The 82,098-nt window shown below is 64.8% G+C and carries 80 protein-coding genes (1 of these 80 only partly in view); 42 read left to right on the top strand and 38 right to left on the bottom strand.

All coding sequences use genetic code 11. The features are described 5' to 3' along the window. The first annotated feature begins 116 nt into the window (after window positions 1–116). From AB5K84_RS39990 to AB5K84_RS39975, 4 genes are all read left to right on the top strand, one after another. Complete coding sequence (locus tag AB5K84_RS39990) at window positions 117–707, top strand: hypothetical protein (RefSeq protein ID WP_011084225.1); 591 nt, start codon at window positions 117–119, stop codon at window positions 705–707. 126 nt (window positions 708–833) lie between these two features. Beyond that, the gene (locus AB5K84_RS39985; RefSeq protein ID WP_063921388.1) at window positions 834–1,607 is read left to right on the top strand and encodes an SDR family NAD(P)-dependent oxidoreductase; all 774 of its coding nucleotides are present in this window, start codon (window positions 834–836) and stop codon (window positions 1,605–1,607) included. Between the two features lie 251 nt (window positions 1,608–1,858). Beyond that, window positions 1,859–3,361, top strand: coding sequence for a glycerol kinase GlpK (gene glpK, locus AB5K84_RS39980; protein WP_011084227.1), 1,503 nt, complete (start codon window positions 1,859–1,861; stop codon window positions 3,359–3,361). 242 nt (window positions 3,362–3,603) lie between these two features. Further along, window positions 3,604–4,197 carry a GNAT family N-acetyltransferase gene (locus AB5K84_RS39975; protein WP_011084228.1) on the top strand — a complete coding sequence of 198 codons (594 nt, stop codon included), beginning with the start codon at window positions 3,604–3,606 and terminating at the stop codon, window positions 4,195–4,197. 437 nt (window positions 4,198–4,634) lie between these two features. Here the strand turns inward: AB5K84_RS39975 and AB5K84_RS39970 are convergent, their stop codons facing one another. Both AB5K84_RS39970 and AB5K84_RS39965 read right to left on the bottom strand, forming a co-directional pair. Beyond that, a complete protein-coding gene (locus AB5K84_RS39970) occupies window positions 4,635–5,060 on the bottom strand; it encodes a DUF6636 domain-containing protein (protein WP_011084229.1) in 426 nt (141 codons plus the stop codon). A gap of 16 nt (window positions 5,061–5,076) precedes the next feature. Continuing rightward, window positions 5,077–6,060, bottom strand: a complete 984-nt coding sequence (locus AB5K84_RS39965; RefSeq protein WP_011084230.1) for a threonine/serine dehydratase — start codon at window positions 6,058–6,060, stop codon at window positions 5,077–5,079. 27 nt (window positions 6,061–6,087) lie between these two features. On the opposite strand from AB5K84_RS39965, the gene AB5K84_RS39960 reads away from it, so the two are divergent. Both AB5K84_RS39960 and AB5K84_RS39955 read left to right on the top strand, forming a co-directional pair. Beyond that, a complete protein-coding gene (locus AB5K84_RS39960) occupies window positions 6,088–6,390 on the top strand; it encodes an ArsR/SmtB family transcription factor (protein WP_011084231.1) in 303 nt (100 codons plus the stop codon). Between the two features lie 131 nt (window positions 6,391–6,521). After that, window positions 6,522–7,151 carry a glutathione S-transferase family protein gene (locus tag AB5K84_RS39955; protein WP_011084232.1) on the top strand — a complete coding sequence of 210 codons (630 nt, stop codon included), beginning with the start codon at window positions 6,522–6,524 and terminating at the stop codon, window positions 7,149–7,151. A gap of 16 nt (window positions 7,152–7,167) precedes the next feature. On the opposite strand, the gene AB5K84_RS39950 is transcribed toward AB5K84_RS39955, so the two are convergent. The 5 genes from AB5K84_RS39950 to metF all read right to left on the bottom strand — a co-directional run bounded on the left by AB5K84_RS39950 (window position 7,168) and on the right by metF (window position 14,694). Next, window positions 7,168–8,175 (bottom strand): DUF3592 domain-containing protein, encoded by a 1,008-nt coding sequence (locus AB5K84_RS39950; protein WP_011084233.1) that lies wholly within the window; start codon window positions 8,173–8,175, stop codon window positions 7,168–7,170. A 358-nt stretch (window positions 8,176–8,533) separates the two neighbouring features. Beyond that, window positions 8,534–9,226 carry a hypothetical protein gene (locus AB5K84_RS39945; protein ID WP_244423869.1) on the bottom strand — a complete coding sequence of 231 codons (693 nt, stop codon included), beginning with the start codon at window positions 9,224–9,226 and terminating at the stop codon, window positions 8,534–8,536. Between the two features lie 56 nt (window positions 9,227–9,282). Then, window positions 9,283–9,414, bottom strand: a complete 132-nt coding sequence (locus tag AB5K84_RS39940; protein WP_277996652.1) for a hypothetical protein — start codon at window positions 9,412–9,414, stop codon at window positions 9,283–9,285. Window positions 9,415–9,918: 504 nt separating this feature from the next. Continuing rightward, window positions 9,919–13,776, bottom strand: coding sequence for a methionine synthase (gene metH, locus AB5K84_RS39935; protein WP_011084235.1), 3,858 nt, complete (start codon window positions 13,774–13,776; stop codon window positions 9,919–9,921). Between the two features lie 6 nt (window positions 13,777–13,782). Next, window positions 13,783–14,694, bottom strand: coding sequence for a methylenetetrahydrofolate reductase [NAD(P)H] (metF, locus tag AB5K84_RS39930; protein ID WP_028173518.1), 912 nt, complete (start codon window positions 14,692–14,694; stop codon window positions 13,783–13,785). A gap of 384 nt (window positions 14,695–15,078) precedes the next feature. Between metF and AB5K84_RS39925 the strand changes: the two genes are divergently transcribed. Continuing rightward, complete coding sequence (locus AB5K84_RS39925; protein WP_011084237.1) at window positions 15,079–16,092, top strand: LLM class flavin-dependent oxidoreductase; 1,014 nt, start codon at window positions 15,079–15,081, stop codon at window positions 16,090–16,092. 91 nt (window positions 16,093–16,183) lie between these two features. On the opposite strand, the gene AB5K84_RS39920 is transcribed toward AB5K84_RS39925, so the two are convergent. Then, a complete protein-coding gene (locus AB5K84_RS39920; protein WP_011084238.1) occupies window positions 16,184–17,044 on the bottom strand; it encodes a prephenate dehydratase in 861 nt (286 codons plus the stop codon). A gap of 21 nt (window positions 17,045–17,065) precedes the next feature. Further along, entirely contained in the window at window positions 17,066–17,806 is a 741-nt protein-coding gene (locus tag AB5K84_RS39915; RefSeq protein WP_011084239.1) for a 3-deoxy-manno-octulosonate cytidylyltransferase, read from the bottom strand. Window positions 17,807–18,026: 220 nt separating this feature from the next. On the opposite strand from AB5K84_RS39915, the gene AB5K84_RS39910 reads away from it, so the two are divergent. The 6 genes from AB5K84_RS39910 to AB5K84_RS39885 all read left to right on the top strand — a co-directional run bounded on the left by AB5K84_RS39910 (window position 18,027) and on the right by AB5K84_RS39885 (window position 26,541). Further along, on the top strand, window positions 18,027–18,581 hold the full coding sequence (locus AB5K84_RS39910) for a c-type cytochrome (RefSeq protein WP_011084240.1): 555 nt from the start codon (window positions 18,027–18,029) through the stop codon (window positions 18,579–18,581). Between the two features lie 210 nt (window positions 18,582–18,791). Further along, window positions 18,792–20,708 (top strand): extracellular solute-binding protein, encoded by a 1,917-nt coding sequence (locus AB5K84_RS39905; RefSeq protein WP_011084241.1) that lies wholly within the window; start codon window positions 18,792–18,794, stop codon window positions 20,706–20,708. A gap of 14 nt (window positions 20,709–20,722) precedes the next feature. Further along, window positions 20,723–22,609, top strand: a complete 1,887-nt coding sequence (locus tag AB5K84_RS39900) for an extracellular solute-binding protein (protein ID WP_028173514.1) — start codon at window positions 20,723–20,725, stop codon at window positions 22,607–22,609. 2 nt (window positions 22,610–22,611) lie between these two features. Further along, window positions 22,612–23,721 carry a microcin C ABC transporter permease YejB gene (locus AB5K84_RS39895; RefSeq protein ID WP_011084243.1) on the top strand — a complete coding sequence of 370 codons (1,110 nt, stop codon included), beginning with the start codon at window positions 22,612–22,614 and terminating at the stop codon, window positions 23,719–23,721. Then, the gene (locus AB5K84_RS39890) at window positions 23,721–24,899 is read left to right on the top strand and encodes an ABC transporter permease (RefSeq protein WP_028173513.1); all 1,179 of its coding nucleotides are present in this window, start codon (window positions 23,721–23,723) and stop codon (window positions 24,897–24,899) included. The genes AB5K84_RS39895 and AB5K84_RS39890 overlap by 1 nt, the downstream gene beginning before the upstream one ends. 4 nt (window positions 24,900–24,903) lie before the next feature. Then, window positions 24,904–26,541 (top strand): ABC transporter ATP-binding protein, encoded by a 1,638-nt coding sequence (locus AB5K84_RS39885; protein ID WP_038965361.1) that lies wholly within the window; start codon window positions 24,904–24,906, stop codon window positions 26,539–26,541. 87 nt (window positions 26,542–26,628) lie between these two features. Here AB5K84_RS39885 and AB5K84_RS39880 read toward each other — a convergent pair whose 3' ends face one another. Together AB5K84_RS39880 and AB5K84_RS39875 are read right to left on the bottom strand one after the other, a co-directional pair. Further along, complete coding sequence (locus AB5K84_RS39880; RefSeq protein WP_028173511.1) at window positions 26,629–26,859, bottom strand: hypothetical protein; 231 nt, start codon at window positions 26,857–26,859, stop codon at window positions 26,629–26,631. 37 nt (window positions 26,860–26,896) lie between these two features. Next, on the bottom strand, window positions 26,897–27,178 hold the full coding sequence (locus tag AB5K84_RS39875; protein ID WP_038965362.1) for a hypothetical protein: 282 nt from the start codon (window positions 27,176–27,178) through the stop codon (window positions 26,897–26,899). A gap of 281 nt (window positions 27,179–27,459) precedes the next feature. Here AB5K84_RS39875 and AB5K84_RS39870 point away from each other — a divergent pair, with 281 nt between their 5' ends. Next, window positions 27,460–27,711, top strand: coding sequence for a hypothetical protein (locus AB5K84_RS39870; protein WP_162494041.1), 252 nt, complete (start codon window positions 27,460–27,462; stop codon window positions 27,709–27,711). Window positions 27,712–27,827: 116 nt separating this feature from the next. Here the strand turns inward: AB5K84_RS39870 and AB5K84_RS39865 are convergent, their stop codons facing one another. Next, window positions 27,828–28,682, bottom strand: coding sequence for a C40 family peptidase (locus AB5K84_RS39865; RefSeq protein WP_011084247.1), 855 nt, complete (start codon window positions 28,680–28,682; stop codon window positions 27,828–27,830). Continuing rightward, window positions 28,675–30,048: a leucyl aminopeptidase family protein gene (locus AB5K84_RS39860; protein WP_011084248.1), complete on the bottom strand. Its 1,374-nt coding sequence runs from the start codon at window positions 30,046–30,048 to the stop codon at window positions 28,675–28,677. The genes AB5K84_RS39865 and AB5K84_RS39860 overlap by 8 nt, the downstream gene beginning before the upstream one ends. Before the next feature lie 204 nt (window positions 30,049–30,252). Here AB5K84_RS39860 and AB5K84_RS39855 point away from each other — a divergent pair, with 204 nt between their 5' ends. Then, window positions 30,253–30,456: a hypothetical protein gene (locus tag AB5K84_RS39855; RefSeq protein ID WP_011084249.1), complete on the top strand. Its 204-nt coding sequence runs from the start codon at window positions 30,253–30,255 to the stop codon at window positions 30,454–30,456. A gap of 203 nt (window positions 30,457–30,659) precedes the next feature. Continuing rightward, window positions 30,660–31,475 carry a tetratricopeptide repeat protein gene (locus tag AB5K84_RS39850; protein WP_011084250.1) on the top strand — a complete coding sequence of 272 codons (816 nt, stop codon included), beginning with the start codon at window positions 30,660–30,662 and terminating at the stop codon, window positions 31,473–31,475. A 62-nt stretch (window positions 31,476–31,537) separates the two neighbouring features. Here the strand turns inward: AB5K84_RS39850 and AB5K84_RS39845 are convergent, their stop codons facing one another. The 10 genes from AB5K84_RS39845 to AB5K84_RS39800 all read right to left on the bottom strand — a co-directional run bounded on the left by AB5K84_RS39845 (window position 31,538) and on the right by AB5K84_RS39800 (window position 40,464). Continuing rightward, the gene (locus AB5K84_RS39845) at window positions 31,538–32,512 is read right to left on the bottom strand and encodes a type II secretion system F family protein (RefSeq protein WP_011084251.1); all 975 of its coding nucleotides are present in this window, start codon (window positions 32,510–32,512) and stop codon (window positions 31,538–31,540) included. 9 nt (window positions 32,513–32,521) lie between these two features. After that, window positions 32,522–33,499, bottom strand: coding sequence for a type II secretion system F family protein (locus tag AB5K84_RS39840; protein ID WP_028173506.1), 978 nt, complete (start codon window positions 33,497–33,499; stop codon window positions 32,522–32,524). Between the two features lie 16 nt (window positions 33,500–33,515). Beyond that, window positions 33,516–34,979: a CpaF family protein gene (locus tag AB5K84_RS39835; RefSeq protein ID WP_011084253.1), complete on the bottom strand. Its 1,464-nt coding sequence runs from the start codon at window positions 34,977–34,979 to the stop codon at window positions 33,516–33,518. A 21-nt stretch (window positions 34,980–35,000) separates the two neighbouring features. Continuing rightward, a complete protein-coding gene (locus tag AB5K84_RS39830) occupies window positions 35,001–36,269 on the bottom strand; it encodes an AAA family ATPase (protein WP_011084254.1) in 1,269 nt (422 codons plus the stop codon). Then, window positions 36,266–37,000 (bottom strand): CpaD family pilus assembly protein, encoded by a 735-nt coding sequence (locus AB5K84_RS39825; protein ID WP_011084255.1) that lies wholly within the window; start codon window positions 36,998–37,000, stop codon window positions 36,266–36,268. Before AB5K84_RS39825 ends, AB5K84_RS39830 begins: the two co-directional genes overlap by 4 nt. A 20-nt stretch (window positions 37,001–37,020) precedes the next feature. After that, entirely contained in the window at window positions 37,021–38,496 is a 1,476-nt protein-coding gene (locus AB5K84_RS39820; protein ID WP_028173504.1) for a type II and III secretion system protein family protein, read from the bottom strand. Window positions 38,497–38,507: 11 nt separating this feature from the next. Beyond that, window positions 38,508–39,308: a Flp pilus assembly protein CpaB gene (cpaB, locus tag AB5K84_RS39815; protein WP_038965364.1), complete on the bottom strand. Its 801-nt coding sequence runs from the start codon at window positions 39,306–39,308 to the stop codon at window positions 38,508–38,510. A 127-nt stretch (window positions 39,309–39,435) separates the two neighbouring features. Beyond that, entirely contained in the window at window positions 39,436–39,960 is a 525-nt protein-coding gene (locus AB5K84_RS39810; protein ID WP_011084258.1) for an A24 family peptidase, read from the bottom strand. A 122-nt stretch (window positions 39,961–40,082) separates the two neighbouring features. Next, entirely contained in the window at window positions 40,083–40,229 is a 147-nt protein-coding gene (locus AB5K84_RS39805) for a hypothetical protein (RefSeq protein WP_165448137.1), read from the bottom strand. A 70-nt stretch (window positions 40,230–40,299) separates the two neighbouring features. Next, window positions 40,300–40,464, bottom strand: coding sequence for a Flp family type IVb pilin (locus tag AB5K84_RS39800; protein WP_011084259.1), 165 nt, complete (start codon window positions 40,462–40,464; stop codon window positions 40,300–40,302). A 265-nt stretch (window positions 40,465–40,729) separates the two neighbouring features. Between AB5K84_RS39800 and AB5K84_RS39795 the strand changes: the two genes are divergently transcribed. Together AB5K84_RS39795 and AB5K84_RS39790 are read left to right on the top strand one after the other, a co-directional pair. Continuing rightward, entirely contained in the window at window positions 40,730–41,557 is an 828-nt protein-coding gene (locus AB5K84_RS39795; RefSeq protein ID WP_011084260.1) for a sterol desaturase family protein, read from the top strand. A 154-nt stretch (window positions 41,558–41,711) separates the two neighbouring features. Then, complete coding sequence (locus tag AB5K84_RS39790) at window positions 41,712–42,209, top strand: pilus assembly protein N-terminal domain-containing protein (protein ID WP_011084261.1); 498 nt, start codon at window positions 41,712–41,714, stop codon at window positions 42,207–42,209. A 127-nt stretch (window positions 42,210–42,336) separates the two neighbouring features. Here AB5K84_RS39790 and AB5K84_RS39785 read toward each other — a convergent pair whose 3' ends face one another. From AB5K84_RS39785 to AB5K84_RS39775, 3 genes are all read right to left on the bottom strand, one after another. Next, window positions 42,337–42,549 carry a cold-shock protein gene (locus AB5K84_RS39785; protein ID WP_011084262.1) on the bottom strand — a complete coding sequence of 71 codons (213 nt, stop codon included), beginning with the start codon at window positions 42,547–42,549 and terminating at the stop codon, window positions 42,337–42,339. A gap of 276 nt (window positions 42,550–42,825) precedes the next feature. Continuing rightward, the gene (gene infA, locus AB5K84_RS39780) at window positions 42,826–43,116 is read right to left on the bottom strand and encodes a translation initiation factor IF-1 (protein WP_011084263.1); all 291 of its coding nucleotides are present in this window, start codon (window positions 43,114–43,116) and stop codon (window positions 42,826–42,828) included. Between the two features lie 23 nt (window positions 43,117–43,139). Further along, window positions 43,140–44,732 carry a DEAD/DEAH box helicase gene (locus tag AB5K84_RS39775; RefSeq protein WP_011084264.1) on the bottom strand — a complete coding sequence of 531 codons (1,593 nt, stop codon included), beginning with the start codon at window positions 44,730–44,732 and terminating at the stop codon, window positions 43,140–43,142. A gap of 479 nt (window positions 44,733–45,211) precedes the next feature. Here AB5K84_RS39775 and urtA point away from each other — a divergent pair, with 479 nt between their 5' ends. The 15 genes from urtA to AB5K84_RS39700 all read left to right on the top strand — a co-directional run bounded on the left by urtA (window position 45,212) and on the right by AB5K84_RS39700 (window position 59,324). After that, window positions 45,212–46,540 carry an urea ABC transporter substrate-binding protein gene (gene urtA, locus AB5K84_RS39770; protein ID WP_028173500.1) on the top strand — a complete coding sequence of 443 codons (1,329 nt, stop codon included), beginning with the start codon at window positions 45,212–45,214 and terminating at the stop codon, window positions 46,538–46,540. A gap of 87 nt (window positions 46,541–46,627) precedes the next feature. Beyond that, a complete protein-coding gene (gene urtB, locus AB5K84_RS39765; RefSeq protein ID WP_038965365.1) occupies window positions 46,628–48,235 on the top strand; it encodes an urea ABC transporter permease subunit UrtB in 1,608 nt (535 codons plus the stop codon). Next, entirely contained in the window at window positions 48,232–49,401 is a 1,170-nt protein-coding gene (gene urtC / locus AB5K84_RS39760; RefSeq protein WP_011084267.1) for an urea ABC transporter permease subunit UrtC, read from the top strand. Before urtB ends, urtC begins: the two co-directional genes overlap by 4 nt. 5 nt (window positions 49,402–49,406) lie before the next feature. Further along, on the top strand, window positions 49,407–50,168 hold the full coding sequence (gene urtD / locus AB5K84_RS39755; RefSeq protein WP_011084268.1) for an urea ABC transporter ATP-binding protein UrtD: 762 nt from the start codon (window positions 49,407–49,409) through the stop codon (window positions 50,166–50,168). 3 nt (window positions 50,169–50,171) lie between these two features. Further along, window positions 50,172–50,867, top strand: coding sequence for an urea ABC transporter ATP-binding subunit UrtE (urtE, locus tag AB5K84_RS39750; protein ID WP_011084269.1), 696 nt, complete (start codon window positions 50,172–50,174; stop codon window positions 50,865–50,867). Window positions 50,868–50,899: 32 nt separating this feature from the next. Then, entirely contained in the window at window positions 50,900–51,730 is an 831-nt protein-coding gene (locus AB5K84_RS39745; protein ID WP_011084270.1) for an urease accessory protein UreD, read from the top strand. 24 nt (window positions 51,731–51,754) lie between these two features. Beyond that, the gene (locus AB5K84_RS39740; RefSeq protein WP_007605424.1) at window positions 51,755–52,057 is read left to right on the top strand and encodes an urease subunit gamma; all 303 of its coding nucleotides are present in this window, start codon (window positions 51,755–51,757) and stop codon (window positions 52,055–52,057) included. A gap of 112 nt (window positions 52,058–52,169) precedes the next feature. Then, window positions 52,170–52,475, top strand: coding sequence for an urease subunit beta (locus tag AB5K84_RS39735; protein WP_011084271.1), 306 nt, complete (start codon window positions 52,170–52,172; stop codon window positions 52,473–52,475). A 3-nt stretch (window positions 52,476–52,478) separates the two neighbouring features. After that, on the top strand, window positions 52,479–53,018 hold the full coding sequence (locus AB5K84_RS39730; protein WP_011084272.1) for an HD domain-containing protein: 540 nt from the start codon (window positions 52,479–52,481) through the stop codon (window positions 53,016–53,018). Between the two features lie 37 nt (window positions 53,019–53,055). Further along, window positions 53,056–54,771, top strand: coding sequence for an urease subunit alpha (ureC, locus tag AB5K84_RS39725; protein ID WP_038965370.1), 1,716 nt, complete (start codon window positions 53,056–53,058; stop codon window positions 54,769–54,771). Window positions 54,772–54,892: 121 nt separating this feature from the next. Beyond that, the gene (locus tag AB5K84_RS39720; RefSeq protein ID WP_011084274.1) at window positions 54,893–55,192 is read left to right on the top strand and encodes a putative quinol monooxygenase; all 300 of its coding nucleotides are present in this window, start codon (window positions 54,893–54,895) and stop codon (window positions 55,190–55,192) included. A 14-nt stretch (window positions 55,193–55,206) separates the two neighbouring features. After that, window positions 55,207–55,875 (top strand): urease accessory protein UreE, encoded by a 669-nt coding sequence (locus tag AB5K84_RS39715; protein ID WP_038965371.1) that lies wholly within the window; start codon window positions 55,207–55,209, stop codon window positions 55,873–55,875. Beyond that, window positions 55,856–56,584, top strand: a complete 729-nt coding sequence (locus tag AB5K84_RS39710) for an urease accessory protein UreF (RefSeq protein ID WP_011084275.1) — start codon at window positions 55,856–55,858, stop codon at window positions 56,582–56,584. The genes AB5K84_RS39715 and AB5K84_RS39710 overlap by 20 nt, the downstream gene beginning before the upstream one ends. 159 nt (window positions 56,585–56,743) lie before the next feature. Continuing rightward, on the top strand, window positions 56,744–57,367 hold the full coding sequence (ureG, locus tag AB5K84_RS39705) for an urease accessory protein UreG (RefSeq protein ID WP_011084276.1): 624 nt from the start codon (window positions 56,744–56,746) through the stop codon (window positions 57,365–57,367). A gap of 298 nt (window positions 57,368–57,665) precedes the next feature. Continuing rightward, window positions 57,666–59,324, top strand: a complete 1,659-nt coding sequence (locus tag AB5K84_RS39700) for a CHASE domain-containing protein (protein ID WP_011084277.1) — start codon at window positions 57,666–57,668, stop codon at window positions 59,322–59,324. Window positions 59,325–59,336: 12 nt separating this feature from the next. Here AB5K84_RS39700 and AB5K84_RS39695 read toward each other — a convergent pair whose 3' ends face one another. The 6 genes from AB5K84_RS39695 to AB5K84_RS39670 all read right to left on the bottom strand — a co-directional run bounded on the left by AB5K84_RS39695 (window position 59,337) and on the right by AB5K84_RS39670 (window position 63,990). Continuing rightward, window positions 59,337–59,696, bottom strand: coding sequence for a RidA family protein (locus AB5K84_RS39695; protein ID WP_011084278.1), 360 nt, complete (start codon window positions 59,694–59,696; stop codon window positions 59,337–59,339). A 109-nt stretch (window positions 59,697–59,805) separates the two neighbouring features. Beyond that, complete coding sequence (locus AB5K84_RS39690; protein ID WP_038965372.1) at window positions 59,806–60,414, bottom strand: TetR/AcrR family transcriptional regulator; 609 nt, start codon at window positions 60,412–60,414, stop codon at window positions 59,806–59,808. A gap of 84 nt (window positions 60,415–60,498) precedes the next feature. Then, window positions 60,499–61,641: an OpgC domain-containing protein gene (locus tag AB5K84_RS39685; protein WP_038965373.1), complete on the bottom strand. Its 1,143-nt coding sequence runs from the start codon at window positions 61,639–61,641 to the stop codon at window positions 60,499–60,501. A gap of 256 nt (window positions 61,642–61,897) precedes the next feature. Continuing rightward, complete coding sequence (locus tag AB5K84_RS39680; RefSeq protein ID WP_028173486.1) at window positions 61,898–62,353, bottom strand: hypothetical protein; 456 nt, start codon at window positions 62,351–62,353, stop codon at window positions 61,898–61,900. 75 nt (window positions 62,354–62,428) lie between these two features. Then, window positions 62,429–62,800 (bottom strand): DUF883 family protein, encoded by a 372-nt coding sequence (locus AB5K84_RS39675; protein WP_028173485.1) that lies wholly within the window; start codon window positions 62,798–62,800, stop codon window positions 62,429–62,431. Between the two features lie 77 nt (window positions 62,801–62,877). Continuing rightward, the gene (locus AB5K84_RS39670; protein WP_028173484.1) at window positions 62,878–63,990 is read right to left on the bottom strand and encodes an AI-2E family transporter; all 1,113 of its coding nucleotides are present in this window, start codon (window positions 63,988–63,990) and stop codon (window positions 62,878–62,880) included. A gap of 207 nt (window positions 63,991–64,197) precedes the next feature. Here AB5K84_RS39670 and AB5K84_RS39665 point away from each other — a divergent pair, with 207 nt between their 5' ends. Both AB5K84_RS39665 and AB5K84_RS39660 read left to right on the top strand, forming a co-directional pair. Next, entirely contained in the window at window positions 64,198–65,004 is an 807-nt protein-coding gene (locus AB5K84_RS39665; protein WP_038965377.1) for a L,D-transpeptidase, read from the top strand. A 17-nt stretch (window positions 65,005–65,021) separates the two neighbouring features. Continuing rightward, complete coding sequence (locus tag AB5K84_RS39660; RefSeq protein ID WP_011084285.1) at window positions 65,022–65,672, top strand: DUF2865 domain-containing protein; 651 nt, start codon at window positions 65,022–65,024, stop codon at window positions 65,670–65,672. Between the two features lie 363 nt (window positions 65,673–66,035). Here the strand turns inward: AB5K84_RS39660 and AB5K84_RS39655 are convergent, their stop codons facing one another. Both AB5K84_RS39655 and AB5K84_RS39650 read right to left on the bottom strand, forming a co-directional pair. After that, entirely contained in the window at window positions 66,036–68,129 is a 2,094-nt protein-coding gene (locus tag AB5K84_RS39655; RefSeq protein ID WP_011084286.1) for a methyl-accepting chemotaxis protein, read from the bottom strand. A gap of 262 nt (window positions 68,130–68,391) precedes the next feature. Beyond that, window positions 68,392–70,485 (bottom strand): methyl-accepting chemotaxis protein, encoded by a 2,094-nt coding sequence (locus AB5K84_RS39650; RefSeq protein WP_038965374.1) that lies wholly within the window; start codon window positions 70,483–70,485, stop codon window positions 68,392–68,394. Window positions 70,486–70,757: 272 nt separating this feature from the next. On the opposite strand from AB5K84_RS39650, the gene AB5K84_RS39645 reads away from it, so the two are divergent. Next, the gene (locus AB5K84_RS39645) at window positions 70,758–70,913 is read left to right on the top strand and encodes a Thivi_2564 family membrane protein (RefSeq protein WP_011084288.1); all 156 of its coding nucleotides are present in this window, start codon (window positions 70,758–70,760) and stop codon (window positions 70,911–70,913) included. Between the two features lie 75 nt (window positions 70,914–70,988). On the opposite strand, the gene AB5K84_RS39640 is transcribed toward AB5K84_RS39645, so the two are convergent. From AB5K84_RS39640 to cysD, 4 genes are all read right to left on the bottom strand, one after another. Then, window positions 70,989–71,189 carry a CsbD family protein gene (locus AB5K84_RS39640; RefSeq protein WP_027544225.1) on the bottom strand — a complete coding sequence of 67 codons (201 nt, stop codon included), beginning with the start codon at window positions 71,187–71,189 and terminating at the stop codon, window positions 70,989–70,991. A 130-nt stretch (window positions 71,190–71,319) separates the two neighbouring features. Then, window positions 71,320–73,485, bottom strand: coding sequence for a malate synthase G (locus AB5K84_RS39635; RefSeq protein WP_011084290.1), 2,166 nt, complete (start codon window positions 73,483–73,485; stop codon window positions 71,320–71,322). A gap of 397 nt (window positions 73,486–73,882) precedes the next feature. Beyond that, the gene (gene cysC, locus AB5K84_RS39630) at window positions 73,883–75,799 is read right to left on the bottom strand and encodes an adenylyl-sulfate kinase (RefSeq protein ID WP_011084291.1); all 1,917 of its coding nucleotides are present in this window, start codon (window positions 75,797–75,799) and stop codon (window positions 73,883–73,885) included. A gap of 20 nt (window positions 75,800–75,819) precedes the next feature. After that, window positions 75,820–76,614, bottom strand: coding sequence for a sulfate adenylyltransferase subunit CysD (gene cysD / locus AB5K84_RS39625; RefSeq protein ID WP_011084292.1), 795 nt, complete (start codon window positions 76,612–76,614; stop codon window positions 75,820–75,822). A 245-nt stretch (window positions 76,615–76,859) separates the two neighbouring features. On the opposite strand from cysD, the gene cysG reads away from it, so the two are divergent. From cysG to AB5K84_RS39595, 6 genes are all read left to right on the top strand, one after another. Further along, window positions 76,860–78,284 carry a siroheme synthase CysG gene (gene cysG, locus AB5K84_RS39620; protein WP_011084293.1) on the top strand — a complete coding sequence of 475 codons (1,425 nt, stop codon included), beginning with the start codon at window positions 76,860–76,862 and terminating at the stop codon, window positions 78,282–78,284. Further along, window positions 78,281–78,589: a DUF2849 domain-containing protein gene (locus tag AB5K84_RS39615; RefSeq protein WP_011084294.1), complete on the top strand. Its 309-nt coding sequence runs from the start codon at window positions 78,281–78,283 to the stop codon at window positions 78,587–78,589. Before cysG ends, AB5K84_RS39615 begins: the two co-directional genes overlap by 4 nt. A gap of 28 nt (window positions 78,590–78,617) precedes the next feature. Continuing rightward, entirely contained in the window at window positions 78,618–80,273 is a 1,656-nt protein-coding gene (locus AB5K84_RS39610; protein ID WP_011084295.1) for a nitrite/sulfite reductase, read from the top strand. After that, window positions 80,260–80,775 (top strand): DUF934 domain-containing protein, encoded by a 516-nt coding sequence (locus AB5K84_RS39605; protein WP_011084296.1) that lies wholly within the window; start codon window positions 80,260–80,262, stop codon window positions 80,773–80,775. The genes AB5K84_RS39610 and AB5K84_RS39605 overlap by 14 nt, the downstream gene beginning before the upstream one ends. Further along, window positions 80,772–81,503, top strand: coding sequence for a phosphoadenylyl-sulfate reductase (locus tag AB5K84_RS39600; protein ID WP_011084297.1), 732 nt, complete (start codon window positions 80,772–80,774; stop codon window positions 81,501–81,503). The genes AB5K84_RS39605 and AB5K84_RS39600 overlap by 4 nt, the downstream gene beginning before the upstream one ends. 124 nt (window positions 81,504–81,627) lie before the next feature. Continuing rightward, a protein-coding gene (locus AB5K84_RS39595; protein ID WP_038965384.1) for a sulfate ABC transporter substrate-binding protein crosses the window boundary here: on the top strand, window positions 81,628–82,098 show its 5' end (the start). Its footprint extends 531 nt past the window's final position; the window shows 471 of its 1,002 coding nt (coding positions 1–471); the start codon lies at window positions 81,628–81,630; its stop codon lies beyond the right edge, outside the window.

Here is an 82,098-nt window from a genome sequence, read left to right as displayed (position 1 = left end):
TCATTCAGCCATGATCTCCCGCTAGCAGAACCACGCAAAGTTCATGCGTAGTTCATTTCAGGTTCCCTAGCTTTCCAGCGCCAAAACCAGCCAGCCCCCTTCAGGAGGAGACTCTTATGCCAGCATTGCTTCGTCCCGCCCTCACCGCGCTCGGCGTCGCGTGCCTTCTGTCCGCAGCATCGCTTGCCTCCTCCGGCACCGCGTTCGCGCAAGCCAAGCAGCAGACCGCGCCGGCCCCGCAGGCCGCGCCCGCGCAGGCACCGAGCCTCAAGCAGGTCGCGCTGACCGACAAGCAACTCGACGGCGTGCTCGCCGCGCAGAAGGACATGGATGCGATCACGGAAAAGCTTCCCGAAAACACCGCGCCCGATCAGAAGGTGATCGCGCAGCTCGACGGCGTCGCCAAGAAGAACGGCTTCGCCGGCTATGACGATTACAACAACGTCGTCGACAATATCAGCCTGGTGCTCGGAGGCTTCGATCCCGCGACCAAGAAATATGTCGGCACCGAAGCCGTGATCAAGGCGCAGATCGCGCAGATCCAGGCCGACAAGAAGATGCCGGCCAAGGACAAGAAGGAAGCCCTCGACGAGCTCAACGAGGCGCTGAAGACGCCGGCGCCGGCGATCGAGAACAAGGGCAACATCGATCTGGTCGGCAAATATTACGACAAGCTGGTCGCAGCGCTCGGCGACGACCAGAACTGAGTCGCCAGACGTCAGCGGCACATCCGCCCCTCGACGGATCGCGCGAGGCCGGCCACACTCACCGCTGTCACATCGCCCGGCCCCGGCCGGGCGATGTGAATGAACAGGCGGAGGCTGGGAGGCACAATGAAAAACACCCCGTTCGATCTCACCGGAAAGGTCGCAATCGTCACCGGCTCGAGCCGCGGCATCGGCCGTTCCTCGGCAGAGCTGCTGGCCAGGTTAGGGGCCAAGGTCGTGGTCTCCTCGCGCAAGGCTGATGCCTGCAAGGAGGTCGCCGACGGCATCAACGCGGCCGGCGGTGACGCCATCGTCATCCCCTGCAACATCGCGCGCAAGGCCGAGGTCGAGGCGCTGATCGCGGGCGCAACCACGCATTACGGCAAGATCGACATCCTCGTCTGCAACGCCGCGGTGAACCCGTATTACGGCCCGTTGCTCGACATCACCGACGAGGCCTTCGACAAGATCATGGGCTCGAACGTGAAGAGCAACATCTGGCTCTCCGCGCTTGCGATCCCGCAGATGGCCGAGCGGGGCAACGGCTCGGTGATCATCATCTCCTCGATCGGCGGCCTGCGCGGCTCCACCGTGATCGGTGCCTACGGCATCTCGAAAGCCGCCGACTTTGCGCTGTGCCGCTCGCTCGCCGGCGAATGGGGCCCGAAAGGCGTCCGCGTCAACTGCATCGCGCCCGGCCTCGTCAAGACCGACTTCGCCCGCGCGCTGTGGGAAGACGAAGCCCTGCTGAAGCGCCGCACCGCCACCACGCCGCTGCGCCGCATCGGCGAGCCCGACGAGATCGCAGGTGCCGTGGCCTACCTCGCCTCCGACGCGTCGAGCTTCATGACCGGCCAGACCATCGTCATCGACGGCGGCGTCACCACCGCGGCGGTGTAGGAATTTTCGCGACGTATCTCCCCGAGTCGTCCCGGCGCAGGCCGGGTCCGATAACCACGGGGAGGCGCTTGGTGAAGACTCGTGGTTACCGGCTAGCTCCGCAACTTCTCCCTGGGGGTATGGGTCCCGGCCTGCGCCGGGACGACGAAGGAGTTTGTCGGCGCGCTCATCCAATCTTGACCTTCCGCCTCCAATCCGCTCCCTTTGGCGCGACACAACGACCCCTCAGGGAAAACGCCAAGGTAGCTACCATGTCTTTCGTCCTCGCCATCGACCAGGGCACCACCTCCTCGCGCGCGATCGTGTTCCGCAGCGACATCTCGATTGCTGCGCGTGCGCAAGCCGAGTTTCCGCAGCATTTTCCGGCCTCGGGCTGGGTCGAGCACGAGCCGGAGGACATCTGGACCTCGACCGTGATGGTCTGCCGCGATGCGATCGCGCAGGCCGGCATCAGCGCGAAGGATATCGCCGCGATCGGCATCACCAACCAGCGCGAGACCACCGTGGTGTGGGACCGCGCCACTGGGCAGGCCGTGCACCGCGCCATCGTCTGGCAGGACCGCCGCACCGCCGACATCTGCGCGAAACTCAAGGCCGACGGCCGCGAGCCTGTGATCTCCGAGAAGACCGGCCTGATCATCGATCCCTATTTCTCCGGCACCAAGGTCGCCTGGATCCTCGACCACGTGCCCGGCGCGCGTGCCCGCGCCGCGCGCGGCGAGCTGATGTTCGGCACCGTCGACTGCTATTTGCTCTGGCGCCTCACCGGCGGCAAGGTCCACGCCACCGACGCCACCAACGCCTCGCGCACGCTGCTGTTCAACATCCACACCGGCCAGTGGGACGACGAACTGCTCGAGATCATCGGCGTGCCGCGCTCGATGCTGCCCGAGGTGAAGGATTCGTCCGCCCGTTTCGGTGAGAGCGTGCCCGACCTGTTCGGCGGCGCGATCGCGATCTCCGGCATCGCCGGCGACCAGCAGGCCGCGACCATCGGCCAGGCTTGCTTCCGCCCGGGCATGATGAAGTCCACCTACGGCACCGGCTGCTTCGCGCTGCTCAACACCGGCACCACGCCCGTGGTGTCGAAGAACAAGCTGCTCACCACCGTCGCCTACCAGCTCGACGGCAAACGTACCTATGCGCTCGAAGGCTCGATCTTCGTCGCCGGCAGCGCGGTGCAGTGGCTGCGCGACGGCCTCGGCATCATCAAGCACGCCGCCGAGACCGGACCTCTTGCTGATCAGTCCGACTCCATGCAGAGCGTCTATCTGGTCCCCGCCTTCGTCGGCATGGGCGCGCCCTACTGGAATCCGCGCGTGCGCGGCGCGCTGTTCGGCCTCACCCGCAACACGGGACCTGCCGAGCTCGCCCATGCCGCGCTGGAAAGCGTCTGCTACCAGACCTTCGACCTCTGGGCCGCGATGCGCGCCGACTGGCCGAGCTCGGAAACCGCCAGCGTCGTGCTGCGCGTTGACGGCGGCATGACCGCGTCGGACTGGACCATGCAGCGCCTCGCCGATCTCCTCGACGCGCCGGTCGATCGCCCTGTGATTCAGGAAACGACTGCGCTCGGCGCCGCCTATCTCGCCGGCCTCAATGCGGGCGTCTATCCCGAGCCGACCAAATTCGCCGACAACTGGCGCCTCGAGCACCGCTTCAAGCCGAACATGAGCGAGGCAACGCGCGAGCGGAAGCTCGCGGGCTGGGCGCGAGCGGTGAAGGGCGTGCTGGCGAGCGACGAGGGGGCGTGAGCGCGCCTAAAGCCGCGATGAAAGTGCGGAGAAGGAACGCGGCCCCAACACTATGGTCGTCCCGGCGAAGGCCGGGACCCATACCCGCAGGGAGAAGTTTTGCGAAAGCTCGGAGTGGGCGTCTTCGCGCCACGAACAGTCGTGGTTATGGGGCCCGGATCTGCGCTTACGCTTGTCCGGGACGACAATGGAGTGTGTAGCGCCGCTCTGGAGCCTCTCGCGATGAATCGGAACAAGCACGAATGATCCTCCCCGACGGCTATTCCGACATCCCCGCCGGCAAGATCGCCGCCGTCGTCACGCATCTTGAGATGACCGCACCTCCTGCGCGCCGTGACGATCCGCCCGGCGCCTGGACCCTGCGCAAGGCCGACGCGCCCGCGCTTCATTGGTATCGCGACCTCTTCCGCCGCGTCGGTGAGGATTGGCTGTGGTTCTCGCGGCCGCGCATGAATGATGCCGAGCTCGCCGCAATCATCCACGCGCCGGGCGTCGAGGTCTACGCCCTGGTCGCGGACGGCCGCGACGAGGGCCTGCTGGAGCTGGATTTCCGCGAGGCCGGCCAGTGCGAGCTGGTCTATTTCGGCGTCACCGCCGGCCTGATCGGGACGGGCGCCGCCCGCTTCCTGATGAACCGCGCACTGGAGCTGGCCTGGTCGCGCGAGCTGCACCGCGTCTGGGTGCACACCTGCACCTTCGACCATCCCTCCGCCGTCGAATTCTATCAGCGCTCCGGCTTCCGTCCCTTCCGCCGCCAGATCCAGATCGCCGATGATCCACGTCTCGATGGCACGGCGCCGCGGATGGCGGCGAAGCACGTGCCGATTATCGAATAGTGCGAGGCTGCCGCCCCACCGTCATTGCGAGGAGCCCTTGCGACGAAGCAATCCAGGCTGTTTCCGCGGAAAGATCCTGGATTGCTTCGCTGCGCTCGCAATGACGGAGTGTGGGCGCCGCCCTCGCTCTTCGAATCGGCACATCAACGCGTGATGGCGCCGTAGCCCCGACGGAGCCAAGCGTAATCCCAGACGATGTCCCCGCATTCCGCTCCATGCGCGCTACGCCTCGCTCCTCGCCGTCATTCCGGGGCGCGCCACTTGGCGCGAGCCCGGAATCCATTTTGTCCGCATGAGACGGTGCACGATGGATTCCGGGTTCGCGCTCCGCGCGCCCCGGAATGACGGCAAGCCGCGAATTCGTAGCCCGATGGAACGCAGCGAAATCCGGGGCGGTTTCCCCGCATTCCGCTCCGCTCCATGCGGGCTACGGCTCGTCAAAACAACTCCTGCTTCCCCCTTGCCAGCGAGAACCCGTGCTGCATGGCGTTGAAGCAGGTCAGCCCCGCCTGCTCCGAGCGGCACGTGAACCCCGCCCGCCGCCACACTTCGCCATAGGCGAGCACCGGCAGCGATGGGTCCATCACCGTGTCGCCAGCGCAGATGCGCTCCGCGTTGCCCTTCGCGCTCATCTCGAAGGCGTGGCCGTAATCGAGATCGCAGTCAGCGGGCCGGCGCGGGCGCGTCTCCATGTTCAGGATGTCGCAGCGGAGCACGCCTTGTCCGTTGTCGATGAAGAACTGGCAGACGATGTTTTTCGACGGCGCCAGAAAGCCGATCGGGCGGTCCTCGGCGCTTGCGGCGCCGGCTCCGATCAACAGAAGCAGGGTCGATGCCAGGACGACGGCGCGGAGCCCGATCATGCAATCCCGCTTGAGACTAGCCGTCGAACTTCACCGCCGTGGTGTTGGCGCCGCAGAGCAGCACTGCGACGCGTTCGCCGGGTGAGGGACGATAGCGGCCGGACAGTAGCGCGGCAAATGCGGCTGCGCCGCCGGGCTCGGCCACGAGACGCAGGCTCGACCACAGCGCTGCCTGCGCCTGCCGGATCGCCTCGTCGCTGACCAGAACGACCCGCTCGACATGGGCCTGCGCGATCGGGAACATCAATTCACCGACGCGCCGCGGCGCGAGGCTGTCGGCGGCGAGGCCGCCGGCCGGCGCATCGACCGGTGCTCCCGCCGCGATAGCGGCGTGCAGGGTCGGTGACTGCTCCGGCTCGATCGCAACAACACGCGTCCTGCCAGCGTACCACGCCGCGATGCCGCCGATCAGGCCGCCGCCGCCGACCGCCACCAGCAGCGTATCGATGCCGGGCGCGTCCTGCTCCAGCTCCAGGGCGACGCTGCCCTGGCCGAGCAGGGTTTCGGCCTGGTCGTAGGCGTGAACGGCCATCGCACCGGTCCGTGCGACATGCGCTTCGCTCGCGGCGAGCGCATCGGCGTAGCGGCTGCCCGCGATCACGAGTTTCGCACCATTCCCCTTGATCCGCTCGGCCTTGGCTGGCGAGGTGATGTCGGGCACGAAGATCGTGGCGGGGATGCCGAGCCGCTGCGCCGCGTAGGCGACCGCCGCCCCGTGATTGCCGCCGGATGCGGCGACCACGCCCGCCTCCGGCACCGGCCGCAGCAGCAGGTTGGCAAAAGCGCCCCGCGCCTTGAAGGATCCGGAATGCTGCAGCATCTCGAGCTTGAACGTGATGGGTGCCGCCGGCAGGCCGAAATCGGCAAGATCGGCCATAACGAGTGGCGTGCGCCTTATGTGCGGACGAATGACGACCTCGGTCGCCGCAATCCGCTCCCGCGTGATGTCCATTGTCGCTGTCATGATGCCGTTCCCTATAGCGCATCGGAGAGTTGACATCAATTAGGTAATTAGCAAAATGGCTAAATGAAAGTCACTGTCGCCCTGCGCGCGCTGGCCAACGAGCGCCGCCTGCAGATCCTGGACTGGTTGCGGGATCCGCGGAAGCATTTTCGCGAGCAGGCCGATGGCGATCTGGTCGATGACGGCGTCTGCGGATTGCTGATCGCAGAGAAGCTCGGTGTCAGCGCGCCGACCCTGAGCGAGCACATGCGGGTCCTGACCGCCGCAAAGCTGGTGCGCGCCAAGCGGATCAAGCAGTGGACGATGTACAGGCGCAACGAAACCGCGATCGCCGCCATCAAGCGCTCGATCCAGGACGGCCTTTGATCGCGCAGATGTTGCTGCAGGCGACGTTGCACCCGACGCAATGCTCCATTTCCATCTTCTTTCTTGCGCCGAGCCGATCTTGTCGTGGAAACTGACCGGCCCTGCCGTGTTCCAACGAGTGAGCGCGAACCATGTTCCTGATCGGCCAATACGACTCCCCCTTCGTCCGCCGCGTCGCGATTGCGCTACGGCTTTACGGGCTCTCCTTCGAGCACAGGCCGTGGTCCACCTTCGGCGATGCCGACAAGATCGCGCCCTATAATCCGCTGCGCCGCGTCCCGACGCTGGTGCTCGACGACGGCGAGGCGCTGATCGAGAGCGCGATCATCCTCGAATATCTCGATGAGCTGGTCGGCGAGGGCAAGGCGATGCTGCCGCGCAGCGGCGCCGAGCGACGACAGCACCTGCGCATCTGCGCGCTCGCTTCCGGTCTCGGCGACAAGGCGGTGAGCCTGCTCTATGAGCGCGTGCTGCGGAAGGAGCAGCTTGCGCTGTGGGTCGAGCGCTGCCAGGCGCAGATCGGCGACGTGCTCGGCGTGCTGGACGCCGAGCGCGCCAAGGTGACGACGCCATACTGGCTGGGCGACCGCATTGGCCACGCCGATATCGCGGTGGCCTGCGTCGTGCGCTTTGCCCGCGAGGCGCATCCGCAATTGTTCGACGCGGCGCGCTATCCGGCGCTCGCGGCGCATGCCGAGCGCTGCGAGGCGCTGACGCCATTCCAGGAGATCGTGCAGCCGTTGGCACCGCCGAAGGGGTGAGCCGCATCAAGCGCCTCTATGCGAACCCGACCTTGATCAGGATTGTCAGGAAAAGACCTCCGACGACCGCGCAGACCGCGGCACCGATGAGCGGCCCCAGCGCGCCCTCCCGGCTCGCAGGCTCCAGCACCGCATGTCCCGGTCGTTCCGGATCGTAATAAACTTTGACGTTCTGCCCGGGACGATATTTCGCTGCGGCCTTTTCGGCGACCTCGCGCAGCCCGGAGATCATGGTGCCGCCCCAATCGACCTCGGTGCCGATGAAGTCGCGCTTGTCGACCCTGTAGGCGTAGCGCAGGTCGACCTGATAGCGGTGCTGGAGCTTGCTGGACCGCGACTTGTCGTCGTCGTCGCTCTTCTCCTCGATGATTTCCTCGATCACGTCGCAACGGGTGACCCTGCCAGCCGCGGTCGGCCAGCGCAGGCTGGCGCTCGCCAGCCGGCGCGTCCGGACATACTCTGCGACGCAGAACACGCCGCCTACGAGCACGATGATCGGCAACGCGAACGCGAACAGCGGAACGCCGTTGTTTGTGTAGAGCACGTGACCCGCGAGCGAATGCGCGGTGAGGGTGGTGGCAATGAAGCCGAACACGATTGTGAACGCCACCAGTGCCGCGACGTTCTGCGCGGCAGCAGGTTCGAGCAACGCCTCGGTCGGTTGCTTCGGATCGACATGGACGTCGACATGCGCGCCGACCGGATATCGTCCGATCAGTTTTGCGGCCAGTACCCTCGTCGTGATGGCGGGGCCGCCGACAAAGACCTTGTCGCTTTCCAGCTCCTGGCCGCCGGCCTGATAGCGATAGCGGATGACAGGCTTGGCGTCGTTCCGATCATCCGAGGCGTGCGTCGCCGGCTGATCGACCCTCGAGACCGTGATGATGCCCTCCACCTTGTCCCAGCTCCGCGCGGCCTGCATCCGGCCCCGCATGCGGACCAGATTGAACAGCATCAATCCAAACAGCAGCACCGAGATGCCGGCCGCAATCTGCGTCCACATCAATTGTTGGGCGTCCAGCATCCGATTCCCTGCTCTGTGGCGGCGATCGCCATTGGTCGCGGCGAGCGCGCGTCGCGTTCACAGCGCTGCCGCCTTTTCGGGAGATCGTGCAATCGCTGCTGCCGCCGAAGGCAGGACTATCCCATGTGACTTCCTGGCGGGGGCCTGAGCGCACGCCTCGTCCTTCGAGACGACCGCTTCCAGCGGTCTCCTCAGGATGAGGCTGAGCGGCATCTTTGCCGGTCGAAATTGCTGCCGCGCACTCCGTCCTCATCCTGAGGGCCCGCCAAAGGCGGGCGTCTCGAAGGATGAGCCGCAGCGCAACGGCCTTAAATGCGATTGCCCTGCCGCCGAGGGGATGAAGCGCGGAACGCAGGCCTTATTTCCGCGAACAGGGCTTGATCTCGCCAGCCGCGGTGTTCAGGACGATCGGATTGGGCGACAGTCTTATGCCGAAGAACAATTGAGAGCCGGACACCTTGTCGTCCGCGCCCTGATGGACGTCCAGGTCGAGTTTCGCTGCGATCTCGGATGTCAGCTTGGCCTTCTCCTCCATCGAGATCTTGTTGTGATATTTGATCTCGTAGACGACATCGGCCTCCAGAACGGACCGCGTCTGGCACACGACGCCGCCACTCGACACGTTCTGGGCCACCGCGTCCTCGCATTCCGCCTTCAGCAATGCGTTCCGGGCCGAGATCAGCGACTCGTCGGAAATCAGCAGGATGTTGGCGTTCTCGAGCTTGAGGTTGACCGCTTCGACCTGCTGCATCCCGGCGACAGCCGACAGCTTCTCCCTCACCTCGGCCGAGACGTCGAGTTTCTTCTCGAGCGTTTGCTTCAAGTCCCGGTCGACGGTCCGTGATTTCTGGATCTTGCTGGCCAGGAGCGCAGGGTCGACATCGCAGGTCGGATGCAGTTCCAGCCGGCCGTTGCTCAGATACTCGATCGTGTTGATCGTGCCGGGACCGCCGAACGTGCTCGGCGGCACCACCTCGAAATATCCGGTCTCGGAGAGGATGGCCGTGATCGTCTGCTTCTTGCGCGGGATTCCGACGAAGACTGCGACCATCACCAGGCCGATCGCGACAAATACCCCGCTACCAAGCCAAAGCCATTTGCGGCTGGCTATTTTCCCGGGCAGCACAACTGACTTCGTTCGCCGCATGGCACGTAGCCTTTCGGACAGTCCGCCGCGGCAATCGTGGGCAGGACGACAAGGGCGATCGCGGCGACGAACAGTGCAATGAACTGCTTCATATGTTCGATCCCAAGCAAACCGTCGGTTTGAAGGTAGTAGGCCGATAGATTAGCGAATCAAGGTTGAGCGGACAAGTGAACGAGTTCACACGCGGCGGGTTCCGTTGATGCGTGGGCCGTTGAGGCGGAGCGCTGCCAAGGGGCACCGCGTTCAAGAATTCGTGCAGCGGTTGGCGCTACATGTAGGCTCCCCAATGTCGTCCTGGCGAAAGCCAGGACCCATTACCCCAGGGAGCAGTTTGGCGAAGATTCGTTGTTCGGTATTGCTAGCGATATCCGCCGATGGATCACGCGGTATGGGTCCTGGCTTCCGCCAGGACGACACCGAAGGTGTGGTGCGCGCTTCCAACCGACGACGACAGTCACGGTGGACGATGATCGCATATTACTGGTGTTTTGCCCGACGTCGCAAGCCGCTTCGGTAAGACCGAAATTCCTCAGGCCTTTCAACCCCATCCCTACTGTGCATGGGGTTGTTTTCGCATTTTTGATTTAGAGGCGGGTCTATCCCGCCCCCGCGCGCTTCTTCTGCCAGACGAGGTGCACCGCGCAAGTGCAGCCCGGCGGATGCGAGGCGAGGTCCTTTGACGTCTCGTCGTTCGCCGGCGTCGCCGCGAAGGCCTTGTCGGTCCCCTCTCGCGCCGGGATGTAGTTCAGCACCGGCGCGAGCCAGCGCTCGGCCTCCGTGATGCTCATGCCCTTGCGCGCGGCGTAGTCTTCGACCTGATCGCGCTCGATCTTGCCGACGCCGAAATAATAGCTCGCGGGGTTCGCGAAATAGAGCCCGGACACAGAGGAGCCCGGCCACATCGCAAAGCTCTCGGTCAGCTTCACGCCGGCCGTGGCCTCGGCATCGAGCAGCTCGAACAGCGTCGCCTTCTCGGTGTGATCGGGCTGCGCGGGATAGCCCGGCGCGGGACGGATGCCCTGGTATTTTTCCAGGATCAGATCGTCGCAGGAGAGCGCCTCGTCCGGCGCATAGGCCCAGAACTCGCGGCGCACGCGCGCGTGCATGCGTTCGGCAAAGGCCTCGGCGAGGCGATCGGCCAGCGCCTTGCACAGGATCGAGGAGTAGTCGTCGTTCGCCATCTTGAAGCGGTCGGCGACCGCGTCCTCGCCGATCCCGGCGGTGACGACGAAGCCGCCGACGTAGTCGGGCACGCCCGTGTCAACCGGCGCGATGAAGTCGGCGAGCGCCGCGTTGAAACGGCCCTCGCGCTTTTCGAGCTGCTGGCGCAGCGTGTGCAGCGTGGCGATCTGCTTGGTCCGGCTCTCGTCGGCGTACAGCGCGATGTCGTCGCCGACCGCGTTCGCCGGCCAGAAGCCGACGGTGGCGCGCGCCCGGAACCATTTCTCCTTGACGATCAGGTCGAGCATCTTGCGCGCGTCGTCATAGAGCGAACGCGCGACCTCGCCGACCTTGGCGTCGTCGAGGATCGCGGGGAAGCGCCCGGCGAGCTCCCAGGTCTGGAAGAACGGCGTCCAGTCGATATAGGGCACGAGCTCGGCGAGATCGTATGCGTCAAAGCTCTTGGTGCCGAGGAAGGTCGGCTTCACCGGCTTGTTCGCGGCAAAATCGACCGGCACTCGGTTCTTGCGGGCGTCTGCCAGCTTCAGCCGCTTCTTGTCGGCCTGCGCGCGCAGATGCGCGTCGGAGATTTTTGCGTATTCGGCGCGCACCTCGGCGGCATAGGCCACGCGCTTCTCCGGCGAGAGCAGCGCGGAGGCGACGCCGACGGCGCGGCTGGCGTCGTTGACGTGCACGACGGGACCGGCGCGGTAGCTCGGGTCGATCTTGACCGCGGTATGCACGCGGCTCGTGGTGGCGCCGCCGATCAGCAGCGGCAGCTTCAAGCCCTCACGCTGCAATTCGCCGGCGAAGAACGCCATCTCGTCGAGCGAGGGCGTGATCAGGCCGGACAGGCCGACGATGTCGGCCTTCTCCGCCTTCACGGTCTCGACGATCCTGGCGGCGGGCACCATCACGCCGAGGTCGATGACCTCGAAATTGTTGCACTGGAGCACGATGCCGACGATGTTCTTGCCGATGTCGTGGACGTCGCCCTTGACGGTGGCGAGCACGATCTTGCCGGCCGACGAGGAGCCTTCGGTGCCGATGCCGTTGGCAAGGTTGCGCGCCTTCTCTTCCTCCATGAACGGCATCAGCCAGGCCACCGCCTGCTTCATGACGCGCGCGGATTTCACCACCTGCGGCAGGAACATCTTGCCGTCGCCGAAGAGGTCGCCGACCACGTTCATGCCGGCCATCAGCGGGCCTTCGATGACGTCGAGCGGACGCGACGACGCCTTGCGGGCTTCCTCGGTATCCACTTCGATGAATTCGGTGATGCCGTGCACCAGCGAATGCGACAGCCGCTTCGCCACCGGCCATTCGCGCCAGGCGAGGTCGGCTTCCTTGGTCTGGGTCTTGTTGCCGCGGAATTTTTCCGCGAGCGCCAGCAGCCGCTCCGACGCGCCCGGGTCGCGATTGAGGATGACGTCCTCGCACACCTGGCGCAGCTCGGGATCGATGTCGTCATAGACGATCATCTGCCCGGCATTGACGATGCCCATGTCCATGCCGGCCTTGATGGCGTGATACAGGAACACCGAGTGCATGGCCTCGCGCACCGGCTCGTTGCCGCGGAACGAGAACGAGAGGTTGGACACACCGCCAGAAATGTGCGCGCCGGGCAGGTTCTGCCGGATCCAGCGCGTCGCCTCGATGAAGTCGACGCCGTAATTGTTGTGCTCCTCGATACCGGTCGCGATCGCGAAGATGTTCGGATCGAAGATGATGTCCTCGGGCGGGAAGCCGACGCGGTTCACCAGGATGTCGTAGGCGCGCTTGCAGATCTCGGTCTTGCGCGCGAACGTATCGGCCTGGCCGACCTCGTCGAACGCCATGACCACGACAGCCGCGCCATGACGGCGGGCGATCTTGGCCTCGTGGATGAACTTCTCCTCGCCTTCCTTCATCGAGATCGAGTTGACGACCGGCTTGCCCTGCACGCATTTCAGGCCGGCCTCGATCACCGAGAATTTCGAGCTGTCGACCATCACGGGGACGCGGGCGATGTCGGGCTCGGCGGCGACGAGGTTGAGGAACGTCACCATCGCCGCTTCGGAGTCGAGCAGGCCCTCGTCCATGTTGACGTCGATGATCTGCGCGCCGTTCTCGACCTGGTCGCGTGCGACTTGCAGCGCGGCCGTGTAGTCGCCGGCGGTGATCAGTTTGCGAAAGCGTGCGGAGCCCGTGACGTTGGTGCGCTCGCCGACATTCACGAAGGGAATGGCGTCCGTCAGGATGAAGGGCTCGAGACCGGAGAGCCTCAAGCGAGGCTCGATCTCCGGCACGATGCGCGGCTTGTGCGGTGCAACGGCCGCGGCGATTGCGGCAATATGGTCCGGCGTGGTGCCGCAGCAGCCGCCGACGATGTTGACGAGGCCGTCGCGCGCGAACTCGCCGACCAGGCGCGCCATGTATTCCGGCGTCTCGTCATACTGGCCGAACTCGTTGGGCAGGCCGGCATTGGGGTAAGCGCAGACCAGCGTATCGGCGACGCGGCCGATATCGGCGATATGCGCGCGCAGGTCTTCGGCGCCGAGCGCGCAATTGAAGCCGATGGTGACGGGTTTTGCGTGCCGCACCGAATTCCAGAACGCTTCCGGCATCTGGCCCGAGAGCAGGCGGCCGGATTTGTCGGTGATGGTGCCCGACACCATCACGGGCACGTCGATGCCGCGTGCCTCCGTGATCTCGGCGATCGCATAGAGCGCCGCCTTGGCGTTCAGCGTGTCGAAGATGGTCTCGACCAGCAGCAGGTCGACGCCGCCGTCGAGCATGCCGTTGATCTGCTCGCCATAGGATTTGCGCAGATCGTCGAAAGTGACGGCGCGGTAGCCCGGATTGGACACGTCGGGCGAGATCGAGGCGGTGCGGTTGGTAGGTCCAATGGCGCCGGCGACAAAGCGCGGCTTGCCGTCCTCGGCTTCGACGCGCCGTGCCGCATTGCCGGCGAGGCGGGCGCCTTCGCGCGCCATCTCGTAGACGATGTCGGTGAGGTCGTAATCGGCCTGCGCGATCGACGTGGTGGAGAAGGTGTTGGTCGCGACGATGTCGGCGCCGGCGCGAAGGTACGCGGCGTGGATGTCCTCGATCGCCTGCGGCTGGGTCAGGATCAGCAAATCGTTGTTGCCGCGCAGGTCGCGGTGGAAGTTCTTGAAGCGCTCGCCGCGGAAGGCGGCCTCGTCGAGCTGGAGGTTCTGGATCATCGTGCCCATGGCGCCGTCGAGCACAAGAATACGCTCGTGCGCGGCGTTGAGCAGGGCAGTTCGCTTGGGAGAGGTGGGTACGGTCATGTTGTCTTACGCCGCCTTCTGCGCGCTCTTGGCGCGAATGCCGAGCAAATGGCTGATCGCGAACACGAGATCGGCGCGGTTCATGGTGTAGAAATGGAAGGTGTCGACGCCGTGCTTCGCCAGCTTCTGCACCTGGCCGGCGGCAACTGTCGCGGCCACCAGCTTGCGGGTCTCGGCGTCGTCGTCCAGGCCCTCGAATTTCTCCGCGAGCCAGTCCGGCACGGATGTCCCGGCGCGCGTGACGAAGGCTCTCGCCTGCTTGAAATTGTGCATGGGCATGATGCCCGGCACGACGGGGATGTTGATCCCGCGGGCGCGGACACGGTCGAGATAACGGAAGTAGAGGTCGTTATCGAAAAATACCTGCGTGATCGCGCGGGTCGCGCCGGCATCGACCTTGGCCTTGAGCGTGTCGATGTCGGCGTCGAAATCGCGCGCTTCGGGGTGCTTCTCGGGATAGGCGGACACCGACACTTCGATGTCGCCGTGCCGCTTCTTGATGCCCGCGACGAGGTCCGCGGAGCTCTGGTAACCGTCGGGATGGCTGGAATAGGGCGTGCCGATGCCGCCGGGCGGATCGCCGCGCAAGCCGACGATGTGGCGGACGCCGACCTCGTGATACCGGTCGACGATCTCGTCGATCTCGCCGCGCGAGGCGCCGACGCAGGTCAGGTGCGCGGCCGGCAGCAGCGCGGTCTCCTTGAGGATGCGGGCGATGGTCGAATGGGTGCGCTCGCGGGTCGAGCCGCCGGCGCCATAGGTCACCGAGACGAATTTCGGGTCGAGCGGGGCGAGCCGGTTGATGGTCTCCCAGAGATTGCGCTCCATCTCCTCGGTCTTGGGCGGAAAGAACTCGAAGGAGATCGCAGGCCGCTTCAGGTGCCCGTCGGCTGTCGCAGGCTTCGTCAGATCAGTCATGGCACCACTCACTCCGGGTCTTCGCGGCCTGCGGTCAGGTCTAGATCAGGAGCCGCTAAGATAAGCCAACGCGGCCGCACTCGACAGCCCATCGGGGATGGGAAATGGCCCACTTGGCCCGAGGTGGGTTGAATTTTTGTGCCTTCGGAATGAATTGTGGGAAGTGCGTCAATTCAATAAACTATGTAAAATCAATAATATATCTCGAATTGCGGTAGTCAGATGGTTGATCGTCGCGATGGGCAGGATGGAATTCGCCGTCACGCCAATGTCGTCTGTCCCAACGCTTCGTTTGGCGGGGCGTATCGGCTCGCGGTCCGCACACGCCAGACCTGCGCTGTCTGCCCATTGCCGCCGCGCAGCCCTCCACTACGTTAACGCGCCATGATCCCGCTCTCAGTCCTTGACCTCTCCGTCGTCACCACAGGCACAAAACCCGCCGCGGCGCTGCGCAACAGCATCGATCTGGCGAAGCATGTCGATGGGCTCGGCTATGTCCGCTACTGGCTCGCCGAGCATCACAACCTCGCCTCCGTCGCGAGCCCGGCGCCCGACGTGATGATCGGGCAGATCGCGGCGGTGACGAAGCAGATCCGCGTCGGCTCCGGCGGGGTAATGCTGCCCAACCACGCGCCGCTGGTGGTGGCCGAGCGCTTCAAGATGCTGGAGGCGCTGTTTCCCGGCCGCATCGACCTGGGCCTCGGCCGCGCGCCCGGTACCGATGGTGCCACGGCCTACGCGCTGCGCAGCCGGCTCGATCGCCGCGAGGGCGACGATTTTCTGGAGCGGCTGCACGAACTGATCTTGTGGGAGACGAGAGAATTTCCGTCAGGGCACCCCTACAACAACGTCGTCGCGATGCCCGACGACACCAAGCTGCCGCCGATCTGGCTGCTCGGCTCCAGCGATTATTCGTCGGAGCTTGCCGCGCAAGTCGGCATGGGCTTCGCCTTCGCGCATCATTTTGCGTCCCATGATGCGATCGATGCGATGGTGCATTACCGCAACCGCTTCCAGCCCTCGGCCTGGCGCGCCACGCCGCACGCGATCCTTGCCGTCGCCGTCATCGCGGCGGAGACCGACGAGGAAGCTGAAAAGCTCGCGACATCCTTCGACCTCAATCGCCTCCGCCGCGACCGCGGCCAGTATCTGCCGCTGCCGAGCGTCGAGGAGGCGCTGGCCTATCCCTACTCCGACGCCGAGCGCATCTCGATCGCCCGCAACCGCTCGCGCTTATTCGTCGGCAGCCCTGCGACCGTGCAGAAGAAGCTCCAGCCGCTGATCGATTCCAGCAAGCCGGACGAATTGATGGTGATCACGGCGGTGTACGACCACGAGGCGCGAAAGAAGTCGTATTCGCTGCTGGCGGCGGCGTTCGGATTGGCGAAGGCGGCGTAAGCACTCACCGTCATTCCGGGGCGATGCGAAGCATCGAACCCGGAATCTCGAGGTTCCGGGTTCACGCTTTGCGTGCCCCGGAACGACGGCATCAATCCTGCTGCGTCTCGCTGAACGTCGCGCGGAACGGGTGCCCCGGATACACGCCGACGATGCGGAATTCGCGCGAGAAGAATTTCAGCTCCTCGATCGCGAAGGCGAGGCCCTTGTCTTCGGGGTGGCCGTCGACGTCGGCATAAAACTGCGTGGCGAAGAAATTGCCGTCGACCATGTAGCTCTCGAGCTTGGTCATGTTAACGCCGTTGGTGGCAAAGCCGCCGAGCGCCTTGTAGAGCGCGGCCGGCAAGTTGCGCACCCGGAAGACAAACGTGGTGACCAGCGGGCCCGACCCTTGCGCGGCCCATTTCGGCTCACGCGCCAGCACCACGAAGCGCGTGGTGTTGTGGGCCTCGTCCTCGATATCCTCGGCGAGGATGTCGAGGCCGTAGATCTTTGCGGCCAGACGCGAGGCGATCGCGGCGACCGTCTTGTCCTTGCGCTCGGAGATGTCGCGTGCGCTGCCGGCGGTGTCGGCGTGCACGATCGGCTTGATGCCGAGCTTGCGGATGATGCGCCGGCACTGGCCGAGCGCGTGGACATGGCTCTCGACGGACTTGATGTCGGAGATCTTGGCCCCCTTCACCGCCATCAGCTGATGCCGGACCGGCAAGAACCATTCGCCGATGATGAAGAGGCCGGAGGCCGGCAGGAGGTGATGGATGTCGGCGACGCGGCCGGCGACCGAGTTCTCGATCGGGATCATGCCGAGATCGGCTTCGCCCGACGAGATTGCCGACAGGGCGTCCTCGAAGGTGGCGCAGGGCATCGGCTCGGCGTCGGGATAGGCCTCGACAATGGCGATGTGGGAATTGGCCCCAGGCTCGCCCTGGAATGCGATTTTCAGCTTGCTCATGATCGGCCTTGTAGCAGCGGCTCAGGATTTGGAAAGGATGCTGCGGGCGGTTTCGAGATCGGGCGGTGTGTCGACGCCGCGGGGCACGCTGTCGACGATCATGATGTCGATGCGCATGCCGGCCTCCACCGCCCGGAGTTGTTCCAGGCTTTCCTGAAGTTCTAGGGGCGAAGGCGGCAGCGACACGAACCGCTCCAGCGCAGCGCGGCGGTAGGCGTAAAGGCCGATGTGGTGGTAACGCGGTCCGTTGCCGTAAGGGGCCGTGGCGCGGGTGAAATATAGTGCCCGCAGCCGCCGCGGCCCGATCGGCGAGCCGACGGCCTTCACGACGCTCGGCGCGAGGTCCTCCTCCTCGGTGTGGATCTGCGAGGCCAGGGTCACGATGTCGACCGCGGGGTCGGCAAAGGGCGGCAGCACCTCGCGGATGGTCTGCGGCGTGATCGTCGGGAAATCGCCCTGGAGATTGATCACGATCTCGGCCTTGCCCTCGGGATCGAGCTTCTGCATGGCCTCGTGGATGCGGTCCGAGCCGGAGGGGTGTGTGGTGCGGGTCATCACGGCCTCGCCGCCATGGGCTGCTACGACGGCCGCGATCTCCGGCGTGTCGGTAGCCACAGCGACCCGGCCGATGCCGGCGGCTTCCGCACGGCGCAGCACATGCACGATCATCGGCAGGCCCGCGATATCGGCGAGCGGCTTGCCGGGCAGGCGGGTGGCGGCCATGCGGGCCGGGATCAGCACCAGGATGCGGGGATCGGTCATCGGGTCAAGAGCCTGGAAACGGGGCGTTTTCCGCGCCGAGAAATGGGGTGGGGACGGGTTCAAAGCCGGGTCGCTTATACGGGTTGCCAGACCCCGGGCAAACCGATATCTCAATGGCAAAACTCGGGGGAAAGACAAGGAACGTGTGATTCTCCCGGGGCTCGTCCTGGCGGCCGCCCGGCCGCTCAATCCTTCTCAGCGGTGTGGGGCCTGGCCGGAAATGGACTCTTTCGAACTGAATAAGATTCTCGGTGCCGTGCTCGGCACCTGTCTCATCCTGCTGGTCACGAGCTTCACCGCGAATGCGCTGTTCTCGCCCAAGATGCCGGAAAAGCCGGGCTTCGAGATCGCCGTGAAGGAAGACGCCGGCCACGGCAAGGAAGGCGGCGCCGCCGCTGCGGCTTCCGAACCCATTGAGAAGTTGCTCCAGACCGCCTCGGTCGAGAAGGGCGCTGCCGCCGCCAAGAAGTGCGGCGCCTGCCACACCTTCGAGAAGGGCGGTCCGAATCGCGTCGGTCCGAACCTCTATGGCGTCGTCGGCGAGGCACGGGGCGAGGGCCGCAATGGCTTCAACTTCTCGGCGGCCATGAAGGGCAAGGGCGGCACCTGGACGTTCGACGACCTCAACAAGTTCATCGCCAATCCGAAGGGCTTCATCCCGGGCACCGCGATGGGCTTCGCCGGCATTCCCAAGGATTCCGAGCGCGCCGATGTCATCGCCTATCTGAATTCGCTGTCGGAGCATCCCAAGCCGCTGCCGACGGCGTCGAAGTAAGGCCTTAAAAACCCGTCTTGGAATATGCGGCCAGGCTGAAAAGCCTGGCCGTTTCCTTATCCGGGCCTCGCGAGGTCGTTATCGGGGCGTTTGGCCGCAGCGAATGGCGCGGCGGACTACCAAGATGAGGAAAAAGCAACATATTCCGTCGAAACCTCGCCTATATTGGGAACTTAAAGGAGTAGCCTCCTTCAAGACAGGAATGTTGATTTGGCCATTACCCGACGCGATCTCCTGCTCACCGGCACTGCGGCTGTAGCGCTCCCCGCCCTCGGTTCCGTCGCGGGCGTTCCCGTCATCGGCACGGCCGCGGCGCAATCTGCCGGAGAAGCGGCTTCAAGCGCGTTCCCTTGGCGCCATGCGTTGTCGCTGTTCGGAAAGGTCAAGTACCCCGCCGACTTCAAGCGCTTCGACTACGTCAATCCGGAAGCGCCCAAGGGCGGGGTCGCGCGCCAGATCGCGGTCGGCACGTTCGACAATTTCAACATCGTCGTCTCCGGTGTGAAGGGCCAGGTTTCCGGAGCCGTCGCATTCATCTACGAATCCCTGCTGACGCCCGCGCTCGACGAAGTCTCGACCGAATACGGCGCGCTGGCCGAAGCCGTCAGCCACCCGGACGATTTCTCTTTCGTCACCTATCGGTTGCGGTCACAAGCCAAATGGCATGACGGCAAGCCGGTGACCGCGGATGACGTGATCTTCTCGCTCGATTCCTTCAAGAAGCACCATCCGATGTACTCGGCGTACTACAGTCATGTGGTGAAGGCCGAAAAGGTCGGCGAGCGCGAGGTCAAATTCGTGTTCGACGCGCCGGGCAATCGCGAGCTGCCGCAGATTGTCGGGCAGCTCACGGTCCTGCCGAAGCACTGGTGGGAGGGAACGGACGCGCAGGGCCGCAAGCGCGATGTTTCTGCCACCACGCTCGAAGTGCCGCTTGGCTCCGGCCCCTACAGGGTCAAGGAATTCGTTGCCGGACGATCGATCGCGCTCGAGCGCGTTAAGGACTATTGGGGCCGCGACCTGCCCGCCAATGTCGGCCGCAACAATTTCGACGAGCTGCGCTACGAGTATTTCCGCGACGCCACCGTCGCGATCGAGGCTTTCAAGGCTGACCAGGTGGATTGGCGCACCGAGAACAGCGCCAAGAACTGGGCGACTGCCTACGACTTCCCGGCCGTCACCGAAAAGCGCGTGATCCTCGAGGAGTTCGCAAATCGCAGCTCGGGCGTGATGCAGGCCTTCGTGCCGAACCTGCGCCGCGCCAAGTTCAGCGATCCCCGCGTGCGCCGTGCGCTCAACTACGCGTTCGATTTCGAGGAGATGAACAAGCAGATATTCTACGGTCAGTACAAGCGCATCAGCAGCTATTTCGACGGCATCGAAGATCTCATGGCGACCGGCTTGCCGCAGGGCAAGGAGCTCGAGATCCTCGAAACCGTCCGCTCCGAGGTCCCGCCCGAAGTCTTCACGACGGCCTACACCAATCCGGTTGGCGGCAGTCCGGAAGCCGTTCGCGACAATCTGCGCGAGGCGCTGCGCCTGTTCAAGGAGGCCGGCTATGAGGTGCGCGACCGCAAGCTGATCGACGTCAAGACCGGCACACAGTTCTCCGTGGAATTGCTGAATTCCGATCCGAGCTTCGAGCGGATCACGCTGTTCTACAAGCCGTCGCTGGAGCGGCTCGGCATCGCCGTCAGCGTGCGGACGGTCGATCCCACCCAGTACGAGAACAGGACACGCGAGTGGGATTTCGACATCGTCACCAACTCGTGGGGCGAGTCGCAGTCGCCGGGCAACGAGCAGCGCGAATTCTGGTCGTCCAAGACGGCCGACATCGCCGGTTCGCGCAACATTGCCGGCATCAAGAATCCGGCGATCGACAAGCTGATCGAGCGGGTGATCTACGCCAGGGATCGCGACGATCTCGCCGCAGCGACCAAGGCGCTCGATCGCGTGCTGCTGTGGAATCACTATGTCGTGCCGCAGTGGACCTATACGAAGGTGCGCACCGCGCGCTGGGACCGCTTCGGCCGGCCGTCGGAATTGCCCAGATACGGTCAGTCCGGCTTCCCGTTCATCTGGTGGTACGACGCAGACAAGGCGGCGCGGATCGCAAAGAAGTCGTGAAGGACATTTCCCGCATGACGCAGATGTCACGCCGCCATGTGCTTGTTTTGGGTGCCGGCGGCGCCCTCGGTGCATCCCTTGGCGCACCGCTGCTGCGCGGCGCGCGTGCTTCGGAGGCGGGGACCGAGGCGCACGGCATTTCGGCATTCGGCGATCTCAAATATCCCGCCGGCTTCCGTCATTTCGACTACGTCAATCTGGACGCGCCGAAGGGCGGCACGTTCTCGCTCATCCCGTCGGTGAAGGCGTACAACCAGTCCTATCAGACCTTCAACTCGCTCAACGCCTTCATCCTGAAGGGCGACGGCGCGCAAGGCATGGACATGACGTTCGTGCCGCTGATGGTGCGCGCCAACGACGAGCCGGACGCGATGTACGGCCTTGCCGCCAAATCCGTGCGGATATCGCCGGACAGGCTGGTCTATCGCTTCACGATGCGGCCCGAGGCGAAATTCCACGACGGCACCAAGCTCACTGCTCATGATGCGGCGTTTTCGCTGACGGCGCTGAAGACCAAGGGCCATCCGCTGATCATCGTGCAGATGCGTGACATGGTCAGCGCGGAGGCGATCGACGACGCGACGCTGGTCGTCACCTTTGCCAAGGGACGCGCGCGCGACGTGCCGCTCTATGTCGCGAGCCTGCCGATCTTCTCGAAGGCGTACTATGCGTCCCGCCCGTTCGACGAAACGTCGCTGGAGATTCCGCTGGGCTCGGGTCCGTACAAGGTCGGCAGGTTCGAGGTCAATCGTTACATCGAATACGAGCGGGTGAAGGACTGGTGGGCCGCCGATCTGCCGGTTTGCCGCGGCAGCTACAATTTCGACGTCGTGCGCTATGAGTTCTATCGCGATCGCGATGTCGCCTTCGAGGGCTTTACCGGCAAGAGTTATCTTTACCGCGAAGAGTTCACCTCCCGCATCTGGGCGACACGCTATGACTTTCCGGCCGTGAAAGATAATCGCGTCAAGCTCGAAACCGTACCCGACGACACGCCGTCCGGCGCGCAAGGCTGGTTCATCAACACGCGGCGCGAGAAGTTCAAAGACCCGCGCGTGCGCGAGGCCCTGATCAATGCCTTCGACTTCGAATGGACCAACAAGACCATCATGTACGGCGCTTATGCCCGTACGGTATCGCCGTTCCAGAACTCCGATCTCATGGCGGGAGACAGCGCGCCTTCGCCGGAAGAACTGAAGCTGCTGGAGCCGTTTCGCGGTCAGGTTCCCGATGAAGTGTTCGCAGCACCGTTCACGCCGCCGGTCTCGGACGGCTCCGGGCAGGATCGAAGCCTGTTGCGCAAGGCGCAGCAACTGCTGAGCGAGGCCGGCGTGCCGATCAAGGACGGCAAACGGGTGCTGCCGAACGGCGACGTGTTCAGGATCGAGTTCCTGCTGGACGAGCCCTCCTTCCAGCCGCACCATGCGCCCTACATCAAGAACCTGGGCACGCTCGGCATCGAAGCGAGCGTGCGCCTCGTCGATGCCGTGCAACACAAGGCGCGCCAGGAAGATTTCGACTTCGACATGACGATCCAGCGTTTCAGCATGTCGGCGACGCCGGGCGATGCCATGCGTGCGTTCTTCTCATCGCAGGTTGCGAACACCAGGGGCTCGTACAATCTCGCCGGCGTTGCCAGCCCGGCCATCGACGCCATGATCGAGAAGATCATGGCGGCCGACAACCGCGAGGACTTGACGATCGCTTGCCGGGCCTTCGATCGGCTGTTTCGCGCCGGCCGCTATTGGGTGCCGCAGTGGTATAACAAGACGCACCGGCTCGCTTATTGGGATCTATTCGGTCATCCGCAGAAGCTGCCGCGTTACGCAAATGGCGTAGGCGCTCCCGATATCTGGTGGTCCGACCGCGCCAAGGCGGCCAAGCTCGAGCAGGCGAAATAATCATGAGCGCGTATATCGCCCGCCGCATCCTCCTGATGATCCCGACATTGCTCGGGATCCTCTTCGTCTCCTTCGTCGTCGTGCAGTTCGCGCCTGGCGGTCCTGTCGAGCGCGTGATTGCGCAGCTCTCCGGCGCCGATACCGGCGGCACCTCGCGCATTTCGGGCGGTAGCGACTTTGCGCAGCGTGCGCCCGGGCAAGTCGGCGCGGGCGGCGATTCCATCAACTCGAAATATCGCGGCGCGCAGGGGCTCGATCCTGATTTCATCAAGAAGCTGGAGGCGCAATTCGGCTTCGACAAGCCGGCACCGGAACGCTTCGCGCTGATGGTGTGGAATTTCGCCCGCTTCGATTTCGGCAAGAGCTATTTTCGCGACGTCAGCGTGATTCAGCTGATCAAGGAGAAGCTGCCGGTCTCGATTTCGCTCGGCATCTGGTTGACGCTGATCACCTATCTGATCTCGATTCCGCTCGGCATCCGCAAGGCGGTGAAGGACGGCACGCGTTTTGACACCTGGACGTCGACCATTCTCGTGCTGGGCTATGCCATTCCCGGCTTTCTGTTCGCAATCCTCCTCATCATCCTGTTTGCCGGCGGCTCCTTCTTTAACTGGTTCCCGCTGCGCGGACTGACTTCGGACGGCTGGTCGCAGTTTCCCTGGTACTGGAAGATCCTCGATTATTTCTGGCACCTGACGCTGCCGCTGATCGCCATGGGGCTCGGCGCGTTCACCACCATGACGTTCCTGACCAAGAATTCGTTTTTGGATGAGATTCGCAAGCAATACGTCATGACCGCGCGCGCCAAGGGCTGCAGCGAGGGCCGGGTGCTTTACGGCCACGTCTTCCGCAATGCGATGCTGATCGTGATCGCCGGATTCCCCGGGACCTTCATCCACGCCTTCTTCTCAGGCTCGCTTCTGATCGAGACCATCTTCTCGCTGGACGGGCTCGGGCTGCTGAGCTTCGAGAGCGTGCTCAACCGCGACTATCCCGTGGTGTTCGGCACGCTCTACATCTTTTCGTTGGTCGGCCTCGTGATCAACCTGATCTCCGACCTGACCTATATGTGGATCGACCCCCGGATCGATTTCGAGGCGCGGGAGGTCTGATGACGGTTATCGCGCCGACGCCGATCGAGACCACGACCCAGTCTCCGCTGGGTGAGATCGTTCCGATCACGCGAAAGCCGTTCGCGCCTTCGCCGCTGAATAGGCGGCGATGGCAGAACTTCAAGGCCAACCGCCGCGGCTATTGGTCGTTCTGGATATTCATCGCCCTCTTCGTGATCTCGCTGTTCGCCGAGCTGATCGCCAACGATCGACCTTTCCTGGTCAAATTCGACGGCCGTCTCTATTGGCCCGCCTTCGTGACTTATTCGGAAACCACCTTCGGCGGCGATTTCGAGACGGCTGCCGACTACCGCGACCCCTACTTGCAGAAGCTCATCAAGGACAAGGGCGGCGCCATCGTCTGGCCCCTGATCCGCTATTCCTACGACACTCACAATCTCGACTTGCCGACGCCGGCGCCGTCGCCGCCGACCTGGATGCTCACCGAAGCGCAATGCAAGCCGGTGGTCGAGAAGAAGGGGCTGAAGAGCTGCCGCGACCTCGAATACAACTGGTTAGGTACGGACGACCAGGGGCGCGACGTGGTGGCGCGGCTGATCTATGGCTTCCGCATCTCGGTGCTGTTCGGCCTTTGCCTCACGATCATCTCATCCGTCATCGGCATCGCGGCGGGAGCGGTACAGGGTTATTTCGGCGGCCGGGTCGATCTCATCTTCCAGCGCTTCATCGAGATATGGACGGCAATTCCGTCGCTCTATCTTCTCTTGATCCTGTCCTCGGTCCTCGTGCCCGGCTTCTTCGTGCTGCTCGGCATTCTCCTGCTGTTCTCCTGGGTCTCGCTGGTCGGTCTCGTGCGGGCCGAGTTCCTGCGCGGGCGCAACTTCGAATACATCCAGGCCGCCCGCGCGCTCGGCGTCTCCAACCCGGTCATCATGTTCCGTCACCTGCTGCCGAACGCGATGGTCGCGACCATGACGTTCCTGCCGTTCATCGTTTCCTCGTCGGTGATGACGCTGACGGCACTCGACTTCCTTGGCTTCGGCCTGCCGCCGGGCTCACCCTCGCTCGGCGAGCTGCTGTCACAGGCCAAGTCCAACGTGCAGGCGCCGTGGCTCGGTTTCTCCGGCTTCTTCTCGGTCGCGATCATGCTGTCGCTCCTGATCTTCATCGGCGAAGCCGTGCGCGACGCCTTCGATCCGCGCAAGACGTTCAGGTAAGCCAATGGACGCGATCAACCAGCCCCTGCTTGCCGTGCGCGACCTTTCGGTGGCCTTCCACCAGGGTGGCGCCACGACACTCGCGGTCGACAAGGTCTCGTTCCAGATCAAGCGCGGCGAATGCCTGGCGCTGGTCGGCGAATCCGGCTCCGGCAAGTCCGTGAGCGCGCTCTCGATCCTGAAGCTGCTGCCCTATCCGAACGCCTCGCATCCCTCGGGAAGCATCCGCTTCAAGGGACAGGAGCTGATCGACCAGTCCGAGCAGCAGATGCGGGAGGTCCGCGGCAGCGACATCTCCATCATCTTCCAGGAGCCGATGACCTCGCTCAATCCGCTGCACACGATCGAGGCGCAGATCGGCGAGATCATCCAGCTGCACAATCCCACCAGCAACGCGCTGGCGCGCAAGCGGACGCTGGAGCTGCTGACCCAGGTCGGCATCCCCGATCCGGAGACGCGGCTCAACAGCTATCCGCACCAGCTCTCAGGAGGCCAGCGCCAGCGCGTGATGATCGCGATGGCGCTCGCCAACGAGCCCGATCTGCTGATCGCCGACGAGCCGACCACGGCGCTCGACGTCACCGTGCAGGCGCAGATCCTGGCGCTGCTCGCCGAGATCCGCGCGCGGCTCGGCATGAGCCTGCTCTTCATCACCCATGATCTCGGCATCGTGCGCCGCATCGCCGACCACGTTTGCGTCATGAAGAGCGGCGAGATCGTCGAGCAGGGGCCGGTCGAGCAGGTGTTCAAGACGCCGAAGCATCCCTATACGCGCGACCTGCTCGCGGCCGAGCCGAAGCCGGATCCCGCGCCGCCGCAGCCGAATGCGCCGGTGGTGATGTCGGCCGACGATCTGAAAGTGTGGTTTCCGATCAAGCGCGGCTTGATGCGCAAGACGGTCGGCCACATCAAGGCGGTCGACGGCGTCAGCCTCGCCGTGCGCAAGGGCGAGACGCTCGGCGTCGTCGGCGAATCCGGCTCAGGCAAGACCACGCTGGGGCTGGCGCTGCTGCGGCTGATCTCCTCGAACGGGCGCATCGTGTTCCTGGGGAGAGACATCCAGGGCCTGCGCTTCAAGGAGATGCGGCCCTTCCGGCGCGACATGCAGATCGTGTTCCAGGATCCGTTCGGCTCGCTCAGCCCGCGCATGTCGGTCGCCGACATCATCGCCGAAGGCCTCACCGTGCATCAGCCGAAACTGTCGGGCGAGGAGCGTGAGGTGCGCGTCGTCAAGGCGCTCGAGGATGTCGGACTGAAACCAGACACCCGCTACCGCTATCCGCATGAGTTTTCCGGTGGCCAGCGCCAGCGCATCTCGATCGCGCGCGCGGTGGTGCTGGAGCCGGATTTCGTCGTGCTGGACGAGCCGACCAGCGCGCTCGACATGCTGTTCCAGGCGCAGATGGTCGATCTGTTGCGCGAGCTGCAGCGCAAGCGCGATCTCACCTACATGTTCATCTCGCACGATTTGCGCGTCGTCGCCTCGCTCGCCAGCCATCTGATCGTGATGCGCGGCGGCAAGGTGGTCGAGGAGGGGCAGGCGGCCGAGCTGTTCAAGAACCCGAAGAGCGATTACACGCGCGCGCTGTTCGCGGCAGCCTTCCGGCTGGAGACGGCCGGGAATGGATCGGTGGCGACGTAGCCCGGCATTCCGGTCGCGCGACAGCGCGAGCCCCAGGGACGCTTCTGCTGGTGGCCGAAGCGGACCGCACCTACCTGTCGCGTTGATCTACGCGGCGCGTTCCTTGTCTAATTGTTCCTCGACCGTGGTCGCTGTTTCTTCCAACTTCTTTTCGTAATTGCCCGCGAGCTTCTCAATACTATCGGCCCACATCCTCAGCATTGAGACCTGAAAGTGGATCATCGGCATCAAGGCATTCATGCCGATTGCTGTCGCTGCGGCGATGCGCCGTTGTGGGTCGCCCGCGAGATGGTTTGCAGTAACGGTCTTGTCTGCCATGCTGTTCGCTCCTTCGCGCTGGTGTTATGGCCTAAAGTCACCTCTCGGGTTGTGAATTGCGTGCTTTCAAACACTCGGCCAAAACTTGATCTGCCGCGAGTCGCGCACATTGGTCGTCATGCAATTCATCCAGTTTTTTCAAGTAGGCGACTGCGGCGATTTGCAGGAGATCGAAATCATCTTCGCCGGTATCGCGAAGACTGGCGATGTAGCGATAGAGGGCGGAACGCCTGTTATCATTCTCGCTGATGCCGCTGTGGAGCAGCAGGTAGTTCCGCCAAGCGAACGCACACGCGCCTTCTCTGGCCTGAGAACTCATGGGGCACCTCCCAAAGGCAGAAAGACTGACGACATGTTTCGTTCCGCAATTCTCCCAATTGTAACGTTGTTCCGTAGTTGCGCCGCGAGATGCCTATCAGCCGGGGCGGGTTGCCTTTCGAGTGACGGTTGCCCGAATGATCGTGCGTGTATTCCCTGGAAAATGAGCCTGGGGAACGTACGAGACTTCCGGTTCTCTCTGCGCTGGAGTGTCGCAGCCCGCTTCGCTCAAATATGTCGATATCCACGGTAATATCTGGCCGTCGAGCCGCGGAGGCGGTGATGGCTTCAAAGCTGTCTTCTGGCACTGTTGTCTTGCTACTGGTTGGAGCAACGGTGCTTTTGATCGCAAGTCGGCCACCTGTTTGGATGCTGCTGCTGCTCGGTTCCTTCGCGCTGGCGGCGCTGTATATCGTCGTGCGAACAAAGTCGCGTTACGATCCGCTCGATCCACGCTTCGGCAGCTGCATCCCTCCGATTTCCAAGCCGAAGGCCAGCGCCGGTAATGTGCCCAAGCAACATAGCGACGTCTGACATCCATCAGATGCGGATCCGCTTCCAAGACCGACATTCGGCCATACCGGTTTCAACGTCGCCTTCGGAGAGTAAAGCGGACGCGGCAAATTAGCGGTGAATTATGAGCACACGCCCTAGAGCCGCTTGATCGCCACGACCTCGCTGCCGGCCTGCTTGATCCGTGCAATGGCCGGCTCGATCGGCTCGATCACCGTCGCCATATGATGCGCGTTGGCGTGAACCATGGTGCCGGCGTCGCGGACGATGGCGACGTGGCCCTTCCAGAAGATTAGGTCGCCGCGTTGCAGCTTGCTCTGCCCGTGAGGCTCCAGGGCTCGTCCAAGGCCGGCCTGCTGCATGTCGCTGTCGCGCGGGCAGCCGGTGCCGGCCGCCGTCAGCGAGACCTGCACGAGACCCGAGCAATCGATGCCGAGGCTGCTCTTGCCGCCCCAGAGGTAGGGCGTGCCGACGAAGCGTTCGGCCACCGCAACGAAGTCCGGCTCGCGATGATCGAGCGGGCCGAGATGCGCCTTCGGCAGATAAGCTCCGTCGCGCGTCACCGCGAAGCTGCCGTCCTCGCGCGCCACCGCAATCTTCGATCCCATCACGAGCGTGCCGGCTGGCGGCAGCTTGATCGAGGGGCCCGGGAACGCAAACGTCCGCAGCGCGCTGACCTTGTGCGTCGGGGCGGCCGTCGGCTTCATGAGCGCCGCATCGGGAAGCCAGCCGACATAGCCGTCACTTCCCAGCTGGCCCCAGGCCCAGCCCTCGCCATTGCGATCGTAGACCGTGACGCGCTCGCCGCGCAGCGCCTCCGTCATCAGCATCGCGTCCGAGGACGGCTGTTCGCGCACCGCTGCAATCGCGTCCGTCACCTCGAATTCCTCGCCGGTGACGAAACGCTCCGCCTGCACCTTGCCTTCGAGATATTTGGCGGCGAGGTCGGCCCGCGCCGGTGTCAGCCTTGGATCGTGTCCTGGATCATGCATAGCGCTCGCTCAGCAATGTGTAGATGGCGCGCGCGGCCTGGCACTCGCCGCCTTCGGGGCGCGCCGGCTTCGCCGACGGCGTCCAGCCATAGATGTCGACATGCAGCCAGCTCTTGGCCTGCTCGACGAAGCGTTGCAGGAACAGCGCGCAGGTGATCGACCCGGCAAAGCCGCCGGACGGTGCGTTGGTGATGGTGGCGGTCTTGGAGTCCAGCCACGCATCGTAGGCCGGCCACAGCGGCATGCGCCACAACGGATCGTTCTCCTTGACGGCGCAGCGCGCGACGTCGGCGGCAAGCGTCTCATCATTGGTGTAAAAGGGCGGTAAATCCGGCCCCAGCGCGACGCGTGCAGCTCCCGTCAGTGTGCCGAGATCGATCAGCAGGTCGGGCTTCTCCTCGTCGGCGAGCGCCAGGGCATCGGCGAGCACGAGCCGCCCTTCGGCGTCCGTGTTGCCGATCTCGACCGTGATCCCCTTGCGCGATGTAAAAATGTCGAGCGGGCGGAAGGCATTGCCGGCGACCGCATTCTCGACCGCCGGAATCAGCACGCGCAGCCGGACCTTCAGCTTCGCGTCCATCACCATGCGCGCGAGCGCCAGAACGTTGGCGGCGCCGCCCATGTCCTTCTTCATGATCAGCATGCCGCTCGACGGCTTCAGGTCGAGCCCGCCGGTGTCGAAGCACACGCCCTTGCCGACCAGCGTCACCTTGGGATGGGCGGGATCGCCCCAGCCGATGTCGATCAGTCGCGGCGCGCGGTCCGAGGCCATGCCGACGGCGTGGATCAGGGGAAAATCCGTCCTCAGATCCTCGCCGATGGTGCAGGCAAAGCTCGCGCCGAATTCGCTGGCGAGCTCTTGGGCGGCTGCGGCGAGCTCCTCCGGCCCCATGTCGTTGGACGGCGTGTTGATGAGGTCGCGCGCCAGCATCGCGGCATCGGCCATGCGGCTGATCTCGACGGCGTCGACGCCGTCAGGCGGCACCAGGCGGACATCGGGGCCATCAGCCTTGCGGTAGCGAGCGAAGCGGTAGCAGCCGAGCGCGAAGGCGAGTGCGGCGAGCCGTGCATCGTGCGGTGCATTCGCAAAGCGATAGGTGCCCGGCGGCAACAGGCCGGGCAGGGCGCCCGGCCGGAACAGGTCGCGGGATCTTGCGCCCTCGTCCTCGAGGCCGAACAGCACTTGCGCGATCGTACCGCCGGGGGCGGGCAGGGCGAGATAGCCGCCCGGCTTGGCGGCGAAGGCGTTCGCCGTGGCGAACTGGCGTTGCGCCGGCGGCAGCGTCTCGGCGACCTGATCCCAGCTCGACTTGGTGACGAAGGTGATCGGGATGGCGGTTGGCGACGTCTCGAAGACAGAAGGCATTGGCGGGTCCAGGTCGTCAGATCAAGCTGGTTATGCGGATGAGGGAGACTTCGCAGAGTTTTGCGGTGGCCGCAATCGGCTTTGCCGTCACCGTTGAGCGAGCGGCTACTCGCAGCAAGGGGGCCATGCTAGGTTCCGGCAACGGCCGCCAGGTGCAAGGAGATCACCGGTGGCCGAAAGCGAAGCCTGCCGGGAGGAAATGCAATGGACGTCGTGTGGAGTATGGTCACTTTCATCGGCCAGGTCGTCGAGGCGATTTTCAGCTATGTCGAGCATCATCATTGGATCTTCGCGTTCCTTGCCGGCGGCTACGTCTTCTATCTCCACGACCGCTCCGTCCATGCGCGCTTCGATGCGCTCGACAAGCGCGTCGACGAAATCCGCAAGCGGCTTGCCATCGAATATTGATCGGGTGAAACGAAACCGGCGACGGGCAGATCTCCAGACCTGAACGAGCAGGCGAAGGCGCTCGGCCTCGACCTCGGTCTCGGCGGAGAGGTGCCGCCGCAGACGCCGTCGTGAGGGGCATCCCGGCGTTAACCGGCCATTAGGGTTAACAGTCTATTGCTGGCGCGTTCGGCTCGATCCATCCGCTCGAGAGTCAAAGCGTCATGCGTCAACGGTTCAGTCCTGCCCGGCTTCTCGCATCTGCCTCGCTCGTTGCGGTGGTGGCCATGAGCCTCGGCGGCTGCACGGCAATGTCAAAGCTCTCCGACGTCACCGGATCGATCGGGTCGCGCGCGGAGGCCTCCCCTCCCAGCGATCCCGCAGGCGCCGTCGAAGTCTATGGCGAGCGTTACCGTGCCAATCCCAAGGACGCCGAGGCCGCGCTCGGCTATGGCCAGGCCTTGCGCGCCAACGGCCAGCGCGCCCAGGCCGCCGCCGTCCTCGAGCAGGCGACCATCGCCAATCCCGGCAACAAGGCGCTGCTCGCCCTGTACGGCCGTGCACTCGCCGACAACGGCAATTTCCAGCAGGCCTTCGACGTGCTGTCGAAAGCGCATTCACCCGACAATCCGGATTGGCGTCTGCTCTCGGTGCAGGGCACGGCGCTCGATCAGATGGGCCGTCACGATGAGGCGCGTTCCTATTATGCGAGCGCGCTGAAGATCGCGCCGGGCGATCCCGGCGTGCTGTCCAATCTCGGCCTGTCCTACATGCTGTCGAGAGACCTTCCCAAGGCAGAAGAGGCGTTGCGGCAGGCCTACGCCTCGCCGCGCGCGAGCGCGCGGGTGCGGCAGAATCTCGGCCTGGTCGTCGGTCTCCAGGGCCGCTTTGCCGAGGCCGAGACCATCGTGAAGGCGGACCTGCCGCCGGAGCAGGCCGCGGCCAATGTCGCCTATCTCAAGGAAATGCTGAGCCGCAGCGACGCCCCGCGCGGCGCACCGAAGCGGACGCCCGTCGCCGCGCTCAGCCGACCCGACTGATCCGACCTGATCGTCTCATCCTAAAGCCGCACGCGCGAACCGCACGCGGCTCAAGTCTTGCGTCACTGCATCTCGGAGATCTTGATGCCGGTCGGCCCGAGAATGACGACGAACAGCACCGGCAGGAAGAACAGGATCATCGGCACCGTCAGCTTCGGCGGCAGCGCAGCGGCCTTCTTCTCGGCCTCGGTCATGCGCATGTCGCGGTTTTCCTGCGCCATGACGCGCAGGGAATGTCCGAGCGGAGTGCCGTAACGTTCCGCCTGCTGGAGCGCCAGACACACCGACTTGACGCCCTCGAGCCCGGTGCGCCGCGCCAGGTTCTCATAGGCGACCTTGCGGTCCTGCAAATAGGACAGCTCGGCGGTGGTCAGCGTGAACTCTTCCGACAGCGCGATCGACTGGCCGACGATTTCGGTGGCGACTTTCCGGAATGCCATTTCGACCGACATGCCGGATTCGATGCAGATCAGCAGCAGGTCGAGCGCGTCGGGAAAGGCGCGCTTGATCGAAAGCTGGCGCTTGGAAATCGCGTTCTTGAGGAACAGCATCGGGGCCTGAAGCCCGAGATAGGCGGCGCCGATGCAGATGCCGATCTTGACCGGCACCGGTTTCTCCATATGCGCGATCAGGAACACGTACAGGACCGAGCCCACGAACAGGGTGATCGGAGCGACCATGCGCGCAAACAGGAAGGTGATGTAGGGCGCCTGACCGCGGTAGCCGGCCATGATGAGCTTGTCGCGGGCAGCTTCCTGCGCGAGCCATTTGGTGAGGTTGAAATCCTCGACGACCTTGGAGACGAGCTGCTTCGGGGTCTGGCGCAGCGAGACCTTCTCGCTCTTGTTGAGGCGCTCGCGCTCGCGCTGCCGGATCCGCTCGCGCTCGCTCGCCACCGCCTTCATGCGCTTGGAGAGGCCTTCGCCGGCGAACAGCGGCATCACCAGCGTATAGACGGTAGCGCTGGCGGCGATGGCCGCCAGCAGCATGGTCATGAAACGGACGTCATGCAGTTTCGAAACCAGAAATTCGACCATACGCCACCGTCAGAAATCGAAGTTGATCATCTTCTTCATCACCATGATGCCGACCGACATCCAGACGACGCAGCCGACCAGCATGAGCTGGCCGGTAGGATGGGTCCACAGCAGGGAGATGTAGTGCGGCGTCGTGAGATAGACGAGAAACATCACGATCGGCGGCAGCGAGCCGATGATGGCGGCCGAAGCCTTGGCTTCCATCGACATCGCCTGGATCTTTTCCCTCATCTTCTTGCGGTCGCGCAGCACCTTGGAGAGGTTGCCCAGCGCTTCGGAGAGGTTGCCGCCCGACTTCTGCTGGATCGAGATGACGATGCCGAAGAAATTGGCTTCCGGCAGCGGCATGCGATCGTAGAGGCGCGAGCAGGCTTCGCCGAGCGGCATGCCGATCGCCTGCGTCTCGATGATGGCCAGGAACTCGCTGCGCAGCGGCTCGGGCGAATCGGCGGCGACCACCTTGATCGATTCGAACAGCGGCAGGCCCGCCTTGATGCCGCGGACGATCACGTCGACGGCGTCGGGCAGCGCGGCCAGGAATTTGCTTTCGCGGCGCTTCTTCAGGAAGCTGAGTGCCCAGCGCGGCAAGCCGAAGCCGCCGGCGAAGGCGAGGCCGGCGCCGCCGAGCAGGCCGCCACCGACGAACATGGCGGCTACGAACAGCACGCCCGCCACGACGGCGGACACGATCCAGAATTTCTGCGGCGTCCAGTCCAGCCCCGCCTGCGACAGGCGGATGTTGAGCGGAACGCTCTTCTCCTGCTGACGTCGTGCCTCGAGATCCTTCAGCGAAGTCTCGACCTGCTCACGGCGCGAGCGCTGGCTCTTTTCGGTCTGCTTGGCCGCGGGCGCGTCGGCGCGCGCGATCGAGGCACGGCGGTTTTCCGCCTTCCGCTCCCCGGACAGCAACGGATAGAGGAAGACCCAGGCGATGCCGCCGACAGCGGCGGTGGCGAGGAACGCGAGGGCGAGGACCTGCATGTTCATGGCGGCGCTGACCTGCTCACGTCGTTGGCGCCACTTCCGCCGCATCGAGTGCGGCGGCAAGGCGCTTCTCGTCGCCGTAATAGCGAGCGCGTTCCCAGAACTTCGGACGGCCGATGCCGGTCGAGCGGTGCCGCCCGATGATCTTGCCGTTGGCGTCCTCGCCGATCATGTCGTAGAGGAAGATGTCCTGGGTGATGATGGTGTCGCCTTCCATGCCCATCACCTCGGTGATGTGCGTGATGCGGCGCGAGCCGTCGCGCAGGCGCGCGGCCTGGACGATGACGTCGATCGAGGCGCAGATCATCTCGCGGATGGTCCGCGACGGCAGCGAGAAGCCGCCCATCGTGATCATGGATTCGCAGCGCGACAGCGCCTCGCGCGGGTTGTTGGCGTGCAGCGTGCCCATCGAGCCGTCATGGCCGGTGTTCATGGCCTGAAGCAGGTCGAACGCCTCGGGTCCGCGGACCTCGCCGACGATGATGCGTTCGGGGCGCATACGCAGGCAGTTGCGCACCAGCTCGCGCATGGTGATCTGGCCCTCGCCCTCGATGTTGGGCGGGCGGGTTTCGAGCCGCACCACGTGGGGCTGCTGGAGCTGAAGCTCGGCCGCGTCCTCGCAGGTGATGATGCGCTCGTCGTGCTCGATGTAGTTGGTGAGGCAGTTGAGCAGCGTGGTCTTGCCCGAGCCGGTACCGCCGGAGATCAGCACGTTGCAGCGGACGCGGCCGATGATCTGGAGGATCTCGGCGCCCTCCGGCGAGATTGCGCCGAACTTGACGAGCTGATCCAGCGTCAGCTTGTCCTTCTTGAACTTGCGGATGGTGAGTGCGGGCCCGTCGATCGACAGCGGCGGCACGATCGCGTTGACACGGGAGCCATCGGCAAGGCGCGCGTCGCAGATCGGCGAGGATTCGTCGACGCGCCGGCCGACCTGGCTGACGATGCGCTGGCAGATGTTGAGGAGCTGCTGGTTGTCGCGGAAGCGGATACCGGTGCGCTGGATCTTGCCGCCGACTTCGATGTAGACGGTGTTGGCGCCGTTGACCATGATGTCGGCGATGTCGTCGCGCGACAACAGCGGCTCCAGCGGGCCGTAGCCGAGCACGTCGTTGCAGATGTCGTCGAGCAGCTCTTCCTGCTCGGCGATCGACATCACGATGTTCTTGATCGCGATGATCTCGTTGACGATGTCGCGGATTTCCTCGCGGGCCGATTCCGAATCGAGCTTGGCGAGCTGGGCGAGGTCGATGGCCTCGATCAGCGCGCCGAAGATGGTCGCCTTGACCTCGTAGTAATTGTCCGAGCGGCGGGTTTCCATCGCCGGCGCAGGCCTCGCCGGGGCAAGCGGCGGCGAGGCGACGGCCGGCGGGGGCGGCGCGCGCGACACCGTCGGCGCCAGAGCCGGGGCAGGCTCTGGCGACACGGCGCCGGGCTTCGGGGCCCGAAGGTCGGTGTCTGTTCCGCTACGCTTACCAAACACTTAACGACTCCATGCGGCGGCTTATTTTCCCCGCAACTTATCAATCAGGGGTGAAAGCAGGGACGACTTTTGTTTCTTCGTTTCGCTGCGGCCGGTCAGGCGCTGGGCGATCTGGAGGAACATCTCGATCGATTTGTGGTTGGCGGAGATTTCCGCGATCATCTGGCCGTTGTTGGCCGCCGAGCCGAAGATCTGCGGCTCGAACGGGATCGAGACGACCGGCTGGCTCTCGATCGCCTTGGCGAACTCCGTCGCGGCGATTTCGGGACGTTTCGGCACTCCGACCTGGTTCAGGCAGTAGAGCGGCGGCCGGTCGTTGGGGCGCGAGGCCTTCAGCAGGTCGAACAGGTTCTTGGTATTGCGCAAATTGGCGAGGTCGGGCGCCGCTACAATCAGGATGTCGTCCGCCCCGATCAGAGCGCGCTTGGTCCAGCCCGACCATTGGTGCGGGATGTCGAGCACGATGCAGGGCATGGTGGAGCGCAGCGTGTCGAACACGGAATCGAAGGCGTCGGTGCCGAAATCATAGACCCGGTCCAGCGTCGCCGGCGCCGCCAGCAGGCTGAGGTGGTCGGTGCATTTCGACAGCAGGCGGTCGATGAAGGCGGTATCGACGCGATCGGGCGAGAACACGGCGTCCGCAATGCCTTGCGGCGGGTCCTGGTTGTAGTCGAGCCCGGCGGTGCCGAAGGCGAGGTCGAGATCGGCGACGACCGCGTCCATCGCGAGGTCGCGCGCGATCGCCCAGGCGACGTTATGGGAGATGGTGGACGCGCCGACGCCGCCCTTGGCGCCGACCACGGCGATGATGCGGCCGACCGCCTTGGCTTCCGGCGCGGAGAACAGGTTGCAGATCGAGCGCACGACGTCGATAGCGCCAACCGGCGCGAGCACGTAGTCGCTGACGCCGCGGCGCACCAGCTCGCGATAGAGCATGACGTCGTTGATGCGGCCGATCACGACCACGCGGGTGCCGGCGTCGCAGACGGTGGCGAGCTGGTCGAGCCCGCCCAGGAGGTCGTTGCGGCCGTCGCTCTCGAGCACGATCACGTTCGGTGTGGGCGCCGAGCGGTAGGCTTCGACCGCAGCCGCCATGCCGCCCATCTGGATCTTCAGGTGGGCCTTGCCGAGACGGCGATCCTCGCCGGCCGACTGTACCGCGGCAGCAGTTTCCACGGTCTCGCAGAAGGCCTGGACCGAGACGCGCGGCGCAGGCGCGATATGCTCTTCGGCCGGCGGCGGAGCTGCTTCCGGCTGCTCTTCGTGTGTTTGCCTGGCGTAGCTGATCATTTGCCGGTGTCGCTGAGTTTGGCCCTGTCGGCCTCAGGATAGGAGACCGCCGTCGGCACTCCCTTGCGATACTTCTCGAACGCAGCGGTGCGCCGTGTCGTATAGGAGGGTGTCTCCGGCCGCGGCTGCTCGAGGTCCGAGGGATTGTCGACCATGGCTGCGAGGTTGCGCTGATAGGCGCAGCCGTAATTGTAGTATTCCTTGTTCTCGAACCAGCCCTTGTTCTTCATCGAGGGGCCGATGTCCTCCGGCCACAGGCCGCAGGGGCCCGCGACTGCGGCGATCTTGGAATAGGTCAGCCGGATCGGCGGCAGGAAGCGCTTGTCTTCCGGCTGGTAGGGGCGGGCGATGATGCCGCGCGGCGGAACGCCCGCCGCCGCCAGCATCGCCTGGATCTCACGCATCGACTCCGCGACCGGACGCGCGTTGGGCGTGCCGGACGGCGCGTCGATATGGATGGCGCCGGTGCCCTCATGCAGCCAGGCCGATGCCAGGCCCATCACGTCGGCGCGCTGGGCCGCGGTCAACCCGCCGCGGGCGTGGCCGACGAAGACGACGATCGAGCGGTTCTGCTCCTCGATCGCGATCGGATGACGCTGCTTGTAGCTGTCGGGAATGGAGGCGGTGACCGCTTCGTCGTGCTGGCAGCCGCCGAGCGCAAGCCCGATGCCGACGAGCGCGCCACCGAAGCCGATGGCGCCTCTGCGAATCTGGGGTGGTCTTGTGGTCATAACGAAGTCCCCGTTCCGCCTTAGTCGGTGATGAAGCCGTAGGTGCCGCGGTAGTTCCGGCCCGGCTCGGTCCGGCCAGGCACGCCGTAGATGCGGTTGATGTTGCCGAGCAGCTCGACCTGCGGATCGGCAGGCGCGGAGAATCCGTCATCCGGCCGCGACAGGTCCTTTTGCGCCACTGCGCGAACGATATAGGGCGTCACGATCACGACCAGCTCGGTCGCGTTGTTGACGAAGTCGCGGCTGCGGAACAGCGTGCCGAGGATCGGAAGCTGCATCAGGCCCGGCAGCCCGCTGACCGCCTGCTTGGTCTGCTGCTGGATCAGGCCGGCCATCGCCATCGCGCCGCCGGAGGGAATCTCCAGCGACGTCTCCGCCCGGCGGGTCTTGATCGAAGGCACCGTGAGCGAGTTCACCGACGTCGAGGTCACGGCCTGCGACAGCGTGATCGCATTCTCGTTCGACAGTTCCGAGACCTCGGTCATCACCCGCAGGCTGATCTTGCCCTCGGTCAGCACCACGGGCGTGAAGTTGAGCGAGATGCCGAACTTCTTGAAGCTGATCTGGGTTGTACAGACATGCGTCGTGGGGTCGCACGCATAGCCCGCCGGTACCGGGAATTCACCGCCGGCGATGAAGGTCGCCGACTCGCCGGAGATCGCGGTCAGGTTCGGCTCGGCCAGCGTCCGGATCACGCCGGCGGTCTCCATCGCGCGCAGGGTGGCCTGCACCGACGGCGTCGCGCCGAACTTCGTGGTCAGACTGTTGCCGTCCACCAGATTTTTGCCAAGAGCGGTGAACGGGTTGGAGTTGCTGAAAGTCACCACCGATGTGCCGTAGTTGAGGTTGGCGGTGAGGTCGATGCCGAGCTGCTTGACGATGCTGCGCGCGACTTCGGCGACTGTCACCTTGAGCATGACCTGGTCGCGGCCGCGGACCACGATCGAGTTCACGACCTTGTCGGCGCCGCCGGCGAGGCGCGCGGCGAGATCGTTGGCCTGCTGCGCCTCCATCGGATTCGCCGCCGTGCCGGTCAGCACGATGCCTTCGCCGAGGCCGTCGATCTGGATGTCGGAATTGGGCAGGATCTGCTTCAGCGCGGCGCGCACGCCGTTGAGGTCGCGCTTGACCGCGATGTCATAGGCCGCGATCTGCTGGCCGGCGGAATCGAAGAACACGATGTTGGTCTGCCCGACCGCGGCGCCGATGATGTAGGCGCGCTGCGACGAGCGGACCACCGCATTGGCGATCTTGGGGTCGGCGACCAGCACATCCTTGATGTCGCGCGGAAGGTCGATCACGATGGACTTGCCGACGCCGAGCGAGAGGAAGCGCGCGTTCATCTGGCCGTCGGCCGCGACCGGCGCTGCGGGGCGGTAGTCGGCGGCGACCACGGGGGTCAGTGCCGGGTTGAGCACCAGCGCGAGGGCGGCCGAAAACGACAGGGCGCGGACCATTGAGGTTCGCATCGTCGCCAAATCTGCCCTGCATTTCATATCGACTGACCTCATCGTGCCTTCGCCGTCGAGCTTGGGATACCGTAGCGAATGATCGAAACGCCATCGCGCCTCTGTGCGGAATCATCGAGCGTGATCTCGCTCATCTTGACGTCGACGATGCTGCGCAGCGCCAGCGACAGCGTGCCGCTCTGGCGGGCGGCGGAAAGCGTCGCCGTCTGCGTGGGATTGAGCTCGAGGGTGACGGTCTTGCCGACCACCGTATTCTGGCCGTCCTTCTCCTTCGGCGCCTGGTCGATGGCCAGGACGCGGATGTTGGCCAGGATGATCTCGGACGTGACGATGTCGGGGGCGCCGTTGCTCGGGTCCGGGTTCTTGAGGCGGCGCGTCAGAAGCACGTCGACGCGATCGTTGGGCAGGATGAAGCCGCCTGCGCCGGTCTCCGGCGAGATCTCGGTCGAGATCGCGCGCATGCCGGTGGGCAGGATTGCCGCCATGAAGCCGGAGCCTTCGGCCTTGACCAGTTTCTGGTCGCGGATCGGCTCACCCTGGATGAAGGGGGCGCGCGCGATCGAACCGGTCACCTGGGTCACGCCCTCGGGGCGCTCGTTGCGGCGGATGAAGGTGGCGCTGGCCGTCGCGGCCGGCCAGGTCTGCCATTGCACGTCTTCCGGTTTCACGGTCTGGCCGAGGCCGATGTCGTTCTTGGCCACCAGCACGTCGACGGTTGGAAGCTGCGCGACCGGAGCCGCCGGAGGCGGCGCAGAATTGTCCGAGCCGCTCGCCAGGTACGCGGCGACACCGCCGGCGCAGATGGCGACCGTCAGGACGACAATGCGTGCCCTATTCATACGCTTCACTTTCCAACAAACGCCGCGACGCAGCCGCCGCCGTAATCGGCAGTTGACCAGCTATTCGTCAAAGCATGGTTAATGAGGCGTATCTAAATCGCCTTAACGCCTGGTTTACCCGGAGCGTTCAACGCAGTGCGAGATGAGCGAGGTCGATCGCCTTCACCCACTCGGTTTCCGGGTAGACCATCAGCGCGCTCAGTGCGAGCGCGATGCCATAGGGAATGCCGCTCTCCTTGGCGTGCAGTCGCGCAAGCCAGGCCTGGCCCGCGAGGCCGTAGGGCAGCGGCCATTGCCGGAACTGGAGCAGGAGCAGCGTCAGCGCTCCGCCGAACAGCGAGGCGTAGAGCAGGAAGTTCATCAATTGCGCGAAGCCGAACCAGAGCGCGACGGAGGCCGCGACCTTGGCGTCGCCGCCGCCGACCCAGCCCATCGCAAAACAGGTGAAGGCGACGACCAGGACAAGCGCGCCGGCGCCGACATGGCCCAGCATCTCGTAAGGTGCCATGCCACCGGAGAGGGCGAGCGCGAAGAAGCCTGCGACCAGCGCCAGCGAGACGCGGTTCGAGATCGTCATCGTGAAGAGATCGCTCGCGGCGGCGAACGCCATCAGGGCCGGGAAGAGCAGAAGGCGCGCAAGGTCGAGGATCATGGGCTGCGTCTTGAGGCCTGGGTTCGTCGCGATATCTGGCGTCGCCCGATGCTACCCGGCAGAGCTAAACAAACCGACAACGGCGGCTGTGGCCTTGACAGGGCGGATCGCGCGAGGCGTGCTCACCAGAGGCTGGCAATGCGCGCGGCGAGTGCGAGCGTCGCAAGCAGCAGTGCAAGGCAGACCCAGTAGGCCGGCGAGCCGGTCTGCGCCGCCTCCGCCTCGCTCGCCGCAACCGCGGCATCGGTTCTGTACTTGCGTAACGCCACTGGAACTCGCGGTACTCAGAAAAACAAAGGCCCCGGATGTCCGGGGCTTTTGCCGTCGCCTGTCGGTCGCTTACTTCAGCGAGGTGCTGATCGAGGTGAACTTGGTGTTCAGCGTGCTGCCGAGGTTGTTGACGACGGTGATGATGGCCAGCGCGATGCCGGCGGCGATCAGGCCGTATTCGATGGCGGTGGCGCCGGATTCATCCTTGGCGAAACGCGCAATCAGGTTCTTCATGAACAAACTCCATCTGGGGTTGGATCGCCTCGTTCGGCGCTGTCTTTGACGCTATGAGCATGAAAGCCGAGCTCTTTCGGTAGAGTTAATTCGATCGTGCAAACCCGATCCCTGCGCGATGCTTTTGCCCAGAGTGAATTTCGCCTTAAGGCCCGCTGGAATTCGCTGCGGTTCTAACGTACCGCAAGTGCGTCGCCGGCTTCACCCTCCCTTAAATTTCGCGGAGTAGGCGTAGGAGGACCAGCAATCCGGAAGAGAGGCGACGATGTCGAGCCTGCCCATGCAAGTCGCCCTGATGCTCGGCGAGACCATCGCGAAGGTGGTCCCCATCACTCTCGCGCTCGCGGCGGTCTTCACCGTGCTCGAGCATTTCTGGGCCTGCAATCCCGGCACGCCCTGGTGGCGCAAGCGGGAGATCGTCACCGACATCTGCTATTGGTTCTTCGTTCCGGTGTTCGCCCGCACTATGCGGATCGGGCTCTTGATCGTCGGCGCGAGTCTCCTCTTCAACATCCACGATGCCGACGGTCTCATCGCCTTCTACGACAATGGCCACGGCCCGCTGGCGCTATTGCCGCTCTGGGCCCAGGCTGTCCTCTTCCTGGTCCTGTCGGATTTCATGCTGTACTGGCTGCACCGGTTGTTCCACGGCGGCGAGTTCTGGAAGTATCACGCGATCCATCACTCCTCGGAGGAGATCAGCTGGATTTCGGCGGCCCGCTTCCATCCCGTCAATCTCGTGCTCGGCTCGATCGGGGTCGACGTCGTGCTGCTGATGGCCGGCATTTCCCCGAATGTCATGATCTGGCTTGCCCCGTTCACGACCTTCCACTCGGCCTTCGTGCACGCCAATCTGAACTGGACCTTCGGACCGTTCAAATACGTGCTGGCGACGCCGGTATTCCACCGCTGGCACCACACCTCGCTCGAGGAGGGCGGCGACACCAATTTCGCCGGGACCTTCCCGCTCTGGGACGTGCTGTTCGGCACCTTCCGCATGCCGGAGGGGCAACTGCCGCAGGATTACGGCAAGGACGAAGCGACCATGCCCAGGGAGATCGCGGGCCAGCTCGCTTATCCGTTCCGCCGCTAGCACGACCGCGAGGACCTTAAAACGCCAGTCCGCTCAAACAATAGTCGGCGAATTTGCGGAACGTTCACGAATTGAGGGCAGGTTAGCGCGGTCGGGCGCCGGCTCCGCTGTATCAATCGCTTCTGCCAGTTTGTGACGTCCCGGGGGTAAGAGTATGCGTAAAGAACTGCTGCGCCGCCATGCGCGCGTGTGTCTTCTGGTTGCGGCCGCGGTGCTGGCATCGCCGGCTGCCGGTCTTGCCGAATCCACCGCCGATACCATCGCCGTCAATGTCGACCAGGCCAAGCTGGTCCGGCTGCCCGGCAAGGTGGCGACCATCGTGGTCGGCAATCCCCTGATCGCCGACGTCACGCTGCAGCCCGGTGGCATGATCGTCGTGACCGGGAAGGGCTACGGCGCCACCAACTTCATCGCGCTCGACAGGGGCGGCGAGATCCTGGTCGACCGCCAGATCCAGGTCGAAGGTCCGAGCGACCGGCTCGTCACCGTCTACCGCGGGGTCGAGCGTGAGTCCTATAGCTGCATGCCGATTTGCCAGCGTCGCGTGACGCTGGGCGACAGCGACAACTTCTTCAACACCACGATGAGCCAGGCCGGTTCGCTGAGCAGCAATGCCAGCGGCAACGCCGGCGCGGGCGCCAAGACCAACTAGCAAGACCAACCAGCAGGCCAACTGGTAGGACCGCCCCGTTCTTCGAACATGAAAAAAAAGGCCGTGCGTCACGCACGGCCTTTTTCTATTGCGTTGGCTCGTTCGCGCGAGCCGAAGCTCCGTCGGCTCAGCCGGCGGAGCGAAGATTGTCGGCGGCCGACTTGCCGGACCGGCGATCGGCAACGATCTCGTAGGAGATCTTCTGGCCTTCGCGCAGCGTGCCGAGGCCGGCGCGCTCGACGGCGCTGATGTGCACGAACACGTCCTTGCCGCCGTCGTCGGGCTGGATGAAGCCAAAGCCCTTGGTCGCGTTAAACCACTTCACGGTTCCCATGCTCACGGGGGTAGTTCCTTCTCAGATACACAATGTAAGAGCCCGCTCGCGCGGGCAGGTTAGATCGAATTTCTGGAAGGGTCGTCAGCGTGTCTGAACCGGCTGTACCGGTGGATGCCAATGTCGTCCGGCCGAAAATCGATTAATTCATTTTATTGGAAATGAGGCTTCAAAACAATCCTGACGCGCACGATTTTTTGATCCGCCGCGATGTGCGCGGCAGATCAGCATACAGGTCAGCATTTCGATTCCGCGCTTGCGCGCGGAATCGTCGTTCGCCGCCTAGCGGCGGCGGAACTGGCCACCGCGCTGCGCGCCACCCCGCGGCGGTCCGCCGGATGTTGCGGGACGTTCGTCCTTGTGGCGGAAAATCAGCCGGCCCTTCTCGAGATCGTAGGGCGACATCTCCACCGTCACGCGATCGCCCGCGAGCGTCTTGATGCGGTTCTTCTTCATCTTGCCGGCGGTGTAGGCAACGATCTCGTGCCCGGCGTCGAGCTGCACGCGGTAGCGGGCGTCGGGGAGGATTTCGGTGACCAGTCCTTCGAACTGGATCAGCTCTTCCTTAGCCATGAATGTCTCCAGGTCGTGGACGGCTAGTGCGAATAGGGTTTGCGAGTTGGTTGGCCCATCGGCCGACTGTCCCGGCGCAAAAAGGCAACGCCTTGTATCCCATCAGGCGTCCCAGCGCTATGCGCGGAACGCTGTTCAGGGCGGTCGGTTTGCGAAGAGTGCATCTTGCCGCCGGAGCGGCGGCGACGAGACCCCTTTGAGGCCTTCGGGCCGCTGCCGGGCCTTCCGTCGACGTGGCGCGCGTCGCCATGCCGGCCTTCACCGGGCCGTCCATCACCCTGCTTGCCGGCGCTGTGGTGGCGTCCGTCGCCGTGCCTTTCGTCGGTACGCCGTCCGTCACCGTGGCGCTCACCATGCCTTGCGCCTTGCGGACGCTGGCCCGGGCGGCCCGGCCGGCCCTGTCGTTGCTGCGACGGGGGCGGACCCGCATCGCGGCGGCCGGCATCGGTGCGGAGGTCTTCGCGCGGCAGCGCCACCTTGATCAGCCGCTCGATGTCGCGGAGATAGCTGAGCTCCTCGCCGCCTGCGACCAGCGAGATCGCGGTGCCCTCAGCGCCGGCGCGCGCGGTGCGGCCGATGCGGTGGACGTAAGTCTCGGGCACGTTGGGCAGGTCGAAATTGATGACGTGGGTGATGCCGTCGACATCGATGCCACGGGCGGCGATGTCGGTGGCGACCAGCGTGCGGATGTCGCCGGAGCGGAACTGGGCGAGCGTGCGCTCGCGATGGTTCTGCGACTTGTTGCCGTGGATGGCGCTGGCGGCAATGCCGGCCTTCTCGAGCGTCTTCACGACCTTGTCGGCGCCGTGCTTGGTACGGGTGAAGACCAGTGCGCGGTTGATCGGCTCGTCCTTCAGGAGCTTGGTCAGGAAGGCGGGCTTGGCCGAGAAGTCGACCTGGAGGATACGCTGGTTGATGCGCTCGGCGGTCGAGGAGACCGGGGTCACCGCGACACGGGCCGGATCACGCAGCATGGAGTCGGCGAGCTCGGCAATGTCCTTGGGCATGGTGGCCGAGAAGAACAGCGTCTGCCGCTTGATCGGCAGTTTGGCGACGATCTTCCGGATGTCGTTGATGAAGCCCATGTCGAGCATGCGGTCGGCCTCGTCGAGCACGAGGAATTCGACGCTGCCAAGCTTCAGCCCGTTGCTCTGCACGAGGTCGAGCAGGCGGCCGGGGGTGGCGACCAGCACTTCGACGCCCTGCATCAGCGAGCGGACCTGGCGGCCCATCGGCACGCCGCCGATGGCGAGCGTCGAGGACAGGCGGATGTGGCGGCCATAGGCGTTGAAGCTGTCGAGGATCTGGCCGGACAGCTCGCGGGTGGGCGACAGAACCAGGACGCGGGTCGTCTTCGGCTGCGGCTTGATGCGGTGCTCGAGCAGGCGATGCAGGATCGGCAGTGCGAAGGACGCGGTCTTGCCGGTGCCGGTCTGGGCGATGCCGACGACGTCGCGGCCGGTCAACGCCGTGGGAATGGTCTGGGCCTGGATGGGGGTGGGGGTGACGTAATTCTCTTCGGAGAGAGCACGAGCGATCGGTTCGGCGAGGCCGAAGTCCTGAAACGAAGTCAAAAGATGGGTTCTTTCCATGTCAAAAGCGGGCGCCCGGCGCATTCAGCGCGGCGCGCGCAAACGGGTGTCGAGAAGACACCTGCGTGTTTGGGGTGTCGGATGGCTTGGGAGATATGGGGCAAGCCAGAGGCCCGTAGAGGGCTTAAGAACACGCGGCTCGCAACGACCCCTTGATTCGCAAGAGGTCTCGACCGTCATATGGAACATTGAGCGGGCGCTTTCAAGGCAGGCTGGCCCTAAACGGCGATTGCAGTGCAGAAATAGTTATGCCGGAAATTTAGACAGAGGCGTCATTTTGCTCAATAAATGAACTGTCTGCCGCATTAGAATACAATTTCTTTGCACAAATCTTGAGCAACTAGCTCCCGGCGAAACTTCGATTTTTGCTAGATTATAAAGCAAAATCAATGCCTTGGTGCGTGTCTAGCCCATGGCATGGTTCTTGCGATTCCGTTAATCGCAGGCGGCCGTGGGGCCGTTTCGCAGCGTTTTCACGTCTGCGTCAGGGAGATGATACACAAATGCGCACCAAATCCACTCACGATATAGCGGCGTCATTTAGCCGCCGCGGCGTGCTCGCCGCGACCGCCGGACTGATGCTCGGTCTGGCCTCCATTTCCGGCGCGAAGGCCGCGGACGACACCATCAAGGTCGGTGTGCTTCACTCTCTCTCCGGCACCATGGCCATCAGCGAAACCACGCTGAAGGACACCATCCTCTTCCTGATCGACGAGCAGAACAAGAAGGGCGGCGTGCTCGGCAAGAAGCTCGAAGCCGTCGTCGTCGACCCTGCTTCGAACTGGCCGCTGTTCGCCGAGAAGGCGCGCGAGCTGATCACCAAGGACAAGGTCTCGGTCGTGTTCGGCTGCTGGACCTCGGTGTCGCGCAAGTCGGTGCTCCCGGTCTTCAAGGAGCTGAACAACATCCTGTTCTACCCCGTGCAGTACGAGGGCGAGGAGAGCGAGCGCAACGTGTTCTACACGGGTGCTGCGCCGAACCAGCAGGCGATCCCCGCCGTCGACTATTTGATGAAGGACGAGAAGGTGAAGCGCTGGGTGCTCGCGGGCACCGACTACGTCTATCCGCGCACCACCAACAAGATCCTGGAAGCCTATCTGAAGTCGAAGGGTGTCGCCCAGGAAGACATCATGATCAACTACACGCCGTTCGGTCACTCCGACTGGCAGACGATCGTGGCCGACATCAAGAAGTTCGGCTCGGCCGGCAAGAAGACCGCGGTGGTCTCGACCATCAACGGCGATGCCAACGTTCCCTTCTATAAGGAGCTCGGCAACCAGGGTATCAAGGCGAAGGACATCCCGGTGGTCGCGTTCTCGGTGGGTGAGGAAGAGCTCGCCGGCATCGACACCAAGCCGCTGGTCGGCCATCTCGCCGCCTGGAACTACTTCGAGTCGATCAAGACCAAGGACGGATCGAACGAGAAGTTCATCAAGGACTGGCAGGCCTACACCAAGAACCCGAAGCGTGTGACCAACGACCCGATGGAAGCGCACGTGATCGGCTTCAACATGTGGGTGAAGGCGGTCGAGAAGGTGAAGTCGACCGATCCGGACAAGGTGATCGACGCGCTTCCCGGCATCGAGGCGCCGAACCTGACCGGCGGCGTGTCGAAGATGCTGCCGAACCACCACATCACCAAGCCGGTGTTCATCGGCGAGATCAAGGGCAACGGCCAGTTCGACGTGGTCTGGAAGACCCCGGGTCTTGTCGCGGGCGATGCCTGGTCGAAGGAGCTCGACGGCTCCAAGGACCTGATCGGCGATTGGGTCGGCAAGAAGTGCGGCAACTTCAACACCAAGACCAACAAGTGCCTGGGTTCGGGCTCCTGATCCGGGCCTGACCGTATCTATGCACGCGACCGGAGAGGGCGGCGATCCCGCCGCCTTCTCCACTCATTTCTGCCGGGGTCATTCACAGTGCCAGCTAATTTGTCCGCCCGCCTCTGTTCGCTCCTGCTCTCGTTGTTCCTGATCGCGTTCGCACTGCCGGCCTTCGCCGGTCCGTTCGAGGATGCGGTCGCCAAATTCGCCAACGATGATTATTCCGACACGGAAGAGGCGATCGGCGTGGTCGCGAGCAGCGGCAATCCGCTGGCCTTCCCCATCATCAGCGCGCTCCAGGACGGCCGCCTCATGGCCGATCCGGACAGCAAGAAGGTTTACGTCACCGGCACCGACGGCAAGTCGATCGATGCCGCGACCGGCCAGGCGGTGGCCAGCGTTCCCGACAGTGCGAGCGCGGTCCGCCTCAACAACCGTCTTCGCCGCAGCGTCGATGCCGCGGTCGGCAGCCTGACGCTTCAGTCGCCGGACGTCGGAACGCGCCTCCAGGCCGCGCAATCCGTCTTCAAGTCGCATGAGGAGACCGCGCTCGAAGCCGTCGATGCCGCGCTCGCCAAGGAAACCAACAAATCAGTCAAGGCTACGCTCGGCGAAGCCCGCGCGGCGATCCTGCTGTTCAAGCCGGACGCCACCGAGGTCGAGAAGCTCGAGGCCGTCGCCACCCTCAGGGCGCGCGGCGACCAGGAGGCGATGGCGCTGCTCACCGGCATGGGCGACCAGCCGGCCTCGGTGACCAAGGCCGCCGCGAGTGCGATCGGCTCGATCCAGAGTTCGCTCGCGGTCTGGTCCACGGTGCAGAATGCCTGGTACGGCCTCTCGCTCGGCTCAGTGCTGCTGCTCGCGGCGATCGGGCTTGCCATCACCTTCGGCGTGATGGGCGTCATCAACATGGCCCACGGCGAAATGGTGATGTTAGGGGCCTACACCACCTTCGTGGTGCAGGAGGTGATCCGCACCCGCTATCCCGGCCTGTTCGACTATTCCTTGCTGATCGCCGTGCCGCTGGCCTTTCTCGTCGCCGGCGCGATCGGCGTGTTGATCGAGCGCAGCATCATTCGCTTCCTCTACGGCCGTCCGCTGGAGACGCTGCTGGCGACCTGGGGCCTGTCGCTGGTGCTCCAGCAGGCGGTCCGCACCATGTTCGGCCCGACCAACCGCGAGGTCGGCAACCCCTCCTGGATGAGCGGCGCCTTCGAGCTCGGCCAGATCACCATTACCTATAACCGGCTCTGGATCCTCTGCTTCACGCTCGCCGTGTTCGCGATCCTGCTCGCGATGCTGCGCTACACCGCGCTGGGCCTGGAGATGCGCGCGGTGACGCAGAACCGGCGCATGGCGGCCTCGATGGGCATCGCCACCTCGCGCGTCGACGCGCTCACCTTCGGCCTGGGTTCGGGCATTGCCGGCATCGCCGGCGTGGCGCTGTCGCAGATCGACAATGTCAGTCCCAATCTCGGCCAGAGCTACATCATCGACAGCTTCATGGTCGTGGTGTTCGGCGGGGTCGGCAATCTCTGGGGCACGCTGGTCGGCGCCTTCACGCTCGGCATCGCCAACAAGTTCCTGGAGCCGGTCGCAGGCGCCGTGCTCGGCAAGATCGCCATCCTGGTTCTCATCATCCTTTTCATTCAAAAGCGGCCGCGCGGTCTGTTCGCGCTCAAGGGCCGTGCGGTGGAAGCATGACCCCTCACATGCTGACGCGATCACTGGACCGCAGCGCGACGATCTTCCTGCTGGTTGTCGCCGCGCTGGGCGTGCTGATCCCGTTGTCCAACCTGCTGCTGCCCGCGGGCTCGTTCCTGCAAGTGCCGACCTATCTGGTCGCGCTCTGGGGCAAGTATGTCTGTTACGCCATCCTGGCGCTCGCGATCGACCTGATCTGGGGCTATTGCGGCATCCTCTCGCTCGGCCACGGCGCTTTCTTCGCGCTCGGCGGCTACGCGATGGGCATGTACCTGATGCGGCAGATCGGCACCCGCGGCGTCTACGGCAACCCGATCCTGCCCGACTTCATGGTGTTCCTGAACTATTCGAAGCTGCCCTGGTACTGGTACGGCTTCGACATGTTCTGGTTCGCCGCGCTGATGGTGCTGGTCGTGCCGGGCCTGCTCGCCTTCTGCTTCGGCTGGCTCGCCTTCCGCTCCCGCGTCACCGGCGTGTATCTGTCGATCATCACGCAGGCGATGACCTATGCGCTGCTGCTCGCCTTCTTCCGCAACGATTTCGGCTTCGGCGGCAACAACGGCCTGACCGACTTCAAGGACATTTTGGGCTTCAACGTGCAGGCGGAAGGGACTCGCGCCGCGCTGTTCGCGCTGAGCTGCCTGGCGCTGATCCTGGGCTTCCTGGTCTGCCGCGCCATCGTCTCGTCCAAGCTCGGCAAGGTGCTGATCGCGGTGCGTGATGCGGAATCGCGCACCCGCTTCCTCGGCTACCGGGTCGAATCCTACAAGCTGTTCGTGTTCACGGTGTCGGCCTGCATGGCCGGCGTTGCCGGCGCGCTCTACGTGCCGCAGGTCGGCATCATCAATCCGAGCGAATTCGCGCCGGGCAATTCGATCGAGGCGGTGATCTGGGTCGCGGTCGGCGGCCGCGGCACGCTGGTCGGCGCGGCGCTCGGCGCCGTCGTCGTCAACTATGCCAAGACGTTCTTCACCTCTGGCATGCTGGCGCCGTACTGGCTGTTCATGCTCGGCGCGCTGTTCATCCTGGTGACGCTGCTGCTGCCCAAGGGCATCGTCGGCACCTTCAACACCTGGTGGGACGCGTCGAAGGAAAAACGTCCCGCGGCGACCACGGCGAGTGCCGCGGCCGAGGACGGCGTCACCGAACCAAAGATGGCGGAGTAGGCGCAATGAACGTCATGGACACCCGCGCGACCTCCGCAATGCTCTACCTCGACGGCGTGCACGTCTCCTTCGACGGCTTTCACGCCATCAACAATCTGTCGCTGACGCTCGAGCCCGGCGAGATGCGCGCCATCATCGGCCCGAATGGCGCCGGCAAGACCACGATGATGGACATCATCACCGGCAAGACCAAGCCCGACGAGGGCACCGTACTGTTCGACGGCGTCACCGACCTGACGCGACTGGATGAGACCCGGATTGCCGAGCTCGGCATCGGCCGCAAATTCCAGAAGCCCACCGTGTTCGAGAGCCAGACCGTGCAGGACAACCTGCTGCTGGCGCTCAATGTCGATCACAGCGTCAAGGGCACGCTGTTCTGGCGTGGCAGCAAGGCCGAGTCCGAGCGCATCGACAAAGTGCTGGAGACGATCCGCCTCACCGAGGCGCGCAACCGGCTGGCCGGCAGCCTCAGCCACGGCCAGAAGCAATGGCTCGAGATCGGCATGCTGCTGGCGCAGGATCCGAAGCTCTTGCTGGTCGACGAGCCCGTCGCCGGCATGACCGACGTCGAGACGCATCTCACCGCCGAGCTGCTGAAGGAGATCAACAAGACCCACACCGTCATGGTGGTCGAGCACGACATGACGTTCGTGCGCGAACTCGGGGTCAAGGTCACCTGCCTGCACGAAGGCTCGGTGCTCGCGGAAGGTACCATCGACCAGGTCTCGTCCAACGAGCGGGTCATCGAAGTCTATCTGGGACGCTGACCGATGCTCGAAGTCAAAGACATCAACCTGTTCTACGGTGCGGCGCAGGCGCTGCGCGGCGTCTCGATTGCGGCCGAGCCCGGCAAGGTGACTTGCGTGCTCGGGCGCAACGGCGTCGGCAAGACCTCGCTGCTGCGGGCCATGGTTGGGCAATATCCCATCTCCTCCGGCGCGATCGTGTTCGACGGCAGCGACATCACGGGCCTCAAGCCTTACGAGCGGGCGCGCAAGGGCATCGGCTTCGTGCCGCAGGGCCGCGAGATCTTTCCGCTGCTCACGGTCGAGGAGAATCTCAAGACCGGCTTCGGTCCGCTCAAGCGCGAGGACAGGCACATCCCGGATGACGTGTTCTCGCTGTTTCCGGTGCTGCAATCCATGCTCGGCCGCCGCGGCGGCGATCTCTCCGGCGGCCAGCAGCAGCAGCTCGCGATCGGGCGTGCGCTGGTGATGCGGCCGAAGCTGCTGCTGCTCGACGAGCCGACCGAGGGCATCCAGCCCTCGATCATCAAGGACATCGGCCGCGCCATCTCCTACTTGCGCAACCTCGGCAACATCGCCATCGTGCTGGTCGAACAATATCTCGACTTTGCCTGCGAACTCGGCGACAGTTTCGCCGTGATGGATCGCGGCGCGGTGAAGTTCACCTGCGACCGCACCAATCTCGACGCGAGCGAGATCAGCCGTCAGATGGCTCTGTAAGCCATTTGTGTCGCGACCGGCTGGGGAGGCGGATGCGCAGCGAACTATCAGTCACGTCCAGCATATTCGAGGCCAATCGCGCCCGCGGCGCGGTCAGGTTCGACGTGCATGCGCGGGACGGCGTAACACGGCGCGGCGTGTTGCATGAATCCGGCTCGCTGCGCGTGCGCTTTCCCTCGCCCGAGGATGAAGGTCTCTCCGGCGTGTTCGTCAACACGGCCGGTGGCGTTGCCGGCGGTGATCGCTTCGATGTCGAGATATCGGCGGCCGATGCCGCGCGGCTGACGCTGACCACGGCGGCCGCCGAAAAGGTCTATCGCGCGCCGGGCCCGGCGGCGGAGCTCAATATCGCCCTGAAGGTCGGCGCAGGCGCGCATCTGTCCTGGCTGCCGCAGGAGACCATCCTGTTTGATCGTGCCCGTGTCCATCGTCGCTTCGACATCGCGCTCGATGAGGCGGCCTCGCTCCTGCTTTGCGAGATCGTGGTGTTCGGACGCACTGCGATGGGTGAGCGGATGGAGCAGGGCGAGTTCGTCGACCGATGGCGGCTCTCTCGCGGCGGTCGACTCGTCTTTGCTGAGACCGTCAGGCTGGGCGGTGATATCGGTGCGAAACTCGCGAGGTCCGCGGTGGCCAAGGGGGGCGCGGCAATCGGCACGGCCTTGATCGTGCCCGGCGATGAGGCGCTCATCGAGCGCATTCGGGAGGCCTCGGAATCCTTCGCCGGCGAGGTCGGGATATCGGCCTGGAATGGCTTTGCAATGGCGCGGTTCTGTGCCCAAGATGCGGCGCGCTTGCGCGCCGACATGATGGCCGTGCTGGCGCGCACCGGTGCGGCGTTGCCGCGGCTGTGGTTGAATTGACGTGTTGAACGGAAGAGATTTCGCATGAACCTGTCTCCCCGCGAAAAGGACAAGCTTCTGATCTCGATGGCCGCCATCGTGGCGCGCCGCAGGCTGGACCGCGGCGTCAAGCTCAACCATCCCGAGGCGATCGCGATCATCTCCGATTTCATCCTCGAAGGTGCGCGCGATGGCCGTACCGTGGCCGAGCTGATGCAATCCGGCGCGCAGGTGCTGACCCGCGACCAGGTGATGCCGGGCATCCCCGAAATGATCCACGACATCCAGGTCGAGGCGACGTTTCCGGACGGCACCAAGCTCGTCACCGTGCACGAGCCGATCAGGTGATTTGAATTCGTCATTCCGGGGCGCGCGCAGGGCGAACCCGGAATCCAGAGATTGTTGATCGAGATTCCGGGTTCTCGTTCCGCGAGCCCCGGAATGACGGAGGAAGACAGAGATGATCCCCGGTGAACTCTTCATTCAGGACGGCGAGATCGAGCTCAATGCCGGCCGCAAGACCGTGACGCTGACGGTCGCCAACACCGGCGACCGCCCTATCCAGGTCGGCTCGCACTACCATTTCTTCGAGACCAACCCGGCCTTGAAATTCGAGCGCAAGAAGGCCCGCGGCATGCGCCTCGACATCGCCGCCGGCACCGCCGTCCGCTTCGAACCCGGCCAGACCCGCGACGTCCAGCTCGTCGCGCTCGCCGGCAAGAAGACCATCTACGGCTTCCGTGGCGACGTGATGGGGAAGCTGTGAGGCATGCTTTCCGCCGTCCGCCTCATCTCTGAAGCCGCTGACCTGGCCGCGCGCCGGCACAACGGCATGGCGCGCAAGGGGCGGGGGAACGAGCCTTACATCAATCACCTTGCCGAGGTCGCGAACCTGCTCGCGACGGCGACCGATGGTGGGGATGCCGAGCTCGTGGCCGCCGGCTGGCTACATGATGTCATCGAGGACACCGAGACCACGCGTGAAGAGCTCGCGCAAAAATTCTCCGAGCGTATCGCATCTCTCGTCGTCGAGTGCACCGATGACATGAACCTGCCGAAAGCCGAGCGGCGCCGGCGGCAGGTGGTCGATGCGCCGAAGAAATCTGCGGGCGCAAAACTGATCAAGATCGCCGACAAGATCAGCAATGTCGGCGCACGCATTCATTCCGATCCGACCGCCGAGGAGCGTGACGATCTCGTCGACTATACCGGCTGGGCCGAGCAGGTGGTCGCCGGTTGTCGCGGCGGCAATCCGTGGCTCGATCAGAAATTCGACGACGCAGTGCGTACGGCGAGAGCTTCGCTGTGAGCACCATCAAGACATTCAAACGCAAACGGGGCCTGTGATGTCCGTCAAGATCAAACGTTCCGTCTATGCCGACATGTTCGGCCCGACCACCGGCGACAAGGTGCGGCTGGCCGACACCGATCTCATCATCGAGGTCGAGAAGGATTTCACCGTCTATGGCGAGGAGGTGAAGTTCGGCGGCGGCAAGGTGATCCGCGACGGCATGGGGCAGTCGCAGGTCACCAACAAGCAGGGCGCGGCCGACACCGTCATCACCAATGCGCTGATCGTGGACCACTGGGGCATCGTGAAGGCCGACGTCGCGATCAAGGACGGCATGATCTCCGCGATCGGCAAGGCCGGCAACCCCGACATCCAGCCGGGCGTCACCATCATCATCGGCCCCGGCACCGACGTGATCGCGGGCGAGGGTAAGATCCTCACCGCCGGCGGCTTCGACAGCCACATCCATTTCATCTGCCCGCAGCAGATCGAGCACGCGCTGATGAGCGGCGTCACCTCGATGCTGGGCGGCGGCACCGGTCCCTCGCACGGCACCTTTGCGACGACCTGCACGCCGGGCCCGTGGCACATGGGGCGGATGATCCAGTCGTTCGACGCCTTCCCGGTCAATCTCGGCATTTCCGGCAAGGGCAACGCCTCGCGCCCCGCGCCGCTGGTCGAGATGATCAAGGGCGGCGCCTGCGCGCTGAAGCTGCACGAGGATTGGGGCACCACGCCGGCCGCGATCGACAACTGCCTGTCGGTGGCCGACGATTACGACATCCAGGTCATGATCCACACCGATACGCTGAACGAATCCGGCTTCGTCGAGGATACGATCAAGGCGTTCAAGGGCCGCACCATCCACGCCTTCCACACCGAGGGCGCCGGCGGCGGTCACGCCCCCGACATCATCAAGGTCGCAGGGCTGAAGAACGTGCTGCCGTCATCGACCAACCCGACGCGCCCCTTCACCCGCAACACCATCGACGAGCATCTCGACATGCTGATGGTGTGCCACCACCTCGATCCCTCGATCGCGGAAGATCTTGCGTTCGCCGAAAGCCGTATCCGCAAGGAGACCATCGCGGCCGAGGACATCCTGCACGATCTCGGCGCGCTCTCGATGATGTCCTCGGACTCCCAGGCCATGGGCCGCCTCGGCGAAGTCATCATCCGGACCTGGCAGACCGCCGACAAGATGAAGAAGCAGCGCGGATCGCTGCCGCAGGACAAGGGCAAGGACAACGACAATTTCCGCGTCAAGCGCTACATCGCCAAATACACGATCAACCCCGCGATCGCGCACGGCGTGTCGAAGCTGATCGGTTCGGTGGAGAAGGGCAAGCTTGCCGATCTCGTGCTGTGGTCGCCGGCCTTCTTCGGCGTCAAGCCGGACTGCATCGTCAAGGGCGGCACGATCGTCGCCGCGCCGATGGGCGATCCCAACGCCTCGATCCCGACGCCGCAGCCGGTGCACTACCAGCCGATGTTCGGCGCCTTCGGCAAGGCGCGCACCGCATCTTCCGTGGTGTTCACCTCCAAGGCCGCGATCACCGGCGGGCTGGCGCGCAAGCTCGGTATCGAGAAGAAGCTCTATGCCGTCCAGAACACCCGCGGCAGGATCTCCAAGAAGAGCATGATCCACAACGACGCAACACCCAATATCGAGGTCGATCCGGAGACCTATGAGGTCCGCGCCGACGGCGAGCTCCTGACCTGCGCGCCTGCCGAAGTGCTGCCGATGGCGCAGCGATATTTCATGTACTGAAATAGCGCCCCGGTCCCCGGAGCCTGTCCGGGGACGGTTTTACGGTGTTGCGTTCGATCCCGCCTGGTCTAATGTCCCGCCCGGTATCTTGAACCCAGAAGAAAAGCCGGGAGGATTTCTCGTGATCTACGTCGTTGCCACCTTGACCATCAAGCCCGAGACGCGCGCCGAATTCATTGCAGGCGCCACCGCCTGCATCAAGGAGACGCGGAAAGAGCCCGGCAATATCGCCTATGATATGCATGAAAGCGTCACCGATCCGACCAAGATGGTGTTCGTCGAGCAGTGGGAGAGCGCCGAGGCGCTGGTGCCGCATCGCGCCATGGAGCACATGAAGACGTTCGGCCGCATTGCGGTGAAATGCTTCATGGCGCCGCCGAAGGTCGAAATCATTACGCCCGAGAAGGTCGAGACACGGTAACAGGGTAGAAGCCAATGATCCGGGCGACGCAGGTTAGGGGACAGCACCGCTTCACCGAAGCACCAGTGGACACGGTCGTGCTCGATTTCGACGATCGGCACCGCCGCCGCATGGCGATGACGGGGACGCGGGGGCTCGAATTCCTGCTCGACCTGGAGAACGCCGTTGCACTGCGCGGCGGCGATGCACTGGTGCTGGAGGACGGCCGGCTGGTCGAAGTGGTTGCGGCGCCCGAGCCGCTGCTCGAGATCCGCGGCCGCGATCCGCACCACCTCATCCGCGTCGGCTGGCACCTCGGCAACCGTCATCTGCCGACGCAGATCATGGCCAAAGCCTTGCGCATCCGCCGCGACCACGTCATCGAGGCCATGGTGAAGGGGCTCGGCGCGCGTGTCGTCGAGATCGAGGCGCCATTCGATCCCGAAGGCGGCGCCTATGCCGACGCCGGTCATGCGCATGGCCACGATGACCATGCGCATCATGATCACGGCCATCACCACCACGATCATGGCGACCATCATCATGATCACCACGGTCATGACCACCATGGTCATGATCATCACGGCCACGACCATCATGATCATGCCGCGCATGACCATGAGCACGATCACCATCATCACGACGAGCATTGCGACCATCCCGACCACCACCACGGCCACAAGCATGCTCATGACCACAAATGAGCCGGTCAATGCCGGTGACCTCGCCGCGCGCGAGGCGGCGGCGCTGTACCGGCTGATGACCTGGCTGTCGCCGGCGTTTCCCGTCGGCGGCTTCTCCTACTCCAGCGGGATCGAATGGGCGGTCGAAGCGGGCGACATCACCGACACGGCGACGCTCGCCGACTGGCTCGATACTATGCTCGGCGACGGTTCGGGCTTCTGCGATGCGACGTTCCTGGTCCAGGCCTATCGCGCCACTGAGGCGGGCGAGGAGACCTCGTTGCGCGACATCGCTGAGCTCGCGAGCGCCTTCGTGCCCTCGCGCGAGCGGCAGCTCGAGACGACGTCGCAGGGCCGCGCCTTCATCGACATCGCCCGCGCCGCGTGGGATGCGGAGGGGCTGGACGCCATGGTTGCGGCATGCCGCACGCCATTGGTCTATCCCGTCGCGGTCGGTGTGGTCGCCGCGATGCACGGCGTGCCGTTGGCGCCGACGCTGCACGCCTTCCTGCACGCTGTGGTCTCGAACTGGATTTCCGCGGCCAGCCGCCTCATTCCGCTCGGCCAGACCGACAGCCAGCGCGTGCTGGTGCGGCTGGAAGCCGCGGTCGCCGCGACCGCAACTCGTGCGCTGAGCGCGACGTTGGACGATCTTGGCAGCGCGACATTCCGCGCCGATCTCGCCAGCCTGCGGCACGAGACGCAGTATACGCGGCTGTTTCGGTCGTGAGCGCGTTGCATCACATTCTGCCGTCGTCCCGGCGAAGGCCAGGCCCCATAACCACGAATGCCTGTGGTCATGGAGGGATGTGGCCTCAGTCCGCCGCGACAATGAACTTCGGTGGTAATGGGTCCTGGCTTTCGCCAGGACGACGATAGGAAAGAATCAATGGCTACGTCTCACGGCCCCCTGCGTGTCGGCGTCGGCGGTCCGGTCGGATCGGGCAAGACCGCGCTGATGGATCTGCTCTGCAAGACCATGCGCGAGCGCTACGACATCGCGGCGATCACCAACGACATCTACACCAAATGGGATGCCGAATTCCTGGTGCGCTCGGGCTCGCTGACGCCGGATCGCATTGCCGGTGTCGAGACCGGCGGCTGCCCGCATACCGCGATCCGCGAAGATGCCTCGATGAACCTCGCGGCGGTCGCGGACATGCGCGCGAAATTCCCCGGCCTCGACCTCGTGCTGATCGAGTCCGGCGGCGACAATCTCGCTGCCACTTTTTCCCCGGAGCTTGCCGACCTCACCATCTACGTCATCGACGTGGCGGCGGGCGACAAGATCCCGTCCAAGGGCGGCCCCGGCATCACCCGCTCCGACCTCCTGGTCATCAACAAGATCGATCTTGCGCCCCATGTCGGCGCCTCCCTGGAGAAGATGGAGACGGACGCCAGGCGCATGCGCGGCGCGCGCCCCTTTGTCATGACCAACCTGAAGAAGAGCGAGGGGCTCGACCGCATCGTCGGCTTCATCGAGGCCAAAGGCGGCCTGAAACGGGCCGGCTGACGAACGCGACGACTTGGCACAGGGGTTTTCCGCCGTTAACGCCTGAGGCAGGACCGTATCCGCGGAACAAATTTCGGACACGGCGATTAATTACCTCCGGTACCCGGGGCAAATCCATTCCGGCCGGACGACCGGCCGGGCGGATTAAGCTTTTCATGCGACCCAAGTTGCGTACTGATGCCTCCTCCTTCATTATCTCCGCCATCGGGGTTCATCCTGTTTCGGCACATGGCCGTTCGAGCTGCGTTCATATGCTCCGTGTTTATTGCCGACCTCCTGCTTCCGTCTGAGTAGTCGCGTGGTCCGGCTGGGTTTCATCATCGGCTTCATCGCTCTGCTCGGAGCCATGCTTTCCGGGCTTGCGGCCTATCGCGTCCACGACCAGGAGCTGGCGCTGGACCGGATCGCGCTCGCACGTGCGATCGACGTCCATGCGAGCCTGGTGCAGGACCGGCTGACCGAGCGCGAACTGCTCGCCCGTGTCGCCTCAGGCCTGTTCCGCGCGCCATCGGTACTCAAGCCCAACATGCTGGAGCCGCTGCGCTCGGCGATCTACGCCTTCAAGACCGATTTCGTGGTGGCCGGCTGGGTCGCCCGGCTCCAGCCGAACGAGCTTGCTGCGGCGCAGGCCGCGATCGCGGCCGCCGGCTTCCCGAAGCCGCAGATCCGCGACTACGGCGACAAGCCGATCGATCCCGCAAGCCTCACCCAGCCGATCGACGTGCTGATGGATCTCGAGCCGCGCAGCGATGAGACCAAAGGGTTGCCCGGCCGCAGCTATGACCGGGACCCGGTGCGCAGCGCGATGCTCGCCCGGGCCAGGATCGAGAAGAGGTCGGTCGCCTCCGACCCGGTGCCGCTCCTGCGCAACAACGGGCCGGTCGGCGTCATCGTCGCGGCCCCCGTCATTCCCGAAGGCGCGACCGAGCCCGTCGGCTTCATCACATTCTCCTATGAGCTGGCATCACTGATGCTGACCAACGACGACATGTCGTTGTTCGCGGTCGCGCTCAAGGACCCGCGCAAGGACGGCGGCGAGCTCGTCGCCAACGACCAGGGTATCGTCTCCACGCGCATGACGGCGGCGGACGGGCCGGCGCCATCGGCGACGCGCACCGTGAGCTTCGGCGGCCGCGACTGGCAGCTCGGCTATTACGCAAAGACCAACTCGGCGCGGCGCGCCGAGCAGACCGCGATCATCGTGGCGGCGATCGGCTTTGCGATCACCGCGATGGTGTGCGGCCTGTTTGGCTATGTCGCCTACAACAATCTGCGGCTCAGCCGGGAGATCCAGGTGCGGATCGGCTTCGAGCGCCGCCTGACCGCCGTCATCGACGAGCTCAACCACCGGGTCAAGAACATCCTGGCGGTGATCCAGTCGATCGTGACGCGCACGCTGCGCCACGGCGCGGACATCGACGGCGCGCGCGAGCTGCTGATCGGCCGCATCCACGCCATGTCCAACGTGGTCTCGCTGCTCAGCGAGAGCCAGTGGCAGGGCGTCAAGTTGAAGGGCCTGTTCGAGGCGCGCGCCATTCCGCATGCGGACCGCATCGCCGTCACCGGTCCCGACATCGCGGTGAGCGCGCGTGCGGCGCAGAGCCTGTCACTTCTGTTCTTCGAGCTCGCCTCGCATTCGGACGAAGGCCTGTCGCTGGTCGGCAAGCATCCGCACATCACCGCCAACTGGACGGTGACGGGCGAGGGGACCGACGAGGTCTTCCATTTCCGCTGGGAGGAGTTCAACACCAGCGAGGCGACGCGCCGTCCCGATTCCGATTTCGGCCTGATCCTGCTCGACCGCGTCGCGCCCGAAGCGCTCGGCGGCACCGCCAAGCGCTACTTTACCGATGTCTCCTATGTCTACGAGCTGATTGCTCCGATGGAGACGGTCGTCGACATGAGCGAGCGCGACCGCACGGACAAGCTCTCGGCCCCGGTGAGGCCTGTGCGATAAACCTCGCGCGCTTCAGCTCGAGGTCGGTCGAGCCGCGATTGCGGTCATCTCGAGCTTGACGCCTGAACCGAGATCGGCCACGCCGACGACGGCGCGTGCCGGCAGATGGGCTTCGGCAAAGTGCGCTTTCCAGGCCGCATTGAACGCAGCCTTCTCGCCGAGATTCGTAACGAAGATGGTCACCTGCAATACGTTGGCCAGGTCGGATCCAAGAGTCTTCAGCAGACGCGACAATTGGCCAAGCACGTCGTTTGCCTGACCTGACATGTCGAGGCTCGTGTCCTCGGCGACGATTCCGCCGATGTAAAGCACGCCTCCATGCTCGACCACTTCGTGGAGCAATCCTTCGTATGGCAAGATGCGTTTGATCATGATGAGACTGATGCTCCTGTGGGAAAAGACGTGAGATGTCCGCGCGTTCTTATCACCAAGGCGTGGAACTTGAGTCGGGGACGGACGGTGGGCATTTTCAGCGCCTGATCTAGCCCTTCGGCCGCAGCACGAGGTCGACCAGATTGCGCGCGTAAGCCGGCGTGATCGGCGCGATGCCGAAGACGTAGCGGTAGAACAGGCCGCCATAGATCGCGTCGCAGAGGTCCTCGGGCGCCCCCTCGGCCAGGACGCTGCCGTCCTTCTGGCCTGCGGCGATCATCTCCACCAGCGCGTCGCGGCGGAATTGCAGGTAGCGTGCGTAGAACAGCTCCGCCGAGCCGGTCTTGGAGATGCATTCGGAGATGACGGCGAGCTGCACCTTGCCGAACTCGCCCCGGAGCGCCTCGGCATAGGCCGCGGCATGGCGGCGTGCGCGTGCCGCGGGCGTGCCGGAGCTCACCGGGGGCAGTGGCAGCATCTGCGCGGCATGGTGGAGAAAGGCGTCGATCAGCAGCGCCTCGCGCGACGGCCACCATTTGTAGATCGTCATCTTGGAGACGCTGGAGTGGCGCGCGACCGCGTCGATGGTGGTGGCGGCAAGGCCGGTCGCGGCCATCAGCGCATAGGCGCTTTCGAGGATGGCGTTGGTGGTCTCGATCGACCGCGGCCGGCCGCGCCGGGGCGCGCTGTCAGCCTCTTCACCCCCGCCTTTCGCCATCGCCACGCCCGGTCTCCTCACGCAGAGTCCCTCCGCATAGCGCAGCCACAGGTCTCGGCCTAGCAGAATCGCACGATTATGTTGTCAGGTCTGCTGCCGCAAGGCCGCAGGCAGGTCCTGCCGCTTCGACCAGGTGATGTAATAGGCGACCGCGGTCATCGCGGCGAAGCCAACGATGCTCACCGCGACCTGCATCGCCACCAGGTTCGGCCCGGTGATCAGGATGAGATGGCCGGCGAAGGAGAGGAACACCGCGACGCAGAACACCGCGAGCCATTCCTCGCCGCATATGATCACCGCCTGAAGCGGCCGCCATTTCAGGCCGGGATGATCGGCCGGAATGAGATGGGTTGCGATGAACGCGAGCGCGAGGAAGTGGACCACGCGATAGGGCGCGAGGTTTTCCTTGTCGGTCGGCGCGATGCTGTTGAGCAGCAGGTCCGGCAAATAGGCGGACAGTGCCGGCGAGTGGCGCATCAGGGTGACGGCCATCGCGAAGACGAGATAGGCGCCCGCGAGGATCCGCAACCAGGACATTCCGTGGAGCGCACGGCCGGATGCGCCTGTCACGGCGAACCAGCCGCCCAGCACCATCAGCATCTGCCAGCACAGCGGATTGAAGGTCCACTCCTGGTCCGGATAGACCCGGAAATTCCAGTCGAACCAGCGCGCCGCGACGTACAGCGCGACCGATGCCGCCAGCGTCAGGTTCGGTCCTCGCAGCAGCCCCCACAGCACCAGCGGAAAGAACGCCATCAGCGGGATCATCAGTTGCAGCAGGTCGAGGTTCAGCGGCTCTTCCTGGAGCACCAGGCCGCGGACCAGGATTCGCAGAGGGTGCTCGAGAATGCCCGAGATGTTGTATTCGTGGATGATCTCCGGCGCCATCGATTGCGAGGCGACGTAGGCGATGGTGTCGATATAGATCACGAACAGCACGACATAGGCGGCGTAGAGCCGCCAGACGCGGCGAAAGATGCGTGTCGCCGCGACGACGTAGCCGCGCTCCAGCGCCATCCTGCCGTGGATGATGGCGACGCCATAGCCCACCACGAACACGAACAGGTCGGCGGCGCCGCTGAAGCCGAAATTGCGCAGCGTCAGCAGGTTGACGACGTTGTTCGGGATGTGGTCGACGAACACCGACCAGTTGGCGATGCCGAGCGTCAAATACAGCCTGGCGTCGTGATGGAATGCGGCGAGGTTCGCCTTGACGGACGGTTTCATGAGTAAAATAGCTTTGGGAATCAGGGTGATGCTTTTACCGGCAACCGCCTGCCTATCCGAGTAGCGTTTGCGTGAGGAGGGCCGGTTTGTCCCGACTGGCGAAAAATTACGCAGGGCGCGCCGGTGCGCTCGCGTGTCCGCCCTTGACCCGCCTGGCACGCAATTTTTGCAAAGACGATCTGCTTCGCAGCAGCTCGCGCTTCCGAAGCCGGCGACCTCTGGCGGTGTGAGATTCGCAGTCCGCGCGCCCGGACCGTTACTCGGCAGGTTCAGCCGATGCCTCGTCGGAGACGCTGGTCCTACTCGCCATGATTCCGAGTGCGACGCCGGCGATCGCCAGGATCGGCAACAGTCGCCTGACCCCGATGGCGCGAACGATCTGGAGTCCCGTGGCGAGCAGCATGGGATCGGCCAGCATGCTCGCGGCCGCCGACTTCGCGGCGCGCTCGGCCGCGATTTGGGCGCGCTTCTGCACCTCGCGCTTGTAGCCCCAATAGGTGCCCGCGGCGGTGAGCGTCAGCAGGAAGAAGATGCCGGCGCCGGCGAGGCAGGCCTGCACCGGGCCGTACTTATCCAGCACCGAGATGAACGCGGCCGCGCAAAGAAAGCACGTCGTGATGAAGAGCGCGAATGCGGCGGCTGCGGCGAGCGATGTCAGACGGACCGTCGTCCCGGTCGAGGCGCTGATGCCGTCGATAATGCGCTGAAACATGCCCTTGCTCCTCAATCCCCCCACAAGCCTGAGGCGGCGGCCGCGCCGCCGCGATCCCAGGGTCCGTCCCGCGCTTTACCGGCGCCAGGCGGCGCCGATCAGGAAGCCGATGCCGAGCGCGATACCGACGGTCGCGAGCGGCCGCGCGGTGATGGCGTCTTCCAGCGTCTCCTCGATCGAGCCATAGGCATCCTGCGCCGCGCCCATCATCGCGCTGCTGCGCTCGGACATGTCGTCGAGTGTCGAATCCATGTTCTCGCGCGCTTGCTTGTAGCCGCGCCGGGCCTGCTTTCCGGCCGAATTGGCGAAGGTATTGAGCGCGTCGGTTATCTGGTCGGTGAGGGCGGCGATATCGTTTTTCACGGCTGCTACATCCTTCTCGAGGCGTTCTGCGGTGGCTTTGTCGATCCAGTCTCTCATCCTGGTTTCGCCGTCGGCTATTGACATCGCAAACTCCGAACTGTTGGCGGTGAGATGGGCGGAAAACGTTTCGTCGTGACGGAAGTTCCGTTCGCGGGAGCCCGTCACGCCTGCGGGAGCTGCGGCGAATTCTCCGGCAACAGATGCTCCTTAAGGATGAGCCCCACGATCAGGAGCGGCGACGACAGAAACGCGCCCATTGGTCCCCACAGCCAGGTCCAGAAGGCCAGCGCGATGAAGACGGCGAGTGCGTTCAGCGACAACCTGCGACCGATGATGGTCGGCGTGACGAAGTGTCCCTCCAGGAAGGTGATGCCGCCGAAGGCGAGCCCCGCCATCAGTCCGCCGCCCAGCGTCGGGAAGGCGACGAGCCCCACCACGATCAGGACGATGAACATCGCGATCGGTCCTATGATCGGGATGAAGTTGAGCGCCGCCGCGAGTGCGCCGAGCCCGGCCGGATTTGGCATGCCGGTGATCGCGCAGATAATGCCGGTCGCGACGCCCACGCCGATATTGATGACGGTGACGGTCAACAGGTAGTTGCCGAGGTGAACCTCGATCTCGTTCAGAATCCGCAGCGTGCGCAGCCGCGCGTCGCGGTCGCCGAAATTCATGATCAGCGCCCGCCGCAGGTCGCGCCAGCTCGCGATGAACAGGATCAGGGTGGCAAAGAACAGCAGGAATTCGGCGAAGGTGGGCGAGAGGAATTCCAGCGTCGGCTGGACCCATTCGGCCTTCGGCAGCGGCAGGCTTGGCAGCCCCTCTGAGCCGCCGACCATGGTTTGCAGCTCCTTCCAGAGCGCCAGCGGCCGGTCGAAAACGTGCAGCTTCTCCTTCAACTGCGCGCCCAGCTCCGGCAGGCGCGAGCTCCATTCCATTGCGGGCACGGCAATCAGCGCGACGACGAAGGCGACCACCGTCGTCACCGCGGTCACGATCAGCACGGCGCCAAGCGCGCGCGGCACGCCCCGCCGTTCCAGAAAGCTTGCGGCCGGCGAGAGCATGGTACCGGCGACGACAGCCATCACCACCGGAAGGAAGAACGCCTTGGCGAAATACAGCACCCCGATCACGGCGATCAGGAGCAGGCCGGCGAGGGCGTAGGCGACGAACTCGGTGCGGCGAATGACCGGCGGCAGCTCGCTATGGCTGTCGGGGAGTGGGGCGCCTTCGCCGTTGCCGGAAATCAGACGTTCACTGGGAAGGACGCGCACAATTTCTCTCCCGCACGGAGGTGTCCGGGCGCCCATTGGTCATCAGGAAACGCCGGAGGGGTGCTGCGGTTCCATCGCGGCTTCGTGAAGTTGCGCTCGCTTGACTGTGACGTCGACGCCGCAGAAGGCGGCGGAACTTGAGTCGGCCCGGCTGCGTTTGTTGGCAAGCCGCATCACCTGAGATGCACGCACCCAATGGGGCAGCACATGACAAAGGTCTCTTTAGTCCGTCGCAGCTTCTCGCCGCGCGCCGCCGCCGCTTTTGCCTTCGCAACCGCTCTGCTCGCGGTGCCTTTCGGCAGCGCAAATGCGCAGACGCTGGGCTATGCGCCGATGCAACCGCAGGCGTATTTGCCGCAGCCACAGGCGTATCAACAAGACCCGAGCTATTCGCAAGGTTATGTCAGCGAGCCGGCGCAGACGGCCGACGAGGATGCCCAGTTGCCCGATCGGCTGCGCAAGCAGGTCGTCAGCTTCGACCGCAGCGAGCCGGCCGGCACGATCGTGATCGATACCGGCAATACGTACCTCTATTACGTGCTCGGCAACGGTCGGGCGATCCGCTACGGCGTCGGCGTCGGCCGCGAGGGCTTCACCTGGTCGGGCGTCCAGAGCGTCAGCCGCAAGGCGGAATGGCCGGACTGGCATCCGCCGGCCGAGATGATCGCGCGCCAGCCCTATCTGCCGCGCTTCGTCGCCGGCGGTCCCGGCAATCCGCTCGGCGCGCGCGCGATGTATCTGGGCTCGAGCGAATACCGCATCCACGGCACCAACGATCCCACCACCATCGGCAAGTTCGTCTCTTCCGGCTGCATCCGCATGACCAACGAAGACGTCACCGATCTGTTCAGCCGCGTCAATATCGGCGCCAGGGTCGTGGTGCTGCCGAAGAACGCGCCGCTGATGGCGAAGGGCAGCGACAGGGGGAGTGATTCTTGGCGCAAGCGTCCCGCGGCGACGACGCTGCCCTCGGGCCGGCAGGCCCTGAACATCTCGACGTCGGCCGTGAACTGAGAGTTGGGTGAGGTGACATGAAGAGACGTTCGATCAGCAAACTGGCCGGTGGCGCCGCGGCGTTCTGCGCCGCCGCATCTTTCGGCCTCGCGCTGACGCCGGCGCATGCGGAGGATTTCTTCTCGGCGCTGTTCGGTGGCTTCCGGATGCGCCCGCCGCCGGAGATCCGGATGCCGTTTCCCAATGACGACATGCCGCGCTACGACACGCCGCGGCAGCGGGCGTCCTACGGCGGTGGCGCCGCCTATTGCGTCCGCGGCTGCGATGGCCGTTACTTCCCGGCGCAAGGAAACGATGCCGAGAGCAAGGCGCAGTCCTGCAAGAGCTTCTGCCCGACCTCGGAAACATCGCTGGTCTATGGCAGCAACATCGACGACGCCACGACCGAGGGCGGGAAATCCTATTCCGACCTGCCGAACGCGTTCCGCTATCGCAACGAGATCGTGTCGGGTTGCACCTGCAACGGCAAGGATCCGGTCGGCCTCGCCCAGATCAAGATCGAGGACGACCCCACCCTGCGCAAGGGTGACATCGTCGCGGGCGCCGATGGCCTGGTGGTCGCCAGCCGCAACGCTGGCGATCGCCGCGGAGTCGCGATGAACTTCTCCCCGCTGCCGGACTCGGTCCGCGCCAGATTCCGCCAGGTGCCGGTGGTGGCGAAGGAGTAGCCCCTGTCGTCCTGGCGAAAGCCAGGACCCATTACCCCGAATGCGAGTTTGGCGGCACGCAGATAACCACCAGCCTGCCCATTGCGGTGGCCGGTGATTATGGGTCCTGGCTTTCGCCAGGACGACATCTCGCGTGATGCAATGCCCGTGCCCCAATCTCCGCTGTCGTCCCGGACAAGCGCGCCCAAAGCGCGCGTAGATCCGGGATCCATAGCCACAGGGCGTGGTTTGGCGAAGACTCGGAGTTGCCAGCTCGCATCCTAACTTCTCCTTGTGGCTGGGTCCCGGCCCCCCGTGCGCGATTGCGACTAGGCCGGGACGACACCGAAGGAGCGGCTACGGCTTTCTCTCCAACCCGCAGCCCTACGCCGCGCGGATCTTGCCCAGGAAGTCGCTGACCTGCTGGCCGAGCTGGCGGCTTTGCGTCTCCAGCGTTTCCGACGCCTGCTTGACGTTGTCAGCGGCGCCGGCGGCGGTGTCGGCGTCGGCCTTCACGCCGGTGATGTTGTCGGAGACGTTCTTGGTGCCCTGCGCAGCATATTGCGTGCTGCGGGTGATCTCCTGCGTCGCCGCGCCCTGCTCCTGAACGGCGGCGGCGATGGCGGTGGCGACCTCGTTGACCTCCCCGATGATGCCGCCGATGGCCTGGATCGCGTTGATGGCGTCGCCCGCGACCTTCTGGATGTCGGCGATCTGCCCGGAGATCTCTTCGGTCGCCTTCGCCGTCTGGCTCGCCAGCGACTTCACCTCGGATGCGACCACCGCAAAGCCGCGGCCGGCCTCGCCGGCACGCGCGGCCTCGATCGTGGCATTGAGCGCCAGCAAATTGGTCTGCGCCGCGATGGTGTTGATCAGCCCGACGACCTCGCCGATCCGCCCTGCGGACTGCGCCAGCCCCTGAACGGTGCCGTCGGTCTCGCGGGCCTGATTGACGGCCCGGCTGGCGATGCCGGCGGCATGGGCCGCCTGCTGGCTGATGTCGTTGATCGAGGCAGAGAGCTCCTCGGCGGCCGCCGCGACACTGTCCACGCTGGTGGAGGCGTCGTTGGACGCCTTGCCGGCGACCTCGACGCGCTCATTGGTCTGGCGCGACACCGCGGAAAGGTCGCCCGCGGTCTTGCGCATCTCGCCGGAGGCCTCGCTCAGCTCGCCCAGCGACTTGCGCACCACGCCCTCGAACTCGCCGACATAGCTCTCCATCGCGCGCTGGCGCGCGGCGGCGCCGGCGTTGCGCTCGCGCTCCTGCTCCTCGATCTTGAGCTTGTCGATCGCCTGCTGCCTGAACGTCTCCAGCGCTCCCGCAAGCGAGCCGATCTCGTCGTGACGGTCGAGATAGCCGCTGTCGACGGCAAGGTCACCGCCGGCGACCTTGAGCATGGCGTCGCGAATCCGGTGCAGCGGCGTGATCACGCGGCGGCTGACCGCGAGCATCGCGGCGCCGGTCAGGACGATCGCGGCGAGGAGCAGGGCGGTATTGACGATCAGCGATTCCACCGCGGTCGCGCGCTGGGCCGCGGAATGTTCCTTTGCCGCCTCGAGCGCGGCGTCGGCGAGCTTGATCGCGCTCGCCATACGGCCAACCGAATAGGGGCTCCACTGGTTCGCCGTCATCGACGGTTTCTCGCCCTTGGCGACCGCGGCAATGATGCCGTCGCGCGTGGTGGCGTATTGTGGATCGAAATAAACCGCCTTAGCGTTCGCCATGGCCGCGGCGAGCGCCGGCGGCAATTGCATGCCGACCGTGGCGAGCTCGATCGCATTCCAGGCTGTGTCGGTGCCGCCAACGAATTTGGTATAGGCGAGCTGAAGCTCGGGCGTGATCTTGCCGGTGCCGAGCGCGTTGCCGACGATCAGCGAGGACTCGCCGGCACTCAGGCGCAAGAGCCAGGCCATCTGCTTGATCATCAGGAGCTGGTCGATGACCGCGTCCTGATGATTGACGCTCGCGCCGAGCATCGGCGCCAGCTTTTCGAGGATCGCCATCAGTCCATCCTCGGCGTCGGTATATTCCTTGGCGAGTGCTGCGCGGCGCGAAGCCTTGGGCTTGGCGACTTCGGTCCAGAATTCCGCCTGCTTCTCAAGCAACACCTTGTTCAGCCGGCCGACGTCCGACACCATCGTCTCGCCCTGCGGCAAGTCGATGGAGGGAAGAATCTCGGTGGCGCGCGCCAGCGCCGGCATCAGAATGTCGCGGATTCCGCGGATATATCTTTCGATGTCCTGGTCCAACTGGACGTCCGAGGTGAGCTGGCGGCTGCTGGTCGAACGGTCGGCACGGATGTTCGCCATCGCCTTGAACACTTCTGCCGATGCGGCCGAGACCGCGACGATCCGGTTGGCGGCTTGCAGCCGGCCCCATGAGCTCCATGCGCTGATCGAGAAGCCGATCACGACGACGAATGCGGTGGACAGGATTACCGCCTTCAGCAGTGCGGATACGGTCAGGCGGTTGAGCATCGGACACCCCGGTACGCGTTTCGAAGTTCGTGGCCCCGAACGGCAGCCCCCACGAACTTCGAAGGACCAAAGGGTTGCACGTGACAGAAGTACCTGCCTTGCGGCAGGCGCTTGAGGCGCATTTGGCCCGAAAAGGGTAAAAACTTAGACAGTGGTGCTGCCGTAAAATTACTGGGGCATTGAGGGTTGGCACCCACCATCGTCGTCCTGGCTAAAGCCTGGACGACATCGGGGTGTGTGGCCGGCCACGCGCCTATGAAGCCTAAGCCGCGCGGATCTTGCCAAGGAAGCCGGTGACGTCCTCGCCGAGCTGGCGGCTTTGGCTCTCCAGCGTCTCGGAGGCGTGTTTGACGTTGTCCGCGGCGGCTGCGGCGGCATCCGCATCGGCTCTGACGCCGGTGATGTTGTCGGAGACGTTCCTGGTGCCCTGCGCCGCAAATTGCGTGCTGCGGGTGATCTCCTGCGTCGCCGCACCCTGCTCCTGCACGGCGGCCGCGATCGCGGTCGCGACCTCGTTCACCTCGCCGATGATGCCGCCGATGGTCTGGATTGCGTTGATGGCGTCGCCGGCCACCCGCTGGATGTCGGCGATCTGCTCGGAGATTTCCTCGGTGGCCTTGGCCGTCTGGCTCGCCAGCGACTTCACCTCGGAGGCGACCACGGCAAAGCCGCGGCCGGCTTCGCCGGCGCGCGCCGCCTCGATCGTGGCGTTGAGCGCCAGCAAATTGGTCTGCGCCGCAATGGTGTTGATGAGGCCGACGACCTCGCCGATGCGTCCGGCGGATTTTGCCAGGCCCTGCACGGTGCCGTCGGTTTCGCGCGCCTGGGTGACGGCGCGACCGGCGATACCCGCGGCATGGGCGGCCTGCTGGCTGATGTCGTTGATCGAGGCGGAGAGCTCCTCGGCGGCGGCCGCCACGCTGTCGACGCTCATGGAGGCATCGTTGGAGGCCTTGCCGGCGACTTGCACGCGGTCGTTGGTCTGGCGCGACACCGCGGACAGATCGCCCGAGGTCTTGCGCATCTTGCCGGAGGCCTCGCTCAATTCGCCGAGCGTCTTGCGCACCGCGTCCTCGAACTCGCCGACATAGACCTCGATCGCGCGCTGGCGGGCCGAAGCGCCCGCATTGCGCGCGCGCTCCTGCTCTTCGATCTTGAGTTTGTCGGTCGCTTGCTGCTTGAACGCCTCCAGCGCGCCGGCGAGCGCGCCGATCTCGTCCTTGCGGTCGAGATAGCCGCTGTCCACGGCAAGGTCGCCGCCGGCGACCTTTAGCATGGCATCGCGCATGGTGTTGAGCGGATGGATGACGCGGCGGTTGACCAGCATGATGGCACCGACGGCGAGGCCGACGGCGAGCGCCAGAAGTGCGAGCTGCATGACGAGTGCGCGTTGAGCTGCGGAGCGCTGTTCCAGCGTATGGCTCTTGGCGGCATCGAGAGCGGCTTCCGCCACCGCGACCGCGCTGGAGAGACGGCCGACGGTGACCGGGCTCCACTGGTTGGCGGTCATCTCGGCTTTCTCGCCCTTGACCAGCGTGTCCGCGAGACGGTCTCGCAGCGCGAGATATTGCGGCTCGAAATAGGCGGTCTTGGCCGCGGCCAGGGCGGAGGCAAGCGCCGGCGGCAACTGCATGCCCGAGGTCGTCAATTCCAGCGCCTTCCACATCGCCGACGTGCCGCCGACATGTTGGGTGTAGTTGTACCGGGCTTCGGGGGTGATCTTGCCGGCGGCAAGACCGATCGAGACGATCAGCGAGGCTTCGCCCGCGGTGTTGCGCAGCAGCCAGGCGTTCTGCTTGATCGACAGTAGCTGGTCGATCACGGCGTCCTGGTGGTTGACGGTGGCGGCGAGGACGTTCGAGAGCTTGTCGAGCGTCTCGAGCAGGCCTTGCGTCGTCTCCATATACTCCTTCGGCAGGCCCGCGCGGCGCTGGTCCTTGGGCTTGGCCACGTCCTCCCAGAACTGCTTCTGCTCCTCGATCAGCAGCTTGTTGAGGCGCGCGAGCTCCGGCACCAGCGTGCCTGATTGCGAGAAGTCGATGTTCGGCAGCAGCTCCAGCGCATGTGCCATCGCTGGCATCTGCGCATCGCGCAGCGCACGCAAATACTTCTCGATCTCGGAATCCATCGGCTCGGTCGCGTTCAGGAGCCGGTTGGTGGTCGAGCGGTCGGTGCGCAGATTGTGCATCGCCTTGAACAGATCGGCGGAAGCGTCGGCGATCTGCGAAATGCGGTTGGCGGTCTTGAGGCGATCCCAGGATTCATAGGCGGTGAGCGAGAGCGCGATCACCACACAGACCGACGTGATCGCGATCACCGCCTTCAGCAGCGCGGATACGGTCAGACGATAGAGCATCGAAGTCCCCCCAAATTCCCATTGCAAATTTCGTGAAGACGCCCGGCAACATCGGCAAACGGGGGCGCGGCAGATCGGCAATCGCACGCCGTTTGCGCTTCAGGGGCTCAAACGGTTTCTGCATCTGAAAGGAAAAGGGTAAAGTTTTAGGCAGCCGGCCTGCCGGTAGAAGTGCGCATTTACTAGAAGTTGCAATGGGTTGCCCGGGTGGAACCGTCGCGCGAGACAGGCGTTAGGTTATCGTTAGCAATCTGCCTGAAGGGGGCCTCGCGATGCTGGTCGGCGTACTCGTCACCTTTCTCGTCGTCATTCTCGTGCTCTATCTCATCAACATGTTGCCGATGGACGGCCGCGCCAAGCAGATCGCGCGCGTGGTCGTCATCATCATTGGTGTGGTGTCGCTGTTGAAATATCTCACGGTATTCTAGCGGGCGCGCCGCTACGATGCTTCGAAATGAAAAGCCCCGGCGAAAGCCGGGGCTTGGTCTGCGTTCCCGAGCACGCTAGTGCAGCGTCTTGAGCCAGTCGTCGACGTCCTGACGAACCTGGTCCTTGGCCTTGCCGTAACGTTCCTGCAGCCGGCCTTCGAGCTGCTCGCGACGACCCTCGATCAGTTTGAGGTCGTCGTCGGTGAGCTTGGCCCACTTCTCCTTGGCCGATCCCTTGAACTGCTTCCAGTTTCCTTCGATGCGGTTCCAATCCATGACCATCTCCCGTTGGTTGATGGCCCGACAACGCGAGCGGTGCGCAGCCGTTCCTCCTCGCGCCGCGACGTTTCGCCCAACAAAAAAGCCCCGGCTCGCGCCGGGGCTTTTGACATTTCGGTGACCGGGCCTAGCCCGCCGCCTTCGCCTCGCGGCGGCGCGCGGTGAGGATGTACTCGGTGTAGCCGTTCGGCTGCTCGCGGCCCTTGAAGATCAGGTCGCAGGCGGCCTTGAAAGCGACGCCGTCGAAGGCGGGCGCCATCGGCTTGTAGATGGCATCGCCCGCGTTCTGCTTGTCGACGACGACGGCCATGCGCTTCAGCGATTCCATCACCTGCGCCTCGGTGATCACGCCCTGGTGCAGCCAGTTGGCGAGGTGCTGGCTGGAGATGCGCAAGGTGGCGCGGTCTTCCATCAGGCCGACGTCGTGGATGTCGGGCACCTTGGAGCAGCCGACGCCCTGGTCGATCCAGCGCACGACATAGCCGAGGATGCCCTGGCAGTTGTTGTCGATCTCCTGCTTGACGTCGTCGGGCGCCCAGTTCGACTTCGACACCGGAATGGTGAGGATGTCGGACAGCTTCGCGCGCGGTCCGCCCTTGGTCAGCTCCTCCTGGCGCGCGATGACGTTGACCTGGTGGTAGTGCAGCGCGTGCAACGTCGCGGCGGTCGGCGAGGGGACCCAGGCGGTGGTGGCGCCGGCCTGCGGATGGGCGAGTTTCTGCGCAAGCATGTCCGCCATCTTGTCGGGCGCGGCCCACATGCCCTTGCCGATCTGGGCGTGGCCGGGAAGGCCGTCGATCAGGCCCATGTCGACGTTCCAGTCCTCGTAGGCCTTGATCCAGGCCTGCGCCTTCATCTCGTTCTTGCGGATCATGGGGCCGGCTTCCATCGAGGTGTGGATCTCGTCGCCGGTGCGGTCGAGGAAGCCGGTGTTGATGAACATGATGCGCTTGGAGGCGCGCTGGATGCAGGCCTTGAGGTTGACGGTGGTGCGCCGCTCCTCGTCCATGATGCCGACCTTGAGCGTATTCTCCGGCAGGCCGAGCATCTTCTCGACGCGGTCGAAAATCTCGCACGTGAACGACACCTCGTCCGGGCCGTGCATCTTCGGCTTGACGATATAGGCAGATCCCGTGCGGCTGTTCTTGACCTTCGAATTGCCCTTGAGGTCGTGGATCGCAAGCAGGCCGGAGACGGCGGCGTCGAGCAGGCCCTCCGGGACCTCCTCGCCCCTTTCGTCCAGCACCGCGTCGGTAAACATGTGGTGACCGCAATTGCGCATCAGCAGCAGGCTGCGGCCGTGCAATTTCACCTCGCCCTTGCCGTCCGGCGTCTTGTAGCTGCGGTCGGCGTTGAGCGAACGGGTCAGCGTCTTGCCGCCCTTCTCGAAGTCGGCCGAGAGCGTGCCGTTCATCAGGCCGAGCGTGTTGCGGTAGACCAGCACCTTGTCCTCGGCGTCGACCGCGGCAACCGAGTCCTCCATGTCGAGAATGGTCGAGACCGCGGCCTCCATGACCATGTCGGCGACGCCGGCGGGATCGTCCTTGCCGATCGCGCTGTTGCGGTTGATCGTCACCTCGACATGCAGGCCGTTGTTGACGAGCAGCACCGCGCTCGGCGCGGCCGCATCGCCCTGGAAGCCGGCGAACTGCGCGGCGTTCTTCAGCGCGGTCGCATTGCCGCTCTTCAGCTTCACCGCGAGCTGGCCCGCGACGATGCTGTAGGCGGTGACGTCGGTGTGGCTGCCAGTCGCGAGCGGCACGGCGGCGTCGAGGAAGGCCTTGGCCTTCGCGATCACTTTGTCGCCGCGCGCCTTGTTGTAACCCTTGCCGCTCTCGGACGGATCGTGCGGGATCGCGTCGGTGCCGTAGAAGGCGTCATAGAGCGAGCCCCAGCGTGCGTTCGCCGCGTTCAGCGCATAGCGCGCATTGGTGAGGGGGACGACGAGCTGCGGGCCGCAGATCTTGCCGATCTCCTCGTCCACATTGGCGGTCTCGACCTTCTGCGTCGCCGGCTCCGGGACGAGATAGCCGATCTCCTTCAGGAAGGCGGTATAGGCATTGAGGTCGAACGCCTTGCCCTTGTTGGCGCGATGCCAGTCGTCGATCTTGGCCTGTAGCGCGTCGCGCAACGCCAGCAGCGCCCGGTTCTTCGGCCCAAGGTCCTTGATGATGGCGGCAACCCCGGCCCAGAACGCATCCGGCGCGATCCCCGTTTTCGGGGCCGCTTCCTTGGCGATGAAGTCAAACAGAACAGGAGCGATCTTCAATCCGTGGGCGTCGACGCGTTTCATGATGGGCTTTCTTGTTGGAAATGGCTGTTTTTTGGCTGCTTTTGACCCGACAGCAGCAAAATGCGCCCACAGGGGGCGGCTTTCGGGACCTATTAGCCCCAAAATCGGGGCGGTGAGAAGACCCCTGGGGGGTTGTCAAAATGTCAAGAAGCGGTGGGCGGGCCGGCTCGTTTTACAAACGCTTGAGCCCGGCTGGGCGCCAAGCGCACAACTGCGCTCCCTCCCCCCTTGCGGGGGAGGGCGGGGGAGAGGGGTAGCCCAGGTCGGCGAGAAGAACTTTCGCCCGCTGGAGGGAGTCCCTGTGTGGACCCCTCTCCCTAGCCCTCCCCCGCAAGGGGGGGAGGGAACGCGGGAGAGCGTGGAGACAGAGCGCGGCGTCTCGTGGAAAGCACTCGCCTCAAATATTCGCGGCGAGATCCACGACTTCGTCGAACAGCACGCCGGTGGTCTTCAGCATCTGCTCAATCTCGTCGGCGGCTTCAGTGACCGTCCGTGTCGACGTGTCGATCACGAGCTCGGCCGCTTGCGGCGTCTCGTAGTCGTTGCCGATGCCGGTGAACGACGCCAGCGCGCCGGCGCGGGCCTTCTTGTAATGGCCCTTCGGATCGCGCTCCTCGCAGACGCCGGCCGGTGTCGCGACGTGGATCTCGCGGAACGCGGTGTCGGCAATGCGGCGCGCGGTGGCGCGGTCCTCGCGGGCGGGCGAGACGGCGGCGACGATCGCGATGTGGCCGTTGCGGGCGAGATGCGTCGCGACCTCGGCGAGACGGCGGATGTTCTCGCTGCGGTCGGACGCGGAGAAGCCGAGATCGTTGTTGAGTCCAGCCCGCAGCGTGTCGCCGTCGAGCAGGATCGGCGAGCCGCCATTGGTGAACAGCCGCCGCTCCAGCGCCTTCGCCAGCGTCGACTTGCCGGAGGCCGGCAGGCCGGTGAGCCAGACCACGGCGCCGTTGTGCTGATAGCGCGCAGAGCGCTCGTCGGGGCGGAGCGCCGATTCCACCGGCACGATGTCGACCGGCACGGCGCGCTGGCCGGCATCGACCGACAGCACGAGACCGCCGCCGGCGATGCGCCCGGAGACCTCGATCACCAGACGTCCGGTGCGCGGATTCTCGGTGTAGGGATCGGTGGCGATCGGATTCGAAAGAGAGATGTCGATCTCGCCGACATGGTTGCGGCCGATCGCCTTGTTCTCGACGCTCGACAATTCGCCCGGATCGACCGCCTTCTCGATCGCCACCACGGTGGCGCGGCTTTCCTTCGGCCCGCAGCGGACCAGGAGCTGGTCGCCCTTGGCCAGCGGCTTGTCGTGCAGCCAGAAGATGCGCGCGCGCAAGCGGCGCGTCTCGCGCGGGGCACTGCCCGCATGCGCGACGATGTCGCCGCGCTCGATGAACAATTCGCGGTCGAGCGTGATGCCGACCGAGCGGCCCGCGCCCTGCCGTCCGGCAATCGGCGTCGCCGGCCAGCTCTCGACCGTCTTGATCTTGGCGATCTTGCCGGCCGGCATGATCACGATCTCGTCGCCGGCAACCAGGCTGCCGGATTCGATGCGGCCCGCCACGATGCGGCGGTCGTCGAACTTGTAGATCGCCTGCACCGGCAGCCGCAGCGCCAGCGCTTCCAGCGGGCGCGCCGGCTCGAGCTGGTCCAGCGCCTCGACCACGGTCGGTCCCTTGTACCAGCCGATGCGGTCGGTGCGCGTCGCGACGCCATCACCGTCGCGCGCGGAGATCGGGATCACGGCCGTCGGCGTCACGCCGAGGCCGTTGAGATGCGCGGAAATCTCGTCGCTGATCGCCTGGAAGCGATCGGCGGAGAAATCCACGCGGTCCATCTTGTTGACGACGATCGCAACCTGCTTCACGCCGAGCAGATGCAGGAGATAGCCGTGCCGCCTGGTCTGGTCGCGCACGCCCTCGAGCGCGTCGATGATCAGCACCGCGCCGTCGGCCTGCGAGGCGCCGGTGATCATATTGCGCAGGAATTCGGCATGGCCGGGCGCGTCGATCAGCACGATGTCGCGCGAATTGGTGCGGAAGCGGATCTGCGTGGTGTCGATGGTGATGCCCTGGTCGCGCTCGGTCTGGAGCGCGTCGAGCAGGAACGACCATTCGAACGGCATGCCGCGCCGCGCGCTGACGGCCTTCAGCATCTCCAGCTTGCCGTCGGGCAGGCTGCCGGTCTCGTGCAGGAGGCGGCCGACCAGCGTCGACTTGCCGTGGTCGACATGGCCGACGATGACGATGCGGACCTGCGGGCGCGTGGTGCCGTTCGGGGTCGCGGGCGAAGCGGGGGTGACGATCATGTTCATGGCCGCGTTGCGTCCTGAGGTCAGAGATAGCCGGCGACGCGCAGACGCTCGAAGGCGTCTTCGGTCTCGTGGTCGAGCGCGCGTCCCGCGCGCTCCGGCACCTTGGTCTGCTCGAGCTCGACCAGGATCTCCTCGATGGTCGACGCAGTCGAATTCACCGGATTGGTGATGTCCTGATCGCCCAGCGAGCGGTAGCGCTTGCCGTTTTGCGACAGATAGAGCGGGATGATCGGGATGTTCTCGCGCTTGGTGTAGGCCCAGATGTCGGCCTCGGTCCAATGCAGGATCGGATGGATGCGCAAATGCGCGCCTTGCGGCGGCGAGGCGTTGAAATGATCCCAGAACTCAGGCGGCTGGTCGCGCACGTCCCAATTGCCTTCGAGACCGCGCGGCGAGAACACGCGCTCCTTGGCGCGGGTGGCCTCCTCGTCGCGGCGGATGCCGGCGATCAGGCCGTCGAAGCCGTATTTGCCGAGTGCCATCTTGAGGCCTTCGGTCTTGCGCGCAGCGGAACGGGCGGCCGGCGGCAGCGTTGGGTCGACGGCATCGATGGGCGGGCAGGGCTCGACGCGTAGGTCGAGATCCCACTCCTTCCCGTAATGATCGCGGAAGCGATACATCTCCGGAAACTTCTTGCCGGTGTCGACATGGAGGGCCGGGAACGGCATGCGGCCGAAGAACGCCTTGCGCGCCAGCCAGATCATGACGTTGGAGTCCTTGCCGAGCGACCACAGCAGGGCGATCTTCTTCAGACGGGCGAAGGCCTCGCGGAAAATGTAGATGCTCTGCGCCTCGAGCTGGTCCAGATGGTCCATGCTGGGCGCAACATCAGCAGAAAATTCTTGCGAGCCCGAGCGCCCGGTGAGGGCGGGGCTGCTCACTCCGACAGCTGCGGAATCGTCCTTGAGAAGATGCATCTCTGCCACTTTGCGTTTGGAGGCGAAAATTCTATAGTTGCAGCGCAGGAGAGAAGAAAAAATTTTCTCTTTGCGCGCTCGAAACGACACATATATAGAAAATAATTCCAGTCAACCCCGGAAGTGGGGGAAGCGAGTATCGTATGCGGTTCTTGCCGGTGTTCCTCGATCTCAAGGCCGGTCCGGTGGTCCTCATCGGTGCGGGTGAGCTTTTGCGCGCCAAGCTGCGCGTGCTCACTGCGGCCGGTGCGCGCATCCGCGTGCACGCGATCGACGGCAATCAGGACATGGGCCTTAGCTCCGAGGACGCGGCGCGCGTCGACATCGCGACCGGCGATCCGCTCATCGCCGATCTCTCAGGCGTCATCGCGATCGTCTGCGCCGGGGCGGGCGATGTCGGCGTTGCGATGTCGGCGCGGGCGAAGGCGCTCGGCCTGCCGGTCAACGTCATGGACGATCTCGAGCATTCCAGCTTCATCTTCCCGGCCATCGTCGATCGCGGCGATGTCGTGGTCGCGGTCGGCACCGGCGGCACCTCTCCGGTGGTGGCGCGGCGCGTGCGCGAGAAGATCGAGGCGCTGCTGCCTGCGCGCATCGGCGAGCTCGCCGAGTTCATCGGCGACTTCCGCAAATCCATCAACGAGCGCATTGCCGAGTTTCCGCTGCGCCGCCGCTTCTGGGAGCGCGTCATCGACGGCCCGATCGGTGGTGCCGTGCTCGCCGGCCGCAAGGGCGAGGCGGACGCGGCGCTCAAGGCCATTGCCGATCCCGCCGCGTTCGCGCGTGCCGACAAGCCGGAAGGCTCCGTTGCGCTGGTCGGCGCCGGTCCGGGCGATCCCGATCTTCTCACTATCAAGGCGCTGCGCGCGCTCCAGGACGCCGACATCGTCTTCCATGACGAGCTGGTCTCGCGCGAAATTCTCGATCGCATCCGCCGCGACACGACGCGCGTTGCGGTCGGCCGCCGCGTCGGCAAGCCCGGCATCGGCCAGGACGCCATCAACACGCGCATGATCGAGGCCGCGCAGTCAGGTCAGCGCGTGGTGCGGCTGAAGGGCGGCGATCCCTTCGTGTTCGGCCGCGGCGGCGAAGAGGTCGAAGCGCTGCGCTCGGCGGGCGTTGCCTATTCGATCATTCCCGGCATCACCGCCGGGCTCGGCGGCGCCGCCGATTTCGAGGTGCCGCTCACCTATCGTCATGAAGCGACCCGCATCACCTTCCTCACCGCGCACAGGGCGCGCGATGCGGAAGCCGTGGACTGGTCGACGCTCACCGACACCAAGATGACCGTCGTGGTCTACATGGGCATGACCGCGGCACCGGCCGTGCGCGCAGGCCTGTTCGCCGCCGGCCGCTCGCCCGAAACGCCGGTCGGCGTGTTCGCCCGCGTCACGCGGCCCGATGCGCAAGGCGCGATCGGCACGCTGCGCGATCTTCCCGAGCTCGTGCGGCGGACCCATGGCGGTCCTGCCATGCTCATCATCGGCGACGTGGTCCGGCATGCCGGCTCGCTTCGCCGCCAGACACCCAAGCAAATCATCTCCGACCTATTGGATGCTGCCGAATGACCTCTCCTCTGCAACAAAAGCTGAAAATTACGGGTCCCTCCGTTGTGACCGCCAACCGGACCTGGGACGGCGTCGTCGTCTATCGCACGGCTGCCAGGGGCTGGTCCGTGGAACTGACGGATGCCGCGATCGTGCGAAACTCGGACGAAGCGAAAGCGTTGCTCGCCGAGGCCGTGGCCGATGACGTCGGCGCGATCGGCCCCTATATCGCGCCGGTGCAAGTCGACGAGGCCGGCAAGATCCTGCCGGGTAATCTGCGTGAGCAGATTCGCCGCGATGGCGTGACGATCGGCTTGCCCGTCTGAATGTTGGCAGAGCTGTAAGGCATTCTTCATGTACGCTTACGACGAAATCGACCGCACGCTGGTCAACGAGCGCGTCTCGGAATTCCGCGACCAGGTGCAGCGCCGTCTCTCGGGCGAGCTCACCGAAGACGAATTCAAGATGCTGCGCTTGCAGAACGGCGTCTATCTGCAACTCCACGCCTACATGTTTCGCGTCGCGATTCCCTACGGCACGCTGGCGTCGAACCAGTTGCGGGCGCTTGCCCATGTCGCGCGCAAATACGACCGCGGCTACGGCCATTTTACCACGCGCCAGAACATCCAGTTCAACTGGATCAAGCTGTCGGACCTGCCGGACGCGCTGGCCGATCTCGCCGAGGTCGGCATCCACGCGATGCAGACCTCCGGCAACAACATGCGCAACGTCACCTCGGACCAGTGGGCCGGCGTCGCGCCCGGTGAGATCGAGGATCCCCGCATCTGGTCGGAGCTGATCCGCCAGCACACCACGCTGCATCCGGAATTCTCGTTCCTGCCGCGCAAGTTCAAGATCGCGATCACCGCGTCGGACCACGACCGTGCCGCGATCAAGGTCCACGATATCGGCCTGCGCCTGATCAAGAACGAGAAGGGCGAAACCGGCTTCGAGGTCCTGGTCGGCGGCGGTCTCGGCCGCACGCCGTTCATCGGCAAGACCATCAAGCACTTCGTGCACGGCCGCGATCTCCTGAGCTACATCGAGGCCATCCTGCGCGTCTACAATCAGTACGGACGCCGCGACAACATCTACAAGGCCCGGATCAAGATCCTGGTGCACGAGCTCGGCATCGAGAAATTCTCCCGCGAGGTCGAGGAGGAGTGGCAGCACATCCGCAACTCCTCGCTCCAGATCGACGACGAGGTGATCGAGGACATCCGCTCGCGCTTCATCTATCCCGCTTACGAGAAGCTGCCGCACATGCCGGACGAGCTGCGGCAGGCCGCGGCCGATCCCGAGTTCGAGGCGTGGCGCAAGAACTCCGTCGCCCCGCACAAGAACCCGGGCTATTCCATCGTCACGATCTCGCTGAAGCCGATCGGCGCACCTCCGGGTGATGCCACCGCCGAGCAGATGGATGCGCTCGCCGATCTCGCCGACAGATATTCGTTCGGCGAAATCCGCGTCGGTCACGAGCAGAATCTGGCGCTGCCGCATGTCGCCAAGCGCGACCTGCCGGCGCTGTGGAAAGCGCTCGACAAGCTCGGGTTGGCGACCCCGAACGTCAATCTGATCACCGACATCATCGCCTGCCCGGGGCTCGACTATTGCTCGCTGGCGAATGCGCGCTCGATCCCGATCGCGCAGGAGCTGACGCGGCGCTTCGCCAACCACGAGCTCGCCAACCTGATCGGCCGGCTGCACATCAACATCTCCGGCTGCATCAATGCCTGCGGCCATCACCATGTCGGCCATATCGGCATTCTTGGCGTCGAGAAGAACGGCGAGGAGGTCTATCAGATCACCATCGGCGGCCGCGCCGACGAGGGCGCCGCGCTCGGCAATCTGATCGGCCCCGGCGTCAAGTTCGACGAGGTCGCCGACGTCGTCGAGGACATCGTGGAAGCCTATCTCGCGCTGCGCGCGCGCCCGGAGGAGCTGTTCATCGACACGGTGAAGCGCCTTGGCGTCGAACCCTTCAAGGAGCGCGTCTATGCCACTCGTTAACGGCGGAAAAATCGTCGACGACAGCTTCGTCAAGCTGGCGGTCGACACGCCGCTGCCGGAGGGCGGCGACATCCTGGTGCCGGCCGAGCGTTTCGTCGGTGAGGCCGATGCGTTGCTCAAGCGTGCCGGCAAGGTCGGCGTGATCTGGCCGAACAATCGCGACATCGACGAGCTCGTGCCGTATCTCGGCAAGGTCGCCGCCGTTGCGCTGGTGTTTCCGAGCTTCCGCGACGGACGCGCCTACAGTCAGGCGCGGCTGCTGCGCGAGCGCTACAACTATCGCGGTGAGCTGCGTGCCACCGGGCAGGTGCTGCGCGACCAGTTCGTGTTCATGCTGCGTGCGGGCTTCGATTCCTTCGAGGTCAAGAAGCAGGCCGACGCGGAAGCGTTCATGCAGACCGCAAAGCGTTATTCGGTGTTCTACCAGCCGACCGGCGACGGCCGGATCACGGCGCTGCACCGGCGCATGCAGTTGCGTCATTCAGAAGGTGTCGGCACGTGAACGCAATTGCGCCTCAGGTATCTCCTGTGTCCGTTTCCGCGCTGCCCTCTGCCGCGGAACTCGATCGCGCCTTGCGCGATGCCTCGCCCGCGGAGGTCATCGCCGCGGCCCTGAAGGCGGTCGGCCGCGACAAGCTTGCGCTGGTGTCGTCCTTCGGCACGGAATCGGCGACGCTTCTGAAGGTGATGGCGGACGTCGATCCGTCGATCCCCGTGATCTTCCTCGACACCGGCTGGCTGTTCGAGGAGACGCTCGCCTATCGCGACATGCTGATCGCGACGCTGGGGCTCAAGGACGTCCGCTCGATCAGGCCGGCGGAGGAGACGCTGTCGCGCGAGGATCCCGACCGCGACCTCTGGTTCTCCGATCCCGACGCCTGCTGCCGCATCCGCAAGGTGGAGCCGCTGGCGCGCGCGCTGAAGCCGTTCGACGCCTGGATCAACGGCCGCAAGCGCTTCCAGGGCAATGCGCGCGCCGACATTCCGGTGGTCGAGGACGACGGCGCGCGGTTGAAGTTCAACCCCTTCGCCAACGTTTCGCGCGAGGAACTCGAGGCGATTTTCGTCCGCGCCAAATTGCCGCGTCATCCACTGGCCGCCTCCGGTTTCCTGTCGGTTGGGTGTATGCCTTGCACCAGCAGAACGGCCGAAGGCGAGGATGCACGCGCCGGTCGCTGGCGCGGCCGGGCCAAGACAGAATGCGGCATCCACACGATGAAGACTTCGTAGCACAGTCAGGCTGCGACGCCGCGAACAAGAAAATCCGGTTCCGTTGACTTAGGAGCGGTTTGTCCCGAGTTATGCCCGTGTGCCATCGGCGACATCGACGTCGCTGAGGTGAATGGAGATGGACATGATGCGCCGTATCGTTCTGCTCGCGGCAGGCCTCCTGGCGACAGGCTTCTTGGCAAGCTCGGCTCTCGCTGCTGACATCAATCTTCTGAACGTGTCGTACGATCCGACGCGCGAGCTCTATGGCGAGTTCAACAAGGCGTTCGTGAACGCCTATCAGAAGGAAACCGGCAAGAGCGTCGAGATCAAGCAGTCGCATGGCGGCAGCGGATCGCAGGCGCGCGCGGTGATCGACGGATTGCAGGCCGATGTGGTGACGCTCGCGCTCGCCTATGACATCAATGCGATCGCGAGCAAGGGCCTCATTACGGCCGACTGGCAAAAGCGTCTGCCGCAGAATTCATCACCCTACACGTCCACCATCGTGTTCCTGGTGCGCAAGGGCAATCCGAAGGGCATCAAGGACTGGGACGACCTGCTCAAGCCGGGCGTCGCCGTGATCACGCCCAACCCGAAGACGTCGGGCGGCGCG

The organism is Bradyrhizobium sp. 1200_D9_N1_1 (assembly GCF_052075915.1).
Taxonomy (GTDB): Bacteria; Pseudomonadota; Alphaproteobacteria; order Rhizobiales; family Xanthobacteraceae; genus Bradyrhizobium; species Bradyrhizobium diazoefficiens.
The sequence above is the reverse complement of the archived record's forward strand: the minus strand, read 5'-3'. Positions and strand labels throughout refer to the sequence as shown.

Excerpts from the sequence above, each read along its gene's own strand:
- AB5K84_RS39990 (WP_011084225.1), top strand. The coding sequence starts at position 117 with ATGCCAGCATTGCTTCGTCCCGCCCTCACCGCGCTCGGCGTCGCGTGC.
- AB5K84_RS39985 (WP_063921388.1), top strand. The coding sequence starts at position 834 with ATGAAAAACACCCCGTTCGATCTCACCGGAAAGGTCGCAATCGTCACC.
- glpK (WP_011084227.1), top strand. The coding sequence starts at position 1,859 with ATGTCTTTCGTCCTCGCCATCGACCAGGGCACCACCTCCTCGCGCGCG.
- AB5K84_RS39975 (WP_011084228.1), top strand. The coding sequence starts at position 3,604 with ATGATCCTCCCCGACGGCTATTCCGACATCCCCGCCGGCAAGATCGCC.
- AB5K84_RS39970 (WP_011084229.1), bottom strand. The coding sequence starts at position 5,060 with ATGATCGGGCTCCGCGCCGTCGTCCTGGCATCGACCCTGCTTCTGTTG.
- AB5K84_RS39965 (WP_011084230.1), bottom strand. The coding sequence starts at position 6,060 with ATGTCAACTCTCCGATGCGCTATAGGGAACGGCATCATGACAGCGACA.
- AB5K84_RS39960 (WP_011084231.1), top strand. The coding sequence starts at position 6,088 with ATGAAAGTCACTGTCGCCCTGCGCGCGCTGGCCAACGAGCGCCGCCTG.
- AB5K84_RS39955 (WP_011084232.1), top strand. The coding sequence starts at position 6,522 with ATGTTCCTGATCGGCCAATACGACTCCCCCTTCGTCCGCCGCGTCGCG.
- AB5K84_RS39950 (WP_011084233.1), bottom strand. The coding sequence starts at position 8,175 with ATGCTGGACGCCCAACAATTGATGTGGACGCAGATTGCGGCCGGCATC.
- AB5K84_RS39945 (WP_244423869.1), bottom strand. The coding sequence starts at position 9,226 with ATGGTCGCAGTCTTCGTCGGAATCCCGCGCAAGAAGCAGACGATCACG.
- AB5K84_RS39940 (WP_277996652.1), bottom strand. The coding sequence starts at position 9,414 with ATGAAGCAGTTCATTGCACTGTTCGTCGCCGCGATCGCCCTTGTCGTC.
- metH (WP_011084235.1), bottom strand. The coding sequence starts at position 13,776 with ATGACCGTACCCACCTCTCCCAAGCGAACTGCCCTGCTCAACGCCGCG.
- metF (WP_028173518.1), bottom strand. The coding sequence starts at position 14,694 with ATGACTGATCTGACGAAGCCTGCGACAGCCGACGGGCACCTGAAGCGG.
- AB5K84_RS39925 (WP_011084237.1), top strand. The coding sequence starts at position 15,079 with ATGATCCCGCTCTCAGTCCTTGACCTCTCCGTCGTCACCACAGGCACA.
- AB5K84_RS39920 (WP_011084238.1), bottom strand. The coding sequence starts at position 17,044 with ATGAGCAAGCTGAAAATCGCATTCCAGGGCGAGCCTGGGGCCAATTCC.
- AB5K84_RS39915 (WP_011084239.1), bottom strand. The coding sequence starts at position 17,806 with ATGACCGATCCCCGCATCCTGGTGCTGATCCCGGCCCGCATGGCCGCC.
- AB5K84_RS39910 (WP_011084240.1), top strand. The coding sequence starts at position 18,027 with ATGGACTCTTTCGAACTGAATAAGATTCTCGGTGCCGTGCTCGGCACC.
- AB5K84_RS39900 (WP_028173514.1), top strand. The coding sequence starts at position 20,723 with ATGACGCAGATGTCACGCCGCCATGTGCTTGTTTTGGGTGCCGGCGGC.
- AB5K84_RS39895 (WP_011084243.1), top strand. The coding sequence starts at position 22,612 with ATGAGCGCGTATATCGCCCGCCGCATCCTCCTGATGATCCCGACATTG.
- AB5K84_RS39890 (WP_028173513.1), top strand. The coding sequence starts at position 23,721 with ATGACGGTTATCGCGCCGACGCCGATCGAGACCACGACCCAGTCTCCG.
- AB5K84_RS39885 (WP_038965361.1), top strand. The coding sequence starts at position 24,904 with ATGGACGCGATCAACCAGCCCCTGCTTGCCGTGCGCGACCTTTCGGTG.
- AB5K84_RS39880 (WP_028173511.1), bottom strand. The coding sequence starts at position 26,859 with ATGGCAGACAAGACCGTTACTGCAAACCATCTCGCGGGCGACCCACAA.
- AB5K84_RS39875 (WP_038965362.1), bottom strand. The coding sequence starts at position 27,178 with ATGAGTTCTCAGGCCAGAGAAGGCGCGTGTGCGTTCGCTTGGCGGAAC.
- AB5K84_RS39870 (WP_162494041.1), top strand. The coding sequence starts at position 27,460 with ATGGCTTCAAAGCTGTCTTCTGGCACTGTTGTCTTGCTACTGGTTGGA.
- AB5K84_RS39865 (WP_011084247.1), bottom strand. The coding sequence starts at position 28,682 with ATGCATGATCCAGGACACGATCCAAGGCTGACACCGGCGCGGGCCGAC.
- AB5K84_RS39860 (WP_011084248.1), bottom strand. The coding sequence starts at position 30,048 with ATGCCTTCTGTCTTCGAGACGTCGCCAACCGCCATCCCGATCACCTTC.
- AB5K84_RS39855 (WP_011084249.1), top strand. The coding sequence starts at position 30,253 with ATGGACGTCGTGTGGAGTATGGTCACTTTCATCGGCCAGGTCGTCGAG.
- AB5K84_RS39850 (WP_011084250.1), top strand. The coding sequence starts at position 30,660 with ATGCGTCAACGGTTCAGTCCTGCCCGGCTTCTCGCATCTGCCTCGCTC.
- AB5K84_RS39845 (WP_011084251.1), bottom strand. The coding sequence starts at position 32,512 with ATGGTCGAATTTCTGGTTTCGAAACTGCATGACGTCCGTTTCATGACC.
- AB5K84_RS39840 (WP_028173506.1), bottom strand. The coding sequence starts at position 33,499 with ATGAACATGCAGGTCCTCGCCCTCGCGTTCCTCGCCACCGCCGCTGTC.
- AB5K84_RS39830 (WP_011084254.1), bottom strand. The coding sequence starts at position 36,269 with ATGATCAGCTACGCCAGGCAAACACACGAAGAGCAGCCGGAAGCAGCT.
- AB5K84_RS39825 (WP_011084255.1), bottom strand. The coding sequence starts at position 37,000 with ATGACCACAAGACCACCCCAGATTCGCAGAGGCGCCATCGGCTTCGGT.
- AB5K84_RS39820 (WP_028173504.1), bottom strand. The coding sequence starts at position 38,496 with ATGAAATGCAGGGCAGATTTGGCGACGATGCGAACCTCAATGGTCCGC.
- cpaB (WP_038965364.1), bottom strand. The coding sequence starts at position 39,308 with ATGAATAGGGCACGCATTGTCGTCCTGACGGTCGCCATCTGCGCCGGC.
- AB5K84_RS39810 (WP_011084258.1), bottom strand. The coding sequence starts at position 39,960 with ATGATCCTCGACCTTGCGCGCCTTCTGCTCTTCCCGGCCCTGATGGCG.
- AB5K84_RS39800 (WP_011084259.1), bottom strand. The coding sequence starts at position 40,464 with ATGAAGAACCTGATTGCGCGTTTCGCCAAGGATGAATCCGGCGCCACC.
- AB5K84_RS39795 (WP_011084260.1), top strand. The coding sequence starts at position 40,730 with ATGTCGAGCCTGCCCATGCAAGTCGCCCTGATGCTCGGCGAGACCATC.
- AB5K84_RS39790 (WP_011084261.1), top strand. The coding sequence starts at position 41,712 with ATGCGTAAAGAACTGCTGCGCCGCCATGCGCGCGTGTGTCTTCTGGTT.
- infA (WP_011084263.1), bottom strand. The coding sequence starts at position 43,116 with ATGGCTAAGGAAGAGCTGATCCAGTTCGAAGGACTGGTCACCGAAATC.
- AB5K84_RS39775 (WP_011084264.1), bottom strand. The coding sequence starts at position 44,732 with ATGCGCCGGGCGCCCGCTTTTGACATGGAAAGAACCCATCTTTTGACT.
- urtA (WP_028173500.1), top strand. The coding sequence starts at position 45,212 with ATGCGCACCAAATCCACTCACGATATAGCGGCGTCATTTAGCCGCCGC.
- urtC (WP_011084267.1), top strand. The coding sequence starts at position 48,232 with ATGACCCCTCACATGCTGACGCGATCACTGGACCGCAGCGCGACGATC.
- urtD (WP_011084268.1), top strand. The coding sequence starts at position 49,407 with ATGAACGTCATGGACACCCGCGCGACCTCCGCAATGCTCTACCTCGAC.
- urtE (WP_011084269.1), top strand. The coding sequence starts at position 50,172 with ATGCTCGAAGTCAAAGACATCAACCTGTTCTACGGTGCGGCGCAGGCG.
- AB5K84_RS39745 (WP_011084270.1), top strand. The coding sequence starts at position 50,900 with ATGCGCAGCGAACTATCAGTCACGTCCAGCATATTCGAGGCCAATCGC.
- AB5K84_RS39740 (WP_007605424.1), top strand. The coding sequence starts at position 51,755 with ATGAACCTGTCTCCCCGCGAAAAGGACAAGCTTCTGATCTCGATGGCC.
- AB5K84_RS39735 (WP_011084271.1), top strand. The coding sequence starts at position 52,170 with ATGATCCCCGGTGAACTCTTCATTCAGGACGGCGAGATCGAGCTCAAT.
- AB5K84_RS39730 (WP_011084272.1), top strand. The coding sequence starts at position 52,479 with ATGCTTTCCGCCGTCCGCCTCATCTCTGAAGCCGCTGACCTGGCCGCG.
- ureC (WP_038965370.1), top strand. The coding sequence starts at position 53,056 with ATGTCCGTCAAGATCAAACGTTCCGTCTATGCCGACATGTTCGGCCCG.
- AB5K84_RS39715 (WP_038965371.1), top strand. The coding sequence starts at position 55,207 with ATGATCCGGGCGACGCAGGTTAGGGGACAGCACCGCTTCACCGAAGCA.
- AB5K84_RS39710 (WP_011084275.1), top strand. The coding sequence starts at position 55,856 with ATGCTCATGACCACAAATGAGCCGGTCAATGCCGGTGACCTCGCCGCG.
- ureG (WP_011084276.1), top strand. The coding sequence starts at position 56,744 with ATGGCTACGTCTCACGGCCCCCTGCGTGTCGGCGTCGGCGGTCCGGTC.
- AB5K84_RS39695 (WP_011084278.1), bottom strand. The coding sequence starts at position 59,696 with ATGATCAAACGCATCTTGCCATACGAAGGATTGCTCCACGAAGTGGTC.
- AB5K84_RS39690 (WP_038965372.1), bottom strand. The coding sequence starts at position 60,414 with ATGGCGAAAGGCGGGGGTGAAGAGGCTGACAGCGCGCCCCGGCGCGGC.
- AB5K84_RS39685 (WP_038965373.1), bottom strand. The coding sequence starts at position 61,641 with ATGAAACCGTCCGTCAAGGCGAACCTCGCCGCATTCCATCACGACGCC.
- AB5K84_RS39680 (WP_028173486.1), bottom strand. The coding sequence starts at position 62,353 with ATGTTTCAGCGCATTATCGACGGCATCAGCGCCTCGACCGGGACGACG.
- AB5K84_RS39675 (WP_028173485.1), bottom strand. The coding sequence starts at position 62,800 with ATGTCAATAGCCGACGGCGAAACCAGGATGAGAGACTGGATCGACAAA.
- AB5K84_RS39665 (WP_038965377.1), top strand. The coding sequence starts at position 64,198 with ATGACAAAGGTCTCTTTAGTCCGTCGCAGCTTCTCGCCGCGCGCCGCC.
- AB5K84_RS39660 (WP_011084285.1), top strand. The coding sequence starts at position 65,022 with ATGAAGAGACGTTCGATCAGCAAACTGGCCGGTGGCGCCGCGGCGTTC.
- AB5K84_RS39655 (WP_011084286.1), bottom strand. The coding sequence starts at position 68,129 with ATGCTCAACCGCCTGACCGTATCCGCACTGCTGAAGGCGGTAATCCTG.
- AB5K84_RS39650 (WP_038965374.1), bottom strand. The coding sequence starts at position 70,485 with ATGCTCTATCGTCTGACCGTATCCGCGCTGCTGAAGGCGGTGATCGCG.
- AB5K84_RS39645 (WP_011084288.1), top strand. The coding sequence starts at position 70,758 with ATGCTGGTCGGCGTACTCGTCACCTTTCTCGTCGTCATTCTCGTGCTC.
- AB5K84_RS39640 (WP_027544225.1), bottom strand. The coding sequence starts at position 71,189 with ATGGATTGGAACCGCATCGAAGGAAACTGGAAGCAGTTCAAGGGATCG.
- AB5K84_RS39635 (WP_011084290.1), bottom strand. The coding sequence starts at position 73,485 with ATGAAACGCGTCGACGCCCACGGATTGAAGATCGCTCCTGTTCTGTTT.
- cysC (WP_011084291.1), bottom strand. The coding sequence starts at position 75,799 with ATGAACATGATCGTCACCCCCGCTTCGCCCGCGACCCCGAACGGCACC.
- cysD (WP_011084292.1), bottom strand. The coding sequence starts at position 76,614 with ATGGACCATCTGGACCAGCTCGAGGCGCAGAGCATCTACATTTTCCGC.
- cysG (WP_011084293.1), top strand. The coding sequence starts at position 76,860 with ATGCGGTTCTTGCCGGTGTTCCTCGATCTCAAGGCCGGTCCGGTGGTC.
- AB5K84_RS39615 (WP_011084294.1), top strand. The coding sequence starts at position 78,281 with ATGACCTCTCCTCTGCAACAAAAGCTGAAAATTACGGGTCCCTCCGTT.
- AB5K84_RS39610 (WP_011084295.1), top strand. The coding sequence starts at position 78,618 with ATGTACGCTTACGACGAAATCGACCGCACGCTGGTCAACGAGCGCGTC.
- AB5K84_RS39605 (WP_011084296.1), top strand. The coding sequence starts at position 80,260 with ATGCCACTCGTTAACGGCGGAAAAATCGTCGACGACAGCTTCGTCAAG.